This window comes from Pedobacter kyonggii (genome assembly GCF_004310665.1).
In the GTDB taxonomy this organism is placed as follows: domain Bacteria; phylum Bacteroidota; class Bacteroidia; order Sphingobacteriales; family Sphingobacteriaceae; genus Pedobacter; species Pedobacter kyonggii.
In genome coordinates, this window is record NZ_SIXF01000005.1 from 57,672 (window position 1) to 173,014 (window position 115,343).

Annotated in this window: 98 protein-coding genes (1 of these 98 only partly in view); 45 read left to right on the forward strand and 53 right to left on the reverse strand. The window is 38.7% G+C overall.

The annotated features are described in order from the left end of the window. Nucleotides 1-34: 34 nt before the first annotated feature. Nucleotides 35-1,741 carry a M14 family metallopeptidase gene (locus EYS08_RS07295; RefSeq protein ID WP_244215882.1) on the forward strand — a complete coding sequence of 569 codons (1,707 nt, stop codon included), beginning with the start codon at nt 35-37 and terminating at the stop codon, nt 1,739-1,741. Between the two features lie 4 nt (nt 1,742-1,745). Continuing rightward, on the forward strand, nt 1,746-2,360 hold the full coding sequence (locus EYS08_RS07300) for a rhomboid family intramembrane serine protease (protein ID WP_131029404.1): 615 nt from the start codon (nt 1,746-1,748) through the stop codon (nt 2,358-2,360). A gap of 190 nt (nt 2,361-2,550) precedes the next feature. On the opposite strand, the gene EYS08_RS07305 is transcribed toward EYS08_RS07300, so the two are convergent. From EYS08_RS07305 to EYS08_RS07315, 3 genes are all read right to left on the reverse strand, one after another. Beyond that, nucleotides 2,551-3,534 (reverse strand): hypothetical protein, encoded by a 984-nt coding sequence (locus EYS08_RS07305; protein ID WP_131029405.1) that lies wholly within the window; start codon nt 3,532-3,534, stop codon nt 2,551-2,553. A 275-nt stretch (nt 3,535-3,809) separates the two neighbouring features. Next, nucleotides 3,810-5,339: a capsule assembly Wzi family protein gene (locus tag EYS08_RS07310; RefSeq protein ID WP_131029406.1), complete on the reverse strand. Its 1,530-nt coding sequence runs from the start codon at nt 5,337-5,339 to the stop codon at nt 3,810-3,812. Nucleotides 5,340-5,801: 462 nt separating this feature from the next. Next, on the reverse strand, nt 5,802-6,938 hold the full coding sequence (locus tag EYS08_RS07315; protein WP_131029407.1) for a hypothetical protein: 1,137 nt from the start codon (nt 6,936-6,938) through the stop codon (nt 5,802-5,804). A gap of 79 nt (nt 6,939-7,017) precedes the next feature. Between EYS08_RS07315 and EYS08_RS07320 the strand changes: the two genes are divergently transcribed. Further along, nucleotides 7,018-8,049, forward strand: a complete 1,032-nt coding sequence (locus tag EYS08_RS07320) for a dipeptide epimerase (RefSeq protein WP_131029408.1) — start codon at nt 7,018-7,020, stop codon at nt 8,047-8,049. Here the strand turns inward: EYS08_RS07320 and EYS08_RS07325 are convergent. Both EYS08_RS07325 and EYS08_RS07330 read right to left on the reverse strand, forming a co-directional pair. Next, complete coding sequence (locus EYS08_RS07325; RefSeq protein ID WP_029277955.1) at nt 8,027-8,224, reverse strand: DUF6358 family protein; 198 nt, start codon at nt 8,222-8,224, stop codon at nt 8,027-8,029. The genes EYS08_RS07320 and EYS08_RS07325 overlap by 23 nt on opposite strands. A 150-nt stretch (nt 8,225-8,374) precedes the next feature. Further along, nucleotides 8,375-8,692 (reverse strand): rhodanese-like domain-containing protein, encoded by a 318-nt coding sequence (locus EYS08_RS07330; protein ID WP_029277953.1) that lies wholly within the window; start codon nt 8,690-8,692, stop codon nt 8,375-8,377. 128 nt (nt 8,693-8,820) lie between these two features. On the opposite strand from EYS08_RS07330, the gene EYS08_RS07335 reads away from it, so the two are divergent. Then, nucleotides 8,821-9,948 (forward strand): DUF4407 domain-containing protein, encoded by a 1,128-nt coding sequence (locus tag EYS08_RS07335; RefSeq protein ID WP_131029409.1) that lies wholly within the window; start codon nt 8,821-8,823, stop codon nt 9,946-9,948. Nucleotides 9,949-10,109: 161 nt separating this feature from the next. After that, complete coding sequence (locus EYS08_RS07340) at nt 10,110-11,417, forward strand: M20/M25/M40 family metallo-hydrolase (RefSeq protein WP_131029410.1); 1,308 nt, start codon at nt 10,110-10,112, stop codon at nt 11,415-11,417. 197 nt (nt 11,418-11,614) lie between these two features. On the opposite strand, the gene carB is transcribed toward EYS08_RS07340, so the two are convergent. Both carB and EYS08_RS07350 read right to left on the reverse strand, forming a co-directional pair. Continuing rightward, nucleotides 11,615-14,452: a carbamoyl-phosphate synthase large subunit gene (gene carB, locus EYS08_RS07345; RefSeq protein ID WP_131029411.1), complete on the reverse strand. Its 2,838-nt coding sequence runs from the start codon at nt 14,450-14,452 to the stop codon at nt 11,615-11,617. Nucleotides 14,453-14,663: 211 nt separating this feature from the next. Next, the gene (locus EYS08_RS07350) at nt 14,664-14,981 is read right to left on the reverse strand and encodes a carboxypeptidase regulatory-like domain-containing protein (protein ID WP_131029412.1); all 318 of its coding nucleotides are present in this window, start codon (nt 14,979-14,981) and stop codon (nt 14,664-14,666) included. A gap of 435 nt (nt 14,982-15,416) precedes the next feature. Here EYS08_RS07350 and EYS08_RS07355 point away from each other — a divergent pair, with 435 nt between their 5' ends. The 5 genes from EYS08_RS07355 to EYS08_RS07375 all read left to right on the forward strand — a co-directional run bounded on the left by EYS08_RS07355 (nt 15,417) and on the right by EYS08_RS07375 (nt 21,455). Further along, complete coding sequence (locus tag EYS08_RS07355) at nt 15,417-15,947, forward strand: AAA family ATPase (RefSeq protein ID WP_131029591.1); 531 nt, start codon at nt 15,417-15,419, stop codon at nt 15,945-15,947. A 1,064-nt stretch (nt 15,948-17,011) separates the two neighbouring features. Then, entirely contained in the window at nt 17,012-19,456 is a 2,445-nt protein-coding gene (locus tag EYS08_RS07360) for a TonB-dependent receptor (protein WP_317130082.1), read from the forward strand. A 233-nt stretch (nt 19,457-19,689) separates the two neighbouring features. Then, the gene (locus EYS08_RS07365; RefSeq protein WP_131029413.1) at nt 19,690-20,328 is read left to right on the forward strand and encodes a thiamine phosphate synthase; all 639 of its coding nucleotides are present in this window, start codon (nt 19,690-19,692) and stop codon (nt 20,326-20,328) included. Between the two features lie 75 nt (nt 20,329-20,403). Then, nucleotides 20,404-20,964, forward strand: coding sequence for a thiamine pyrophosphokinase (locus EYS08_RS07370; protein WP_131029414.1), 561 nt, complete (start codon nt 20,404-20,406; stop codon nt 20,962-20,964). Then, a complete protein-coding gene (locus tag EYS08_RS07375) occupies nt 20,961-21,455 on the forward strand; it encodes a GNAT family N-acetyltransferase (RefSeq protein WP_131029415.1) in 495 nt (164 codons plus the stop codon). Before EYS08_RS07370 ends, EYS08_RS07375 begins: the two co-directional genes overlap by 4 nt. Before the next feature lie 271 nt (nt 21,456-21,726). On the opposite strand, the gene EYS08_RS07380 is transcribed toward EYS08_RS07375, so the two are convergent. Both EYS08_RS07380 and EYS08_RS07385 read right to left on the reverse strand, forming a co-directional pair. Beyond that, on the reverse strand, nt 21,727-24,168 hold the full coding sequence (locus EYS08_RS07380; RefSeq protein WP_165456401.1) for a TonB-dependent receptor: 2,442 nt from the start codon (nt 24,166-24,168) through the stop codon (nt 21,727-21,729). Nucleotides 24,169-24,743: 575 nt separating this feature from the next. Next, the gene (locus tag EYS08_RS07385) at nt 24,744-26,423 is read right to left on the reverse strand and encodes a dipeptidyl-peptidase 3 family protein (RefSeq protein ID WP_131029417.1); all 1,680 of its coding nucleotides are present in this window, start codon (nt 26,421-26,423) and stop codon (nt 24,744-24,746) included. 113 nt (nt 26,424-26,536) lie between these two features. On the opposite strand from EYS08_RS07385, the gene EYS08_RS07390 reads away from it, so the two are divergent. After that, nucleotides 26,537-27,373: an N-acetylmuramoyl-L-alanine amidase gene (locus EYS08_RS07390; protein ID WP_131029418.1), complete on the forward strand. Its 837-nt coding sequence runs from the start codon at nt 26,537-26,539 to the stop codon at nt 27,371-27,373. Between the two features lie 353 nt (nt 27,374-27,726). Here EYS08_RS07390 and EYS08_RS07395 read toward each other — a convergent pair whose 3' ends face one another. Then, complete coding sequence (locus EYS08_RS07395; protein WP_131029419.1) at nt 27,727-29,382, reverse strand: glutamine--tRNA ligase/YqeY domain fusion protein; 1,656 nt, start codon at nt 29,380-29,382, stop codon at nt 27,727-27,729. 258 nt (nt 29,383-29,640) lie between these two features. On the opposite strand from EYS08_RS07395, the gene EYS08_RS07400 reads away from it, so the two are divergent. From EYS08_RS07400 to EYS08_RS07430, 8 genes are all read left to right on the forward strand, one after another. Then, complete coding sequence (locus tag EYS08_RS07400; protein ID WP_244215883.1) at nt 29,641-30,063, forward strand: cobalamin B12-binding domain-containing protein; 423 nt, start codon at nt 29,641-29,643, stop codon at nt 30,061-30,063. 3 nt (nt 30,064-30,066) lie between these two features. Beyond that, the gene (locus EYS08_RS07405; protein ID WP_131029420.1) at nt 30,067-30,846 is read left to right on the forward strand and encodes an enoyl-CoA hydratase/isomerase family protein; all 780 of its coding nucleotides are present in this window, start codon (nt 30,067-30,069) and stop codon (nt 30,844-30,846) included. A 148-nt stretch (nt 30,847-30,994) separates the two neighbouring features. Continuing rightward, on the forward strand, nt 30,995-32,236 hold the full coding sequence (locus tag EYS08_RS07410; protein ID WP_244215884.1) for a sigma-54-dependent transcriptional regulator: 1,242 nt from the start codon (nt 30,995-30,997) through the stop codon (nt 32,234-32,236). 20 nt (nt 32,237-32,256) lie between these two features. Further along, a complete protein-coding gene (locus EYS08_RS26310) occupies nt 32,257-32,412 on the forward strand; it encodes a helix-turn-helix domain-containing protein (RefSeq protein ID WP_244215885.1) in 156 nt (51 codons plus the stop codon). A gap of 65 nt (nt 32,413-32,477) precedes the next feature. Further along, nucleotides 32,478-33,527, forward strand: a complete 1,050-nt coding sequence (locus tag EYS08_RS07415) for an AI-2E family transporter (RefSeq protein ID WP_131029421.1) — start codon at nt 32,478-32,480, stop codon at nt 33,525-33,527. Nucleotides 33,528-33,600: 73 nt separating this feature from the next. Next, nucleotides 33,601-33,867 (forward strand): YtxH domain-containing protein, encoded by a 267-nt coding sequence (locus EYS08_RS07420; RefSeq protein ID WP_025142262.1) that lies wholly within the window; start codon nt 33,601-33,603, stop codon nt 33,865-33,867. A 54-nt stretch (nt 33,868-33,921) separates the two neighbouring features. Then, nucleotides 33,922-34,299, forward strand: a complete 378-nt coding sequence (locus EYS08_RS07425) for a phage holin family protein (RefSeq protein ID WP_131029422.1) — start codon at nt 33,922-33,924, stop codon at nt 34,297-34,299. Continuing rightward, nucleotides 34,286-34,723 (forward strand): hypothetical protein, encoded by a 438-nt coding sequence (locus EYS08_RS07430; protein ID WP_131029423.1) that lies wholly within the window; start codon nt 34,286-34,288, stop codon nt 34,721-34,723. Before EYS08_RS07425 ends, EYS08_RS07430 begins: the two co-directional genes overlap by 14 nt. 178 nt (nt 34,724-34,901) lie before the next feature. On the opposite strand, the gene aspS is transcribed toward EYS08_RS07430, so the two are convergent. The 10 genes from aspS to EYS08_RS07480 all read right to left on the reverse strand — a co-directional run bounded on the left by aspS (nt 34,902) and on the right by EYS08_RS07480 (nt 44,583). Next, entirely contained in the window at nt 34,902-36,647 is a 1,746-nt protein-coding gene (gene aspS / locus EYS08_RS07435) for an aspartate--tRNA ligase (protein WP_131029424.1), read from the reverse strand. 92 nt (nt 36,648-36,739) lie between these two features. After that, nucleotides 36,740-37,324, reverse strand: a complete 585-nt coding sequence (locus EYS08_RS07440) for a DUF6882 domain-containing protein (RefSeq protein WP_131029425.1) — start codon at nt 37,322-37,324, stop codon at nt 36,740-36,742. An 11-nt stretch (nt 37,325-37,335) separates the two neighbouring features. Then, a complete protein-coding gene (locus tag EYS08_RS07445) occupies nt 37,336-37,740 on the reverse strand; it encodes a hypothetical protein (RefSeq protein ID WP_131029426.1) in 405 nt (134 codons plus the stop codon). A 744-nt stretch (nt 37,741-38,484) separates the two neighbouring features. Continuing rightward, nucleotides 38,485-38,865 carry a hypothetical protein gene (locus EYS08_RS07450; protein WP_131029427.1) on the reverse strand — a complete coding sequence of 127 codons (381 nt, stop codon included), beginning with the start codon at nt 38,863-38,865 and terminating at the stop codon, nt 38,485-38,487. A 1-nt stretch (nt 38,866) separates the two neighbouring features. Further along, entirely contained in the window at nt 38,867-40,102 is a 1,236-nt protein-coding gene (locus EYS08_RS07455; RefSeq protein WP_131029428.1) for an ABC transporter permease, read from the reverse strand. An 88-nt stretch (nt 40,103-40,190) separates the two neighbouring features. Beyond that, nucleotides 40,191-40,829: an MBL fold metallo-hydrolase gene (locus tag EYS08_RS07460; RefSeq protein WP_131029429.1), complete on the reverse strand. Its 639-nt coding sequence runs from the start codon at nt 40,827-40,829 to the stop codon at nt 40,191-40,193. 51 nt (nt 40,830-40,880) lie between these two features. Further along, complete coding sequence (gene gldD / locus EYS08_RS07465) at nt 40,881-41,468, reverse strand: gliding motility lipoprotein GldD (protein ID WP_131029430.1); 588 nt, start codon at nt 41,466-41,468, stop codon at nt 40,881-40,883. A gap of 55 nt (nt 41,469-41,523) precedes the next feature. Then, entirely contained in the window at nt 41,524-42,267 is a 744-nt protein-coding gene (locus EYS08_RS07470) for a shikimate dehydrogenase family protein (RefSeq protein WP_131029431.1), read from the reverse strand. Between the two features lie 84 nt (nt 42,268-42,351). Continuing rightward, a complete protein-coding gene (locus EYS08_RS07475; RefSeq protein ID WP_131029432.1) occupies nt 42,352-43,119 on the reverse strand; it encodes a phosphosulfolactate synthase in 768 nt (255 codons plus the stop codon). A 60-nt stretch (nt 43,120-43,179) separates the two neighbouring features. After that, nucleotides 43,180-44,583: a tetratricopeptide repeat protein gene (locus EYS08_RS07480; protein WP_116252178.1), complete on the reverse strand. Its 1,404-nt coding sequence runs from the start codon at nt 44,581-44,583 to the stop codon at nt 43,180-43,182. 250 nt (nt 44,584-44,833) lie between these two features. On the opposite strand from EYS08_RS07480, the gene EYS08_RS07485 reads away from it, so the two are divergent. Beyond that, the gene (locus EYS08_RS07485; RefSeq protein WP_131029433.1) at nt 44,834-45,289 is read left to right on the forward strand and encodes a nuclear transport factor 2 family protein; all 456 of its coding nucleotides are present in this window, start codon (nt 44,834-44,836) and stop codon (nt 45,287-45,289) included. Between the two features lie 11 nt (nt 45,290-45,300). Here EYS08_RS07485 and EYS08_RS07490 read toward each other — a convergent pair whose 3' ends face one another. The 3 genes from EYS08_RS07490 to EYS08_RS07500 form a co-directional block, all read right to left on the reverse strand. Continuing rightward, nucleotides 45,301-45,789: a hypothetical protein gene (locus EYS08_RS07490; protein ID WP_131029434.1), complete on the reverse strand. Its 489-nt coding sequence runs from the start codon at nt 45,787-45,789 to the stop codon at nt 45,301-45,303. Nucleotides 45,790-46,054: 265 nt separating this feature from the next. Next, nucleotides 46,055-48,565, reverse strand: coding sequence for a M1 family metallopeptidase (locus tag EYS08_RS07495; protein ID WP_131029435.1), 2,511 nt, complete (start codon nt 48,563-48,565; stop codon nt 46,055-46,057). Nucleotides 48,566-48,671: 106 nt separating this feature from the next. Beyond that, complete coding sequence (locus EYS08_RS07500; RefSeq protein ID WP_131029436.1) at nt 48,672-49,550, reverse strand: TraB/GumN family protein; 879 nt, start codon at nt 49,548-49,550, stop codon at nt 48,672-48,674. Between the two features lie 214 nt (nt 49,551-49,764). Between EYS08_RS07500 and amaB the strand changes: the two genes are divergently transcribed. Further along, entirely contained in the window at nt 49,765-51,306 is a 1,542-nt protein-coding gene (gene amaB / locus EYS08_RS07505) for an L-piperidine-6-carboxylate dehydrogenase (RefSeq protein ID WP_131029437.1), read from the forward strand. Between the two features lie 112 nt (nt 51,307-51,418). Here the strand turns inward: amaB and EYS08_RS07510 are convergent, their stop codons facing one another. Continuing rightward, nucleotides 51,419-53,230, reverse strand: coding sequence for a DUF4153 domain-containing protein (locus tag EYS08_RS07510; RefSeq protein ID WP_131029438.1), 1,812 nt, complete (start codon nt 53,228-53,230; stop codon nt 51,419-51,421). Between the two features lie 136 nt (nt 53,231-53,366). Between EYS08_RS07510 and EYS08_RS07515 the strand changes: the two genes are divergently transcribed. The 4 genes from EYS08_RS07515 (at nt 53,367) to EYS08_RS07530 (ending at nt 58,287) form a co-directional block, all read left to right on the forward strand. After that, the gene (locus EYS08_RS07515) at nt 53,367-56,171 is read left to right on the forward strand and encodes an outer membrane beta-barrel family protein (RefSeq protein WP_165456402.1); all 2,805 of its coding nucleotides are present in this window, start codon (nt 53,367-53,369) and stop codon (nt 56,169-56,171) included. Between the two features lie 5 nt (nt 56,172-56,176). Continuing rightward, entirely contained in the window at nt 56,177-56,959 is a 783-nt protein-coding gene (locus tag EYS08_RS07520) for a GLPGLI family protein (RefSeq protein ID WP_131029439.1), read from the forward strand. A 55-nt stretch (nt 56,960-57,014) separates the two neighbouring features. Then, the gene (locus EYS08_RS07525; RefSeq protein ID WP_131029440.1) at nt 57,015-57,584 is read left to right on the forward strand and encodes a Crp/Fnr family transcriptional regulator; all 570 of its coding nucleotides are present in this window, start codon (nt 57,015-57,017) and stop codon (nt 57,582-57,584) included. A gap of 268 nt (nt 57,585-57,852) precedes the next feature. Continuing rightward, nucleotides 57,853-58,287, forward strand: coding sequence for a carboxymuconolactone decarboxylase family protein (locus EYS08_RS07530; protein ID WP_131029441.1), 435 nt, complete (start codon nt 57,853-57,855; stop codon nt 58,285-58,287). Nucleotides 58,288-58,397: 110 nt separating this feature from the next. Here the strand turns inward: EYS08_RS07530 and EYS08_RS07535 are convergent, their stop codons facing one another. Both EYS08_RS07535 and EYS08_RS07540 read right to left on the reverse strand, forming a co-directional pair. Then, complete coding sequence (locus tag EYS08_RS07535) at nt 58,398-59,582, reverse strand: class I SAM-dependent rRNA methyltransferase (RefSeq protein WP_131029442.1); 1,185 nt, start codon at nt 59,580-59,582, stop codon at nt 58,398-58,400. A gap of 142 nt (nt 59,583-59,724) precedes the next feature. Next, on the reverse strand, nt 59,725-60,735 hold the full coding sequence (locus EYS08_RS07540) for a LacI family DNA-binding transcriptional regulator (RefSeq protein ID WP_131029443.1): 1,011 nt from the start codon (nt 60,733-60,735) through the stop codon (nt 59,725-59,727). Nucleotides 60,736-60,998: 263 nt separating this feature from the next. Between EYS08_RS07540 and EYS08_RS07545 the strand changes: the two genes are divergently transcribed. The 5 genes from EYS08_RS07545 to EYS08_RS07565 all read left to right on the forward strand — a co-directional run bounded on the left by EYS08_RS07545 (nt 60,999) and on the right by EYS08_RS07565 (nt 69,598). Further along, nucleotides 60,999-64,229 carry a SusC/RagA family TonB-linked outer membrane protein gene (locus EYS08_RS07545; RefSeq protein ID WP_131029444.1) on the forward strand — a complete coding sequence of 1,077 codons (3,231 nt, stop codon included), beginning with the start codon at nt 60,999-61,001 and terminating at the stop codon, nt 64,227-64,229. A gap of 17 nt (nt 64,230-64,246) precedes the next feature. After that, entirely contained in the window at nt 64,247-66,091 is a 1,845-nt protein-coding gene (locus EYS08_RS07550) for a RagB/SusD family nutrient uptake outer membrane protein (RefSeq protein WP_131029445.1), read from the forward strand. A gap of 13 nt (nt 66,092-66,104) precedes the next feature. After that, on the forward strand, nt 66,105-67,751 hold the full coding sequence (locus tag EYS08_RS07555) for a DUF4957 domain-containing protein (protein ID WP_131029446.1): 1,647 nt from the start codon (nt 66,105-66,107) through the stop codon (nt 67,749-67,751). 70 nt (nt 67,752-67,821) lie between these two features. Beyond that, nucleotides 67,822-68,844: a pectinesterase family protein gene (locus tag EYS08_RS07560; RefSeq protein WP_131029447.1), complete on the forward strand. Its 1,023-nt coding sequence runs from the start codon at nt 67,822-67,824 to the stop codon at nt 68,842-68,844. Between the two features lie 13 nt (nt 68,845-68,857). Continuing rightward, nucleotides 68,858-69,598 carry a rhamnogalacturonan acetylesterase gene (locus EYS08_RS07565; protein ID WP_131029448.1) on the forward strand — a complete coding sequence of 247 codons (741 nt, stop codon included), beginning with the start codon at nt 68,858-68,860 and terminating at the stop codon, nt 69,596-69,598. A 258-nt stretch (nt 69,599-69,856) separates the two neighbouring features. Here the strand turns inward: EYS08_RS07565 and EYS08_RS07570 are convergent, their stop codons facing one another. The 11 genes from EYS08_RS07570 to EYS08_RS07620 all read right to left on the reverse strand — a co-directional run bounded on the left by EYS08_RS07570 (nt 69,857) and on the right by EYS08_RS07620 (nt 85,631). Beyond that, nucleotides 69,857-71,482: an NADP-dependent glyceraldehyde-3-phosphate dehydrogenase gene (locus EYS08_RS07570; protein ID WP_131029449.1), complete on the reverse strand. Its 1,626-nt coding sequence runs from the start codon at nt 71,480-71,482 to the stop codon at nt 69,857-69,859. A gap of 117 nt (nt 71,483-71,599) precedes the next feature. Continuing rightward, nucleotides 71,600-73,039, reverse strand: a complete 1,440-nt coding sequence (locus EYS08_RS07575) for an MFS transporter (protein ID WP_131029450.1) — start codon at nt 73,037-73,039, stop codon at nt 71,600-71,602. A 21-nt stretch (nt 73,040-73,060) separates the two neighbouring features. Then, nucleotides 73,061-73,723, reverse strand: a complete 663-nt coding sequence (locus EYS08_RS07580; protein WP_193419254.1) for a bifunctional 4-hydroxy-2-oxoglutarate aldolase/2-dehydro-3-deoxy-phosphogluconate aldolase — start codon at nt 73,721-73,723, stop codon at nt 73,061-73,063. Further along, on the reverse strand, nt 73,716-74,771 hold the full coding sequence (locus EYS08_RS07585) for a sugar kinase (RefSeq protein ID WP_131029451.1): 1,056 nt from the start codon (nt 74,769-74,771) through the stop codon (nt 73,716-73,718). The genes EYS08_RS07580 and EYS08_RS07585 overlap by 8 nt, the downstream gene beginning before the upstream one ends. 114 nt (nt 74,772-74,885) lie before the next feature. Further along, nucleotides 74,886-76,286, reverse strand: coding sequence for a glucuronate isomerase (uxaC, locus tag EYS08_RS07590; RefSeq protein ID WP_131029452.1), 1,401 nt, complete (start codon nt 76,284-76,286; stop codon nt 74,886-74,888). A gap of 202 nt (nt 76,287-76,488) precedes the next feature. Further along, on the reverse strand, nt 76,489-78,135 hold the full coding sequence (locus EYS08_RS07595) for a UxaA family hydrolase (protein WP_131029453.1): 1,647 nt from the start codon (nt 78,133-78,135) through the stop codon (nt 76,489-76,491). A gap of 1 nt (nt 78,136) precedes the next feature. Continuing rightward, the gene (locus tag EYS08_RS07600; RefSeq protein ID WP_131029454.1) at nt 78,137-79,648 is read right to left on the reverse strand and encodes a tagaturonate reductase; all 1,512 of its coding nucleotides are present in this window, start codon (nt 79,646-79,648) and stop codon (nt 78,137-78,139) included. Nucleotides 79,649-79,703: 55 nt separating this feature from the next. Then, nucleotides 79,704-80,735: a pectate lyase gene (pelA, locus tag EYS08_RS07605; protein WP_131029455.1), complete on the reverse strand. Its 1,032-nt coding sequence runs from the start codon at nt 80,733-80,735 to the stop codon at nt 79,704-79,706. A gap of 169 nt (nt 80,736-80,904) precedes the next feature. Beyond that, a complete protein-coding gene (locus EYS08_RS07610; protein WP_131029456.1) occupies nt 80,905-82,836 on the reverse strand; it encodes a glycoside hydrolase family 88 protein in 1,932 nt (643 codons plus the stop codon). 5 nt (nt 82,837-82,841) lie between these two features. Beyond that, nucleotides 82,842-84,515: a glycoside hydrolase family 28 protein gene (locus EYS08_RS07615; protein WP_131029457.1), complete on the reverse strand. Its 1,674-nt coding sequence runs from the start codon at nt 84,513-84,515 to the stop codon at nt 82,842-82,844. A 159-nt stretch (nt 84,516-84,674) separates the two neighbouring features. Continuing rightward, nucleotides 84,675-85,631, reverse strand: coding sequence for a pectinesterase family protein (locus EYS08_RS07620; RefSeq protein ID WP_131029458.1), 957 nt, complete (start codon nt 85,629-85,631; stop codon nt 84,675-84,677). Between the two features lie 475 nt (nt 85,632-86,106). Between EYS08_RS07620 and EYS08_RS07625 the strand changes: the two genes are divergently transcribed. Beyond that, nucleotides 86,107-87,747, forward strand: a complete 1,641-nt coding sequence (locus EYS08_RS07625) for a glycoside hydrolase family 43 protein (RefSeq protein WP_131029459.1) — start codon at nt 86,107-86,109, stop codon at nt 87,745-87,747. A gap of 6 nt (nt 87,748-87,753) precedes the next feature. Continuing rightward, on the forward strand, nt 87,754-88,545 hold the full coding sequence (locus EYS08_RS07630; RefSeq protein ID WP_131029460.1) for a rhamnogalacturonan acetylesterase: 792 nt from the start codon (nt 87,754-87,756) through the stop codon (nt 88,543-88,545). A gap of 30 nt (nt 88,546-88,575) precedes the next feature. On the opposite strand, the gene EYS08_RS07635 is transcribed toward EYS08_RS07630, so the two are convergent. Further along, on the reverse strand, nt 88,576-88,827 hold the full coding sequence (locus EYS08_RS07635; RefSeq protein ID WP_131029461.1) for a DUF6814 family protein: 252 nt from the start codon (nt 88,825-88,827) through the stop codon (nt 88,576-88,578). A gap of 11 nt (nt 88,828-88,838) precedes the next feature. After that, the gene (locus tag EYS08_RS07640; protein ID WP_131029462.1) at nt 88,839-90,362 is read right to left on the reverse strand and encodes an MFS transporter; all 1,524 of its coding nucleotides are present in this window, start codon (nt 90,360-90,362) and stop codon (nt 88,839-88,841) included. Nucleotides 90,363-90,512: 150 nt separating this feature from the next. Between EYS08_RS07640 and EYS08_RS07645 the strand changes: the two genes are divergently transcribed. Beyond that, nucleotides 90,513-91,403 carry a bestrophin family protein gene (locus EYS08_RS07645; protein ID WP_131029463.1) on the forward strand — a complete coding sequence of 297 codons (891 nt, stop codon included), beginning with the start codon at nt 90,513-90,515 and terminating at the stop codon, nt 91,401-91,403. On the opposite strand, the gene EYS08_RS07650 is transcribed toward EYS08_RS07645, so the two are convergent. The 9 genes from EYS08_RS07650 to EYS08_RS07690 all read right to left on the reverse strand — a co-directional run bounded on the left by EYS08_RS07650 (nt 91,381) and on the right by EYS08_RS07690 (nt 101,562). Beyond that, complete coding sequence (locus tag EYS08_RS07650) at nt 91,381-92,028, reverse strand: Pr6Pr family membrane protein (RefSeq protein ID WP_131029464.1); 648 nt, start codon at nt 92,026-92,028, stop codon at nt 91,381-91,383. The two genes, EYS08_RS07645 and EYS08_RS07650, sit on opposite strands and share 23 nt — an antisense overlap. Before the next feature lie 65 nt (nt 92,029-92,093). Beyond that, the gene (locus tag EYS08_RS07655; protein ID WP_131029465.1) at nt 92,094-92,870 is read right to left on the reverse strand and encodes a TerC family protein; all 777 of its coding nucleotides are present in this window, start codon (nt 92,868-92,870) and stop codon (nt 92,094-92,096) included. 157 nt (nt 92,871-93,027) lie between these two features. Further along, nucleotides 93,028-93,573 carry a TlpA family protein disulfide reductase gene (locus EYS08_RS07660; protein WP_131029466.1) on the reverse strand — a complete coding sequence of 182 codons (546 nt, stop codon included), beginning with the start codon at nt 93,571-93,573 and terminating at the stop codon, nt 93,028-93,030. 68 nt (nt 93,574-93,641) lie between these two features. After that, a complete protein-coding gene (locus EYS08_RS07665; RefSeq protein ID WP_244215886.1) occupies nt 93,642-94,931 on the reverse strand; it encodes a hypothetical protein in 1,290 nt (429 codons plus the stop codon). A 164-nt stretch (nt 94,932-95,095) separates the two neighbouring features. Then, the gene (locus EYS08_RS07670; RefSeq protein WP_244215887.1) at nt 95,096-95,623 is read right to left on the reverse strand and encodes a hypothetical protein; all 528 of its coding nucleotides are present in this window, start codon (nt 95,621-95,623) and stop codon (nt 95,096-95,098) included. Next, nucleotides 95,616-96,125, reverse strand: coding sequence for an RNA polymerase sigma factor (locus tag EYS08_RS07675; protein ID WP_244215888.1), 510 nt, complete (start codon nt 96,123-96,125; stop codon nt 95,616-95,618). The genes EYS08_RS07670 and EYS08_RS07675 overlap by 8 nt, the downstream gene beginning before the upstream one ends. Nucleotides 96,126-96,713: 588 nt before the next feature. Beyond that, nucleotides 96,714-98,390 carry a sodium/sugar symporter gene (locus EYS08_RS07680; protein WP_131029468.1) on the reverse strand — a complete coding sequence of 559 codons (1,677 nt, stop codon included), beginning with the start codon at nt 98,388-98,390 and terminating at the stop codon, nt 96,714-96,716. A gap of 283 nt (nt 98,391-98,673) precedes the next feature. Next, nucleotides 98,674-100,005, reverse strand: coding sequence for a xylose isomerase (gene xylA / locus EYS08_RS07685; RefSeq protein ID WP_029274945.1), 1,332 nt, complete (start codon nt 100,003-100,005; stop codon nt 98,674-98,676). 72 nt (nt 100,006-100,077) lie between these two features. After that, the gene (locus EYS08_RS07690; protein ID WP_131029469.1) at nt 100,078-101,562 is read right to left on the reverse strand and encodes a xylulokinase; all 1,485 of its coding nucleotides are present in this window, start codon (nt 101,560-101,562) and stop codon (nt 100,078-100,080) included. Nucleotides 101,563-101,755: 193 nt separating this feature from the next. Between EYS08_RS07690 and EYS08_RS07695 the strand changes: the two genes are divergently transcribed. From EYS08_RS07695 to EYS08_RS07715, 5 genes are all read left to right on the forward strand, one after another. Further along, complete coding sequence (locus EYS08_RS07695; protein ID WP_131029470.1) at nt 101,756-102,091, forward strand: tRNA-binding protein; 336 nt, start codon at nt 101,756-101,758, stop codon at nt 102,089-102,091. 276 nt (nt 102,092-102,367) lie between these two features. Beyond that, nucleotides 102,368-102,835 carry a nucleoside deaminase gene (locus EYS08_RS07700; protein ID WP_131029471.1) on the forward strand — a complete coding sequence of 156 codons (468 nt, stop codon included), beginning with the start codon at nt 102,368-102,370 and terminating at the stop codon, nt 102,833-102,835. 194 nt (nt 102,836-103,029) lie between these two features. Next, entirely contained in the window at nt 103,030-103,638 is a 609-nt protein-coding gene (locus EYS08_RS07705; protein ID WP_029274949.1) for a superoxide dismutase, read from the forward strand. A gap of 97 nt (nt 103,639-103,735) precedes the next feature. Then, entirely contained in the window at nt 103,736-104,197 is a 462-nt protein-coding gene (locus tag EYS08_RS07710) for a hypothetical protein (RefSeq protein WP_131029472.1), read from the forward strand. A gap of 39 nt (nt 104,198-104,236) precedes the next feature. Further along, nucleotides 104,237-104,476: a hypothetical protein gene (locus tag EYS08_RS07715; RefSeq protein ID WP_131029473.1), complete on the forward strand. Its 240-nt coding sequence runs from the start codon at nt 104,237-104,239 to the stop codon at nt 104,474-104,476. A gap of 266 nt (nt 104,477-104,742) precedes the next feature. On the opposite strand, the gene EYS08_RS07720 is transcribed toward EYS08_RS07715, so the two are convergent. Continuing rightward, entirely contained in the window at nt 104,743-105,675 is a 933-nt protein-coding gene (locus EYS08_RS07720) for a hydrogen peroxide-inducible genes activator (protein ID WP_131029474.1), read from the reverse strand. A 232-nt stretch (nt 105,676-105,907) separates the two neighbouring features. On the opposite strand from EYS08_RS07720, the gene EYS08_RS07725 reads away from it, so the two are divergent. Next, complete coding sequence (locus tag EYS08_RS07725; protein ID WP_131029475.1) at nt 105,908-107,035, forward strand: glycoside hydrolase family 130 protein; 1,128 nt, start codon at nt 105,908-105,910, stop codon at nt 107,033-107,035. Nucleotides 107,036-107,088: 53 nt separating this feature from the next. On the opposite strand, the gene fcl is transcribed toward EYS08_RS07725, so the two are convergent. Beyond that, a complete protein-coding gene (fcl, locus tag EYS08_RS07730) occupies nt 107,089-108,015 on the reverse strand; it encodes a GDP-L-fucose synthase (RefSeq protein ID WP_131029476.1) in 927 nt (308 codons plus the stop codon). A 113-nt stretch (nt 108,016-108,128) separates the two neighbouring features. Here fcl and trmB point away from each other — a divergent pair, with 113 nt between their 5' ends. Together trmB and EYS08_RS07740 are read left to right on the forward strand one after the other, a co-directional pair. Further along, entirely contained in the window at nt 108,129-108,779 is a 651-nt protein-coding gene (gene trmB, locus EYS08_RS07735) for a tRNA (guanosine(46)-N7)-methyltransferase TrmB (protein ID WP_131029477.1), read from the forward strand. Further along, entirely contained in the window at nt 108,779-109,111 is a 333-nt protein-coding gene (locus EYS08_RS07740) for an MGMT family protein (protein WP_131029478.1), read from the forward strand. The genes trmB and EYS08_RS07740 overlap by 1 nt, the downstream gene beginning before the upstream one ends. On the opposite strand, the gene EYS08_RS07745 is transcribed toward EYS08_RS07740, so the two are convergent. Further along, on the reverse strand, nt 109,101-109,460 hold the full coding sequence (locus EYS08_RS07745) for a hypothetical protein (RefSeq protein WP_029274956.1): 360 nt from the start codon (nt 109,458-109,460) through the stop codon (nt 109,101-109,103). The two genes, EYS08_RS07740 and EYS08_RS07745, sit on opposite strands and share 11 nt — an antisense overlap. 51 nt (nt 109,461-109,511) lie before the next feature. Between EYS08_RS07745 and EYS08_RS07750 the strand changes: the two genes are divergently transcribed. From EYS08_RS07750 to EYS08_RS07760, 3 genes are all read left to right on the forward strand, one after another. After that, nucleotides 109,512-109,865, forward strand: a complete 354-nt coding sequence (locus EYS08_RS07750) for a carboxymuconolactone decarboxylase family protein (protein ID WP_131029479.1) — start codon at nt 109,512-109,514, stop codon at nt 109,863-109,865. 199 nt (nt 109,866-110,064) lie between these two features. Then, nucleotides 110,065-110,628, forward strand: a complete 564-nt coding sequence (locus EYS08_RS07755; RefSeq protein WP_131029480.1) for a DNA-3-methyladenine glycosylase I — start codon at nt 110,065-110,067, stop codon at nt 110,626-110,628. Then, nucleotides 110,628-111,170 carry a GNAT family N-acetyltransferase gene (locus EYS08_RS07760; RefSeq protein WP_131029481.1) on the forward strand — a complete coding sequence of 181 codons (543 nt, stop codon included), beginning with the start codon at nt 110,628-110,630 and terminating at the stop codon, nt 111,168-111,170. The genes EYS08_RS07755 and EYS08_RS07760 overlap by 1 nt, the downstream gene beginning before the upstream one ends. Nucleotides 111,171-111,204: 34 nt before the next feature. On the opposite strand, the gene EYS08_RS07765 is transcribed toward EYS08_RS07760, so the two are convergent. Both EYS08_RS07765 and EYS08_RS07770 read right to left on the reverse strand, forming a co-directional pair. After that, a complete protein-coding gene (locus EYS08_RS07765; RefSeq protein ID WP_131029482.1) occupies nt 111,205-111,885 on the reverse strand; it encodes a hypothetical protein in 681 nt (226 codons plus the stop codon). A 47-nt stretch (nt 111,886-111,932) separates the two neighbouring features. After that, nucleotides 111,933-112,703 (reverse strand): hypothetical protein, encoded by a 771-nt coding sequence (locus EYS08_RS07770; protein ID WP_131029483.1) that lies wholly within the window; start codon nt 112,701-112,703, stop codon nt 111,933-111,935. A gap of 157 nt (nt 112,704-112,860) precedes the next feature. Between EYS08_RS07770 and polA the strand changes: the two genes are divergently transcribed. Beyond that, nucleotides 112,861-115,343: the 5' portion of a DNA polymerase I gene (gene polA / locus EYS08_RS07775; RefSeq protein WP_131029484.1), read on the forward strand. 325 nt of this gene lie beyond the right edge of the window; only the first 2,483 of its 2,808 coding nucleotides appear in the window; its start codon is at nt 112,861-112,863; the stop codon falls past the right edge of the window.

The window sequence follows — 115,343 nt, forward strand, 5'->3', positions numbered from 1 at the left end:
CATGAGAAAATTCTTTGTGTTTTGTTTAATCTCGATGAGATTAAAAGCTGCCGCACAAAAAACACCCTTCGAGTTAAGCGGAAAAATTGAAACCACAACTTACACTTCCGCAATATCTTATTACGAAAATTTGGCTAAGACTTATCCAGAGGCCAAATTGTTCACTTATGGAAGTACAGATTTTGGTAAACCTTTACACGTGTTGGTTTTGTCGCACGATCGGGTTTTCGATCCTTCTGAGATTAGAAAGCAGAATAAAAGGATTTTATTGATCAACAACGGTATTCACCCTGGCGAACCAGAGGGTGTAGATGCATCGATGATGCTAGCCCGCGATCTGCTTAAAGCAGGTAAGCTGCCAAAAAATGTAGTGATCTGCATCATTCCTTTGTACAATATAGATGGCAGTTTTAACCGTAGCGGAACATCAAGGGCCAACCAGAACGGACCAGTTGCCTATGGCTTTAGGGGCAATAGTAAGAACCTCGATCTGAACCGTGATTTCATCAAAACAGATTCGAAAAATTCAGCTGCGTTTCAACTCATTTTTAATACCTGGCAACCCGAGATATTTGTAGATACGCATACCAGCAATGGTGCCGATTATCAATATGTAATGACACTTATCCCTACACAAAGAGATAAGCTGAACCCGATTCTTTCTGGTTATTTAACTAAAACATTGTTGCCCGATCTATATGCAGGAATGGAGAAGATGGGGTACCCGATGGTTCCCTATGTAAATTCGATCGGCGAAACGCCAGAAAGCGGAATAACCGGATTTATAGATCCCCCACGTTATTCTACCGGATATACCACGCTGCACAATACTATAGGTTTTATGCCAGAAACACATATGCTAAAATCGTACGATTTGCGTGTGGATGCTACTTACAAACTTTTGCAAACCTATATTCAGGTTGTAGAACGCGATGCCAAGGTTATTGGAGAAAATAAGCGGAAGGCAGATGAATTTGTGGCTGCTCAAAAGGAATTTCCTTTAGAATGGAAACTGAATAAAAGCGAGGTAAACGATCTGACCTTTAAAGGCTTTGAGGCCGGGCAAAAAACCAGCACGGTAAGCGGCGCTGATCGTTTATATTACGACCGCAGTAAACCTTACACCAAAACCATTAAAGAATGGAACAAGTTCGAACCTGTGGTGTCTATTCAAAAACCGGTTGCCTACATTATTCCGAAAGCCTGGGACCGTGTAATTGCCCTGCTTAAACTGAATAATGTTAAACTGCGGGAACTTAGGGCCAATCAGAAAATTGACGTAGAAAGCTATTATATCGGCGATTTTAAAACCGGAACAAGACCCTACGAAGGGCACTATCTGCACTCAGCCGTAAAATTGAATACGCTAAAGCAGAATCTCCAATATTATGCAGGCGATTTTGTGGTTTATGTTAACCAACCTGTTAACCGTTATATTGTAGAAACACTGGAGCCACAGGCTACTGACTCTTATTTCAACTGGAATTTTTTCGATTCAATTCTGGATATGAAGGAACATTATTCGGCATATGTTTTTGAAGATACCGCAACAGCACTCCTTAACAATAATCCAGAACTACAGCATAAACTGGAGGCGAAAAAAGCTTCAGACGCCGAATTTGCGAAGAATGCGGGTGCACAACTTGATTTTGTATATAAAAATTCTGATTATTACGAAAAAACACACAATAGATATCCGGTAGCCCGTTTGGTTACAGACATAAAACTTGATTTAAAATAACTCCATGGAATACTTCAATATTGCACCAGTTGCCTCCGTAATTTTCGTTTTTACTATTATTACCAGCCTGTACGCTTTCTACGATCACTCCCTTTACGGGAAATTTATGCTGCATCCTTATAGTGTTTCGAAAGGACAGAATGTATATACCTTGATTACCAGCGGGCTTGTGCATGCAGATTGGATGCACCTGTTTTTTAATATGTTTACCTTTTATGCTTTTGCCTTTACACTGGAAAGATTAATGGGGAGCTGGCAGTTTGGATTACTTTATTTTTTAGGACTAGTACTGAGTGATTTACCCACCGTTATTAAATATAAAGATCATTTTAACTACAATAGCCTAGGTGCTTCAGGAGCGATTAGTGCCGTGCTTTTTAGCTATATTTTGTTTAATCCAATGTCTAAAATTTATATCATGTTTATCCCGATTGGAATTCCTGCTGTAGTTTTTGGGATTTTGTATTTAATTTATTGTGCTTATGCTTCCCGCAATTCGAGAGACCATATCAATCATGATGCACACTTTTTTGGTGCCTTAACCGGATTGATTTTTACCATCATTTTTGTTCCAGGGATTTTGCAGAACTTTATTGCCATGTTAACGGGAGGGAGATAATCATTAACCACAGATAAAAAGGATGAACACAGATATAAAATATTTAAGCAGCAAAACTTTAAATCTGCATTCAACATTTAGACAAACCGTTTTAATGTACTTAATCTCTTAACGGTTAAAATGTTTTCAATGTATAACATTAAGGCACTACCCTTTTCTTAATGCTCTTAATTTCTTAACGATAAAAAGTCTAGCCCGCCGTAGGCAAATAAGGTTTCTCGAAGAAACTCATCGGTTCATCAGGGTTTTTAATAATCTCGAATACCACATAACCCCAGGGTTTCCAGAAGTTTTCCAATACCTGCGCATATACTTTATTTTGCCAAACATCAAAAAGCGGTTTGGTCATGTTTCCGCGTAAGGGCATGGCTTCGATATAAGTGGTACCTTCTACTGGCATAAAAGTATACTCAGGCAAACGGTTAAACAGATAGGCAGAGTAATAAAAACGGGCACTCAGTTCTTCAAACTGTTCTGCGGTTAAAGCTTTTCCTTTTATTTCGTTGATGATATCCTGATGATAGCGTTTATTGGTGCCATTATCCTGTAAACAGGCGATGATGCCAAAATCTTTCATTTTTAACGAGAAGGTTAACGTGTTAATCTCATCACGGAAACTGAATGGTGTTTCTCCGTTTTCTAATTTAACTACAGTGATAGACCATGGCGAAAAATCTTCAAACTCTAGGCTGGTATACAGGTTCTGCATCATGAAATTCAAATTGGCAAATTTCATCATTAACGATTGCGACATGTTTAATCCGTCGGCAGTCATTTCTTTACGTAAGGCCGAATGCATTTCGATATAGACAAAGCCATATAAAAACTTACCGATCCAATTAAAAAGATCCAGCTCTGGTAATGCAGAAACGGCATCATAACCAGTTGCAAACGAAGCTTCGATTTTGTGTTCAAGCGGGCTTAAAAACTGCTCGTCTACTTCACTGTTTACCGGAATAACCAGCGTATTGTACGAACGGATACTCTCATCCAAAAACTGGATCTGCTCTTCGCCACTTAAACCAGCCTGCGCTAACAACCATTTTGGAATTAACGGCACCTGAACAACAGGCGAATTAAAAGTTTTGCCACTTAAGAAGCAGATTTTGTATAAAAAATCGAAGTTTTGGAAAGGGTTGTATAAGCCAGTATTCATCACTGCAATATTAGCCATTATATTTTTAGCGCTTTATGCCGATATTTTATTTTAACGCAGGGATTACAAGTGGTGAGCTTTCTGATCAAACCTTTGGCTTTCCTGCTTATTTCAGGAAAGAGAGCGTGTTCCATGGTAAAAAGGTTTGAGCGCCCAGTTTTTTATCGGTGGCTTAATGCAAATTCCGACGAATGTTCATTAATTCGTTAAGTAAAAGGGAGAGGCCTATCATCAGAAAACAATAAATAGATTTCTCCCTGTGGAGGGGGCCGTTCAAAAGAATCGTTTAGACATTAGAAAGATTTTGTTAGCTTGAGCATCAAACCAAATGAATCATCAAGAAGCTCGCCTTGATCAAACGATGTTGCAAACCCGCCATTAATCCCATTTCTGAACGATTTCATACCTTCAATATAAAAGGAAAATTGATCTGCTTTATCAAACACACCACCCTTGTTTAGATGAACGAACTCTCCCAGGCTATGGCCATAATCACTGGTCCCAAATGTTCCGTAATTATTGGAATAAGTTAATTTCGTCAGCACCTCCCAATCTTTTATTGACCCCTCAATACCTAAATGAAAAGCCACAACCCGGTTATTAACAAAATATTCATTTCTGATTTCCTGCCCAGCTTTTATATCTTCTCTTCTGGTGATTAGTGCATTTCCGAGCCCTTTATTCATATATGACCATCCGCTTTTATAATAAAAATTATTATAATAATCTTCATCCCCGGACTTTGTTAGCTTTGACCATGGATAACCAGCCTGGTCTTTGGAATAGAATATTTCCACAAGCAGCTTTTTCCATTTAAAAAGACCACTTGTTTTGCTGAAGTTTTTATTGGTTATCGTTACTCCGGTTAGGCCATCAGCGATATTCGCTAATTTAGACAGGGCTCCTACATCATAAAAATTCTGTCGATATATCAGCACATTAATCTTATCAAAATTATATTCTGCGCCAATATCAAGGGAACCCAATTGATTGCCTATTTTAGATGTATAATATCCGTTTCCTTCATAAGCTTTTCCCAGCATAACATATTTAAAGGTTTCAAAGTCGGATAATCTAAAGGATGGGCCAAAAATGTCTTTTTCACTTCCCCAAAATGCTTGATGATTAAATCCACCATGCATTTTGAACCTCCAATCGGGCTTGCCAAGCCTTATATAGAGTGATTTTTGATGAAAAAAGGTACTCTGATAATAAAACTCAGAATTCACAGGATTTTGAATATTCATTTTACCAAGCCATCCGTGCAGTATGTTTCCTTTGATGGCAAACAATTTATTCAAAACAGGTATAGCATAGTAATCAGGAATGGAAATCTCTACCCGAGGTACCCCTGGGGCATTGCCTGAGACTGCAAAATTGCCAACACTCAGGGTAGTGTCTCCATTAAGGCCCATTACATTTTTATTTCTTCCGACAATGAGATTAAAAATACCAATTCTGCCTTTTACATAGGCTTCAACCAATTGAAAGTTAGTGCCTTTGCCCAGATTGCCCCTGCCTTCAAAACCAAAACCCCAATCTAATAATTTCTGCTTTTTATCAGTGCTGTCTTTTGGAGGCAATGGAGAGAAGTCCTTATATGCTTTACCAATAAAACTTTGAGACAGACCAGAAAGCGGAACAGAACCAAATTGGTTAGAACGCATCCAGAAGGGTACAGTACCATTGGTAGTACCTATAGTTTGCGATTCTAGCTCAAATTTTACAGGCACTTTTTGTGCAGAAACAATATTGCACATCAAAACAAAACAGATTAGCTGATAAAACACTTTCGGATTTATCTTTGATGGGAATGCAGTCATAGATAGAAGATGATTAGGTTTTTAATTTAGCTATTGGTGCCATTATCTCTAACCATAACGAAAATGTGAGATCAATCGTCTGTCTTTAGTGTAAAAAGAACACTAAGCCTATCCGGGCTATGTTTGGGGCCGCTGTAAACTTTGATCACGGGATAAAGCTTTGAAGGTAGGATTAAACTTCATTCATCAACCTATACCACAAAAGCTGAAATAGTCAATTTGGCCTCGCCAATCGCATGAGGTTCGCCGTTCATATTTATTTTTGCCGTTTATCTGTCCTTTTTGAGATTCAAACATGCCCTGCAAAGTTTAACTGGTAAGAGGAATGATTTGTAAGTTATGATGCCAGAGCGGATTTTAAGTATAAAGGCGTTTTAAAAAATATTTCTTTACCTGATGGCTTACTTAAGTTTAGCCCACTGGGATTGGGTGCCTTATTCATTTTAACAAAATAAAATTCTGCTAATAGTTATTATAATAATAACTGATATCATCAACCAGCTGGTTGTAAATGGGTTTGGTAAATTCTAAAAACAAAGCACTTGGTGGTGGGGGCAATTGCTCCCTCCTTCTGGTAATGGCCAGTTGCTGTTTACTCAGTGCCCTATCATCACCTTTATAGGTTGCCCAATTATCTCTCCATACATAAGTTCCAGGGAATTTCTGCTGGCGTACCAGTTTCTTCGTGTTCCAATCGGTAATGCTCATATCCAACAAACCTGATGAGGATATATTCTTTTCGAAAAGACTTAAAGTGGCTTTTACTGTGCCATAGATAGGCTTTTTCTCACGGGTTTCGCCGATTACCACACTGTCGCGTTTCAACTTTTCTACCCTTTCTTTTATATAGGTCTGGCCTACCACAAAATCATCAAAGTTTAAACTCAATACCTGATCGGGAACAATTTTTTGGTTGGTTGCCTGAGCCTCGCCATAAAATATCACAAACTTATTTCTCGAGTAGTTTCCAATAAACTGATCGATCTGCTGCTGAAAATAATCAGCGCTTAATTTGTACCTGCCGCTGTTTACAACAATCGGCTGAACCACAACCCGGGTTACTGCTGCCCAATAAGCATCTTCCATTTTGGCTTTGGCATCTTTATAATTTGGCTGAAGATTCTGTGTTTTCTCAAATTCGTAGTATGCCTTTTTTGCCGACTGGCGGTTGTTTTCTCTCAAATAACCTAATCCTGAGTTATATCTTGCGGCAGCAGCATTGTATTTACTATCAGCAAGTTCATTGATGTATTTTGAAGGCTTAGGAACAATGGTTAAGCAAGCTGGGCAACTGTTAATATCATCGGCCAATTGATTGATTTTTTGGTAATCGTACATCACCGATTCCCACCTGAATAAATTGTTAGACATTTTAGCTTCTTCAATTTTTTGCAAATGATCCTGTAGCGCTAAATCGTATGCTGTTTTTAGCACTTCCATAGCCTCACTATTTTTTGGCGAGTTTTGCAGCCTGCTTACTGCCTTAGCAACCGAAGCATCATAATCACCCTTTTGTAAGGCTTTTTTTCCTGTGGTACATCCCCCAATAATTATTAAGGATAAATAAATAAAATACCGTAATCTTGAATTGTTTTTCATGGCAGTGGTAGTTGCGTTAATAAAACAAAGATAATTTGTAAAGCGATAATTACCTTAATTATTTAGAAGACGATTGATAATGAAGATTAGTTGCAGGCAATTTGAATTAGAATTAAAACACCCTTTTTCGATCTCGAAATTTACCCGTACCAGCACCCCCTTAATGCTGTTAAAGATCGAACATGAAGGTGTAACAGGTTATGGTGAGGCTTCTATGGTACCTTATATGGGCGAGAGCTACGAAAGTGCTGCGGCATTTCTTAGCCTTGTAGATTGGGGTAAAATCCAATATCCATTCGATTTCAAAGAAATAATTAGCTATCTGGATAGCCTTGCTCCAGGCCAGCCTGCCATTAAAGCGGCGATAGATATTGCACTTAACGATATACAAGGGAAGCTGTTAAATAAACCCTGTTATGAAATTTATGGTGCCGATCCAATAAAAATGCCTGTTACTTCTTACACCATTGGGATTGATACGCCTGAAGTAATCCGCGAAAAACTGAAAGATGCTGAGGCTTTTAAAGTGATCAAAGTTAAGCTGGGGAGAGATAACGATCAGGAGATTATCGAAACCATTAGGGGCATGACCAATGTACCTTTATATGTGGATGCTAACCAGGGCTGGGCAGATAAAATTAAAGCAATTGATTTAATTTACTGGCTGCATAACCAGGGTGTAGTGTTGATTGAGCAGCCTATGGATAAAAATAACCTCGATGGGAATGCCTGGTTAACCGAGCGCAGTCCGATCCCTTTGTTAGCTGATGAAGCTGTACAGCGTTTAGCCGACATGGACAAACTAAAAGGCGCTTACCATGGCATTAATGTAAAACTGATGAAAAGCTGTGGCATGTATGAAGGGCATCAGATGATTTTGAAAGCCCATTCTTTTGGGATGAAAGTGCTGATTGGCTGTATGAGCGAAACCAGTTGTGCCACCTTGGCTGCAGCTGCTTTGGCCCCCTTATGTAACTGGGCCGATCTGGACGGGCCATGGCTTACCAAGAATAACCCCTTTACTGACCCGGCTTTCGAAAACGGGAAATATATTTTAAAAGATCTGCCAGGTTTAGGGCTAGAAGCGGTTACTTCTGATCTTTTTCTTTAAAGCTTTTTCTGATGTCTTTAGTAAGTTGATACTTAAAGTAGAACAAACAAGCCGTAGTGCCTACCAAAAAGCCAGCGGGAAGATATTTAGCATTGTTATAACACCACACTAATCCGAAAATGGAAAGGATGATGGCCAGGTTATAGAAGATATTTAAAGCAAATTTTTTACCCACTGTTTGAGGATTGTTGTGTAAGAGAATTTATTAATGACCAATTTACAATAACCAATTATCAAACAGTATGCTGAGCAAAAAAATCAACAGCTTAATTCGCGATCTGCAAAGTTTGATAATTGGGATTTAGTTATTGGTTATTTATGAATCTTAGTAAACTGGCATACTCGGATCAAAAGCTTCTTGCCAAGCTAAAATACCACCTTTTAAGTTATAAAGATTGTCAAACCCGTATTGTTGCTCTAACTGCATTACTGCTGCTGCGCTTCTTTTTCCACTGCGGCACTGAATAATTACCGGCTTATCTTTCGCAACCTTATCAGCCTCAATTAAAATTCCACCCAAAGGGATATTCTCACCTTCAAGATTGGAAACCTCGTATTCGAATGTTTCACGAACATCAATCAATTGAAAATCTTCTTTGTTATCGATTTTCTCTTTTAGTTCTTGTACCGATATTTCTTTCATTTTATTAAATGTATTTATGCAAATATAGGAAAATCAACTTTACGCTCCCCATCAAAAAAATGCCATAAAATTTTGTCTAAAACTGTAACAACTTTAACCCTTAGGCGTTTAATTATAAATAGTTACAAATGGACAAACTGAACCGTTTCTTTTGGTTTTGCTCTGGCGCTCATATCCCGACACTGGAAAAGTATCCTTCAGAACAAAATAAATATACTGGCATTGGCGCCACCATCTTTTTTACAGGTTTATTTGCTGCCCTTTCTGGGGGTTATGCCATGTATTTTGTGTTTAAGGGGGATGATCTGGCGGTAATTTTTGCCATTGTTTTCGGCTTTTTATGGGGGGCAGCCATCTTTAATATGGACCGCTACATTGTATCTAGCATTAACAAAAGCGCCAGCACCAATAAACAGTTGTTGCAGGCTACACCGCGTATTCTGTTGGCCATTATGATTGGTATGGTAATTTCGAGACCAATAGAGCTTAAAATTTTCGATAAAGAAATTAAAGAACGCCTAAAAGTGAGTTACCTAAACGGTCAGCGTTCTAAAATTGATACTCTGAATAAAGCCTTTGAGAAAAAATATCAGGTAGAATTCGGCAGGTTAAATCAACAGAAAGCCACACGTGATTCGCTTGAAAAAGGAATTAAAGCGGATAGGCAAAAACTTAATTTCGAGATTTTTGGCAACAAAACTACCGAAACATCGGGTGTAATGGGCTACGGGCCATATGCCAAACGCAAGGAAGCTGAAATAGCACAGCGCACGGCTGAATTAGATTCGTTAAAAGCCACCATCAATAAATCGGAAGCTTTTGTAGATAAACGCAAAGAATTTGATGGACTGTTTACCGAAAAGCTGTACACTAAAAAGCAGTTAGACAGTTTATCGGATATTGCTGGTTTTGCCGACCGCAACTGGGCATTGGGGCAACTTAAATTTAATGTAGATGGAACACGGGATAACAATACGGCAATAGCGGTTACTTTTATCGGGCTGTTATTTATTTTCTTTGAATGTTTGCCTGTGTTTGTAAAACTGATGAGTGCACGGGGACCTTATGATTATGCTATAGCGGATGGGGATGAGGTATCGATTTATCACTCTAAAAAGGATAAAGATTTCTATTTTGAAGTAGCCGATAATATTCACGAAACGAGGGTTGATTCCGAATCATCTAAAAAGAAGGAAATTGTAAAAGGAAAAGCTTACCGCGATCTCGAAAAACACGATTGGGACAGCGAGGGGTAATTATGTGAGATGTATAACGGAAGAGGTAAGACGGAGCGAGTGGTTCATGGGCGAAAGCGACAAACAGATTTACTAATCGCTATGTGTCAAAGGGCTATCAACCAAAAAACTGTTGAACTATCAGCCAAAAATCCTAAATTGAACCTTTTATAACTTATTATATGAAGAAAATATTCTTTTTTACCCTTGTAGGGATGGCAAGTTTGCAGCTTAAAGCGCAAAACATAGATAAAATCATCACTCGTGAGTACACCGATCACCTAATTAAAACCTTAAGTGCCGATGATATGCAAGGGCGTGCAACCTTTACGCCTGGCATTGATAAAGCGGCTACTTTTATCGAATCTGAGTTTAAAAAAATCGGTTTAAAGCCATTGCCTGGTGAGAAAACTTTCCGACAAACTTTTAATAAATACCAGGTTACCAACCAAAGTACAAGTGTTAAAATAGATGGACAGGAAGTTGCCCCAGAAAATTTAATCGTGTCAGGTGTAACTTCAGAAAGTGTTACACTGGATAAGTCGAACACTACTGTTGTTAAATTAGATCCCGAAAAAGCATTTGTACCTCAACTAAGGGCTATGATGGGTGCTGAAAAAAACCAGATCGTTTTGGTTGACAGTAAATTTGCTGATCTGTTTAACCGCTACAGAAGTTACTTCGGTAAGCCGGCAACTGTTGATGAGAAAGACGTTAAAGCAACTACAAACGCTGTGCAGGTTTTTGTTTTGGGTAAAGATGTCGCGACTGATTTTTCAGCAACATTTAAAAGTAAGGTAGATAAAATGCCTTTATTTAATGTTGCAGGGGTAATTCCAGGTAAATCAAAAGCAAAAGAAATTGTAATTTTCTCAGGTCACTATGATCATTTAGGCTTTTTAAAAAGTGTAGATGGTGATAGTATTGCCAATGGCGCAGATGATGATGCATCGGGTACAACGGCTATGATTGCCCTTGCAAAGTATTACAAAGCACAGAAAAACAATGAGCGTACTTTAATCTTTGTTGCTTTTACCGCTGAAGAAATCGGTGGTTTCGGTGCAAAATATTTTTCTGAAAAACTAAATCCTGATGATGTAGTAGCCATGTTCAATATTGAGATGATTGGTAAGGATTCGAAATTTGGCAAGAACACTGCATTTATTACAGGTTATGAAAGATCTGATTTTGGGAAGATTGTACAGAAAAATTTAGCCGGGACCGAATTTACTTTCCATCCAGACCCATACCCAGATCAAAACTTGTTTTATAGAAGTGATAATGCAACTTTAGCTGCCCTGGGCGTTCCGGCACATACCATTAGTACCGATAAAATTGATATCGATAAATTATACCATAGTGTGAAAGACGAATACAGTTCTTTGGACGTAGAAAATATCCTTTCTACCATCAAAGCGATTGCTAAGAGTGCAACTACTATTGTGAACGGAACTGATACCCCAACGAGGATTCCGAAGTTGAAGCAATAAAAGCGGTTAAACAGGCGATCGTCACCCTGAACCGAGCCTTAGCGAGCTCACCGAAGGTAATTTATTTCATGGTCTTAATAACAGAAAAGATGCTGAAATAAATTCAGCATGACGAACAGCATAATAAAACACCACACCAAAAATGGCCAGTGAAAATAATCACTGGCCATTTTTATTTATAAACCTTCGTAAGCAGCTTACTTACTCAAATACATGGATTTATCTTTGTAAAGTTTGCGGAAGTAAGGATCTTCTAAATCTTTGATGAAACGGATCGCCTCACCAGTAGATTTCATTTCAGGGCCTAACTCTTTCGCAACCTCCGGGAATTTCTCGTAAGAGAAAACCGGTTCTTTAATGGCATAACCTTCAAGCTTACGAACAATCGTAAAATCTTTCAGTTTCGCTACACCCAACATAATTTTAGCTGCGATATTAATGTATGGAACATCATAAGCTTTTGCGATGAAAGGAACCGTACGCGATGCCCTAGGGTTTGCCTCGATTACATAAACTTTCTCATCCTTAATGGCGAACTGAATGTTCAATAAACCACGTACATCTAGTGCTTTTGCAATTTTGACCGAATATTCTTCCATTGCTTTAGTTACCGTTTCTGATAAGCTGAATGTAGGTAATACGGCAAATGAATCTCCTGAGTGGATACCTGCAGGTTCGATGTGCTCCATCATACCCACAATGTGTACATCCTCACCGTCAGAGATCGAATCAGATTCTGCTTCTTCTGCCCTATCTAAGAAGTGATCAATCAATACACGGTTGCCCGGTAAATCGCCCAATAATTTTACTACTGCTTTTTCCAGGTCTTCATCGTTGATTACGATGCTCATGCCTTGTCCACCCAATACATAACTCGGACGGACCAACACTGGGTAACCTACTTCGTTTGCTACAACGATTGCTTCTTCAGCATTCTCTGCAACACCATATTTTGGATAAGGAATATCTAATTCTTTCAACAGGTCTGAGAAACGGCCACGGTCTTCGGCAATGTCCATATTCTCGAAAGATGTTCCGATAATTTTGATGCCTCTTTCTGTTAATTTCTCAGCCATTTTCAACGCTGTTTGTCCACCCAATTGAACGATAACGCCTACTGGTTTTTCCAACTCGATAATTTCGCGGACATGTTCCCAGAAAACCGGCTCGAAATATAATTTATCGGCCATGTTAAAGTCTGTTGAAACCGTTTCAGGGTTACAGTTAATCATGATGGCCTCAAAACCTGTTTCTTTTGCTGCCAATAAACCGTGCACACAAGAGTAATCGAATTCGATACCCTGACCGATACGGTTAGGACCTGAACCCAATACAATTACCTTTTTCTTATCAGATGGAACAGATTCGTTTTCCTCTTCGAAAGTAGAGTAGTAGTATGGTGTTTTGGCTGGGAACTCCGCAGCGCAGGTATCAACCATTTTATATACCCTGTTTATACCTAAAGCTTTACGGCGATCGTAAACTTCATCTTCAGTAACATTCCCTAACAACCAGGCGATCTGGATATCAGAGAAACCTTTTTGTTTAAGCGTTACGAAGAAATCTTGAGGGATATTGTTTAGTGAATATCTTTTTAATTCAGTTTCAAGCAATACAAGCTCCTGAATCTGGTTTAAGAACCATTTGTCAATTTTGGTTACCTTACGGATAGACTCCAGAGGTACGCCCATTGCCATGGCATCTTTTATTAAGAACAAACGGTTCCATGAAGCGTGCTCCAAACCGTCCATAATCTCTTCAATATTGCGAACCTGTCTGCCATCTGCACCTAAACCAGCGCGGTTGATCTCTAAACTCTGACAAGCTTTTTGTAGTGCTTCGATAAAAGTACGGCCAATTGCCATTACCTCACCAACCGATTTCATCTGCAAGCCAAGCTCTTTGTTAGCGCCTTTAAATTTATCGAAGTTCCAGCGAGGTATTTTAACGATTACGTAATCTAAAGTAGGTTCGAAATATGCTGAAGTGGTTTTGGTAATCTGGTTTTCAATTTCATCCAGGTTGTAACCGATGGCTAGTTTTGCTGCAATTTTTGCAATTGGATAACCGGTTGCTTTACTTGCCAAAGCTGATGAACGTGATACACGTGGGTTAATTTCGATGGCGATAATTTCATCGTTTGCCGGGTTAACCGAAAACTGAACATTACAGCCGCCAGCGAAGTTGCCAATTGCACGCATCATTTTGATCGCTTGGTTACGCATATCCTGGTAACAACGATCAGATAAGGTCATTGCCGGAGCAACAGTGATCGAATCTCCTGTGTGGATGCCCATCGGATCAAAGTTTTCGATCGAACAGATAATGATTACGTTATCATTGCTGTCTCTTAACAACTCCAATTCATATTCTTTCCAGCCTAAAACAGCTTTCTCTACTAATACTTCATGTGTTGGCGAAGCCTCTAAACCACGTTTTAAAGCGGCATCGAACTCTTCTTTTTTGTGTACGAAACCACCACCAGAACCACCTAAGGTATATGATGGACGGATTACCAATGGGTAACCGATTTCTTGTGCTGCTTCTTTGCCTTCTAAAAATGAGTTGGCAATTTTCGATTCGGCAACACCTACACCGATATCAACCATTAACTGGCGGAAAGATTCGCGGTTTTCGGTTTTTTCAATTGCAGCAACATCTACACCAACTACTTTTACACCATATTTTTCCCAAACACCACGTTCTTCAGCTTCTTTACAAAGGTTTAATGCCGTTTGGCCTCCCATGGTAGGAAGTACCGCATCAATTCTAGGTAAATCTGCAGAGTCGATGTGCTCTTGTAAAATAACCTCTATTGAATCAACAGTTAACGGGCGCAGATAAACATGGTCGCCGATAACCTTATCCGTCATAATTGTAGCCGGATTAGAGTTGATAATGGAAACGGTAATTCCTTCTTCTTTTAAAGAAAGAGCCGCTTGCGAACCCGAGTAATCAAATTCACAGGCTTGGCCAATAATAATTGGTCCAGATCCGATAATCAGTACTGAGCGTATGGAAGTGTCTTTAGGCATGATAAAGCTTAAACAATAATTAAAATTCTAAAGTATTGGTTCTTTTGAAACCCTGAAAGCAACGAGATTTTGTGCTTGTAAGAAGAAAAATCCCAACTGTTCTGTCGGGATGCAAAGATACATCTTTAGCGTGATTTTAAGGCGTTTTTTTTAAAATAAAAAAGAGCACTATTTAAGTGCTCTTTTTTAGATTTTTCTTTTGCGAAATGAACTATTGCTGTAATTTAATTTCGCCTAAATCTGTAGTGGCGCTATCTTTTACGGCAATCTTTTCTATAACAGCATCTTTGTATGGTGCATTGGCTTTTACCACAACGGTATAAACGCCTTCTTTAAGGTTAGTAAAAGTAAAAACACCTTGACTAACCTGCGCTTTTAGCGTGTCTGTCGCCGCTACAAGCGAAACAGCAGAAGCCGCATCACCAGGCGTAATTTTTCCGATTATTCCACCCAATTTAATATTTGTAAAGGCAATTGAACCTAAAGCAAATACAATGAGCAGAGATAATACAACACATAACTTTTTCATGGTATAACGTTTTAGTTGTTGATGTCTTAAATAAATAACACCATTTAGTACAAATAGTTTTAAATAATGAACACTAATTTTTAGAATGTACTATAAATTATACACGACTGTCAAAACCAAATGTACGATTTTATTGTAAATGTTAATTAATGTTAAAAGAATTTGGTAAAAGTGGGGCTACAGGTCAGAATTAAGTCACGAAGTTGTGATATTGGAAATATTGGCAATAATGTTGTAATAAGCAGAACATATACGCGTTTTGTATATACTTTAGACAATGATCTAAAGCTTCCTCCGCGGATTAGTTACCCGCCATGAGGATTTCTTCATAAATAGTTTGTTTGGTTTATTATCCGGTTAGAGGAGCCCTCCTCAACCGGATTTTTTCTTTTAAGGCTTTTTCCTTTACATTTGACCGTATTCAGAAAAGATATCGTGAATAAAAACATTAAAAAGATCGCTATTGTTGGCCCGGAAAGTACGGGGAAATCTACTATATCTCAATTGCTGGCGAAATATTATAAAGTTTCTTGGGTGCCAGAGTATGCCCGCTATTACTGCGAAAACCTGGTTGCCGATTATACGCTGCAAGATGAAGTGAACATGTTTTACGGGCAGGTAGCTTTAGAGGATGCTATTTTAGTAACTACTGAAAGCGATTTTATTATTTGTGATACGACTTTTGTTACGGTAAAGATTTGGAGCGATGAAGTATTAGGCGAAACACCACAGCCAGTGCTGGATGCACTGCCTAAGAGACCATACGACCTGTATCTGTTAATGGACATTGATTTGCCCTGGCAAGATGATCCGCTGCGCGATTTCCCCCATAAGCGCGAGTATTTTATGCAGGTTTGGCATAAGGAACTGAAAGCACTAAATGCGAATTATAAAGTAATTGGTGGATTGGGTGATGAAAGGTTCGAAAATGCAATTAGGGTAGTAAACGATTTTCTTGGTGTATAAGAAAACAGACGTTTCTTGATTAAATTGATGACTTTGTTTCGGAGTTGTCAAAAGCTCGGAACCTTTCATTTCCAATTAATAATAAAATGGTTTTTTTTAGGAAATGAAAGGTTAGTATTTCATAGGTACTATAGTCCCGCCATTCGCTATAGCTCCGATAGAAAAAATCGGAGGCTGCCGCTGCTGTCGGGTTTACGTACAGGGGTTTGCTTCAGGGCACCAAAATTGTCAAATAAACCCGATTGTCTGGAAGAGCTTCCGATCCTTCATCGGAACCCGTACCAAAAGCGGGGCTGAAATTGTCAAAAGCTCGGAACCGTTCATTTCCAATTAATAATAAAATGGTTTTTTTTAGGAAATGGAGGGGCAGTGTTTCATAGATGCTGTAGCCCAGCCATTCGCTTTATTTCGTTACACTACGTGTTCACTCCTGTCGGGTAGGTAACAAGGGTTTGCTACCGTGGTGCCTAAAACACGAAACGCTTGCTGGGTAGCCAATTGTATAATTGGCGTTTTCGTTCCGTAGGAACGTTTGGTGATCATCCATTAATATTTAACCAGCCTGGTCATTTAAACCCGATCGAGTGGGATGCTGTAAATTTAAGCACTATTTTTTGCTTTTTATGGTGTGCTTGCTTGTTTTACAGGTTTCATCGGAAGCAGAAGTGGGACTGAAGATGCCAAGCACACGGAACCCTTCATTTTCTAAACCTAAAACTCCAACAAATTCGTTAAATAATACTATAAAGTTGTCATTTTTTTGCTCAATTAGCCTGCAATAAATCAAAAATCACGCTAATTCCTAAATATTTTCTACATTTGCACCATCATTAGGGGTGCCTTGTTTAAATAACACAAAAACAGGCTGAGATCATACCCATTTTATAGGCGAAAGGTAAAAGGCAGACGGTGGAGGGTAAAACCCTAAGCCCTAAACCTCAAAACCCTAAACCTTATAAATGCACCTGATCCGGGTAATGCCGGCGTAGGGATTGGAGTTATGGAAGTTTAACTGAAAATCGGCAATGCCCCTTTTCCGATGGGTTTAACTAAAAACAATAAAATTGAAAAATTTACTTTTTGCAGCGCTCGTTGCAATGTTGCCTTTCTTTGCATCGGCACAGATTTCTGTTACAGGTAAAGTAACAGACCAAAACCAGCAGCCACTTTCCGGCGCTACGGTTAAATTAAGAAATCAAAAAACCGCAGTAGTGAGCGATGCCTCGGGAAATTACAGCATCACTAATCTGGTTAACGGAAAATACATGATTGTGGTAAGTTATGTAGGTTATAAAACAATCGAAAAAGCTGTAGAACTTAAACAACATGCTACGCTGGATTTTAGCCTCTCGCCACAAAATTTCCTAGCAGATGAGGTAATTGTTCGTGCAACACGGGCGACAGAAAAATCAGCAACTACATATAAGAACATCAGCAAGGAAGAAATCCAACAGAATAACTTCGGACAGGATCTGCCTTTCATTCTGCAGAACACTCCAGGAGTTGTAGTTAATTCTGATGCTGGTGCCGGCGTAGGTTACACCGGTATCCGTATCCGCGGTAGCGACAATAGCAGGATCAATGTAACGGTTAACGGTATTCCGATAAACGATAGCGAAAGCCAGGGTACGTTTTATGTAAACATGCCCGATTTTGCTTCATCTGTAGATAATATTCAGATTCAGCGTGGTGTAGGTACTTCAACCAATGGCGCAGGTGCATTCGGTGCGAGTTTAAATATCCAGACAACTGCCAGCGAAATGGAGCCCTATGCGGAAGTAAACAACACTTACGGCAGTTTCAATACCTGGAAAAACACCGTTAAGGTTGGAACAGGTTTGATTAACAACCGCTTTAGCTTTGATGGCCGTTTGTCAAGGATCAGTTCTGATGGTTATGTAGACCGCGGTTCATCTCTGCTTAAATCATATTTTCTATCTGGTGCCTATCACGGCAATAAAGACCTGTTGCGCGTAAATGTTTTCTCAGGAAATGAGAAAACCTATCAATCATGGAACGGTATTCCGCAATCACGTTTAGAAAATGATGTGGTTGGAATGAATGCCTATATTGACAGAAACGGATTGGGTGCAGATGACGCCGCTAATCTTTTAAACTCTGGAAGAACTTACAACAGTTTCTTGTACAATAACCAAACGGATAACTATACACAGAACCATTACCAGTTAATTTATGCCAGACAGCTTTCTGATCAGTTTTCTTTTAACGGCGCTTTACACTATACTAAGGGCGAAGGTTATTATGAAGAATACAGGACACAGGATGAGCTGAAAAATTATGGATTAAATCCAGTTGTTATTCCAGGGGGAACACCAATTACAAGCACAGACCTGATTCGTCGCCGTTGGTTGGATAACGATTTTTATGGTGTTACCTATGCTTTTAACTATGGGCCTCAAAAGAATTTAAACTTTACTTTGGGCGGTGCGTATAACGAATATAAAGGCGCCCATTTTGGGCAGGTAATCTGGGCACAATATGCTTCAAATGGAAATATAGACAGGCATTATTATGATAACGATGGTTTTAAAACCGATTTTAACATTTATAGTAAAGTAAACTATAGTCCGGTAGAATCGTTAAGCTTATTTGCCGACTTACAGTACCGCAGGGTATATTTTGATATCGCCGGAACGGAAAATAAACTGAACACCCTAGCCGTTAACGAAACCTTAAATTTCTTTAACCCGAAATTTGGTGCAACATATTTTATCAATCCACAGAGCAATGTTTATGCCTCATTTAGTGTGGCCAACAAAGAGCCTAACAGAGATGATTATACAGATGCGGCCGTTGGTATTTCACCAAAACCTGAACGCTTGAATGATTTAGAGTTAGGTTATCGATTTAAAAATGATAGATTTAATGTCGGTGCAAATGCCTATGGCATGTTTTATAAAAACCAATTGGTGGTTACTGGAAAAATAAATGATGTTGGCGGAAATTTCCGTCAGAATGTAGATAGAAGCTATCGTTTAGGTATAGAAGTGGATGGCTCTTACATCATCAGCCAGCAATTTGTATTAAACGCCAATGCAGCATTGAGTAGAAATAAAATTAAGAACTTTACCGAATATTATGATGATTATGATAACGGTGGGCAGGTAGTAAACAACTATGAATTAACTGATATCTCTTATTCTCCCAAAGCTGTTCTTTTTGGGGAGCTTGTTTATAAGCCTGTTAGTGGTTTTGCTGTAGCCTTACAGAGCAAATACGTAAGCAAACAATACCTGGATAATACACAGAACAACGATAGGACCATTAACGGTTACTGGGTAAGCAACGCACGTTTGGGCTACGACTTTAAATTTGCAGGTGTTAAAAACGTAAACCTGGGCTTATTGGTAAACAATGTTTTCGATAAGAAATACGAAAGCAATGGTTATACCTATGGCTACCAGGCAGGTGGAAGCAGAATTACCGAAAATTTCTTTTACCCACAAGCGGGAACTAACTTTTTGCTAAGTTTGAATGTGAAATTTTAATCTGTTATTCAGAGTTGACAACTTTCCGGGCAATCGCCTATTAAAGTTGTCAACTCGAACAATTAATTGTTGGCTCACTAAACAAGATCCTATTCAGATGGTCTGTGCGCCATAGCATATGAAACTGAATACAAAAAAGTTAAAGCTAAAATAGGATCGTCATTGCAGAATACATTTGCAATGGCGATTTTGTTTATATTGCCCTCCTGATCTTAAAATCCTGTTCACCCAGTATGAAATACATAGAGAAGCTTCATTACATTACGCACGATATTCCACATTTAAGCCACATCGAACAGGCACAACAAGCCTGCGAGGCTGGTGCAAAATGGATCCAATACCGTAGCCTAAGCAAAAGTGATGAAGAACTCTTACAGGATATTAATGCGATAGCCGAAATCTGTGATGATTGGGGCACCACCTTAATCGTTACCGATCATGTTCATTTAAATGGAAAGGCCGATATCCAGGGTTTTCATATCGAAGATATGGACGCCGATTTTATAAAACTTCGCAAACTGGTTGGCCATGATATTACACTGGGAGGATCGGCGAATACAGTAGACAATTTAATCAGACTTGTAAAAGAAGGTGCCGATTATGCTGGTTATGGTCCATTTGCAGAAACTGAAACCAAACCCAATAATTATGCGCATTTAGGCATTGAAGGCTATCAGCATGTGGTAAAAGAATTGAAAGCTCAGGCCATCGGCATTCCGGTATTGGCTGTGGGTGGGATTAAAACATACGATGTGGAAGCTTTAATGCAAACCGGTATTTATGGCATAGCCGTTTCTGGAGCCATTAATTTTGCCGATGATTTTATTGAAGCCTATCAGGATTTTTACACATTAGTTAAAGAGAGCACCTAGTATATCGTTAATCATTTTTACCCCTAACTGATTCTTCCCTTACCGTACTTAAAGCGAAATTTCTATATTCGCATTATGTCTTCACACCATATTGTAAAAGAGAAACAAGAGCCAGCTTTATACATTGATGAGCTTGGGAATTTTAACGAAGAGCTTTTGGGCCAACTGCTCGAATGGAGCCCTACGCTTTTGGTTAATGGAGAAAATTACGATAAGATTTTTTCTTTAGGTTTAAAGGTAGATGTGCTGGTAAATGGGAACGGACAGGAAACTCAAGAGGATACAAAAGTTATTCAAGGCCCTGTTGATGCATTAATGGTGGCTATTAATTATTTGTACGAAGAGCGATATCCCGCGGTAAATGTAATTGCAAAGAAATTTGATCTGGAGAAATTTGCCGGATTTGAAGACAAAATTAATCTGGTGGTGTTTACTGAAAGATCGAAACACTATCCTATAAAACCAGGATTCTCTGTTTGGAAACCTGCGGGAAGTGAATTCCTGATCCATGGCAACCGGTATATCGAAGTAACTAACCTAATGCAAAATGAAGAAGAAATTTTTACTGTAGTTAAAGATGGCTTTGTAGAATTTACCTTTTCAGGACAACCAATTTTTATAAGCGAACCAATATGATTACCCTCAGAAAAGCAAATGAAGAAGATATAGAAATTATCAGGGATATTGCCGTGGCAACCTGGCCATCAACTTACCTCGATATTATCGGGCAGGCACAGATTGATTACATGTTGGATAAAATGTACAACAAAGGGGAGCTACTGAAACAATTTATGGAAGGGCATATTTTCCTGATTGCAGAGGAGGACGAAAATCAGTTTGGCTTCGCAGGTTATTCTATTGTTGGACATGAAGAACGTATTTACAAGCTTCACAAGCTTTATGTACTGCCGTCTGCCCATGGAAAAGGTGTTGGAAAAATCTTAATTAACGAGGTTTTTAACCAGGTGAAAGATGCGGGGGGAAGTGCTTTACAATTGAATGTAAACAAACAGAACAAAGCCAAAGATTTTTACTTAAAAGGAGGCTTTACCATTAAAGAAACGGTAAAACTTGATATAGGTGAAGGTTACTTTATGGACGATTATGTAATGGAATACAAGTTTTAAATCCCAACTAATCGTCATGCTGAATTTATTTCAGGATCTTATAGCAAGATAGTCCTTGAAATAAATTCAGGGTGACGACTTTGAATTAGAATAACAATAAAACAAGCTCGAAAAAAGAGGTGTACCTAAACAAGTTTCCCTTTAAGTTTGTCAGGTTGAACCTGTCGGCCCTCCTAGACAGTATAATGGCAGGTCCTTCGACAAGCTCTCCGTAGGAGTCCTTTGGACAGGATGACAATTCTATATTAATAATACACGCTCTTTTTGATCCCTAATTCTTCATCCTACCTTGTTCTGCTTCGGTACCCGTTGCACGGCGGCGGGCTGGTTTGATTTCGTTTTTACCAAAGCGGTAGGTAAAACTGATTCTACCAATTTGAGTTTCATTTTTTTGGTGTACTGAGTAAGTTAAACCCGGATAGGCGCTTGATAAATTGTTTTCAGACATATTAAATACATCTGATAAGGCCAGCTTCAAACTTGCTTTTTTGTTGAATAACGATTTGCTTAAACCCGCATCCACATAATAACGGGCTTTTAAACTTAAGGTACCGTAATCGAGCGGTGATTCGTAGCTACCGTTTATTTCTGCTGTAAAACCATCCATAATGGTAAAGGTTTGTTGCGATTTAAATTGGAAAGATGTTTTTCCGGTTTTTAAAGCACTCCCTGCCAAATCTGGCGATTTGAAACTGAGGTAAAAAACATTTAAGTTATTATTGGTCTGCCACCATTTCGTAATCTGAACAGGTACGTTTAAATTGGCGTTGTAGCTAATGTTGGTGGCAATATTTGCATTGGTTTGATATAAAGATTGATTCGCTGCATCTGGCAAAATTACCTCTGCAATTACATCGTTAACCCTGCTATAGCCAATTGAGAGCATGTATTTTTGCAATAGTGTATAACTAAGCTCAAAATTGTGTGTATACTGCGGATTTAAAAATGGATTTCCTTTACTATAGGTAAATTCGTCTAAGTAATAAATAAAGGGATTTAAAGCATCGTAACTTGGGCGGTCTATCCTTCTGCTATAAGAAAAGCCTAATTGATTGTTTTTTGAGAGCGTTTGTTGAACAAATAACGTTGGAAAGAAATCCCAGTAATTTCGTTCTACAACTGTGTTTGTGGTAATCAGATTTCCTTTCGAATTGGTTTGCTCAACCCTTAAGCCAATCTGTACGCTGGTATTTTTAAACTGCTTGTTTATATTGGTATAGGCCGCATTTACATTTTCATCGTATACGAACTGATTGCTTCGTTTTACATCGTTCTGCCAGGCATTACTTACTAACTCTTCCGCCTGCAAATCATTGTCGGTTTTAACCCAGCTGCTTTTAACCCCTGCTTCGAGTTTAACCGTTTTGTTTAGCGAAACGTTATAATCGACTTTAAATGCTTTGATATCAATAATCGATGGGGTGTTGTTGCGGGTATATCTGATCGGGCGGATTCTGTCTCCATTGGGAAACCGATAATCGTTTTCATAATTAGAACCGTCGTTTCCTTTGTATTTGGAATAATCTACATCTGCCGAGATTTCTGAACCCGCGGTATCCAAAACAGATTTATAATTTAAGTTATAAGAAACATTATTGTATTTGTTTGCCTGCAATGAGTTGGTTATTAGGGTAGAGTCTACCTGGTTAAAAGATGGGCCAATTAAGGTATTGTTTACCGCAGTTTCATTTCCATGGTTAAAATAGCCGTTTACCAACAACCCAATGGTGTTTTTCTTATCAATAAAATAATCTAAACCAGCCTTAAAGTTATTGTTATATTGCTTCCTATTGCTCTCGCCAACCTGCATAAAGTAAGTATCTGGCGTTCCGTTCGAAATACGATCGATCGCAATCAGGTTGTCTCTTTCAAATTTACCATAATTGTAATTGCTAAAAAGATTCAGTTTCTGAGTACGGTGATTCAGGTTTATACCCGCATTTGCCCTCAGGTTTTTACCATAGCCGAGCGAACCATTTACGCTACCATTCGTTCCGCCGTTTTTATTCTTTTTGGTTTTGATGTTAATGATTCCTGAGTTACCCGAAGCATCATATTTCGAGGAAGGATTGGTAATCAGCTCAATACTTTCTATATCTGAACTCTGCATATTACGAAGCAAATTAGCAACATCGGCACTGCTCATATAGGTTTGCTTGCCATCTAACTGAATCAGTACACCCTGCTTGCCCATCATCGAAATCTTATCATTCTGATCTACCGTTACGCCTGGTGCTTTTTGCAAAACTTCCAGCGCAGTAGAACCCGTCATAACCGAACTATTGGAAACATTCATCACGATTTTATCCATTTTTCTTTCGATTAATGGTTTAGTTACAGCTACATTCACTTCTTTTAAGTTTTGAGTGCTTGCCGTGAGCTGAGCCGTTCCGAAGTCTGCCTTTTGATTATCTTCTGTTAAAACGATGGTTTTACTTTTAAGTGTTTTGTAACCCATGTAACTGGCTTTATAAAAATAACTCCCCTTACCCGAAACATTAAAATTAAATGCTCCGTTCGGATCGGTAAATGCTGTTTTAACCACGCTCGAATCGGATGCTTTAAAGAGCACAACCGTAACGTAATCTGCAGGTTTTTGGGTTTCATCTAAAATTACCCCACTGATGTTCGGTTTAGGATTTGTTTGTGCAAAACCAGCTGCAACGGTAAAAAGGAAAGTAACAATAAGTGGTATTCTGTACAGTGTTTTCATTTTTAGGTGTTTATTCTCAAAAAAATGGGCAAAAAGATTTCTATACCGCATGTGCATGCGCTTTCAATTTAATTGCTTGCTTAATTTAAAGTTTAGCCCGGAAACGAAAGGTTTCCATTGTTTAGTTATAGATAAGACGACCGTTTTTTGAAAAGGTTACAGGGATTTTGAAAAAGTTGAACGTTAGGAGTCCGAAGAGTGAGTAGATTGTTGTGTTACTTCAATTGAGTCGTTATTCTGAGATTAATTATGTATAAATGATCGGGAAATAATATCGTCATTTCGACTGGAGCTCACCGATTCTTCATCGGTAGCGTAATGGAGAAATCTTTAAACACAGATCGAAGATTTTGCTTCGCAGAGCCTTCGGGTTCTCCATTTCGCTGCGCTTCAGTCGAAATGACGACTGATTTTTTTAAAGGGACTTAGTCATTTAATCGGTTAACCAGTTTCAACAATTAACTCCTGCCCACAAATGAACCAATGACCAATAAACGAGTGAACAAAAAAAGCCACAGACAAACAAGTTTACACTTGCATATCTATGGCCTTTAATTCCTCGTAAAAGAAATCTTTTATTTTACGCCAAGTACATCAACACCTTGTTCGAAAACAACATCAACCGGAATATTCTTTTTGGTCAACCGGTCCAGATCTGTTTGAAGTTCTGTATGGATAACCGCCTTTTCTTTTTGTGCTTTTTCTACCGCAACTTTGTCGCCGTTACCCTGAAGGGTAAGAATGAATGCGCTTAAATCGTTCATGGCAGTTGCAAATTTTTCGAAGTTTACTTTATAAGTGCCTTTAGCGGTACGTTCAAAAGCACCTTTTTCCTGGAAATAATTAAAGCATTGCATATTAGCTTTTCCATGCGCCTCAGAAACACCGAAGCGAACAGAACGTAAAATACCAGCCATAAATGTGGTGTAATAATCTTTTATATCGCCTTTCAACTCGCCTTTTTTAAGTAAGCCCGTTACCATATACAAGCCTAAAATATCGGCTTTGCCTTCTTCTAACCAGCTGTACTGTTCTTTCAATGCCGCACGTACAAAACCTTTTCCGGTAATGGTTTTTTTAATCCCTAAGCCATGAGCTACCTCGTGAAACATTACGTTTGCAAAAAAAGCATCAAACTTAATGTATTGTTGCTGATCGGCTTCAATTAATTCTTTTGAAATCGGTACCAATATCTTATCAAATTTCGCCTGCATTGCGTTTTTCAGCTGCGAACGGCGTGTTCCTTTTTCCTGCTGGATTTTTTCATCGTTCGGAAGATTAACGGCAATGGTTTTTGATCCGGCATTACAGTCTCCTGCATAATAAACCACATCATATGCATTTAACTCCGAGTCGGTTCCAGGTGTTTCGGTTTTGTATTTGGCCGCAACAGGTAAGTTTTTCTGTAATTCAGGAAGCATTTTTACATACTTCGCCAAACGCTTGCTCCACTCCTTATCTTTGATCAAAACATAAGCTTCGTAACTGGTACGGGCATTAAATAGTTTATCCTCGTAATTTTCAATCGGGCCGATAATGATGTCCAAACCATTGGTTTTCATGTCTAACCAGGCATAATCACTCGCAGTAAAATTATCCGTTACTAAGGCGTCGGCCCTTAAGTTTAAATATTTTTTTAAACCGGCATCTTCGGCAATTAAAGCAGCCTGTTTTAATAACGAGCTTGCTTTTTGTAATTCTGAAGCAAATAATACATGATAAGGTACAGTTGATAATTTGCCAGTACTGTCTTTTTGAATAACCGAATATGCACCAAACTTATCAGCAAGGTCCGATTTCTCTATGGCTTCTTTTGTAATTCCGTACGGATAAAAAGATGCGCCCTCTGGTTTGGCACCAACACCTTCAACAAAAGGTTTATCATTATTTAATCTATCCCAGGGACCATAATTGATGTTAACAAAATCGCGTGTTTTTTCATCTTTAATAGTTGCCAACAAGCTATCTCTTTGTGGGTAGGCTTGTTTCCAATATAATTGATCCATAATTTCTGCTGCCTGAATTAATAAAGGCAAGATTTTACGGTCGTTAACACTTAATTCATTTATATTGGTGGTTAATTTAACCCTTTCGTAAATAGGCAAGCGTTGTGCAACATAATTGGTTAAACTATCTTTTTGTACTACTACAGCCTTTTCATCTTTAGATTTATTATTGCCGGTACAAGACGATAAGGCGCCTACAGAAATAGCTACTGCCGATAAAAACAGGGTTGATTTGTATAAATTCTTCATATTAAAGTATATGGCTGCTAAATTAGTAAATTTTGAAAGCTTTGTATAAAGTTTGATGCATTGGATGAAGTTTAAGATAACTTTGTAACTTCAACTTGCTAACAATTCATACCATGTTATTTTCAAGGTCATCAAAATCATTATCTATTTCCGCTTTTTCTCTTGTACTTATTTTATCTGCCTGCGGAAGCAGCAAATATGCTGCAACAGAAAAAATCTATAAGGAAAAGGCAAAGGATTTTTCTAAAATAATCAATGCCACGCCGCCAGTTGGTCAACTTTACGATTCATTGGGAGCAACAAACCAGGAATGGATTGGTTCTGTAAATTTTGGGATACGTAAACCAAATTTTGTGGTGATCCATCATACTGCACAAGATAGTTTGGCACAGACCATAAAGACATTTTTCTCCACTAAAGCGGGTACAAGTGCCCATTATGTGATCAGCCGCGATGGTAAAGTAGTGCACATGGTGAATGACTATTTACGCGCAAACCATGCTGGTTTAAGTAAATGGGGGAAAGATACCGACTTAAACTCTTCATCGATAGGCATTGAATTGGATAATAATGGCTTAACTGACCCATGGCCTAATGCACAGATCAATAGTCTGCTAAAGTTGTTGGCCACTTTAAAGAAAACCTATGCAATCCCGACAGCGAATTTTATCGGTCATGCCGATATAGCGCCTAAACGAAAAAATGATCCTAAAAATTTCCCCTGGAAAAAACTGGCGGATAAAGGCTTTGGCTATTGGTATGATGATGTGCTGAAGAACCCTCCGGTAGATTTTAACACCGAAATGGCCTTAAAATATATTGGTTACGATACCCGCAATCTCCCTGCAGCAATCACCGCTTTTAAAATCCATTTTATCCAGAGTGATATTACACCGACTTTAACGCCAGTAGATATATTGGTGCTTTATAATGTATATACGAAGTATTAAGCGATAGGGATAAATAGGTCCGGAAGTCTGGGGTTAGAGGTCCGAAGTTTAGGTACAAAGGCAAAGCTTGGCGTGCTCCGCGTAATTTCTTTGCCGTTAATGATGGAAGATGTAAAATGGATGGTGGAATAATAGAAAGTCAGAAGACGGAGGACCGAAGTCTAGCCGCAAAACACCCTGCGCACTTAGTGTCTATCCTTTGCAAACTTTGCGGTTAATGATGGAATATCATATAACCTACAACTCACCAATTAACTAATGGCTAATGAACGAGTGAACCAATAAAAAAGCACAGACGAACCACGCTAATCTGTGTTCATCTGTGCCTGATCTGTGGCCAAAAATAGCGAAAACTAGTTTGGCTTCTTAAATGTATCTTTCAGTGTTACCGTTCTATTGAAAACCAATTTATCTGCAGTAGAATCTCTATCTAAACAGAAATAACCTTTGCGGATAAACTGATAACGGCCATCTAGATCTGCATCTGCCAGGGCCGGCTCGATATAAACGTTAGGTAAAACCGTTAAGCTTTCAGGGTTTAGGTAATCTTTAAAATCTCCTTCCTCAGCATCTGGTGTTTCAGAAGTAAACAAACGGTCGTACAAACGGATTTCGGCAGTTTTGGCATGTGGAGCACTTACCCAATGGATGGTTCCTTTAACATTTATACCGCTGGTATCATTCCCACTTTTCGATTCTGGGATGTAAGTACAATGAATTTCGGTAACGTTTCCGTTTTCATCTTTCACAAAATCTTCACATTTAACAATGTAGGCAAATTTTAAGCGTACCATTGCACCAGGCGCCAGGCGGAACCATTTTTTCGCCGGTACTTCCATAAAATCTTCACGCTCTATCCAAAGTTCGTTGCTGAAAGGGATTACACGTGTGCCACCACCATCTTCAGCCTCTGGATTGTTTTCGCCGATTAAATCTTCTGTTCCTTTTTCGTAATTTGTAATCACCAGTTTAATCGGATCTAAAACCGCCATTACACGGTTAGCCGTTTTATTTAAATCTTCGCGGATACAAAATTCCAATAAACTTAGCTCAATTAAATTTTCACGTTTGGCAATACCAATACGTTCGCAAAATTCGCGTACACTCTTCGGTGTAAAACCTCTCCTACGCAAACCACTAATTGTAGGCATGCGCGGATCGTCCCATCCATTTACTAAGTTTTCGTTAACCAGTTGAAGTAACTTACGTTTACTCATTACCGTGCTGGTAAGGTTTAAACGGGCAAATTCATATTGTTTCGAAGGAAAAATCTCTAATTTTTCGATAAACCAATCGTACAGTTCACGGTGCGAAACATATTCCAATGTACAAATAGAGTGCGTGATGTTTTCGATACTATCACTTTGTCCGTGAGCAAAATCGTACATCGGGTAAATGCACCATTTGTTGCCTGTACGATGATGTTCAGCGTGTTTGATGCGATAGATAATCGGATCGCGCATTAACATATTCGGACTGGCCATGTCGATTTTTGCTCTCAAAATATAAGCACCATCGGCAAATTCGCCATTTTTCATTTTGGTGAAAATGTCTAAATTTTCTTCAATGCTGCGGTTACGGTATGGGCTATCCTGTCCAGGTTCTGTTGGTGTGCCTTTTAAAGCCGCAATTTCATCTGCAGAACTCTCGTCAACATAAGCCAAACCTTTTTCGATCAGTTTAACGGCAAAACCATACAGCTCATCAAAATAATCTGAGGCATATAATTCGTTTTTCCAGTTAAAACCCAACCATCTGATATCTTCTTGCTGACTGTTTACATATTCTGTTTTTTCTGTTACCGGATTGGTATCATCAAAACGCAGATTGGTATAGCCGCCGTATTTTTGTGTTAGTCCGAAATTTAAGCATATTGCTTTCGCGTGGCCAATGTGTAAATAACCGTTAGGCTCAGGCGGGAAACGCGTAACCAAAGTTTCATACTTACCACTATTTAAGTCGTTCTCAACAATTTCTTCAATAAAGTTCAATGACTTCTCTTCACTCATAAAAACCTGTAAATTAGGAATGCAAATGTAAAAAGATTGAGCGGATTTATACAATGATTGTAGGTTTATTAGCCCACAGTTGATAGTTGATAGCTCAGAACTTCATTATGGTGCTATAAACGAACCAATATGTTATTATTATTGGTTAATTCACTATTGAAAATCACTATATGAACAATGAGCCATCACCATTATCTACTTTTTCCCTATTTCTCAATTACCTAATAAAATCGATACATTTACGTCAACTTAATATGAATGATGAGCAAAGTATTAAATCGGCCTATCCGCGTTTTAGTAGCTAAAGTTGGATTAGATGGCCATGACAGGGGGGCCAAAGTAATCGCAACTTCCTTACGGGATGCAGGCATGGAAGTAATTTATACCGGCCTACGCCAAACACCAGAAATGGTGGTAAACACAGCGCTTCAGGAGGATGTTGATGCCATCGGGATTTCTATCCTATCGGGGGCACACATGACGGTTTTTCCAAAGATTATTCATTTTATGAAAGAAAAACAGTTAGATGATGTGTTGTTAACCGGTGGAGGGATTATTCCGGAAGCAGATCGGTTAAAACTAGCAGATATGGGTGTTGGGGAGCTATTTCCCCCAGGTACAACAATGGCAAGTATTGTAGAATATATTCAGAATTGGGTTACAGAAAACAGAAATTTTTAAGCTATGGCATACCAGAATTTAATCTCAGAGATAAAAGAAAACATTTTATACGTTACCATTAACCGTGAAAAGGCGCTGAATGCTTTAAATAAAGACACTTTGGCCGAACTGGCGGATGTAATTGCTTTTGCAGGTAAAACCGATGAAGTAAGAGGCGTTATTTTAACCGGAGCAGGCGAAAAGGCCTTTGTTGCAGGAGCTGACATTAAAGAGTTTTCTGATTATAGTGGTAAACAGGGAGAAGATTTAGCAAAACGTGGTCATGATCTGGTTTTTAATGCCATTGAAAATTCTTCAAAGCCATTTATTGCAGCAATTAATGGATTTGCTTTAGGCGGAGGACTGGAGTTGGCTATGGCCTGCCACATACGCATCGCATCGGATCATGCGAAATTAGGTTTGCCTGAAGTTACTTTGGGTTTAATTCCTGGTTACGGCGGTACCCAGCGCCTTACACAATTGGTTGGGAAAGGTAAAGCAATAGAAATGATTACGACCGCAAATATGATTACAGCTTCGGATGCAGAAAAAATAGGGCTTGTAAATTATGTTGTTCCACAGCCTGATCTAATTGGCAAAGCTGAAGAGATGCTGAATGTTATTAAGCAACGCGCACCACTGGCTATTTCGGCTGCAATAAAATCTGTAATTGCATCTGTAAATAACAGCAATGGCTACGCTACCGAAATCGAAGAATTTGGTAAATGTTTCGAAACTGCCGATTTTAAGGAAGGCGTAACTGCATTTGTTGAAAAGAGAAAAGCAAATTTTTCCGGAAAGTAGTATGTGGGTGTAGTATTAATTTGATATTTTGTATGGCGGAAATGTTGCAAAAGTTTTCAATGCAATTTTTTTGAGTAATTATGTGTTATCTAACTATTAACCCTAATGTGCTTACCACTGCGTTTGGGTTTTTATAATAACGCTGCTCATGAAAAAGAAGGTACTCATTGTTGACGATGAAATTAGCATCGGTTTATTGCTCTCCAAATTTTTAACTAAAAATGGATTTGAAGTTTCGAATGTAACTATAGGTAGAACGGTTTTACAAATTCTTGAAAAAGAGAGATTCGATTTGGTATTATGCGATTATCGTTTGGATGATACAGATGGGAAGGAGATTTTAATCCACATTAAGGAAAACTATCCAGCCACCGGTGTGATTATCATTACAGGTTATTCGGATATTAAGCTTGCCGTAGAATTGATAAAGCTAGGGGCTTACGATTATATTGTGAAACCTCTTTACCCAGATGAAATTTTAAATACCATAAATAAAGCCCTTGAAACGCAGGAGGCCTTAAAATCGCCTAAAAACTTTGAGCTTGCTGGTAGTAATGTTATTTCCGATTTTCTAAATGGCCCAGAGTATATAAATGGTGAGAGCGATGCTTCTGCGCTTTTACTGAAACAAATCCAACTCATAGCACGAACAGGGTACACAGTCATTTTAACGGGAAAAAGCGGGACAGGGAAAGAATGTGTTGCTAAAACCATTCACCTAAATAGTTCGCGTGGCAAAGCTCCTTTCATCGCCATGGATTGTGGTTCTTTAACAAAAGATTTAGCCGCCAGTGAGTTTTTTGGACACGAGAAAGGGGCATTTACTGGAGCAGCCTTCACTAAAATTGGTCACTTTGAGCAAGCTAATGGCGGTACATTATTTCTTGATGAGATCGGTAATTTATCATATGAGATCCAGGCGACTTTACTTGGGGCAGTTCAGGAACGGAAAATAAAACGGATTGGAAGTACAAAGGAGATTGATCTGGATGTGCGGCTTATTGTAACTACAAATGAAAATTTACTCGAAGGGATTCAAAAGGGTATATTCAGGGAAGATTTATATCACCGCTTTAATGAATTTTCTATGCACGTTCCATCATTGAAACACCGAGATAATGATATCCTTATCTTTGCTGAGCGTTTTCTGGCCACAGTAAACAAAGAATTGAATAAAAAGATTAAAGGTTTTTCTGATGAAGCGATGAAATGTTTATTGGCATACAATTGGCCAGGTAATGTACGTGAGCTGAAGAATGTTATCAGGCGGATTGCTTTATTAACCGATGGTGATTGGATAGAAACTCATGTTTTGCCATTGGAGCTTAGAATGACTGCTTATCCTAAGGCACAGCATGAAAAAAAAGCGTTTCTTTTGCCGCTAAATTAAATAATGATAAATCACTTAATTTGCGAGATGCTGCCAAAGAAGCCGAATATACTGCTATTTTAGAGGTGCTAAAAGCGGTTAATTTCAACAAAACCAAGGCGGCAAAAATCTTAAATATCGATAGAAAAACACTTTACAATAAGATCAAATTTATTGAGGTTGATGATGGAATATAAATTTTAGCTCGAGAAAAACAAAATCAGCCATTTTAGCATTTAAAGAATACCCTTATTATCTAAATATGTCAGTATTCTCTTATAAACAACGCAATAACATTAACCTGGTCATTATTATTGCGCTTGGGGTGTTGATTGCGTATTCCTTGCAAAGTATTTTTAGTGCCATTTTAAGTACTTTGGTGCTTTACACGATCATGCGGCCGGCGTATATCCATTTGGCAGAGCATAAGGGCTGGAATAAAAGAGTAACGGCTATTTTCCTTATCACCATTAGTATCATACTCATTGTAATGCCTTTTTATGCATTAAGTAGTATGGTTATCAGTAAAATTTCAGAATTGAAGAACAATGAAGTGTTTTTCAGGAATCTGCTGATTAAATTACAGCACCTTATTCCAGTTAAAATTAATCAGGATCTTATCCAGGAAGGATTAAACCGCTTGGGGAATTGGGCAACTCAGCTTTTCCCATCCTTAATATCGAGTGCAGTAAATATTATATTAAGTTTATTGGTGATGTACTTTTTACTCTACTTTATGTTAATAGAGCGAAGAAAATTCGAATTTTCATTGATTAAATATGCACCTTTCAGAGAACAGAATGCACTTCGTTTTGGTGATGAAATGCGAAATACAACTTATGCCAATGTATTGGGACAAGGCCTGATCTGCCTCGTTCAAGGTTCGCTTTTGAGTCTTTCTTTTTATGTTTTGGGCTATAAAGATCCTGTATTTTGGGGGGTTATTACAACATTTATTTCTTTTGTGCCCGTTTTGGGGCCGCCGGTTGTTTTTGTTCCGGCTGCGATTTTGCAGATTGCGAACGGGAATAATTTTGCTGGCTGGGCCATGCTTATTTTTGGTTTTGTAGTCATCATTAATATCGATAATGTGCTAAGGTTTATCATTGCAAAAAAAGTTGGCAATATTCACCCCATAATTACAGTAATTGGCGTAATTATTGGTATCCCTTTATTTGGAATATTGGGCCTTGTTTTTGGCCCGCTACTGTTATCTTATTTTATATTGCTTGTTAAGATTTACGAAACCAGTACGCTTGCATCAGAAAGATTGGAAAGAATTAAAACAAATAATGAGCATACGGAGTTATAAATATAGCTTAACAATAAATAATGTAGTAGTTTTATATTGTACATAATTGTTAAACCCTTAAAATACATTAATTATGAATGATAACTCAAAAGTTGTAGTTGCGCTTTTAGCAGGATTAGCTGCTGGTGCGGCTCTAGGAATTTTGTTCGCACCAGATAAAGGTGATGAAACCCGCGATAAATTAAGCCAGTCTCTAAAAGATTTGGGCGATTCTATTAAGGATAAAGCCGCTGATGAAATTAACAACCTTGCCAGCTTAAAAGATAAAGTTGTAAGCTCGATCAAAACGAAATTAAGAAGCGTAGAAGAAGAATACAGTGACGATGTAGAACACGCGTAATAAATAAAATATTGCATAGCCGGGCAACTGCCCGGTTAAATATCAATCTGAATTATGCAGGAAAATAAAGATAAAAGCATTGAAGATCTTGTAGACGATGCCAAGGGTTTTTTAGAGGCCAGGGTTGAGTATACAAGGCTTTACCTGGTAGAAAAAGTCTCTAAAGTTTTTGCCGATTTAGTAACCAGTACGGTAGTTATTGTTTGTTTTATATTGGCCTTTTTGTTTGGCTCAGTAACTTTGGCGCTTTATCTGTCTGATCTTTTAGGTAGCTATGCCGGAGGCTTTGGTTGCGTTTCTTTGTTCTATATTCTATTGGCACTGGGTGTTTATTTAACTAAAGATAAGTATATCGAAAAGGCAATTATTAATGTAGCCATTAGAAGATACTTTGATAAACTTGCAGATAAGGAGGAAGATGAAAAGATATAAAGACATCCGTAACTTAGAAGACCTGCAGGCTAGAAAATTAGAACTTAAGGTTGAATACACCCTTAAGCAGAATATGCTTAAATCGGATACGAAAGCTTATTTTAAACAATTTACCTTAGGCGCGCTGATAAAGCGGTATGCTACACCAAGCAACCTGTTTAAAGCCGACGAAAAATTAAATATTAGCGGAACTGCCATGTCGTTGCTTTTGCCGATGTTTATGAATAAAACCCTGTTTAGAGGTGCTGGTTTTTTAACCAAAGCGGCTGTAGGCCTGGTTTCAGGAAAAATTGGTAAATCGCTTGATGCGGAACATTTGTCGGCAATTTTTAATTCTGTGAAAAGCTGGTTGGGTAAAAAGAAAGAGAAAAAAGATAAAAAGTTTATCGATTACGGCATCCCACCAGATAGCGAAACTTACTAGTTAAATGGTTCATCAGTCATTAGTTCATTAGTGAGCAAAGTGCAAAAATGACCATAATTTAAAAGCCTCAGAATTTAGAATCCTGAGGCTTTCTTGATTAAAAACTTAGCCGTTGTAAACCTTGTTTTTATGACTATGCTATTTCTGCTCCCAGTCCAATGAACCAATGGTAATGGGCCTATAAATCTGTTTTAATCTTTAATTCTTTCAATTGCTTCTCATCAATAGTGCTTGGACTATCGATCATTACATCCCTGCCCGAGTTGTTTTTAGGGAAAGCAATCACATCACGGATTGAATCTAAACCTGCAAAAATTGAGGTTAAACGATCGAAACCAAAGGCAATACCGCCATGTGGAGGTGCGCCAAACTCAAAGGCATCCATTAAAAAACCAAATTGTTTTTGCGCTTCTTCCGCACTGAAACCTAAATGTTTAAACATTAAAGCCTGTAATGCTCTATCGTGAATACGGATCGATCCGCCACCAACTTCAGTTCCGTTGATTACCATATCGTAAGCATTGGCACGTACGTTTTTAGGATCGGTATCCAATAAGGCAATATCTTCAGGTTTTGGCGAAGTGAAGGGGTGGTGCATAGCATGGTAACGTTCTGTTTCCTCATCCCACTCTAGAAGCGGGAAATCCAACACCCAAAGAGCAGAGAATGTGTTTTTATCGCGTAAACCTAAGCGGTTGCCCATTTCTAAACGAAGCTCGTTTAACTGTTTACGCACTTTATCGGTAGAGCCAGCTAAAATCAATAATAAATCACCTTTTTCTGTACCGAAAGCGTCGCTCCACTGTTTAAGGTCCTCTTCGTTAAAAAATTTATCTACTGATGATTTAATGGTTCCGTCTTCGTTATGGCGCGCATAAATCAAACCTGTAGCACCAATCTGCGGACGCTTGATGAAATCGGTTAATTCATCTAACTGCTTACGTGTATAACTTGCTGCACCTTTTGCATTGATACCAACTACCAATTCTGCATTATCGAAAACCGGGAAGCCCTTACCTTTTACCAAGTGGTTAAGCTCTACAAACTGCATCGCAAAACGGGTGTCGGGTTTATCTGAACCATATAAACGCATCGCATCTCCATATTGCATACGCGGTACTTCCGGTAAGTCGTAATTGCGTACTTCTTTAAATAAAGTACGGATCAGACCTTCGAAAGTGTTTAATATATCTTCTTGTTCGATGAAAGACATTTCACAATCAATCTGGGTAAACTCAGGCTGACGGTCGGCTCTTAAATCTTCATCTCTAAAACATTTTACAATCTGGAAATAACGGTCGAAACCCGAAACCATTAGCAATTGTTTGAAGGTTTGCGGCGACTGAGGCAAAGCATAAAACTCCCCTTCATTCATGCGGCTAGGCACCACGAAATCTCTCGCACCTTCTGGTGTAGATTTAATTAAAACAGGTGTTTCTACTTCAATAAAATCTAAAGCATCTAAATAACGGCGAACCGATTGTGCCATTTTATGACGCAAAACCAGGTTATTGCGAACCGGATTACGGCGTAAATCTAAATAACGGTATTTCATGCGCAACTCATCACCACCATCGGTTTCATCATCAATCATGAAAGGAGGTAATTTTGCTGCATTTAAAATTTCCAAAGCAGAAATTTTAATCTCCACATCACCGGTTGCCATTTTTGGATTTTTATTGCTTCTTTCTACAACGGTACCAATTGCTTTAATTACAAATTCGCGGCCTAATGAACGTGCTGCTTCGCAAAGTTCACGATTATCGTCCATGTTAAAAACCAACTGAGTAATACCATAACGATCGCGAATGTCGATAAAAGTCATACCGCCTAAATCTCTTGATTTTTGTACCCAACCACATAGCGTAACACTTTCGCCTAAGTTATTTAGGTTTAATGCACCACAAGTTACTGTTCTTAACATATATTGTAATCTAAATTGAGCGGCAAAAATACCGATTTTGTTTTAAACTTTAGAGTAGAAGATTTTATGTTTTTTCTGTCAAATGAAAACACCTAAAACTGCTGTTTCTTTTTGGGTAAAGAATCTACAACAGTAATCTTTTTGAAAAGCATAAATGAAAACAACTTATTATCATGACTTGGAACACGATAAACACCTTTGGCTTTTAAAATATATGCTGAAATTGCCGCCATATCCCAACCATCAACTATGTCAGCAGACCATTTGGCTTTAAAGAGACTTTCAAATCCTCTCTTAATACCATAAGTTCTAATCGTTGTTATTTCTTTTTTTACATTTTCTTCTATAGAGGAGTTACCCCAAGCCCACAACCATGTATTTGATTTTAACGAAACAGATCCAACTTCCTCATAGTCAATAATAATTTTCTTTACCCCCTTATCGCTAAATATGAGTTTACCTGTTAGTTGGTCATAATCCCATCGTTCATATTTTCCAATTTTATATTTGTCTTGGCAATAGGCTTGCTGTTTTTTAAGATATGCGCATGAAATTTTTGAAAGTTCTTCGAACGAAATGGTATCTAATAACGTAATTTTTGTTGAAGACGACTTAGTGCCGCATCCCGACAAGAACAATGCAAGTATTACGATGTATAAATTTAATAATCTCATCATTTAAACGAGGACTAATACTTTTCTTCTAAAGTAATTTCAACAGTAATTACCTTCCATTCACCTTTAATATTTTTCCAATGGTAAATTTCTTCTGTCTGGATAGTCTGTTTTTTAGAAAAAATAAGCAGATTCGGCTTTAAAACAACTGATTTTCGGGCAATTTTTTCAGTAAAAATTTCGTTTTCAAAAGAAGATTTAATGCGGTAATAACTGGTATGGATTTCTTTAATATGGCCAAAATATTTTTTTAAATCGATTGTGTAATCGCGTTTATTAAGCGCTATACCTTCTGCAGGAGTATAAGTCAAGCGGTCATCAAACATCATAGTATAGGCCGTTACATCCTTGCTTTCTAAAGCCTGATCTGCTTTTTTGTGTATCTCGTTTATTGTTGAAATGATTAAATCGGTTTCCATGGCATGAAGTTAATTGTTTGTTTCAGGGATTTCAAATTTATGATGATTCTATAAATGATTTTCCACAATACCAAGGGTATAGAAGCAATCATTTCCTAATGTTTATGAAAGGCTTTTAGGTTTTGGAAATGAAAGGTTAGTATTCCATAGGTGCTGTAGTCCCGCCATTCGCTTTACTTCATTGCACTACGTGTTCGCTGCTGTCGGGTTTAGTTAACAGCGGTTTGTTTTCCAAGCACTGGTCTAAGTAAAATAAACCCGATTGTCGGGAAGAGCTTCCGATCTTTCATCGGAACTCGTACCAGAGCGGGACTGAAATTGCCAAAGGTTCAGAACCGCTCATTTCCCATTAATAATAAAATGTTTTTTTTAGGAAATGATAGCGTTCCATAGGTGCTGTAGGCTCGCCATTCGCTTTACTTTGTTGCACTACATGGTCGCTGCTGTCGGGTTTAGTTAGCAGCAGTTTGTTTTCCAAGCACCGGCTTAAGTGAAATAAACCTGATTGCCGGGAAGAGATTCCGATTCTTCATCGGAACTCGTATCAGAGAGAGCAGCACTGCCGTAACCGACTAGTACCGCAATTGCGCTTCAAGAAAAAAATGTTAAAACGCTAGACTTTCAATCTAACAATCGTTATAATATTATCTATACCATTGGTTTAGTTCGTGGAGACACGGACCAAGGCGGTTGATCCCAAAGATTCGGATCAGCATACAACTCTTGTAGGTGTTTTGAATGAATTTACTGCGAACAAGGTCCGTCAGGAATTTCTTTACTGATTTTAAGCACTTTCATAACCACCAAGGTAGAATCGAAATCAGGTGAAACAGTGGCGGTATCAGACTTCGCGAAATAACCTTCTAATTCTACATATACTGGCTCGTAAGGCTTTTCGAACCCTAGGTTACTATAAGAGAGCTCTAAGTTTTTTACACTGTCTTTAACCCAATACTCACGTCCATCTTCACATAAGGTAAAAGACTTCATTTCAGGGCCAAAACTATACAAACCTTTAACTGTTTTCAGATTACTTTTTTCTCCCTCGGCTTTATCGTTTCTACAAGCTGTAGCGGCTACGCCAAGGAGCACAACAAATACAATTGCTTGTTTAAATAACTTCATTTTATATAGTTTGATTAATTTGATCTATCTTTTTAACACTTAAATTGGATGACAAAGCAGATGCCAAAAATGAGAAGATGCCTACTGTAACAAAAACTAAAACAAAATCCTTCCATTTTAATCCGATTGGATAGGAACTTACCAGCGTTTTATTTACTTCATCACCCATTTTGATAAAACCATAAGTGTGCTGAAAATAATAAAATATGAGGCCGATAATTAAGCCCAGCACACAGCCAGACATGGTGATCATCATTCCCTCAAATAAAAATATGCGTTTGATTAATTTCTTTCCTGCGCCTAAACTGCTCAGAATGGCTACATCCTTCACCTTATCGATTACTAACATGGTTAACGACCCTATGATATTAAATATAGCAATAATCAGGATAAAAGTAAGAATAATATATACGGCCCATTTCTCGGTATTTAAAATATGGTAGAGCGATTTATTTTGCTCGGCCTGATTTCTGACTTCATAATCTTTACCCGCCTTTTCGATTACCTCTTTTTGAAAATCGTCTACATCAATACCGGGCTGGAGATTGATCTCTATTGCAGACACATTTTTCTCTTCGCCTAAAAGTTCGCGGGCAAAATTCAGCGGTACAATAATGCCATTATCAAAATCTTGCTGTACTTCAAAAACACCACTTACCCGAATGTTCTTTACCACAAAATCGTCTGCAGGGTTTAAGCCATTTGCAGCAATATCTTTCTTTGGCGAGTAGATTTCCAATTCTGTAAAGGGATCGACAGTATTTACGGCCAAATAACTCTGCAGGGCAGAACCAATTACTGCGTTATCGCCGCTTCTGTTACGCAATATAAAACGGCCTTCTTTAATGGTACTATCTAATCTGGTGTTTTTCAAATAATCTAAACTTACCCCCTTAACCATTCCAACTGCTTGTTTGTTGTTGTATTTTAATAATGCATTTTCTTGTAGTACCTCAGTAAAAGCGGCAACATCTTTGTTTTTTCTGAGCGCATTAAAATAGGTTGTGTTCGGATCAAAAGTTTTCCCTTTAGCCGGTGTAATGGCAATTTGCGGGGTAATGGTATCGAACATATTCAATACCACTGTTTCTAAACCGTTAAATACTGAAAGGATAATAATCAATGCAGCACTACCAACCATTACACCTACCATCGATATGCCCGATATCAGGTTAATGGCATTGGTAGATTTTTTGGCAAAAAGATACCTTTTGGCAATATAAAACGATGTATTCACAGCGGCAAAGATAAATAAAAGGTTGAGGGTTTAAAGGTAAAAGGCTTAAGACTGTAAACCCTTTAACAATTATGAACCTTTAATCCTGCTAAAAAAACGGATTATGTTGTTTTTCAAAACCAATGCTTGTAGCTGGTCCATGACCAGGATAAACTATGGTTTCATCAGGTAAGACAAAAAGTTTATCGGAAATGTTTTGGATTAATTGCTGATGATTACCTCCAGGCAGATCGGTACGGCCAATACTGCCATAAAAAAGCACGTCGCCACCTATTAAAATATGATCGGGTGCACTGTAAAAACACAGGTGTGCTGGCGAATGCCCCGGTGCAAAAATTAAGGTCAGAGTACTGTTACCAAAAGAAATTGTTCCTGTTTCGGGCAAAAAAGTATCGGGCAGAGGAGATACATCATAACGGGTAAAACCCATTGATGGCGCATACCCAGGAACTGCATTTAAAATTGGCAGTTCGCCCGCGTGAAACTGTGGTTTTAAGCTATAAGTTTCGAACACAAATTTATTGCCGAAAACATGATCGAGGTGACAATGTGTATTGAGCAATAAAACAGGCTTTAACCCTTCATTTTTGATGAAAGCTGCCAATTCATTTTGCTCAAAACCTTCGTACATGCCCGGATCGATAATGACACATTCTTTGGTTTCATCAAAAAGCACATAGGTATTTTCGCTGTAGGCGTTAAACGTGAAGGTTTTTATTGTAATCATAAAATTTTAGAAAAAATCCTGTTTCCAAGAGCAGAATGACAAAATAATAAATTAATTTTTCCACCTAAAGGTAGAAATCAAGGTATCGATATCCTTTTTAATAAATTTAACAACGGGTTCAATAGAATCGTATTGTGGACGTTCATTAAAATATAAAGCCCCTCTAAAATAATGTTTAGTGCTATCGGTTAAAAAAAACTGAACTGATGATGCGGTATTCCCCTCTATGGCGTAATAAATGCCATAGACTTTATGATCAGGGTAATTGATGAGCTTTTGATCAATCGCACTGGCTTTTATCGTATGTTTAAAAGCCAGTTTTCGGGCATCTTCTACCATTCCATCATATTCGCCTTTACCCGAAACATCGTAATACGTTAAATGCAAAAAGCCATTAAACTGCTTAAAGTGCAAATTGTACCAGTTCTTTTGGGCATCGCGGCTTTGATCTTGTTCTACCACTGCATAAGTTGGATATTTGAAAGTAAAAGGGACAGGCTTGGTAAACGCGGTATAATCTTTTTTAGGGAATACTATCCTATAATAAGCTTTTGGCTTTGGGCTATAATCATGGTTCTGACATGCTGTTATAAACAAAAGCAGTACAAAAGGAAGGCAGATCAATTGTTTTAGTTTCATAACATTTTATCAAAGATTGCGTCGTCGTTCCTCCTTGCTATGACGATAAGTTAATTTATTTATTCCAAATTGCCCAAGCTTTTTCTGCTTGTTTGTACAGCATTTCCAAACCGTTTTTAATTGCTGCACCGCGCTCGGCAGCTTTAACCAAAAATGCTGTCTCCAGCGGATTGTACACTAAATCGTAAGCTAAATACCCTGGCCCAACTAAACTGTAATCAATTTCAGGAAAGGTATCCACATTTGGCGACATTCCCAAAGGGGTGGTATTGATCAATAACTGGTGCGAGGCTAAAATCTCTGGTGTAACTTCAGAATACAAAATAGCACCCTGAACAGCCGTTCGTACCACCACCTGATATTGGATATTTAATTTTTCTAAAACGTACTTTACCGCTTTCGCTGCCCCACCATCACCAAAAACCAGTGCTTTTGCGTGTTGCGGTCCTAACAAGGGCTTTAGTGATTCTTCAAAGCCATATGCATCGGTGTTGTAGCCTTTTAAATAGGTTGCACCTTCAAAACTTTTGATCGAAATACAATTTACAGCCCCAATTTTTTCCGCAGCTTCATCTACTTCGTTTAAATAGCAAAGCACGTTAACTTTATGCGGAATCGTAACATTAAGTCCACAAAGTGACGGATTTTCACTTATCAGATCGGGCAGTGATTTAATATCGGCAATAGGGAAAAGCTCATATTGATGATCGGCAATGCCCTCATTTTGAAATTTTTCTGTGAAATATTTTTTCGAGAAAGAATGCGAAAGTGGGTACCCGATTAAGCCGTATGTTTTCATTATTTATATAAAAAAGCAAACCTTACAGGTTCTTGAAACCTGCAAGGTTTATTTAACTATGTACCCCACAATAGTGTGGTTGAGTTATTTAGTTTGATTCAGGAAATAATCGAAAGTATCTCCCCGTAAACCTAAACGAATGGTTTCTAAAGGAATTACTTCTGCCGGGGCAATATTACCAAGGTTTACGTTGCTACCGATTAATTTAATAAACCAAACTTGCTGTTCTTTTTGAGGTGCTTCCCAAATAATGGTTTCTTCAGGAATCTGGGTTAAAATTTCATCAACCAATCCTTCACGTACTTCACCGCTTCCGCGGTAAATGCCTACATTACCGCCTTCGCGGGCTTCGGCAATTACTTTCCACGATCCCGCCTCAATTTCGGCCTGCATTAATTTAATCCACTTATATGGGGCAAATATTTTAGCGGCATCTTTACTTCCAACCTCCGAAATAACGGTTACCTGTTTAGAAAGTTCGCGGATAAACTCACATTTTTTATCGTGCTCAATTTCGATAGATCCATCAGAAACTTCTGCATATTCCATTCCGTACTGGTCTAGAACGCGTTGATAATCTGAAAACTGGTCACGAATGATAAAGGCCTCAAATAACGTTCCTCCGAAATAGGTAGGAATGCCTGCACTTTTATATAAAGCTAATTTTTCTTTAAGGTTTGGTGTTACGTGTGATGTTGCCCAACCTAATTTTACGATATCTGTATGTACGCCGGCAACTTCAATAAAATCTTCAACCTGGCGTAGGCTCAATCCCTTATCCATAACCATTGTTAAGCCTTTTTGGCGTGGTTTAGCTGGACGTTCGGGAACGTTTAATAATGGATAATTCATATGCGTACAAAAGTGAAAAAAATTTTGAGATTTATTTGTTAAATTTTTCTCACAAGGTCGTTACCTAATATACCTGTTTATAACGTTCAAAATGGCACTATTATCCTGCAATTGTGGCAAATATTCAAATAAAATATAGTGTTTATCAGGGTCGGTTGTTAAAGCCGTTTCCAAATATCCCAGTGCATCGCTATAATTCCCCTGGGCAAAAAGATACGCTACCATCCGGTAATACAGTTCTGCTGCTTCCGGATTATTCTTAATCGCTTCTGCCATCGTTTCCGATGCTTCCAGCAATTTTCCCTGCTCGTAAAGCACCGTACTAAAATCTAACCAGGCCTCAATATCCAAAGGATTAAACTCTAATACCTTTTCGTAAGCTTCGATTGATTCATCAATCTGGCCTAATTTATAATAAGCATCGGCCATTGCAAACCAGAAGTCAGGGTTCTCGGCCTCTAAATCGATTGCTTTTTTATAAAAATGCAACGATTCGAAATAACGTTCTTCAAAATTCAGTGTAACACCAATCCCAAACCAGGCATCTGCCATTTTAGGGTCCATTTTTACCGATTTTTTGTAATAAGAACGGGCTTCGTCCATTTTCTCCAGTTTCTCGTAACATTCGCCAATGGCGCAATAAGTATCGGCATTCGGCTGCTCATATTCGAAAGTCTGTTTATAAACATCTATCGCCTCGTCATATTTATCAAGCTGAACCAGCGCATTGCCTTTATTGAAATACGCAGAGCTGAAATCTTCTTTGATCAGGATCGCATAATCATAAGCATCGATCGCCTTTTCGAAAAGATTCAGCTTGTGGAAACTGTTGCCCAAATTATACCATGCCGCATAAGAATACGGATCGGTATCGATGTATTGCTGATAAAACTTGATGCTTTCTTCTTGTTTATCTAACACATCGTAACAGAAAGCCAGCTCATATAAACCATCCTGGTTCTCCATATTCTGCTCTAAACTGAGCTTAATATAGGTAATGGCGCTTTCATAATCGCTCATGCTCTGGTAAACATAAGCCATCTGTAATAAAATCTCATCAGTACTCTCGGCCAGCCCCAAAGCTTTTTCATAATTTTCCAAAGCCTCGTCAAAACGTTCGGTATTTTGAAAAATATTACCGCGAAGCAAATAAATATCTGGTTCTGACGGTTCTAAAAGCTCGGCCTTTTGCAAAGCAATAAAAGCCTTTTCGTTGTTGTTGGTTAAAATGTAAAGATGAGCCTGTTTGATTAAAAACACAGTTGCATAAGGGTGCTGACTGATTGCAAAATCAACAACCTGCAAAGCTTTGACCGGATCATTTTTCTCAATGTAGAAATCTACAATGTATTCGAATGCCCCTGCATCGAAGAAATACTGATCCTGGTTGCGGAGCATTTCTTCGTAACGTTCTACCGAGCGTTGTGCATCTTCGTTGGATTCAAAAAAGAATTCTTCTTCCATATATTATACTATTAAAGAACCGTGCCAATTAGCAGAAAAACACATTATAAGTTTACAAGTTTTAATTATCCGTTTTTAAAATAATTATTAACATCAATGGGCTAAAACAGCGTAAATAGCTGACTATAAAGCGTATTGACTGTGATTAAGATGTGTGGATAATCGATAGATTTTTTGCAACATCGCGGTTCCTTTTCCCTTCTGTGACAAAAATACTATAAATTTATGGTATATACGTAATTAAGAAGTCATGAAAGGATTAGTCATTTTTGCCCTGTTTTTACATTTTTTTGCTACAAATACCTTCGCGCAAAGCGATGAAGAAAGTGCCATCAAAAAGGCCATAAACAATCTTTTTACCGGTATGAAAAGTGGAGACAGCACTTTAACCAGAACTGCCTTTGCACCAGCAGCGATTATGCAAACTATAGTTAACAAAGAAGGTAAGGTGAATATACGCACGGAATCCGTTAACGACTTTATCAAATTTATTGGCACTCCCCACCAGGAAAAATATGATGAGCGTATTATGTTTACCAAAATATTAATCGATGGTCCTTTGGCTTCTGTTTGGACAGACTATAAATTTTATCTGGGCGAAAAATTTAGTCATTGTGGGGTTAATTCCTTTCAGTTGGTAAAAGGAGGTCAGGGCTGGCAGATTGTTTATATTATCGATACCAGGAGAAAGGAAGGATGTAATTAATTGGTATTTATTTAGTTTAGATATTGAGCCAAGGGATTCGGTTTTAAGTCTCTCAAGGTTTCAATAAGTTTAGCGTCAAAATAATTGGCAATTATAAATGCTTCTTTTTTACCTTGTTTAAGCTTGATAACGCCCCTGTCAATATCGAAAATATTCGGTATAGGATATGATATTCTTGTCATTGCCATTTTATCAATATCAAATATTATTTCTTTAGCTTCTTTATTAACCCAGAATAAAACTTTACAGGGAGGAGTTGTAATTACGATCTGCGTTTTACTAATCGTCACTAAAGTAGAGGTTGAGCTTATCGTTTTAGCACGGGACAAAATATGCCATTTCTGAATGTAAATAATGAACAAGGCAAATACTGTTTCGCTGAGGAAATATTCAAAGCCAAATCCCTTATTTCCCCGAAAATAAATGAGGATGGAGTACACTATAAAAACTATCAAACCAAAAATAGTGACCCGAACCATGCGTTTCTGGTCTTTTTCCAATAAATCGATTAAAAAGGGTACAACGGAATATTGCATATAAAATTAAAGATTGAAATATACGCATAATCAACCCGTGCATTATAGGATTAGAAAAATGTTTTCTGGAAAGCCAGTCTCTGTAGTTGGGTTATTGTTAGTTGATCTTTATATTAAAGTCTCGATTTTGAACCGTGAGCTGTCGTTACCATTCGAAATTTGTAGCGATGATATAAAAAAGGGTTGATCATGTAAACATGATCAACCCTTTTAAAATGAGATTTGGTTATTATTCTTTTTCCAGATCAGCTGCGCCTTTTTTAAATAATTCGGCCTGTTTACTCAGCTTTGTTTTAGCCTCTCCGCTTACTGCGGCAGCCTGTTGCGTTTTAGCTTGCGCAGCTGCATTATAGGCACCCGCAAGTTGCTTATTTAAATAAGATTGTAATTTTAATCTTTCAATGGTGCCAGCAATGTTCATAATACCTTTCTCGGTAACTGCAGGATTATTGTTTGCTCTCAGGTACTGAAAATACTGGCCAACTACTGCAAAAACACTATTCCTGTCACCTGTAAGCATAATGTTATCATAAAATGCCTGATACTCATCTTTTGGTTCGTTGATATATAACGTTGCAATAGAAGGCGCTATATGTGCTTTCGTATCATCATCTAACGATGCTAAAGCCGCAATGCTCTCTTGTGGAGCCAGTTTGGCCAAACCATCAATACCGGCAGCAATTACCTTGTACGACCTATCCTTTAAGCTTTCTAACACTAAAGTTTTATAAGCCTGATTGCCAGTTTCTGCTAATTTCACAATTGCAGCTGACCTTACTTCGGTATTTTGATCTGTTTTAGCAATCTGAAGTAAAACCGGTAATGCTGCTGATTTAATCTCAGCATCTTCTAAGTTAATCCCATCAATACTTAAAGCCCGTAAATCTGCAGATTTATCCTTTAAACCTTCCAGCAACACCAGTTGGCCACTTTTGGCTTTGCTTTGCATTATAAATTGCAGGGCTTCAATTCTATTGGCATAACTGGGCGCATTTTTGTATTGGAAATAATAGTTTTCAGCAGTTTTATTGTCGTTGGTTTCGCCAACTAAAATTTTATCTACATCAAAATCGATTAAATCGGGCTTAGCACTTACCTCGAAACTAAAGTTCTGCTCGCGGTTATTGATCAGGATTTCTTTTCTGATTTTTTTGCCTCCTGCATAAATATCAATTTTGATGGGCAGTGTAAAGGTCTGCACGCTCGAATCCTGTGTTTGTTTAACCTTAATTGTCGCCTTGCCGTTTTCGTAACCATAATCGATACTTAAAACCGGGTGACCACCATTGTAATACCACTGATTAAAATAAGGGCTCCAGTCTTTTCCGGTAACCTCTTCCATAGCCAAACGCAATTGATGTGTTTCGCCATTTTTAAAGGCATTGATGGTGAGGTAGCGGTTAAGTGATTTGTAGAAAGCGGCATCGCCCATTTGATTTTTTAGGGCATATAAAATAATCGATCCTTTGGCATAGCTAATGTTATCGAACATATCTTCCTTATCATTATAATAGAAGCGGGCCAAAACCGGACTTTCGCCTTTTTTAGTCGATCCTAAATAAGATTGTAATTTTTCGTAGCGCGATTTATCTTCAGCATCTTGCCCCGCATCATGCCCATGCCATATCACTTCCCCAAAGGTGGCAAAAGATTCGTTCATGGTTAAGTTAGACCACGATTCTGCGGTAACATAATCGCCAAACCATTGATGAAAAAGTTCGTGTGCGATAGTTCCCTCTTCATTTCCATCTAAAAGTTCGCGATCTGTTTTTTGTACCTGTTCACCGTGTAAAGTAGCCGTAGTATTTTCCATTGCGCCCGAAACATAATCTCTGGCAACCACCTGTGCATATTTGTTCCATGGATAATCTAAGCCCAAAATATTGCTGTAAAACTGGATCATTTCAGGTGTTTTCCCGAAAATCTGTTTGGCATACGGTGCAAATTTTGGTTCGAGGTAATAACTTACTTCTTTGCCCTTGTAGGTATCTTTTGTGATTTTGAATTCGCCTACTGCCATCATAAATAAATATGGCGAGTGGGGCAGATCCATTTTCCAGGTATCGGTCCTTGTTCCATCTGCATTGGCTTTCTGGCTCACTAATTTTCCGTTAGAGAGCGTTGTATATTTCGATTTTACCGTTATCGAAATCTCTTCAGTAGTTTTCTGATCAGGTTTATCGATAGTTGGAAACCATGCCGAAGACGATTCTGTTTCACCCTGGGTCCAGATCTGTGTTGGTTTGTTTTTATCGGTACCATCTGGGTTGATAAAATATAACCCTTTAGCATCGGTTATGGCCGCACTTCCCTTTACTTTCAATTCATCGGGTTTAGCGGTGTAAGCAATATACACCGTGTACTTTTCGGTATTGGTGTACTTTTTATTTAGGGTGATATAAAGCTTATTTTGTTTGTAAACATATTTAAGTGGGGTATTTCCTTTTGCGCCAACCAATGCAATGGTTTTAATATCCATTCCCTGCGCATCGAGGGTTAAAGAGTCGGTAGGATAAAAATGGGGTTTTAAAGTAACCCATTCTTTACCGTATAGGTATCGCTTTGCATAATCAAAAGATACATCAAGTTTGGTATGCACCAGATCGTTAACTTTAGTTGCAGTTACACGGTAAACATTTAAGTTGTTCGATTTTTCTACGGGCTGTTCCTGCGCAAAAAGTGGATTAGCCATAAAGGCAGATGCCAGCATCACACCACAGGCAATAATTTTTTTATTCATTTTTATGTTTTTACAAATTAGTTTTACTTTGAACACTGATGTTTGTGCTAAAGCAAAACGCAAATGTAGCCCCCTTTCTTTTGTTTTTACGAATGCATTGGAAAATTTAATTGGTTGTTACGGGCTTTAAAATGTAACCCTTAAGCTGCAGTCCTTTTATTAAACCTTCAGTACCCACTAAATGACCTGCTCCTACGGCTATAAACAGCGACTGGTTTTCCATCAGAGCAGGCAACTGAGCTAACCATCGTTTGTTCCGGTTTTTTAAGAGTTCTGTCATAAATTCTTTGTTTTCTTCGTCCTGATTTTTAAAGAGTTCAGTTAATTTATCTATATCCTGAGTGATATAATAAGTTTTCAGTTCCTCCATTTTTTGTTTGCTTTTACCTACTTCCCGGATCGATTTTAGCAATGCTTTCTTTTGTTTCTGCAGATCACTGTCAAATAAAAGTGCACCCTGATATTCGGCTGTTTCCAAACCATATAATGATTTTCCATTTTTTTTGGCATATTTCTGAAAGCTATCATCCATACCTTCACCTACATCTTTTAACATATCTGGGCTCTCAAAAAGCATCATCATTATTGCTACCATTGCGGGCTTGAAATTGTTCAGTTGCTTTAATTCGAAACCTGGTTGTTTGCTTTTAAAATAATCTTCTACTTCCTTGTATTCTGACTTTGTTAATAGACTATCCAGCGTATTGTTTTTCATTACTAAGAACGGCGCCATTTTAGTTTGCGTAGTACTGTCCATTACAATCTCGCCCACTACTGCATCGGTAGATTTAAACTTTTCCTGCAAAACCTTCATCGTATCTGCAAATTTAGCCCCTATTAAATGATGGGTGCCAAATAGATAGGAAGGCTTTTTTAATCCATTACCAGAAATTTCCCACAAGAGCGAGTTAGTTGCCTTTTTTGTTTGTGCCGAAAGGGTAATACTGAACCCTAAAAAAGCAACCAGCAATAATTTTATTTTCATCTTTCTATTTTATAAAAACTGAAGTCTAATTTGATATCATTATTCTTTTGGAAAACTACGCTATTTATATTGCAAAGCAAAAAACACAAATTTATAGCCTTATTTACACCTGGTTATGCTTAAAGGAAGATATTGATTATGGAAATAATTTAAAGACCAGAATTTGACCTCCTTTCTGTTAATTTTTTGTTTTTTTGTGTAAATCGTTAGATATATGAGTACAGATATTCAATCCATTTTAAATAAACTGGGCATTAATGCAAGCAATGCCGCTTATAGTACGGGCAGCAATTGGGGCGTTGAACTTAATGCAAATACATTAGAAAGTTTTTCTCCCGTTGATGGCAAACTGATTGCTTCGGCAAAAGTTGCAAGTGCTGCTGATTATGATGCTGTTGTACATAAAGCGCAGGAAGCATTTACAGCATGGCGTACTGTTCCGGCTCCAAAAAGAGGAGAAATTGTGCGCCAGTTTGGTGATGCCTTACGCGAAAATAAAGATGCATTAGGCACCTTGGTTTCTTACGAAATGGGGAAAAGTTTGCAGGAGGGTTTTGGTGAAGTACAGGAAATGATCGATATCTGCGATTTTGCAGTAGGTTTATCCAGGCAGCTTTATGGTTTAACCATGCACAGCGAACGCCCAAGCCACCGCATGTATGAGCAATGGCATCCACTGGGAATTGTAGGTATTATTTCTGCATTTAATTTTCCTGTAGCAGTTTGGAGCTGGAATACCGCCCTGGCATTGGTTTGCGGTAATGTTTGCATCTGGAAACCATCAGAAAAAACACCGCTAACCGCAATCGCCTGTCAACATATAATTGCAAAGGTTTTTAAAGATAATGATATAGCCGAAGGGGTTTGTAACCTGGTTTTAGGCGACAGGGAAGTTGGCGAACTCATGACAAATGATGGCCGCATCCCTTTAATTTCTGCCACCGGATCTACACGCATGGGTAAGGCAGTTGGCGCTGCTGTTGGCGCAAGGTTAGGAAAGAGCTTGCTGGAACTTGGCGGCAATAATGCCATTATCATTTCAGAACATGCCGATTTAGACATGAGTTTAATCGGTGCTGTTTTTGGTGCAGTTGGTACCGCAGGGCAACGCTGTACTTCTACCAGAAGATTGATCATCCACGAAAGTGTGTACGATGCTTTTACCGCTAAACTGGTTAAAGCTTACGGGCAATTACGCATTGGAGATCCCTTAGATCAAAATAACCATGTGGGACCACTGATTGATACCGATGCGGTTGCAGCATACTTAGATTCGATTGCAAAATGTAAGGAAGAGGGCGGCAATTTTGTGGTAGAAGGCGGTGTTTTATCGGGCGACGCCTATATAAGCGGGTGTTACGTAAAACCATGTATTGCCGAAGTTCAGAATGACTTTAAAATTGTTCAGCACGAAACATTTGCGCCGATTTTATATCTGATTAAATACAAAACATTAGATGAGGCCATTGCTTTGCAAAATGCCGTTCCACAAGGATTATCATCGGCCATTATGACTTTGAATTTAAGAGAGGCAGAGCAGTTTTTATCGGCTAAGGGCTCTGACTGTGGTATAGCCAATGTAAATATTGGTACTTCGGGGGCAGAAATTGGTGGTGCTTTTGGTGGCGAAAAAGAAACAGGCGGCGGCAGGGAAAGCGGATCTGATGCCTGGAGAGCTTATATGCGCAGACAAACCAATACCATCAATTATTCGAATACTTTGCCATTGGCCCAGGGGATAAAATTTGATCTGTAAAGCGATCTTAATGCGGTTAACCTATACAAAATGGTGTTGATTTTAGAAACACCGACAAACAAAAATGGCCGATCTGTTTAACGACCGGCCATTTATTGGAAATAGGTTTAACTTAAAGTTTTTTAATAAGCAGATAACTTTTTACCTCAAACCATAAATTGGCATCATGGTCATTTTTGTAATACGTACCCTGCAATGAAGTAATCACAATGGCATAGTTATACCCATTAATGCTTTTAGAAACACTCATCAGCTTTGCTGGGTATAAGTATTCCTGTTTCTTATTCGAAGCTTTTAAAGTCCCATTTTTATATGCTTTAGTGGCCTGAGCGAACAATTCTTTTAAATCAATGTGTAGTGCCTGTTGATTATTAACCAATAGCGAAATTTTTGATCTGATTTTATTTGTGGTTAAATCTGTACCGTAAAGACGTGTTACCTTTTCCTCCGGGTATCCGTTTAGTTCGATCAGATAATCATAGCCCCTAATGTTTAAAACCTGGTTTTCATCATTTTGAAGGGTAATGCTCATACCCGGATCATATTCCAAATCGCCTTTAACCTTAAAAATGGCCAATGCAGTATCTACCTTGTTCATCCGCATGCTATAGCGATAGTTATTTGTAGCATCTATCTTTTCCTCTATTTTACTGAGGTCTTTTTTGGTAAAGGGCTGTAGCGTTTTTAATCCATGTGTGTACACCAGATACCTGATTACGGCCGGCTTTTCTTTAATATCGTCTTTTTTCTTGCTGTTCATTATCCGCTTTAAACGGCTTAGCTGTGAATATTTAGACACAGAAAAAGCACTTTGCGGACCATAAGTTGCTAACAGCGAAATGATGCACAAACTTATTGGAATTACCTTAATGTTCTGCTTTTTAATAAAAAGAAAATAAATGGTTATACCTGCAAGCCAAAGCGCCAGGGCTGTTAAAACATACCTGCTTTCTGTTATACCATAATGACCAACCCTTTTCCAAACGGCAAGTAATAAAAGCACCACCAATGGAATCATCATCACATAAAAGAACCTGGAAAACAATTTGATCCAGCTATTGCCCGCTGTTTCTTTCACCGGATAAACCAGTAGCAACGATAAGATCCCAAAAACTGCGTAGCCTAAAATCAGGCTTGATACCAAACCTTTGGGCAGCTCCCATAACACAGCAATTTTAATCTCATACACCAGCAAAATTGCTAAATAGATCGTTACCAGCGGAATCAGCACAAACTGCGCAAATATTTTTAAACCTTTCGGGTAGCTATGATCTTCTTCGAGCAATTTATAATCCATTGGAACTCCTGCTAAAAAGAAAGTAGTATTAAATCCAGCGCTAATGACGGCAAATAAGGTCATATATGTTTGCCACTTTATGTCGGCATTAAACAATCCATCAATGGCAACCAGGGCAATTGCTAAGCCTGCATATAGTACAGCTGAATAAAGTGCGGAAGTAAGAAACCGAAGAAAAAGTGCTTTATTAAACTGCCAGAAGCCATTTACTTTCTCCTGACCGATAAACGGCGCGAATGCGACTAACAAATGAAAGGCAAAGGCAAATAGGAAAATGCGGTAAAGATCTGCCGAATAGTTTGTAGGATCGAGGCTGAAGTAAAGCGAAACACTGATCAACAAACCTCCCAATCGCAATAACCACTTTTTCTTTAATGAGTATTGATTGCGTTCTGAAATTAAATCGAGCGCTAATATGAGCGCAAGTGCCAGATTTAAAATGGCTATGACCTTTATTAAATGATCTTTTAAATTCTCGTTCTGTTCTGAGTAGTCCCGATAATCAGAAACATGGATATAATAACACCAGCACAATGTTGCGGCAACCGCAAAAATAAATTGTAAGGGAAAACGCTTAATTACAGTTACAAACCCATTGTAAAGCTGTTGGAGAGAGGGTAATTTCATCTGATTTTTTTTATTAAAGATATGATCTTTTGTGCATAATGACTGAGCGCCTGTTTTTAAAATGTTAAAAAAGGTTAAACCATTATGCAGAACTAATATATTAGTTTTATATTCGGTAAAAAAACAAATCTTATCTATGAAACGCCTATTACTCTCGTTGTGCCTTTTTGTTTTTATCTCCACTTATTCAAAAGCACAAAGCCTCCATACCATTAAAGGCCGAACTATTGATACTGCATCGACAACGCTTTTATCAGGAACCTCTATCGCGGTTTTAAATGCAAAGGATTCTACATTGGTAAAATTTACCCGGGCAGCAGAAAATGGCTCATTCGAGCTTAGCGGAATTAAAAACGGGAAGTTTATCTTATTGGTTTCTTACCCTAAGTATGCAGATTTTGTAGATCATTTTACGCTCGATTCTACCAATCAGATTAAAGATTATGGAAAAATTAATCTTACAGGGATGGCCAAAATTCTTGCCGATGTAATTATTAAAGGAAACAGAACAGCCATAAAAATTAAAGGCGATACTACTGAGTTTGATCCCAAAGCATATAATATAGAACCGAACTCAAAGGTTGAGGACCTGATTAAACAGTTTCCGGGCTTTCAGGTGGATAAAGATGGCAAAATTACGGCTCAAGGCAAAACAGTACCAAAGGTATTGGTAGATGGTGAAGAATTTTTTGGCGACGACCCAACGCTGGTAACCAAAAACCTGAGGGCAGATATGGTAGAATCTGTTCAGCTTTACGATAAAGCCAGCGATCAGGCTAGTTTTACAGGCATTGATGATGGCGAAAAAACCAAAACACTTAACATTAAACTTAAAGAAGATAAAAAGAACGGTTATTTCGGTAAAGCGCAGGGTGGTTATGGCACGAAAGATTTTTATCAGGGGCAGGGAATGTTTAATAAATTCTGGGGCAAAAAGAAATTTTCGGCCTACGGCATTTTGGGCAACAACGGAACAGTAGGTTTAGGCTGGGATGACCGGGACAAATACGGGGGCTCTGGCGGCCTGACGATGAGTGATGACGGTGGAATGTATTTTAGTAGTGGAGGCGATGATTTTGATAGTTATGACGGACAATATAATGGTCAGGGTTTACCTGTAGCCAGAACCGGGGGGCTGCATTTCGATAACAAATGGAACAAAGACAAGGAATCCTTAAACACGAATTATAAAATTGGATCAATCAGGGTTCAGGGTGATAGAAACTCAATAAATCAGAACAATTTGGAATCGGGAGTACAGAATAATACCTCAAATGAATCATTCGACAATGACATGTTCAGACAAAAACTGGATGTGATGTATGAGCTAAAAATCGATACTACCTTAACCATGAAAGTTAATGTTGATGGTGCATTGAAAAAAAGTAATACCTCAAACCATTTTGTAACTTCAACTTTCGGTGAGAATGATAAATTCCTAAATTCATCAGACAGAACGCTAAGCAATGAGGTAGATGATCAAAGTTTTAACATGAACGTTTTATTTACTAAAAAACTGAAGAAAAAAGGGCGCACATTATCCTTAAACTTAAATCAATCGATCAACAAAAGTAATAGTGAAGGGTACTTAAACTCCTTTAATAAAAGAGCGGATACGGTTGGAACAGGAACAATAGATAGTCTTACCAATCAATTAAAGACTAACGATATAACAAATAGTGCCTTTAAGTTAAATGCAGCTTACACTGAACCCCTTTCAAAAACCTTAACCGTAATTATTAACTATGGCCTAAGTTTAATGAACGGGAAATCAGATCGGTTATCCTTTAATCAATCTGTAAGTGGCAGATATGATATTTTAGATACGCTCTACAGTAACAACTTTGAACTGAATCAGACCATCAATCAGGCAGGTGCAATTTTCAATTATAAAAAAGGTAAAACGGTTATCAATTTTGGATCTAAATTTAGTGGGGTAAATTTTAAGCAGGATGATATTTACCGTAACAAAACCTATGTAAGAAACTTTATTAATTATATGCCCCAGGCATCTTATCAATATCGTTTTTCTCAGCAAAAATCCTTACGGATTAGCTATAATGGCAATACCAACCAGCCCTCGCTCGATCAACTTCAGCCGGTTAGGATAAATAACGATCCATTTAATGTTGTGGAAGGAAATCAAGATTTAAGGCCATCATTCAGAAGCAATATTAATGCTAGTTATAACGCTTACAAAGTTTTAACCAACCAATCGGTTTGGTTAAGCGGCTCCTACAGCTTTACTGCAAATCCAATTATTAGCGATGTAACCACTAATAGTGTTGGTAAAAGTACCTATCGCTACATCAATTACAATGATAAAATGCAAACAAATTTCTATTTATATGGACAGATAAGCAGGAAAATAAACACGCTTGGCGAAATAAATATAGGCTTAAATGCAAATGCAAATGGAAGTTCTTCTTATAACTTTATTACCACCGATTTAGGCAGAACCTTAAATAACACTAAAAACTATACCTACAGTGGGGGCATTAATATTTCGAAATACAAAGATAAAAGTTATAGTTTTTATACCCGCTTTGGCCCGTCGTATAATATGGCAAGAGCAAGTATTGGTAGGAATAGTGATGGATGGGGATGGACTGGTTATGCGTCGGGCAATGTGCAATTGCCAGGGAAGTTTGAAATATCTACAGATGCAGAATACCAGTACAATGGAAAAACACAGGTGCTTACCGAAAGTTTTGAGCGTCTTATCTGGAATGCATCACTAAGCAAAAAATTCTTCAAAGCAGAAAACTTAAGATTCTCAGCAACTGTAAATGATATTCTTAACCAGAATATCGGCTTTAACCGTTCGGCCAACAATACAACAATAAGCCAAAACAGTTATACTACCATTAGGAGATATTTAATGTTCTCCGTATCATGGGATTTTAATAGAATGGGTGGCGGTATTAAAACACAAAAATAACAACCATGAAAACTATACTAAAATATATTATCTTATTTGCTGTTATTTTCATCAGCAAGAGCTTATGCGCTCAAAATATACACTTCGTAAAAAACGGGGTGATCGAATTTGAGAAAAGATCTAATATGTATGCTTTGATTAAAAAGAGGATCAATAAAGATAATGAATCTTATATGAATCAGGCTTTTGATCAATACAAAAAGAATAATCCTCAATTTAAAGTTGCCAAGAGCACACTTAGCTTTACCAATGATAAAAGTTTATATAAATGGGCCACTGTAGAAGAAACTGTAAATAACAACTGGTTATCAACAGATGTGCTGGCTGATCTAAAAAATACAATTGCTACAGATTTCAATCGGCAAATCAGTACCACACAAAAAAGCGTGTATGAAGATACCTATTTAGTTAAGGATAGTCTACGTAAGATTAACTGGAAAATTACTGACGAAACAAGAGAAATTGCGGGTTACGAATGCCGCAGGGCAAATGCCATCATTATGGACTCGGTTTATGTTGTGGCTTATTATTCAAATCAGATTGCAGTTTCAGGCGGTCCAGAATCTTTTACGGGATTGCCTGGTATGATTTTAGGTTTAGCGCTACCCCACGAAAATGTAACCTGGTTTGCAACTAAAGTAACAGAAGTTGCCGTGCCTGAGAAAGATTTAGCACCGCCAACAAAAGGAAAGCCGACTGATAACAAGGGTTTAAAAGCCATATTACTTGGCGCGATGAAAAACTGGGGCGAATATGCACATCCGATATATAAGGCTTTTTCACTTTAAGATATTGATTCCGTTTTTATAATAATACCTACTTTAGCTAATCATTAGTATAGCTATGTATAGTGCACTTTATAACCATATCAATAGATTTATAGATTTGAATAGTGATGAACAGGAAACCCTTGCATCGCTACTCAAATCTTTTTCCGTTAAAAAGAAGGCTTTTTTATTAGAAGAAGGACAAACCTGCAGGGCGAATTATTTTGTAGTAAAAGGCTGCCTGAGGCTTTATTTCATTGATATAAAGGGCGCTGAGCAAACTACTCAATTTGCCATAGAAAACTGGTGGATTACCGATCTAACCAGTTTTCTATTTCATGAGCAATCTGAATTTTATATCCAGGCTGCAGAAACCACCGAGGTAATTGCCATCGAACATCATCATTATGATGACATGTTCCATAAACTCCCTAAGCTGGAAAGGTACTTCAGACTGATCTTGCAAAAAAACCATCAAGCTTCACAGCGGAGGATAAAATTCCTGTACAGCCAAACAGCAGAGGAAAGATACCGTCATTTTAATAGTTTATTCCCTGAATTTGTACAGCGCGTGCCACAGTATATGCTGGCTTCTTACCTCGGCTTTACACCAGAATTTTTGAGTAAAATCAGGGCTAAGAAATAGGGCTTTGTTAACCGTAGAACACACAGCGTTAGTCCTCATCTAACATGGGTCACGGAGACACGGAAAGCACGGATAAATATAGTACAGGTATCGAAAAAGAAAACAAATGATCTGTGATGACACAGACCATGGAAATACTCCGTGTTAATCCGTGCCTCCGTGGCAAAAAAATGTGCCCTTTGCGGTTAGAAATTCATTTCTTAAACTACATTAAGTTTTTTGATCGTTAAGTTGCAGACCTTTACATCGTAATCAAAAAACAAATAAAATGGAAAGTAGAATTGATATCCCAAAAGTAGAACCTGCAGCTTACCAAGCCATGTACGGTTTAGAGAAATATTTATCAACCAGCAAACTAGATCCAATTCTTTTAGAACTGATTAAAATGCGTGCATCGCAAATTAACGGCTGTGCATTTTGCTTAAATATGCACTCAACTGATGCCCGTAAAATAGGTGAAACCGAACAGCGTTTATACTTATTAAATGCCTGGAGAGAAACAACCTTATTTACGGCACAAGAAGAAGCTGTTTTGGCTTTAACAGAAGAAGTAACGTTAATTAGCCACCACGTTTCTGATGCAACTTATCAAAAAGCGGCAAGCTTTTTTAACGAGCAGGAATTAGCACAGATTATTATGGCTATAGTTACCATTAATGCCTGGAACAGACTGGCCATTACCGCTAAAGTGATGGTTGGCTAATTAGATTCCTCTTTCAGCTTATCACAAAGACACGATACACCTGGTTAATGTTCAAAATATTTTGGTGCTTTGTGTCTTTGTGCTTTAAAGTCGACCGATAAGGGATAAATTCATAGCACCCTTAACAACAATCCTTTTAAGTATTCTCCTTCTGGAAAAGAAATGCGAACCGGGTGATCTTCTGGTTGGCAGAACTGTTTAATAATCTGAACTTCTTTGCCTGCATCAAGTGCTGCCCAGGCGATAATCTGTTTAAAGGTTTCTATATCAACCGCTCCCGAGCAAGAGAAAGTAGCCAATAAGCCCCCTTTTTCTAGCAATAGCATGCCTAAACGGTTTAAATCTTTATAAGCTCTTGCTGCGCGGTCTAATGCCGAACGTGATGGTGCATATTTAGGTGGATCGAGCACAATCACATCAAATAATTCTCCTGATTCTTTGAAAGCGCGGAGTTGTTTATTTACATCTGATTGAATGGTCGTTACTTTATCCGCATCGAATTTGTTTAGGGCTACGTTCTGTTTTAATGTTTCTACAGCCAAAGCTGAACTATCAACACTGGTAATGCTTGCCGCACCATTAGCTAAACTATTTAAGCTAAATCCACCGCTGTAACTGAAACAGTCTAAAACCTTTTTGCCTTTGGTATAACTGGCTAAAATGTGTCTATTATCGCGCTGATCGCAGTAAAATCCTGATTTTTGTCCTTCAGCGATATTGATGTGATAAATAATTCCATTTTCTTTTACCTCCAAAAATTCTGGCGGGTTTTCTCCCCAGAGCAGTCCGTTTTCGATGGGTAAACCTTCGTGGGTACGTGCGGTTGCATCACTTTTATCAAAGATCCCTTTTGGTTTTAATTCTGCTTTTAGTATTTCTACGATTTCTGCTTTCACTTTTTCAATTCCTGAACTTAAAATCTGAAGAGAAAGAAAATCAGCATATTGATCAACAATTAAACCTGGCAGGAAATCAGCTTCGCTAAAAACCAGCCGGCAGGTATTGGTCTGTTCACTTAAAATAAACTGACGTGAAGCGATAGCCTGTTTTAACCGGTTTTGATACCAGTTATTATCAATAGTTTGAGTTTCATCCCATTCTAAAAGGCGAACAGCCACACGCGAATTGCTGTTGTAATAACCATAGGCTAGAAATTCATTATCGAAAGCAAAAACTTTTACTACCTCACCATCTTCAGGTTTTCCCTTAACTTTTTCCAATGCTCCCGAAAATACCCATGGATGTCTCTGTAATGCCGCTTTTTCTTTACCCTTTTTTAATGTGATTTCTACCATGGAGCAAAGGTAATAATTTGTAGGGAGTTTGGTGTAGCGCGTTTGGCGTGGCAAATAAGTTTGGAGTGGAACGTTCGGTGTCTAGCGTAAAGCATTTAATTATACCCCAATCGTTCTATGCCATGCGCCAACCGCCTGGCGTTCAGCGCTTCTTCACCAACTCTGTATCCAAAACCTTTGTTTCAAACTCAGTTACCGGCCTTTTGGCTTCAATCATTGAGATTAACAGTTCGGTAGCCACCTGCCCCATTTCGAATGCGGGTTGTTTAACCGAGGTTAGAGATGGTGAAAACAATTCGACCAGGTTAGAATTTGTAAAACCCGCGATTGCGATTTTATGTGCTACCTCAGGATTGGTTTTCTTTAGGGCCATAATACAGCCTGTGGTTAAGCGGTCGCTTGAAATAAAAATCCCATCTGGCTGTAACGGCAAAAGTTCTTTAACCGCCTGTTCCAGCTCTGCGCTGTGCATACCGCCATGCTGGCAATATTTAACCAGTTCAGGTCTAAATTCGATATGGTATTTAACCAAGGCCGCTTTATAACCTTCTAACCTTTCTTTTGTTATCGAAAGGTTTTCGGAATTGGTTAAATGGGCAATTGTTCTCTTTCCAGATAAGATAAGATGTTCTGTGGCATCAAAAGAGCCTTTAAAGTTATTTGCGATTACTTTGTGGGTTTCAAAATCTTTAGGCACACGATCGAAAAAAACAATTGGTAAGCCCTTGGCGTATAAATCTCTTAAATAATTAATATCCTGTGTTTCTGAAGAAAGTGCAATTAATAAACCATCAATAGAACGTGATGCAAGGTGCTCAACATTCAGTTTCTCCTGCTTATAAGATTCGTGACTTTGAGAGATGATGACATGATAATCTTTGTCATAAGCGATGGATTCAATGCCATTTATCACCTGCGAAAAAAAGTTGTTGGCAATTTCACTTACAATAATGCCGATAGAATAGCTACGCCGCTCCTTTAAACTTCTGGCGATTGGATTAGCGCGGTAATTAACCTTTTCGGCATAAGCCAAAACCAGTTTTTTGGTTTCCTCACTAATTTCGTAACGGTCTCTTAAAGCCCTGGAAACTGTAGAGGTAGACAGGCCTAATGCTTTAGCTATATCTTTTATGGTAGATGTTTCAAATCTCATGTTGTGTATTGCGTACAAGTTACAAAAAAAATCTCTTTAAGAGGATTGGATGAGCAACATTAATAAACGTCATATCTACGTTTTTGGGAACGTTTGCACACTTTTTTAGTTAAAAATGGTTTCAAACGATTTTTAGTTTGTAAAATTGTTACATCAACGTAACCAAATATAAATAAACAATAACATTCCGAAATAGAATTATATTCTACATGCAAGCGATTGCAGCATCTTAAAATAACCAAATCACTTCAAATAAATAATTTATGAGCAGAGTTCTACTCTTTTTAGCATTTTTCTCTTTTTTTGGATTATCTCTAGCACGGGCACAAACCAGGCAGGTTACCGGTACTGTAAAAGATAAAACTAATGGGCAGCCATTGGTAGGCGTTAGTGTGAACGTAAAAGATTCCAAAACCGGTGCCAGCACAGATGCCAATGGAGCATACAAGATTACCGTTCCCGGTAAAGGCGCTATTTTAACTTTCACCTATGTGGGTTACAAAACCAAAAATGTTACTGTAGGGGAACAGAATAAAATAGACGTAGCATTAGAAGAAGATGCCAACACTTTACAAGAGGTTACTGTAAACATCGGTTACGGATCTGTACGTAAAGAAGCCTTAACGGGTTCAGTGTCTTCCATTACAGGAAAAGATATTGATCAGTTCCCTGTAAGTACCGCAGCGCAGGCATTAGCCGGGAAACTTGCAGGGGTATCGGTTACCACAACAGAGGGAAGCCCAGGTGCCGAAATTGTAATTAAAGTACGTGGTGGTAGTTCGCTTACGGGCGATAACTCTCCCCTTTATATCGTAGATGGTATCCAGGTAGAAAATGCCTTGTCTATTTTATCGCCTAACGAAATCCAATCTATCGACGTTTTGAAAGATGTGGCATCTACTTCGATTTATGGTAGTAGAGGCGCCAATGGAGTGGTTATTATCACCACAAAAAGCGGTAAGAAAGGCAGGCCGATTATTTCTTTCGATGCTTATGCAGGTGCAAGACAGATTGTAAATAAACTGGATGTGATGAACCCTTACGAGTTTATTAAGTATCAATATGAACTTTACAACAATAATACCAATCAGGATGTTAAAGACACATTTACAAAGAAATATGGTACGTTTGAAGATTTAGATATCTATAAAAATATCCCGAATATCGATTGGCAGGACAAAGTTTTCGGTCGTCAGGCATGGAGCAATACCGAAGTTTTAAATCTATCAGGCGGTACTTCTAAAACCACTTACAATGTTTCGGTAAATAATACAAAAGAAGATGGTATTATGCTTAATTCTGGTTATAAGAGAACTTTTGCTTCGATGCGTTTGGACCATAAATTTTCTGATAAATTCAGGGTTGGCCTAAATGCCCGTTACAGCGGTCAACGCATTGATGGTGTAGGTACAACCTCTACAGGTTCGCAGGGAACTAACCGTTTAAGAAATTCGGTTCGTTATCAGCCCTATTCTGGCGGAAGCGATTCTGGCGATTTATTCGACGCTGATTATTTAACTACAGGACTGACCAATCCGATCACTTTAGCCAACCAGGAACTAAAATACGATTATCGGAACGATTTAATCAGCAGTGGTTATGTGCAATATTCGATTCTTAAAAACTTAACGATTAAAAGTACAGTTGGATATAATAGAACCAATAGGCACATCAATACCTTTAATGGCCCAGTAAGTAACGTGGCCAGAAACAATGCGGGCTTACCTGCGATTCAATTAGATACGGTAGCCCAAAAATCTTTTATCAATACCAATACCATTAATTACAAACCAAATCTGGGTAAAGACCATAGTTTGGATTTATTGGTAGGCCAGGAAATTAACATGGTCGATATCGATTCGAGAACAACAGTACTTAAATTTTTACCGATCGATATTTCAGCCGAAGATGCTTTTGTAAGTAGCCCACCTGCCAATACTATTCAGGATAGGCCAACATCATTAATTTCTGGCACCAGACAGTTTTCGGTATTTAGCAGGGCCTCTTACGGTTTTAGAAATAAATACCTGGCGACCGTAAATTTCAGAACAGATGCTTCTTCGTTATTTGCAGCAGGCAAACAATGGGGTTATTTCCCATCAGCCCAGGTTGCCTGGAGGGTAACGGAAGAGAAATTTGTAAAAGATATGAACCTCGATTGGTTAGATAACTTTAAAGTTAGATTTAGTTATGGCGCAGCAGGGAACAACCGTATTGGTCAGGATTTATTTAGAACATTGTTTTATCTAAGCTCTACTACGGGCGGTTATGCCGATACAGATGGATCAGTATCAACTGGTTTAATTTCGGGGACAGCTACCGGAAATATTTTATCTAACCCGAACATCACCTGGGAAACCAATATCTCTAAAAACCTGGGTATTGATATCGATTTATTTAAAAACAAGTTATCGCTTAATTTAGATTATTACGATAACAGAACAAAAAATCTACTTTTAAATGCAAACGTGCCACAAACTACGGGTTATGCCACACAACAGCAAAATGTGGGTAAAACCCAAAATACTGGTTTCGAACTACAATTAAACTATCAGGCCGTTAAAACCAGAGACTTTAGCTACAATACCAGTTTCAATATTTCATTCAACAAGAACAAAATTGTTGAACTACAAAGAGGTGTAAGCTCTTACATCACACAATCAGGTTGGGTAAACAGTTTGGGCGATTTTAAAGTCGAAGTGGGTCAGCCTGTTGGTCAGTTCTACGGTTTTGTTTCGGATGGGCGATATACTGTTGATGATTTTACCTATGTGCAAAACACAAACACTGGTGCTTATACCTATACACTTAAGCCAACTGTTGCAAATAGCAGGGTATTATTGGGTAATCGTGATCCTCAGCCAGGCGACATGAAAGTCCAAAAACTATCCTCTTCATCAAGTATGATGATCGGGGATAACGACAGAACGGTTTTAGGTACGGCACAGCCGAAATTCACTGGCGGTTTTAACAATCAGTTTGCCTATAAAAACTTTGATTTAACGGTATTTGTAAATTTTAGCTACGGAAGCAAGGTATACAACGCCAACAAAATAGAGTTTACCTCACAATACAACGTTAAAGACAACAATTTACTTGCGGTGATGAACGATCGCTGGCAGAACTTTGATGCCAATGGCGTAAAGGTAACAGATCCGGCATTATTAACTTCCATGAACGCCAATACTTCCCTATGGACACCTACAGGAGGAAACTATGCTTTAACCTCTTACGCTATTGAAAGTGGCTCTTTTTTAAGGATCAGCAATGTAACATTGGGTTATACCTTGCCACAAGGTTTAATTAAAAAAACAGGTTTCATTTCAAAATTAAGGGTTTATGGAACAGTTAATAATTTATATACGATAACGGGGTACACGGGCTACGATCCTGAAGCAAATACCCGCCGATCGAATCCACTTACGCCGGGTATAGATTACGCTGCTTATCCGCGCAGCAGATATATTCTTGCTGGTATTAACATGGTATTTTAACCTCAACATTAAAGAAAATGAACAATAAATTTATAAAATCGGCTTTAATGGTAATTGCTGTTGGAGCATTGAGCATAACTACTTCCTGTAAAAAATATTTAGATGTACAATCGCCATCAACTTCCAGTCCGGATGTTGTTTTTGAAAGTGCAGCAAATACCAATGCGGCAATTATTGCCGTTTACAATCGGCTTTGTGGAGACAATGGCTACGGAAGCCGCATATCTACACTATTTGGTTTAACGGCCGATGATTTTAAAACCTCGGGAAGTTATAGCTCTTCCGATCGAAGAGGAATTAGCATGTACGGTGCAAGTTCAGACAATACCGATCTGATCAACCCATTTTTACAGTTATATGCAGGCGTGGAGCGTGCGAACATCTGTATCAAATTTATCCCGGCCTCTAGTCTTTATACCAATGGTTCTGAGGCTGACAAAACGATTATGAAACGCTATTATGGCGAAGCTTTAACCTTAAGAGCACAGTTTCTTTATGAGTTGATCCGTAACTGGGGTGATGTACCTGCGTCTTTTGTGCCTTCTGCAGATGCCGAAACGTTGTATGGCCCAAATGTAGACCGCAATAAAACCTATGATCAGATTATCGCAGATTTAAAAATGGCTGAGGATCTGGTGCCATGGAGAAGTGGAATCACAGAATACGGCAGTTTTCGTTATACAAAAGGTGCAATTAAAGGCTTAAGGGCCCGTATTGCTTTAGCCAGAGGCGGTTATTCGCTAAGGTCGGCCAACCATACTATGGAACGCAGTGCTGATTATTTAACTTATTATAAAATTGCTTTTGATGAGTGTTTGGATATTATGAACCACCGTTCGGAGCACAGCCTGAATCCCGTTTATGAAAATGTATTTAAAACCTTGCATACCACAACCCGCTACGATGACGCCCACGAGCTGATGTTTGAAGTAGCTGCTTTTGGCGGCAACGCCTCTACCGATAGCAAGTTAGGTTATTATAACGGCATCCGCTTTAACTCTGCCTCAACTTTTGGTTCAGGTGGTGGCGGTATGAATGCTATCCCTACTTACTTTTACGAATTTGATGTAACCAAAGACTGCCGCAGGGATGTAACCATCGGTGTTTTCGAAATTACCGCAACATCAAAAAAAATCATCAATACCCTGTTTAACATGACGGATGGAAAATTCCGCAAATCATGGACAACTTTTAACAACTCTTCTGCTGCTCAAACTTTTGGGGTAAACTGGCCAATGTTACGTTTTGCCGATGTATTGCTAATGTATGCAGAGGCTGATAATGAAATTAACGGAGCGCCATCCGCGACTGCGGTTACGGCCTTACAAGAGGTGCAGAAACGTGCCTACGCTGGCTTTGAAGGTCAGATTCCGGTGACGCCAATGGATAAAAATGGCTTTTTCAACGCGATTGTGAAAGAACGGTTGTTGGAGTTTGGAGGAGAGGGTATCCGTAAATATGATTTAATCCGCTGGAATTTACTAGGTAGTAAATTTGAAGAAACACGTACTAAAATTCGTGCTTTAATTGCAGGAACCGGCGATTATGCCAATGTACCGAATTATATTTATGCCAAAGAGGGGAATTACCTGTTGGGAACAAGCGTAAACGAGGTGGCCACACTCGATCTCTATGGTGGCGTACCAAATAATGTGTTTGCCTCACCAGGATTAAATACTTCAACAGCCCCTGCGGGTTATACTACTAAAAACTGGAGAAGGGCTGTCACAGAAGAAAACTCCATAACCAGCACTTCTACGGGAATTGCTTTTTACTTCGAAGCAAATAAAAAGGAACTTTTCCCATATCCTAAAACAACATTGATCGAAAATCCGAGTATGGCTCAAAACTTTGGTTATTAACTAGATATTAATTATGAAAACATTTATAAATCAATTGGGGTTTAAATTCGTCGTTTTATTATTGATGGTTGCGGTAACTTCTTCATGCAAAAAGGAAGAAGATATTCCAACAGAACCAGCACGGATATTTAAGCCAAGCGATGTGAAAATCACCGCTGGCGAAACTTCAGCGAAGTTAACCTGGACAGTTCCTTTAATGTCGACTGGAAAAACCTTTAAATACAGTATCGATTTCTCTACAGATTCGCTATTTGCTACAGTGAATTACACTACTACAGCCGATACGGCCGGAGTAACGGTAACTGAAGAAAATTTAGCGGTAAGAACCAAATATTATGCAAGGGTTAAAGCCAACGCAACCGAAAGCCAGCCTGAATCGAAATATATACGTAGCAGCGTTTTTCAGTTAACCGGGATTCAACTTTTTACGGCCATCAGGGATAACGAAATTAAAGAGAATAACATTACGCTGCGTTATACCCCAACCATTGGTTTAACATCGATCGTTTTAAGCCCTGAAAGCGGAACGGCAACCACGATAGCCTTAAGCACTACTGATGCCTCGGCAGGATTAAAAGTGATAGCAGGATTAACAGCAGGGACAAAATATACCGCCGAACTATTTGCAGGAACGAAAAGCAAAGGAATTGCCACTTTTACTACCATTGCTCCAACTACCTATACGGTAAAATTAAATGCTGGTGATGACCTGGCTGCTGCGATTGCCAGTGCGACAAATGGTGCAATTATTGGTTTAAACCCAGGCACCTACACCCTGTCGGCAACCACTTTCATCACGCAAAAAACCATTACCATAAGATCAACATCAGGCAACCCAACCGATACCAAGGTAAATTATAGGGAAATTGATTTAGAGGGTACTGGGGCAGGCGTAACGCTTTCGGGTATTGAGTTTGATGGAACAGCCAGTGCATCGCTTTATTTCATTAATTTTATTGGCGCACAGACCGCCAATGGTGCAGCAGCAACTTTTACCAATGTAGTGGTAGATAACTGTATTGCACATGGCTCTGTAACGTCATTTTTAAGAGGTGATAGAGGCGCGGCCGCCCGCGATTTTAAAATCACAGGCATTACGGTTAATAATTCGATTGTTTACGACATGGGCTTAAATGGTTCATCTGCATATTATACTTTTCACCTAAATAAAATGCAGTTCAATACCCTTGCCATATCTAAATCTACTTTTTACAATGCAGGTCCTGGTCTGTTTACAGCGAGCACCACTTATACAGCAGATGTTATCCCGACAGTTGCGATCACGAATTCGACCTTTAATGGTTTTGGTGGCAATGCCAAGTACGCCCTGTTAGACGCAAATGCTAACCCGATCAACTTTAGCATTTTAAACAGTATTTTTGCCAATACACCAAAATCTGGTACCGTAGTGGCGGCAGCGATTAGAAGTACTGGAGCAGGAAGTTCAATAAAAATTTCGAACAGTAATTATTTCAACTTATTTACAGCCTTAACAAATGGCACGGCTTTAACTTTTGGACCAGCAACTTTGACCAGTAATCAAAGCATAAATACCGACTGGACAGCTGCAACAACTGATTTTACCTTAGCTGTTGGTTCGCCTTTAAGAAGTGCGGGAAGCAACGGGGGGGCAATAGGCGATCCAAGGTGGACATACTAACAAAATTATAGGGCAGGTTTTAATCTGCCCTTTTTTAATGAACTTTATGCGCTAGACTTAATCGATGAGAATGACAAGAATATCCTATCTGAAATTTATTGTAGTACTTATCTTAGTTACCGTTCCCTTTCTCTATCTCCATGCCCAGGATCCTAAATATCCTTCAGAAATAACCGTTGCACAGGACGGAAGCGGAAATTACAAAACCATCCAGGAGGCTATTAATTCGGCAAGAGACTTAGGCGAGAAGGAAGTTAAAATTCATGTTAAAAACGGCATATATAAAGAAAAACTAATTATTCCATCATGGAAGATCAAAATCTCTATTATTGGAGAAAATGCCGAGAATACCATTATTACTTGTGGAGATTATTCAGGGAAGCCAAACCCGAAGGGTGAAGATGATTTTGGCAACATCAAATTCAGCACATATACTTCATTCACGGTACTGGTTCAGGGCAATGATATCCATCTGGAAAATTTAACCATCATCAATTCATCGGGTCGGGTTGGGCAGGCTGTTGCATTGCACGTAGAAGGCGATCGTTTTATAGCAAAAAACTGTAGGTTTTTAGGCAATCAGGATACGCTTTATGCTGCGATTGAAAATAGCCGTCAATATTATCAGGATTGCTATATCGAAGGCACAACCGATTTTATTTTTGGAAAGGCCACAGTTGTGTTTCAAAATTGTACCATCAAAAGTTTAAGTGATTCTTATGTTACCGCAGCATCAACTTCAGCGACACAAAAATTCGGATTTGTTTTTATAAATTGTACGCTCATTGCAGATGAAACTGTAACAAAAGCTTACCTCGGTAGACCATGGAGGCCTTATGCAAAAACGGTATTCATTAACTGCGATCTGGGGAAACATATTTTACCCGAGGGCTGGAATCCATGGAAAGGCGATCTAATGTTCCCTAATAAGGAATTGACCGTTTTTTATGCAGAATATAAAAATACGGGGGGCGGTGCCTTACCTAAAACGAGGTTGCCCTGGACAAAACAATTAACAGATAAAGAGGTAAAAAACTATACTTTAAAAAATATATTAGGCGGAGCGGATCAATGGAATCCCCTGCATTTATAGATCAATAGACAATATGAAAACAAATTTCTTTAAAATTTTAGCTGCCGGAACTTTAGCTCTTTTACTGTCTTTTACCGTTATCCCAAAGAAAACAAAACTCTATATCATTGGCGACTCTACCGCAGCAAATAAAGAAGAAAAAGCATATCCGGAAACAGGCTGGGGCATGGCATTACAGTCTTATTTCAAGGCTGATGTTACCGTTGATAACCGCGCTTTGAACGGAAGGAGTACAAAGTCTTTCAGGGCCGAAAAGCGTTGGGACCCGATATTGGCCGAGTTAAACCCTGGCGATTATGTTTTTATCGAATTTGGTCACAACGATGAGAAAGTTGATAAACCAGCTGTCGGTGTATCCTTAGCAGATTTCAAGATCAATCTGGTTAATTATGTAAAAGAAACCAGAAGCAAAAAAGCATTTCCTGTTTTACTTACGCCAATTTCGCGCAGAAGCTTTAAAAATGGAGTTTTGATGGATTCACATGGCGATTATCCACGCATAACCCGTCAGGTTGCCGATTCGTTAAATGTACCATTAATTGATATGCTGGTTAAAACCGAAAGTTTATTAAATCGCTTAGGTGAAGAGCCATCCATTAAATTATTCAATTACGTTGATTCGGGAAATGTGAACTACCCAAATGGCAAGAAAGACAATACACATTTAAGCCCAGAAGGGGCTAAACAAGTTGCGGGGTTGGTGGTGAAAGGAATTAAAGAGTTAAAGTTGAACTTGGTGAAGAGTTTGAAGTAAAACACATCAGTTGTCATCCTGAACGCAGTGAAGGATCTTTTTATTAAAGTACCGCTTGTTATAGAAATTTCTTTCTAATATAGATTTTGTGTTATTGGCTCACAGATTCTTCACTGCGTTCAGAATGACAGCTAAAGAATAGAAAAACCGTCATTGCGAGAAGGCTTTTTCAGCCGAAGGAGCAATCTTCAAGAACTGACAATTAATTCTTGGTGTTAAGAGTGCTTCGTCGTACCTCCTCGCAATGACGATTATCCTTTAAAAAATGTACTTCGTGCTTAAAAAGTTCGAATCATCTCCTTTAACAATTTCATTCAATAACTTTTTATTATCATCTGTAAATTTGGTTGCTACCAACGAACGGATCGAGAACGAACGCAATGCATCCACTACAGAAAGCGTTCCTTCAGCACTGTCTTTACGACCGGTAAAAGGGAAAACATCTGGTCCGCGTTGGCATTGGCAGTTGATATTTACGCGACTTACCTGGTTAACCAAAGGATCGATCAATGAAGAAATTACCGCAGCATTATTACTAAAAATACTTACCTGCTGGCCATGTGGTGAACCGATTAAATATTCGATAGGCTCTTCCAGATCATCAAACGGAACAACCGGAACAATCGGACCAAACTGCTCTTCGCGGTATAGTTTCATATTGCTGTTTACCGGATACATAATGGCTGGATAAACAAAGGTTTCTAAGGTTTGTCCACCATTTTTATTGATCACCTTAGCGCCGTTCGAAACAGCATCGTCAATACATTCCTTTAAATACTCAGGTTTGTTCAGCTCAGGCAGCGGTGTAAGGTTTACGCCTTTCTCCCATGGCATACCAAATTTCAGTTTCTCTACCTCGACAGATAAACGTTTTAAAAACTCCTGTGCTAAACTGCGGTGAACATAAACGATTTTAATCGCAGTACAACGCTGTCCGTTAAAAGAAAGCGAACCTAAAACGGTTTCAGAAACCGCCAGGTCAAGATCTGCATCTTTAGTTATGACAGCCGCATTTTTCGCATCCAAACCTAAAATTGCCCGTAAACGGTTCACTTTAGGGTGCAGTTTTTTCAGTTCGTTGGCTACCTTGCTCGAACCTATTAAGGTAAGTACATTAATTTTTCCCGATTTCATTAAACCTGGAACGATAGTATTGCCACGGCCATATATCGTATTTACAACACCCTTAGGGAAGCTGGAACGGAAAGCCTCCAATAAAGGGTAGTGCAATAAAGTACCGTGTTTAGGTGGTTTGAATAAAAGCGTATTGCCCATAATCAAAGCTGGAATAAGCGTAGTAAAAGTCTCGTTTAACGGATAGTTGAACGGCCCCATACAAAGCACCACACCCAGCGGAGAGCGGCGAACCTGAGCAACAATTCCCTGCTCTATTTCAAAACGCGACGACTGCCTGTCGATATCTTTCAATGCATCAATAGTGGCATAGATATACTCAACCGTACGGTCGAACTCTTTAACCGAATCGGCATAAGATTTACCGATTTCCCACATAATCAATTTCGCAACAATTTCTTTTTGCTCAATCATTTTATGAGTGAAGTTTTCTACGCAGCTAATCCGATCAGCAACGCTCATGGTTGGCCATTGTCCGCGGCCGTTATCATAAGCGGCTACAGCTGCATCTAAAGCTTCTGTTGACTCTTTTTCTGTACAAACAGGGAAACTGCCAATACGCTTTCGTTTTAAGCCTTCGGGGGTTTTTACGCATACCGGAGAAAACACTTCATTAAATGGTCCATTCCATGGTTTCATTTCTCCATTGGAAAGAAACTCTTTTTGATTGATTTCTTCCTTGAGCCTAAATTCATCTGGAATCTGGCTCTCTTCAACGAAAATACTTTCGAGGTTTAGCGATGTACTCAATTTGGGGTTGTTGTTAGGGTTAAATTAATGTTAAGTCTATAGTTTAAGTATAGATTTACTGTTGTAAAAAGGCCGGGTATCAGGATTGCTTATGTCCCTTAAGCCTCGGCCTTTAAATTATTTTAGTTCGATAACTTTATATTTTGGCACTAAGGTTTTCATTACAGTCCAGCCAATGAGGTAACATACCGCACAGATAGAGAAGATAATAAAATAGCCTGCTTCCTCTCCTTTAAAACCCATAAAAACAATCTCGTTTTTGCCTGTATAATCAAACAATAAACCAGAGCCTTTATTGATAATAAAGGCGCCGATACCACCTGCCATACCGCCGATACCGGTAATGGTAGCAATCGCCTTTCTAGGGAACATATCGCCTACGGTTGAAAATATATTTGCCGACCATGCCTGGTGAGCTGCACCTGCAATACCGATAATGATTACCGGAATCCAATAGGTAATGTGCCCAAGAGGTTGTGCCGCTAAGGCTAAAAGCGGAAAAAATGCAAAAATCAGCATCGCTCTCATTCTACCTTCATACGGGTTCATACCTTTTTTATCAACGAAATAGGTTGGTAACCATCCACCGATAATAGACAGTAAGGTAATCATGTAAAGTACAAATAACGGAAGGGCACTTTGCGTAGAATCCATTCCATAAACAGATTTTAAATAAGCAGGTGTCCAGAATAAAAAGAACCACCACACCCCATCTGTCATAAATTTACCAAAAGCAAAAGCCCAGGTCTGTTTATATTTAAAACAGTCGATAAAAGAAACTTTTTCTTTAGTCTCTTCTACATAATCAGCCATTTTACGATCGTTAATCACATCCTGCTGAATATAAGCCAGCTCTTCAGGACTAACTCTTTTATGCAATTCAGGCTTGTTATACACAAACACCCATAGTCCCATCCATAGAAAACCCAGTGCACCGATAATGATGAACGACATTTCCCATCCATAAGCTTTTGCAATAAAAGGAATGGTAATCGGTGCTGCTAGTGCACCAACAGTAGCTCCTGCATTGAAAATACTGGTTGCAAATGCCCTGTCTTTTTTAGGAAAATACTCGGCAGTAGCTTTAATCGCAGCGGGAAAATTTCCTGCCTCTCCAACAGCCAATACAAAACGGGCAAAAATAAATAGGGTAACACTTACCGATACCACCATTCCGGTATCATTAACTCGGGCAATAACATCTTTAGCACCCTCAAAGCCTACAAACCAGTTTCCATTGATGATCCCTGCAGTTGCAATACCGCAAAAGGCATGTAAACAGGCCCCAACAGACCAAACACCTATTGCCCATAAAAAGCCTTTTTTGGTATCCAGTTTATCAACCAAACGACCTGCAAAAAGCATCGATATTGCATAGAAAATAGAGAATAGGGCAGTAATATTTCCATAATCATTATTATCCCAGTGAAATTCTGGTTTAATAAAATCTGTCCAGGTTAAAGAAAGTACCTGTCTATCTAAATAATTTATAGTCGTAGCTAGAAATAAAAGCAAACATATGGTCCATCTGTACTTGCTTGTTTTGGGTTGGTTCATTTGGTTAGGTGTGTTAAATTTTTATTTGCTCTGCTGAATTAAGTCAAGCGCTAATTTTGTATTGTCGAATAACTCTTCGTAAAGACCTTTGCTCATCACATCTTTACTGATTAATTTACTGCCCATACCTACGGCACAAACGCCTGATTTAAACCAGGTTTTTAGGTTGTCGGCATTAATTTCCACACCACCAGTTGGCATAAACAGCTGTCCGGCAAAAAGATCTTTAATTGATGAAATAAATTCAGGGCCTAAAATATTGGCAGGGAAAATTTTAATCAGCATGGCTTTGTGCTCTTGAGCGACACTGATTTCAGTCGGGGTCATGCAGCCAGGGATCCAAAGCATACCAATTTTGTTCGCAATTTCGGCAACTGCCGGATTTACGATCGGTGCCACAATAAAATCTGTTCCAGCTTCGATAAATGCATTTGCATCTGCAGGTGTTTTAATGGTTCCAATACCCAAATAAAGATCGGGCATCTCTGCATCACGGATTTCTTTCAACTTTTTAAAGTTCGGCAGGGCCGATTTACCTCGGTTGGTATATTCGAAAACACGAACACCTGCCTTATACAAAGTGCGTAATATTTCTACGCTACCCGATTCGCTGTCCTGATAAAAAAGGGGTAACATGCCCTGCTCTAAAATGGCATCTAAAATTTTGTGCTTGTTGCTAATCATTGCGTATTATTCTTTTTTCTATATCGGCTACAGTACTGGTTGTAGCATCGCTTGGAATGTATAATTTATCGTATGCCGCTGCGGTGGCAAAATTTAAGGTTTCTTTGGCCGATAATTGGTTGTAGAAGCCATAAATCAGGCCGGCCATAAAACAATCGCCACTACCCACCTTATCTAAAATTTCTTCAGAAACATATTCTTCTGAAACTGTTAATTCATCAGCAGTATAAATGGCAGTATAATACCTGATACCTTTACCATGATCGAACCTGAATGTATTTGCAACCGCCTTGCAAGACGGAAACAAACTTAATATTTCTTTAGAAGTATCTGTTGCCTGTTGCAGTAACGTTTCCTTTGCATAACCCTCAGTTGGTGTTAAATCTTCGTGAAGTGCAGTGCCCAACATTTTATTGGCGGCCCACACATTGCCCATAATCAGGGTGCAATATTGAGCCAGTTCGGGTAACACATCAATCGGATCTTTACCATACTTCCAAAGCTTGGCGCGATAGTTTAAATCGAGCGAAATGGTAATATTTTTCGCACTTGCCGCTTTTAAAGCTTCTAAGCAAACATCAGCAATAGATTGATTTATTGCCGGGCATATAGCACTAAAATGAAACCAGGTAACGCCTTCAAAAACTTGATCCCAGTTAATATGGCCAACTTTTAAATCTGCATAGGCCGAATTTGCCCTATCGTAAATTACGCCTGCATTTTTAAGGTCTTTCCCTTTCGGAAGATAGTATAAACCCAAGCGCTCGCCATGGTAGACCATTGGCGTAGTATCAATGTTCCTTGCCTCGAGATAATCTACAATTTCACGGGTTACCGAATTATCAGGCACAGCCGATAAGTAAGTTGAAGGAACATTCCAAAGTGCCAGTGCTGTTGCTACATTCAGCTCTGCACCGCCCACATAAAATGGTAATTTATTTTCTTTTAACCACTGGCCATCCATATCGGGACAGATGCGCAAAAGTATTTCACCAAAGCTTAAAACTTTTTTTCCTTTTTTGGATGAAGCGAATATTTGGGTGCTCATTTTTGTATCTAATCGGCGTATTTCATGCTGTTTTCTGCAACGGTATGAAAATGGAAGGAAAACGATTGAAATGATTTGATTCCAACGAAATACCTCTTTAAAGCCCTATTTTGGTTAAAATTTAAAGTAATTTTTTGCGTTAAAGTACGAAATATCCTGAACAATTTTGCCAACCCACTCCAAGTCGTTAGGTAATTCGCCGTTCTCAATGTCTTCTCCAAAGAGGTTACAAACGATCCTTCTGAAATATTCGTGACGGGGAAAAGAAAGGAAACTGCGCGAATCGGTAAGCATACCCACCAAACGGCTCAGCAGCCCCATGTTCGATAATGCATTTAATTGTTTGATCATGCCGTCTTTTTGATCTAAAAACCACCATGCCGAACCGAATTGCACTTTACCCACAACCGAACCATCGTTAAAGTTCCCGATCATGGTTGCAATTAATTCATTATCAGCAGGATTGAGGTTGTAAATAATGGTTTTTGCCAGTTTATCCTGATTATCTAAACGGTTTAAGAATTTAGAAAGCATTCGGGCCTGGCTAAAATCACCGATCGAATCCCAGCCGGTATCAGGGCCTAATTGTCTTAACATCCGGGCATTGTTATTACGCAGTGCACCTAAATGATATTGTTGTACCCAACCTTTTTCGTGATCCCATTCCGCAAAATAAACCAACATAGCCGATTTAAATTTCAGGTTTTCCTCGTAAGAAATATGTTGTTTACTGCGGATTTTATCAAAAATTGATGCGATTTCTGCTTCTGTATAATCTTCAGCGTAAATCTGCTCTAAACCATGATCAGAAACCGAACAACCATTTGCCGCAAAGTAATCGTGACGGCTTTTTAAAGCATCGATATAATCCTGAAAGCTACTGATTGTTTTATCTACAACGCTTTCTAGTTTGTCGATATATTCATTTAAGCCTTCAATATCGTCACTATTCATCGCTTTATCCGGACGGAAAGCCGGTAACATTTTAAGGTTTGTGCCCTCTCTTGCCAATTGTTGGTGATAGTTTAAACTATCCAAAGGGTCATCCGTAGTACAAACGGCTTCTACATTCATTTTGGCCAGCAAACCACGTACAGAATATTCAGGTGTCTGCAATTTCGCAGAACATTCGTCGAAAATTTTCTGTGCCGTTTTTCCAGAAAGTAAATCAGTTATGCCAAAATAACGTTGAAGTTCCAAATGTGTCCAGTGGTATAAAGGATTACGTAAAGTATAGGGAACAGTTTCTGCCCATTTCTCAAATTTTTCATAATCTGATCCTATACCAGTGATGTATTTTTCATCAACACCGTTGGCACGCATGGCTCTCCATTTGTAATGATCGCCAGCAAGCCAAACCTGGCTGATATTGGCAAACTGAGTGTTATTGGCAATCTGTTCTGGAATAAGGTGATTATGGTAGTCGATAATCGGCAATGATTTTGCAAAATTGTGATAAAGCTTTTCAGCAGTTTTGCTTTGCAAAAGAAAATTTTCGTCTAAAAAAGGTTTCATGCTATGTGATTTGAGACATTAGATAATGGATTTGAGATGATCTAAATGCCTTTCTATTAATTTTTATTTATTTAATGAATTATCCCCCGGTCTGTGTCCTCACAGACCGCAACTCAATTTATGTTTTATTTGCTTGGTGGTCTGTGAGGACACAGACCACGGAATTGGGTTCCAAGACTCACGACTTACGACTCCAGACTCACTAAAGGCTCACTCCCCTTTTCCATGGAATAAAATCATCCTGGTTAAGCAGCACCGCTTTAGGAATTACTTCGCCACTGGCAGCCTTAATACAATACTCCAGGATATCTTCGCCCATCTGTTCGATGGTTTTTTCGCCTTCGATTACCGGTCCGCAGTTGATATCGATAATATCGCCCATGCGTTTGGTTAATGCATTATTGGTTGAAACCTTAATGGTTGGGCAAACCGGGTTTCCTGTTGGCGTGCCTAGACCTGTAGTAAACAAGATTAGAGTTGCTCCAGATGCTGCTTTTCCTGTAGTGGCCTCCACGTCATTTCCGGGAGTACAAACTAAGTTTAATCCTGGTTTTGTAGCAGGCTCAGTATAATCTAATACATCTTCCACGGGTGAAGTTCCACCTTTTTTTGCTGCTCCGGTACTCTTAATCGCATCGGTAATCAAACCATCTTTTATATTTCCAGGTGATGGATTCATGAAAAACCCGGAACCTACATTTTCTGCAGATTGATTGTAAGCAGTCATTAATTGGATGAATTTACGCGCAGCGGTTTCGTCTTTTGTACGGTCGATTAACTGTTGTTCTGCGCCGCAAAGTTCAGGGAACTCGGCAAGAAGTACAGTACCGCCCAAAGCCACCAATAAATCAGAGGTATAACCTACTGCCGGATTAGCACTGATTCCACTAAAACCGTCGCTTCCGCCACATTTAACACCTAAAACCAGTTTGCTTAAAGGAGCAGGCTGACGTTCGATTTTGTTAATTTCAGTTAAACCGATAAAGGTTTTTCTGATGGCTTCTTTCACCAGTTGTTCTTCGCTTTGCGATTGCTGCTGTTCAAAAACGAATAAAGGTTTATCAAAATTCGGACTGCGGTGCTTTAAATCGTCCATAAAATCTTTAACCTGTAGATTCTGACACCCTAAGCTCAATACGGTTACACCAGCAACGTTAGGATGATCGGCATACGCGGCCAATAATTTACTTAATACAGCAGCATCCTGACGGGTGCCTCCGCAACCACCCTGGTGATTTAAGAATTTAATGCCATCAACATTTTTAAAAACGCGGTTGGCTGACGGATTTGCAATTCCAATTGAACTTGGATCAGCTTCTTCCAGGATTTCGCCGTTTTTATAAGCCTCAACCAGTTCATGGGCGTAAGATTTGTATTTATCGGTTACGGCATAGCCCAATTCATTGTGCAAAGCCTCACGGATCACATCCAGATTGCGGTTTTCGCAAAATACAGTCGGAATAAATAACCAATAATTTGCAGTACCCACGCGGCCATCACTTCGGATATAGCCGTTAAAGGTTCTGCCTTCAAATTTAGAAACATCAGGGGCATGCCATTCGTAATGGTATGGCCTGAACTCATACGGATCAGAGGCATGTTTCGTATTTTCGGTATCCATTAAACCGCCTTTTAAGATGAAATGTTGCGCTTTCCCCACCAGTACCCCATACATAATAATGTGATCACCTGCATTCATATCCTGCATAAAAAACTTATGCTTAGCCTGGATATCATCCTGTAAAATATATTCCTGTCCATCGTAAATAACGGTTTCGCCTTTTGCCAGGTTTTGCAAGGCAACAAGTACATTATCGTTAGGATGGATTTTTAAAATTCTAGTAACCATTTTAAATTGTTCTTTCTGAATGCAAGTTACTTAAAGTTTCTTTTGCACCCTTGTTCTGTAATAAATCAACGTAGGATTTTACGGCCGCGTTAAAGCCAGGGTAGTTATTCAAGTTTTTATCCCAGAGACGTCTGTCGCCAAGGGTATTATCTACAACCGTTTCAGGGTTTTTCCAGTATTCATATAGAATCTCTGCAAATTCATCCTGTATCGGGTAGGTTTTTCCATTCGCGCTGGCCGTGTAAGTATCACCTTCCTGGTTTACATTCATGAAAAGGATATATGCTGCCACACCTAAAGCGGTAAGTTGGGGTACTTCATTCTTTAAAGCGTAATACCTTCTGATTAAGGGCATGTTACGCATCTGCATTTTTGAGGTGAAGTTTAGCGTTATGGCTTGCCACTGGTGCTCTAAGGACGGATTGCTAAAACGGTCGATTACGCTTTCTGCAAAGGCAATCGCTTCATCATAGGTGATATCTTCGTTTACCACAACAGGGGCAATTTCATCTTTCATCAGTTTTAACACATTGGCTGAAAAATCTTTATTCGCCATAGCCTCTTTTACGGTATTAAAGCCTGCTAAAATGGCTAATCCACAGCTAATGGTGTGCGTACCGTTAAGTAAACGGAGTTTTAGCTCTTTAAATTTATCGATCGATGGAACAATAAAAACCCCTTTATCAGCCTTTTCAAAAGATAAAATCTCCTTCACTTTTTCGCTTGAGGATTCGATAGCCCAAAGTCTGAAGGGTTCGGCCATAATCATGAGTTCATCTTCATAACCCAGTTCACTTTCAATCGATTTTTGTTCGGCCTCAGGAAGTTTTCCCGGAACAATCCTATCAACCAAAGTTTTGCAAAAATGATTGGCTGTTTTTAACCAGTTTTCGAAATCCCAGCCCAATTTGTTCAGGATGGCCAGATCTAATAAAATTTCTTTCAATTTATCGGCATTGTCACTGATTAATTCTGTAGGTACAATTACCATTCCGCTTTCGGCCGAACCATTAAAAGCAGTGTATCTTTCGTGCAAGAATGCAAGTAATTTCCCCGGATAAGATTGCGGTGGATTATCGGTTATTTTATCTTCGCTTTTAACAATCCCAACTTCAGTGGTATTCGAAATTACGATCTGCATTTCTGGCTGGTGGGCAGCTTTTAAAATTTCGGCCCAATCTTGAGAAGCCGACAGTACTCGGCTAATAGAAGAGTTGATTGAATTTTCCTCCACATTTATCCCATCTTCGATTCCCTTTACACAAAGTGTGTATAAATTATCCTGTTTCGAGAATGCATCTGCCCCGCCTTTTGACGTAGATTTAACCACTAAAATACGTCCGTTAAAAATGCCTTTTTGATTGGCTTTATCAATAAAGTAATCTGGTAAACCACGTAATAAAACACCTGTTCCAAACTGGATTACTTTTTCTGGTAAAGCCAAAATTTCGGCACTTGGTTTGGTAACCTTGTCGCCGTTAATGTTTGCTAAATTTTCTTTGTTTAAAATCATATCCTTGCGATTTCCATCATTGTTTTATTCCTAGCAATGACGATTTATATTTTATTTATTTTCCGTTTGTGCTTAACCACTTCGGGTATTCCTTTTCAATTAATTTTTGCCCCCAGTTACCATACCAGGCATAGCCGTTTCGCCGCTCGGGACTTAACTCTTCCAATTTTGTTTTAATCGTATTGTCGCGATCACCGAAAATCGGAGTGTTTTTTTCCATATCGTAAAAACGCGCCCAGGTATTGGCTGTATTATCAGCAACCAAAGCCGCGGTTTTAATATTGGTTTTAGGGTCGCTCGGTCTATCGAAACGGTAGCCAACAATTTTATAGGTATCGAACCATTTCACCGCTGCTGCAACTGCACTTTTTACTTCTGGTGATGGGTTTTTAAGTCTCATCAAGAAACGAACAATACCTGCCGATTCACTTGTACTTAACGAAGCCGGCTCAAATGCTCTTGCTTTTGCTGGCAACATCGAGTCCTTATCGTATTGCGCAGCCCAGATGGTTAAAGTACCATTCTGTTTTACCTGTGTTTTGATAATACAATCAACCCCTTTAGCAATGGCTTTCTCTGCTTTTTTAATGTAAGCTGGATTCACCACCTCAAAATCATTTTTCTGTGTAGCAATATCCTGTAAAATCTTCAGCACATTAATCATTGCATCATCATTGTAGGTAATTTCTGAACGGTAGGAAGATTTATCAGGATAATATTGTGGCCAGCCACCATTGGCATATTGAGCGGATAAAATGTAATCCAATCCTTTTTCAGCTGCCGTTAAATAAGCCTTGTTCTGTGTTTTTTTATAGGCCTTAACAAGATATACTACTTCTCTGCTGGTGGCTTTGTTATCGAATGTGGCATGCAGATCTTTGGTGGCTTTTATTCTGGCTAAAAGCTCAGGTGTTAAGGTTGCACCATAGTTAACCACACTTTTATCTTCCAACTGCTTCGGCCAACCACCATTACCGAGTTGATATACAAGCATTTTATCTGCCGTAGAATCGGTAGACTGCTGTGCATAACACGATAGCATTGAGCTTATACAGATGAGGGTTAACAGTATTTTTATTTTCATCATTTCTGTTTGTTAGTTTATTGCCACGGAAGTACGGATTAACACGGAGAACTTTTTTATTCCATGGTCTGTGTCCCCACAGACCACCACTTAATTCTTTTTCTGTGCCTCCGGGTTTCCGTGACTAATATTTAATCTATCTGTGTTCATCCTTTTCATCTGTGGTTAACTCCTACTTTTTACCCGGAACTTGTTTAATCAACCAGTTTACCAGATCGTTCGTTGCCTTAAAGTTTTCAAAATCTGCGGGCAATTTTCTGCCATCGATATATTCGTTGTAAAACCACGGATCACCTACCGCGAAAACAGTTCCTTTACCATATTTTGCTGTTGCGATAAGCACATCACCATTATCTTTTAAGGCAGAAACGGCAGGGCTTTTTGCCACAATAGTGGAAATCTCTTTGATGTAAACCTTTTTAGCTGTTTTAAAAATTGAATTTCCGGCGGGGATTTTTACTGCGCCTTGTTCAAAGTTCGAACCTTGAACCTTGTTGCGGCTATCCTCGTTAAAATGAATGCCGAAGGTTTCTGGTAATACGTTAAATTTTGAAATTTCGCAATTGCCAACATCATTTAATAGCAATACCAATACGCCACCCGCTTTAACCCATTCGCTAACCTGTTTGGCGTGTGTTGCATTCATGAAATTTGGGTTTGCAGTTTCTTTTTCCGTATCAGGATCTACAATAATGTAAATGTTACTTCCTTTTAAGTTTGCAGTTGTTGGTGCAGTTTTAAGGGTAGCGGTTTTTACACCAGCATCGTTAAATACTTTACCAAATAACGAAAAGCCATTGTTATCATCTTCTTCCCATACGTAATGGAAAGGGATTTTATCTCCGGTTGGGCCGATCATATACTCGTTATTGAAAAAATTATCAACCGTAACAGTTAAACCTTTACCTGTTTTAGGGAACGCGGCAATTTCCATTTCTGAAGAGGCGCAGATAAACGCCCCTACACCTTTCGGATCGTTGGTGATTACTTTTTCGCTGATGTAATAGTCGAAGCTTCCATCGCGGTATTTAGGTTTTCCTCCCAATCCCGATACCGAAACGGTTTTGGTCAGATTAATTCTTTCCGCCCCTGCTTGTTCAACAAATTCTTTCTTTAAGCCTGCGTAACCTTTATTTGCAGCGGCCATAAATGATGGTGCCAACCAACCTTTACGTACACCTTTGGCTAATCCATATACAAACATGCTCGACGCAGAACTTTCGAGGTAATTTCCTTTTCTGGTTGGCATATCTAAAATATCGAACCAAACACCCGATTTTGGATCCTGGTATTTTATTGCAGCGGTTGCCGTACGGTTTAAAATGGCAATTAATTCTTTACTTTGTGGATGATTGGCCGGAAAATTATCCAGCACATCTACCAAAGCCATAATGTACCAGCCCATTGCCCTGCCCCAGAAATTTGCTGAGCGACCTGTTTTTTTATCAGCCCATTGCTCTGCTCTACTTTCATCGTATCCGTGATAAAGTAATCCTGTTTTAGCATCTCTGGCATTTTTCTCCATCAGGATAAACTGCTTGGCAATATCGTCGAAAGCTGCATCTTTTTTCATCAGCTTGGCGTATTCCGCATAAAACGGTTCGCCCATGTATAAGCCATCCAGCCACATTTGATTGGGATAAATTTTCTTGTGCCAAAAGCCACCTTCCTGGGTACGTGGCTGTTTTTGTAGCTGATCGTATAATTTAGTTGCCGCTAACAGGTATTTTTGCTGTCCGGTAACCTTATATAACAATAATAACGAACGGCCATTTTTAATGTTGTCGATATTAAAATCATCAGGCTTATACGTATTGATATTCCCTTCCTTATCCAGATAGGCATCCATTGAGCTTTGGATGTACTTGAAATATTTCCCATCGCCGGTATTCCGCCAAACTGCTGCAGCACCTTCCAGTACTACGCCCATGTCGTAGGTCCATTTAGGGCCTTTGGCACCTTTTAACAGTGTAGTATCCTGAAACAGTTTTTCCGTCGCTGTTAGGGTTAACTGTTCTGACAATTTCTTTTGGGCAAATCCACTTTGTGTTAAAATAGAAAAACCGATGAGCGCAGCTGCTTTATATAGAATTGATCTCTTCATGTTTGTTATTTTGAAATTTCCAGTGCTTTTTTATCTACCTCTATACCTAAAAGTGAAGCCATTTTTGCTTTAGAAACATCTGTTCCGCTAATTTTTACACCTTTTGTTTTTTCTCCCGATACATCAAATAAAACCTTGCTGTTATCAGGGTATTTTAAGTTACTGATATTGATGTTGGAACTGTTCTGGATCATTACAACCGGACTGGTATCTTCGGTAATTACGTTTATGTTTTTAAGGAAAATTCCAGCGGCTTCAATAATTTCAATGCCTTTCTTCGCTTTTATGGTTACGTTTTCCAGGTGGATATCTTTGATGTTCATCTCTGGCAATCCCCTGAAAAATATGGCTTTCTCAGCACCATTGGCTACCACATCTTTAATGTAAAAATTTCTGAACTGAGGGGTAGCTTCGGTTACCGGAACCGTTACCGTTTTAATGGCTTCGCGTTTTTCGCCTGCCAATGGAACCGGATCAACCGCAGCATAATACATATCAAACAGAATCGCTTCGCCCGGAATATCGATCATGTTGATATTGTTGATATAAATATTTTCTACCACACCACCACGGCCGCGGGTAGTTTTAAAACGAAGGCCAATGTCGGTACCGATAAAAGAACAGTCGTACACCCAGATATTTTTTGCACCACCACTCATCTCGCTTCCGATAACAAAACCGCCATGGGCATGGTAAACCACATTATTTCGAACAATTACATTTTCTGTAGGTACACCGCGTTTACGGCCAGCTTCATCTCTTCCTGATTTAATACAGATCCCATCATCACCCACATCGAAAGTGCTGCCTTCAATCAATACGTTTTTGCACGATTCTACATCAACTCCATCACCATTCTGCGCAAACCAGGGGTTTTTTACCTGTAGGTTTCTTAAAGTCAAATCTTCACAAAGTAAAGGGTGTAAATTCCATGCTGGTGAATTTTGAAAGGTAACACCCTCTAAAAGAATTTTTTTGCACCCTGTTAAAACCAACAGATTCGGACGAAGGAAATCTTTTATATCTTCATAATCGGCTGCCGTTTTGCCAGCTTCAATTACACCTGCATTTTTGGTATTGGAACCTTTAACGGTTTTTTCAGATGGGTACCACATTTTTCCGTCAGCCCTCACTACGCCGCCAGAAGCCACCAAGGTTTTCCACTGTGTTTCGGTCAATTTATCTTTTTTAACCATGCGCCAGGCTCCACCGTTCCCGTCGATAATCCCTGTACCGGTAATGGCTATGTTTTCGAGGTTAACACCCGAAATCGGACTCTGGTTTCTCCACGCGGGTTGGCCTTCCCAATTTCCCTGTACCAATTTGTATTGGTTAAAGTCGTCGGTAAACTGAAGGATTGCATCTCGTTTAAGGTGTAGGTTTACATTACTTTTTAACTCAATAGGGCCAGTTAACCACAAGCCTGATGGAATTAAAACCACACCGCCACCTTTTTGGCTTACGCTGGCTATGGTTTTATTAATGCTTTGAGTATTTAAGGTAATCCCATCTCCTTTTGCTCCAAAGCTGATAATGCTAGTGGTATCTTTTTTAAATTTAACCTGCTGGATAATGGGTAAGCTTTGCTTTTGTTGTGCGATGGCAGAACTTGCAGAAGATAAAATTAAGCATGCCAGCGCTACTTTAATACGGTATAAACTACCAGAAATATGTTTCATTATTTGTGCTGTTAAATTATACTTGGTTATTGTAATAACAAGTGTACGTTGTTTGCACCTAAAATAGAAGAGAAATCTATGCAATCGTTGCCGGAAAACGAAGCGAAAAAGCACATTGCTTAAGCCGATTAAGTGTTGTTTATCAGCTATTTGCATGACTTATTTCGCCTCCGGATTCCACCCACGGAAAACGTTTTCCAAAATGTAACTTTTATACGCTTCGTCTGTTAATTGATGCGACCAATTTGCCCTGCTTTGTGGATCGGCTCCTTTGCCAGTGCTCTTATATTCAGCGTAATAGGCCGTTTTCTCATTGCTCTCTTTTCCCCAGTTATTCCAGCCTTCAGGGCGGATAAAATCTGGTAATTCGCAGTTGAGATAAACAACTTTTGCGTAAGGCCTCCATGGTCTACCCAGGTAAAAACTATTGGCAGGTGCATCTCCTTTGATTTTGCATTTGTTTAATACATAACCAAATTTTGTAGTATCAGCAGTTGATGCCGCGGTGATATAACCCGCCTTTTTACAGAAAATGGTGCAACTTTCGAACCAGGCCGTCGAAGCTCCGAAAATAAAATCGACCGTTCCTTCGATGTAACAGTTTTTATAATATTGGCGGTTGTTGCCTCCGTAGGTATAAAGTGTATCCTGAAAACCTAAAAACCTGCAATTGGTAAAAATTAATTTATCACCACCTGCCCAAACCGCAACGGCTTGCCCCACCGGACCTGATGAATTTTCGAAGGTGATATTTTCTGCAGAAAAGCCTTCGCCATAAATATAAAAGCTGGAAGAACCCGATGTACCTTTTTCTTCACCAAAAATATTCTTCTTCTGGGCGTAGTCATCATATGTTAAAATGGTTTCGTTAAGACTTTCTCCAATAAATTTCACATTCTTTTTAGAGGCGGCCAGGATTAGCTTTTCTTTGTAAATGCCTTTTTTGATAAAAATTATGGTTGTTTTGTTTCTGAAATCGGGCACGGCGTGTATCGCTTCCTGTACCGTTTTAAAGTTTCCACTTCCATCGGCAGCTACCACAAAATCGGGCTTAACATCTAGGGCATAAACTACTGATGAAACGGTTATCAGTAAAAATAGGATGATTGCTTTCATATCAATTTGGTTAGGCTTAAATTAAAATCGGCCACGTAAAAGTATAAACTTTGTAACGCAGCCGTGTTTTTAAAATATATGATGAACAATTTTAAACATTAATATCCATCAGAAAGAAGTTTCTTTGAGATTAAACATTGCAAACGATGTCGGGAACGATTGCACAATAACAACTTGCCTAAAAATAAAAAAAGACTTAACCTTGTTGATAGGCTACTTTGATAAAATAGACGCGTCTGCATCATAAATATAGATTGTCATCCTGAGCTTGTCGAAGGACCTGCCTTAAATGTCTTACAAGGCGTTTCGACAGGCTCTCCGTAGTAGTCCTTTGGACAACGTGACAAATTCGAAATGAATTACAAATATGATATATACAGCCTCCAATTACAAGCCGCATTAAAATTCCCGCGCAGGCGGGAATGACGTAACGCCAGATAAATAACTGACCAAATATTAAAAACATCATTGCATAATGAAATATCAATTTAGTTTAATCCTCGTTTTAAGTTTTAGCATAAATACCTTTGCCCAACCTGCTCCAAAAAGTGGGTACATATCTAAAGTTTGGGTTTCTGACCAAGGTAACGGAACCTATAAAAATCCGGTTATCAACGCCGATTATTCTGATCCTGACGCTATCCGGGTGGGAGATGATTTTTATATGATCGCCTCCAGTTTTGATGCCGTCCCGGGGCTGCCGATCCTGCATTCTAGAGATTTGATCAATTGGAAAATAATCGGCCATGCCTTAAAACGCCAGCCTCCATTTGAGCATTTCGAAAAAACCCAGCATGGCAATGGTGTTTGGGCGCCTTCCATCCGTTACCGCAATGGCGAATTTTTTATCTATTATCCAGACCCTGACTTTGGGATTTATTTAACCAAGGCAAAAACCATAACAGGAGCCTGGTCTGCACCAAAATTGGTCGCCGCAGGTAAAGGATTGATTGATCCCTGTCCGTTCTGGGATGAAGATGGCAAGGCCTACCTTGCTTACGCCTACGCAGGAAGCCGTGCGGGCATAAAAAGTGTTTTGGCCATTATGCCATTAAGCAACGACGGATCTGCAGCTATAGAAACCGGCAGAATTGTATACGATGGCCACGAACTCGACCCAACCATTGAGGGTCCAAAAGTTTATAAACGCAATGGCTATTACTATTTGTTCGCACCAGCTGGTGGCGTTTCTACAGGCTGGCAATTGATTCTTAGAAGTAAAAATATCTACGGTCCATATGAGAGGAAAGTAGCCATGGATCAAGGGAAATCTTCGGTAAATGGTCCTCATCAGGGCGCCTGGGTAAATACCCAAACAGGCGAAGATTGGTTTCTTCATTTTCAGGATAAAGATGCTTATGGTCGCGTGGTTCACCTGCAGCCTATGAAATGGATCAATAATTGGCCTGTTATCGGGCTTGATGCAGATGGCGACGGTAAAGGCGAACCGGTTATCACCCTTAAAAAACCAAATGTGGGCAAGGTTTATCCGATTGAAACGCCGGTAGAGAGTGATGAGTTTGAAACTTCAAAGCTAGGTTTGCAATGGCAATGGCAGGCAAATCCGCAGCCAACCTGGTTATTTACCGATGCAGGTAAAGGTTTATTAAAGTTATATACTTCAAAAATTCCTGATGATGCCAAAAACCTTTGGGACGTTCCGAATCTGTTGATGCAGAAATTTCCTGCAGATGAATTTATGGCAACAACCAAGCTCTTGTTTAAACCTAATCTGAAATTGGAAAACGAAAAAACAGGCTTGGTGGTGATGGGAAGAAGTTATGCGCAGGTTAGTATTAAAAGCAAAAAAGACGGATTATACCTCATGTACAGTGTTTGTCAAAGTGCCGACAAGGGAAAAGTGGAAAATGAAAAGGAAATTACCAAACTAAAATCGGGCTCAGCATATTTCAGGGTTAAAGTTACTACTGGTGCAAAATGCCAGTTTAGTTACAGTGAAGATGGAACTCGTTTTACGGATGTAGGAGATGAGTTTCAGGCAACAGCAGGCCAATGGATCGGCGCAAAAGTGGGGATTTTTGCCCTTCGGGATACCCAAACCAATGATTCAGGAATTGCCGAATTTGATTGGTTCCGTGTACAAGCATTAAAATAAACTATAATGAAAAAATATAAACTTCTTATCGCAGCGTTTGGTGTTATCTTATTAATGTCTTTCATCATCAAACCTAAACCTGTTAAGCTTTATTTAATCGGCGATTCTACCGTGGCAGATTATACTTTAGATGAAGGTTATCTACAGAAAAAGTATCCCATTACAGGCTGGGGACAGGTTTTTCAACAATTCTTAAAAAAAGACAGCTTAAAAAAATTAAACAGGCTGATTAAAAGCGACAGCGCTTTGGTTATTGATAAAGCAAAAGGGGGAAGAAGTACCAGGACTTTTTTTGAAGAGGGAAGGTGGAAAGAAGTTTTATCAACCCTGGAAAAGAATGATCTTGTATTGATCCAGTTTGGGCACAACGATGCCGCGAAAGACAAACCTGAACGTTATGTTGATACCCCGGGCTATAAAGATTTTTTAAGGATGTACGTGAAAGAAACAAGGGCGAAAGGCGCTTTACCGATCCTGATCACCCCGGTTACCCGCAATTACCCCTGGAAAGATGGTAAATTGGGCAGTGCACATGGCGAATATCCACAAGCCGTGAAAGATGTGGCCAAAGAATTAAATACACCCGTTATAGATCTAACCTCACTTTCAGCGAGTTTTTTCACGACAAAGGGCAATGAATTTGTAAGCAAACATTACTTTATGAATTTAGACTCAGCAAAATATGAGGCTTATCCAAAAGGGCAAAAAGATAATACCCACTTCCAGCCAGAGGGTGCCAAAGCAATTGCGCAGTTGGTTTACAATGAATTAAAAAACATTAACCACAAGGCAAATTAAGGAAAAGAATATTGCCTACCACCATATAAATTACAATTCCTCCGAACTTTCCGGCAAGCGATCATACTCTCCTTTCCAGGCATAAAAGCCAAATATCATCAATCCCAGGCTGATCGGGAGGAAAATAAACAGGATAATTGCCCATTGCAGTATGGTATTGGTACGTTCGATATCCGTATGGGTCAAGCCCACTTTATCTATCGCCTGGATAAACAAAAAAGTCATTGTTAATGGTCCTAAAACCATCCAAACCAATCCTAAAAATTTCTTTAACGTATTCATCTTCTTCGTATCTAGTCGTTAATATTTTCGTCTCTTTTATTCGATAAATAAATTGTGCCAATAACCAGGCTCAGTGCTGCTATACCTATCGGATACCAAAGGCCAGATAGTGGCGTAGCGCCTGAAAAGCTTGCAATCAAGGTTGCAATAAATGGTACAAGTCCACCGAAAACACCGTTACCGATATGATAAGGCAGTGACATAGAGGTGTACCGGATTTTAGTTGGGAATAATTCAACCAGAAAAGCCGCAATTGGCCCATAAACCATGGTTACCAATAAAATCTGGAAGAAAATTAAGCCAACAAATTTCCAAAATATTGGCTTAGGCAAAACTTTATCTTTTACTACTTCTTTCCCCAGGAGAATCCCTTTTGTTACAGAAACCGTATCAATTTGCACCTTGTTAAAAGATGCACCATCTTTTAACATTACTTTAGTAGAAACGGTTCGTAAACTGTCGGTTAAGTTTGCAATCAAAACAGAAGTTACCGGAGCGGGTGTTGCAGATAAAATATCAGTCTGTTCAATTTTTGTATAATCGGTATCATCCAAAAACATTTGATAAATGGGGCGATAAAAAAGAATTCCCAAAAGCATACCGCTAAGCATAATCCATTTTCGGCCAACCTTATCACTCCAGGCACCGAACACCACAAAAAATGGCGTGGCAAAAGCAATTCCCCAAAGCAAAATGTATCTCGAATCGTTAAAATCTAATTTACAGGTATTCTCTAAAAACGATTGTGCATAAAATTGACCTGTATACCAGATTACCCCTTGCCCCATGGTAGCACCAAATAAAGCCAGAAGTACCATTTTAAAATTTGCTTTGTTATTAAAACTTTCTTTTAAAGGGTTTTTTGAAATATTTCCTTCAGCTTTCAGCTTAGAAAACATTGGCGATTCGTGCATTTTCATGCGGATGTAAATCGACACCACAACGAGTACAATTGACAGTAGGAAAGGGATTCTCCAACCCCAATCGCCAAAAGTTTCAGCACCTAAAATATTCTTTGTAATTACGATAATCCCCAATGAAAGGAACAGTCCTAAGGTTGCCGTAGTTTGAATCCAGCTGGTAAAAAAGCCACGTTTATTTTTAGGTGCGTGCTCTGCCACATAGGTTGCAGCACCACCATATTCGCCACCCAAAGCCAGCCCCTGGATTAACCTTAGTATTAAAACCAAAATTGGTGCGGCGTAACCAATGCTTTTGTAGGATGGGATCAAGCCGATAAAAAATGTCGATCCACCCATCAGCACCAATGTGAGCAAAAAAGTATATTTTCTGCCGATTAAATCGCCAAGCCTGCCAAAAACCAATGCACCAAATGGACGAACAATAAAACCTGCTGCAAAAATAGCCAAGGTGTTAATTAAGGCAGACGCACCTGCGTCTTCTGGAAACAGCTGATGACCAATGATAACCGCAAGGCTACCAAAAATGTAAAAATCGTACCATTCAATCAGTGTGCCTAAAGATGATGCACCGATTACTTTAAAGATATTGTTCTTGGGTAAATTGTCGCTCATAAGTAATAAGAATATTTGGTTTCCCAAGATAAACATTTGAATGACAATCGGCAACCTGCACTGTCTGTCATTTAATTTGTTACATTACCAAACATTTCGGCTTTAGTTTTGTATTTTCATCCGTAACGAATTTATTTTCCATTCAGATTTATGCTTTTAATACAAAACATTAGGTTAAGTAGAATTTTAAGAAATACATGGCACGTTGATCTGATCATGATTGCCTCCTGCACCGCAGCTTATTTTGTACGCGAATATTTAATTGCGCATCATTTCTCCATTCCATCCATTATTCCAACGGTTTTAGGCACAGCTATCGCCTTTTTTATCGGTTTTAACAATAACCAGGCTTACGATAGGTGGTGGGAAGCCCGAAAAATATGGGGTGCTTTGGTAAACGATTCCCGCTCTTTTGCAAGGGCATTGATCAATTATGTTGACGAGGATGAGGAAAGCGTAAAGCGTATGATTTGCAGGCATATCGCGTTTTTATATGCTTTAAAGGCAAATTTGAGGGGAACGGTAGACGAAATTTACACTAAATATTTATCTGAAGCAGATTTAAATGAAATAAAAAAACATAACAATGCGCATAATGCGATTTTAAATATACAATCGAGAGATTTACAGAAATTATCAAAAGCTAACGTCATTGATGGTTTTCGCTTTATCGAAATTAACGAGATGTTAACACGGTTCTCTGATTCAATGGGCATGAGCGAGCGCATTAAAAATACCATATTCCCTACTACCTATTCCTACCTCACTAAAGTGTTTATCTGGTTATTTGTGGTAACATTTACCCTGGTAATCAGTCAGGACGCAGGGATAGCGGCAATATTTTTGGGTTGGTTAATTGGTTTCGTATTTGTATCTACACAGATTAATGGAATGAGCCTTGTTAATCCTTTCGAGAACAATTCAGCAGGTGTTCCGCTTAATCAGATTACAAGAACGATAGAGATCAATCTTTTACAGATGCTCGAAGAAGACGAGATTCCAGAGCCTGTTAAACCGATTAATGACGAATATGTACTTTAAGCTTAACTGTTTTATTCCCTATAAATATGAATAAAAGAGATAAAAGCCAGAAGATAAACAGGATTACAATCGCATTCAGAATAGCTTTAGGATAACCCAGCTGTACTACATCAATAAATGGATATGGGTATTTATTAATTACATAACCCCTAACCACAATAAATACGACATAAAGCAATGGATAAGCTAGCCATGTGGTGGTCTGCCTGTATTGTAATGTTGATTTTTTAACGAAGAAAATCCAGAAAAATAAAAAGATCAAAGGGCTTACCACATGCAAAAGCTCATCGGCCAACCTGGCCCAACCTACTGGCGATGCCAAACCACGCAGGGTGATATTGTAAATTAGACCTACCACTACAATGTAGATCGTTATGGCAGTTAAAGTAGATGCTTGAGTAAATAAACTCCCTGATTCAGCTCGTTTAACAAAAGATAAGCGGGTAAAGCAAATGGCTACGATAATATTGGTTATTACCGTAAAATATGAAAAAAATGCCTTAAGCGTTGCAGGATAATCATTATTCAAAAGCTGTAAACTTACATGGAATTGAAGTGCCAGGGAAAACCATACAACAATAGCGGCACAGACAACAAAAGACCTGAAATTTTCTTTTAAATCCATAAGCTAACACTAAATTGTGATAGAAAAATATGGAATTAATGTGGATGAATAAAATTTAATGGTCTTTAACTCTTAGGTGTGTTTTTAAGCTTGACAGGCTTTTTGTTACTATTTTTCATCTTAAGGTTTAACATTTCTACCAATACCGAAAATGCCATGGCAAAATAAATATAACCTTTAGGGATATGTTGATCTAAGCCTTCGGCTAAAAGTGAAACTCCAATCAGCAATAGAAACGATAAAGCCAACATTTTTACAGTTGGGTGCTTATTTACAAAACTGCTAATAGAACTGGCAGAAATCATCATAATAATAACGGCAATTACCACAGCTGCAATCATAATCTCAATATGATCTGCCATGCCTACAGCTGTAATTACCGAATCTAATGAAAATACAATATCCAAAATCAATATCTGCACAATGATAGCCCAAAACGAATGGACTTTAATTTTCCCCTCTTCATCTTCCTCTCCCTCCAGTTTGTTGTGGATTTCGTGGGTACTTTTATAAATAAGGAACAAGCCCCCAATAATCAAAATCAAATCGCGTCCAGAAATAGCCAGTTTTTCAAGCCAACCTCCATCAACTATTCCAACCCAATTACCTATATTAAATAGAGGGGCAGTTAATGTCATAATCCAACTTAAAGAGAGCAGTAACAATACTCTGGTTATTAAGGCTAAAGCCAAACCCAATTGCCGGGCTTTTTTCTGTTTATTTTCAGGCAGCTTACCCGAAAGAATGGAAATAAAAACAATATTATCGATGCCTAGTACAATCTCGAGCACGGTAAGCGTTAAAAGAGAGATCCAAGCTTCCGGAGTACTTAAGAAATCCATATTTTAAATTTATCTGAAATGGTTAAGAGATGAAAGCGCATTTTGATTTATAAAACAGCTATTCAGGGATTTAGTTTGCCGCAGATGAAAAATTTTATGTTTTACCCATTACCTGTTCAACCCGAAGTAATAATCACTGAATTTCGGTGTTAGATAATTAATTTCTTGTTAATGTTCCATTTAACTTTTCCTCAAAAAGTACCGATTTAGCTTTAAACTGTGGATCAGAAAAAGAAATATTAGCAGTAGCGTAAATAATTTTTCCATCTTTTCCTACCAGAACATTTGACGGAAAGCCGTGATTAATATTCAGTTTTCGGATCTCGTCTTTGCTCAATGATACAATTTCGTATTTGTAACCGTTCCGTTTCTGAAATCGCCTGGCATTGGCGGCGCTATCATGGGTAATCCCGATAAACCTTACAGCTTTTTTGTCATATTTAGCCACAAGATTATTTAATTCGGGGATTTCAGCTATACAGGGCGGGCATTTTTCGAACCAAAAATTAATCACCACTACCTGATTTTTTAAATCGGCATTGGAGAGTTGTTTTTTATTGATGGTTAAACCGTTAAATGGAGGTAAATCTTTACCTATTAAGTCTTCAAAGAAAGTTTCCTGCGTAGCCCATTTAACAGGAGCCTCTTGAGCCAATGCTATGAAGGAAAAAACAGAGAACAGTAGAATAAGGTAAATTTTCATCAGCGTCAAATATAAAAAAAGTCCTACCAATTTGGCAGGACTTTATAGTTTGTTTGGTTTTGAAAATTTTATTTAAATGTAACTGAACCATATTCGGTTTTAATAGATACGTTTGCGGCACCGCCACTACCAATTTTACCAGTATATTTTTTGGTTTCATCATCTTTACTTACCAGATTTGAAGTTACGTTTGAGCCATATTTAAAGCCAGCATACGAAGTAGAAACATTAAAATTGGCATTATAACGGTCTGCAAAGCCCAGTCCAATGCTTACATATTCGCCACCAAAGGTGAAGTTTTTACAAGCTGGAGTAATTTCGTTTACGCTAAGGCGGTTGTAATCCATGTTGATATTGGCATCACCATTTAGCGAACCCAAAGTAACGTTAGAATATTCTGCATTTACTGCAATTTTACCAGCTGATGCAATATTTAAATCGCCATAAGCTTGTTTAACTACTGTATTCCCTTTAACCGTATTGATATTTACTTTGGCGTATTCTGCATTTAAAAGCAGGTTGCCGCCAATAGTACCAATGGTTAAACCTTTGCCATATTCTACCTTAATATCGGCTGATCTCCTGATGGTATTGATGTTTACAGCAACATACTCGGCATCAAGCTGTAAAGTACCCACAGCCCCAATGGTTACGGGGCCATTATATTCATGTTTTACCACTGCAGCATTCAGATCCTGGATATCGCATTTACCATATTGAACATTGATGTAGTTATTCACATTGCTTAAATTGCCAGCAACCAGATTGCCATATTCTACTTTTAAAGAAGTTGGACCTGAAAAATTACCCAATTCTACGTTGCCATATTCTTGTGAAACCGTTAATGGGTTTACTGCTGGCATATACACCACGTAATTTACTTTCACTTCTCTCCGCCAGGTGGTTACTCCATTTTTCACCCCACGGCCATAACGTCCGTTTCTATCGCCCATATTCGTTCTGAAAGTAACTGCATCACCGTTTTTATTCGCATCAATACTTATTCCATCAATCAGTTTTTGCGCATCATTATCCGAACTGCTATAAGCTTTAATATCTACATCAACACGTACTTCTTTCTTGTCCCAGGTTTTAATGGTGATCGATCCGTATTGATTGTTTAAATTAATCTTGTCGTTATTATCCACACTAAAACTCTTGCTAAAAGATTTAGACCGTTCGGCATCACTTCCTGTTTGAATGTGTTTTACGTGATTTGCCACCATCGCCAGTGTTGATGATTTCTCTACATTTCCGACGATTACATTCTCTGATGTGGTATTTGCCGCAACTTCTTGCGCATTAATTTTTACGGCGATTAAAGCCATAAAGGCTAAAAATATTTTTATTGTTTTCATGTTGTTAATTGTTAAACACCTATACGCTTAAAACCTGCCGGCTGGCAATAAGCTTTCGATGCGGTGAGCGTCCCCTAATTAGTATCATTATGTTAAATCAGGCATCAAGACTGATTGAATACTGTTTATTGCACCTTCTACTTTAGGCGTTAATTTCTCTTAAATTAAATCTGGTTAACTCTTTTATAATCGTCAACCTGGTTAATAATCAATAATTGTTGTTTTAATAACTGCAGTTGTATTTCGCGGTTTTTAACCATAGCCTTTACCACAAAAGTTTGATTGGGCGAGGTTGGCAGCTCTGCTTTTAATCTTTCGTAATCTTCATCAAGCTTTTTCAGATCGGCAGTAAATTTTTTATACAACTCTGGATTCGCAGAAGCAAAAATGGCCAGGCTATCTCTTTTTTCGGTAATTAAACCTGCGAAGTGGACTTCTTTTTTGGCATATGAAGCACTAACGTCGGCTATTTCTAAATCTTTGTTTTGTAATTTTCCTACGTATAACCAGGCTAAACCGAAAACCACCACGATAGCTGCTGCTGCACTCATCCATAAATACAGCTTTATCGGCTTTTTTTTCTTCTTGTTGTCTAATTCCTGTTCAATCTTTGCCCAAAGTCCTGCCGATGGCTCCATTACATCGAAAGCTTTACGGTTTTCCTTTACAAAGGTTTCTAATCTATTATTCATCTCTCATCCCTTTCTGTTCTAAAATGCTTTTTAACTTCTTTTTAGCCCTCATATACTGTGTGCGGCTGGTATTTTCACTTATTTTTAAAATGTGTGCAATTTCTTCATGGTCATAACCCTCTAAAAGGTATAAACTCAACACTACTCTATAGCCATCTGGCAATTCGGTAATGGCTGTTCTAATTTCATCAGCTTGCAACCGTATTTCACTGTCATCAAAACTATCCTCATCAGGCACTTCCGATATCTCATCGGTACTTACAAACTCCATCTTACGTTTACGTAAATAATTGATGGATTTATTGATCACAATCTGCTTTAACCAAAGTCCGAAAGTGGTTTCCTGCCTAAAATCTACAATTCTGGTAAAAGCATCTAAAAATGCTTCCTGTAAAACATCTTCTGCCTCTTCTTCGTAATTTAAAATGCGCAGTGCCACATTATACATGGCCTTTGCATACAGCTTGTACAATTCAAACTGTGCTGCGCGGCTGCCCTGCATGCATTTTTTTACTAGCTCTAGGTTTTTATCGATGTATACGGCTTCCAAAATTTCGAATATTCTGATTATAAGACATAAGGGATTTTAAAACGTTGCATCAAGGTAGAAAAAAGTTTAGAAATATGTTAATACAGCATTAAGATAGAATCAAATGTGCTGTTATGTTCAGGAGCGAAGCACCTGCTCCTATAAAATAAGCCCTTTTATTTCCTAAAAAAAAATATTTTATGATTAATTGGCGATGGTTAGTCCAATGCTTTTGGTGATTTCTGTCCCGCTCTGGTGAGTGTCTTCTCCCGATGAAAAATCGAGTTCCAGGCTTTACACTTCATTCAGGGCTAATTTTAAGCGATTTTGCCGCAAACCTGATCGTAGTGGTTCCGATTCTTTATCGGAAGTAAAGGAGAGCAAGGTTGTCATTATCTCGTGCTGTATCTGCTTTCCAAAAAAATGATCACTTTCATAATTTGCCCAGATAAGCTTTTTGAAAATAAATAATTATCTGGTGAAAGTGATTGTTTTGTATTAAACAAAAAAAGCTTTCCTGTTTCCAGAAAAGCTTTTGAAATTATAATAAAAAAATGTCTCCTACCAGTATATACTGTAAAGGGCTACCAATAAACCGATAATAATCAACGAACCAACAGCGAAACCTGTGGTGGTTTTGAACATTTTCGAATCAATTTCCAGTCCTTTTGGATTAACACCGTTTTTGTTTTCGAACAAGCTGATAATTACCATACCGATAATACAGAATACGAATACAATACCCATTCTATCTAGGAAAGGGATTTCGTAAATACCAGTTGCATTTTTAACCGAGAAGCCCACTCCCGATAACCAGGAAAGATCTGTCCATGTAGGAAGAACCTTTAACAATAACGATAATCCGAAACCGCCAATTGTTGCGAAAAGTGCTGCATTTGAAGTGGCTCTTTTCCAGAAGAAACCGAGAATGAACATGGCAAATATACCCGGAGAAACAAAGCCTGTATACTCTTGGATATATTGGAATCCGCCTTTTTTATCGATACCTAAGTATGGTGCAATAATAACGCCCAACACCATGGCTACAACTACGGCAATTTTACCTGTAAAAACGAGGTTCTTTTCAGAAGCATCGGTTTTTAATACTTTTTTGTAAATATCAAGCGTGAAAATGGTTGCAATACTATTTGCTTTACCAGCCAATGAGGCTACAACGGCTGCAGTTAATGCTGCAAACGATAAACCTTTTAATCCGGCAGGTAATAAGTTTAATAGTACCGGGTAAGCACGGTCTGGATTAACAGATCCGTCCTGCAGCATTTCCGATTGGAAAGCCCCATCTTTATACAGTACATAAGCCGCAATACCTGGTAATACCACAATAATTGGCATTAATAACTTTAAGAAAGCAGCAAACAAAATACCCCCACGGGCAGTTTTTAAATCTGCACCTAAAGCACGTTGTGTAATGTACTGATTACAGCCCCAATAGTTAAGGTTTACAATCCACATACCGCCTACTAATACGCTTAATCCCGGTAAATCTATGTAATTCTCATTATCAGGTTTTAAGATCATGTGGAAGTGTTCTGATGCTTTTGAAGTCATCAGGCTATAACCTTCAAAAATACCTGAGGTTCCGTAATGGGTAGAAACCAGGTTTAATGCCAGGTATGTTGTGGCCAAACCACCCAGAATTAAGAAAAATACCTGAATAACATCAGTATAACCAATTACTTTCATTCCACCCAGTGTAATTACGATGGCAAAAGCTGCAATGGCATACATACAGAAAGTCAAGTCGAATCCAGAGATACTGCTAACAGCTAAAGCACCTAAATAAAGAATTGATGTTAAGTTTACCACTACGTACAACAATAACCAGAACACAGCCATAATCATGGCAACGGTTCCGTTGTAGCGTTGGTGTAAAAACTGCGGCATTGTGGCGATCTTGTTTTTCAGGTAAACCGGAATAAAAAAAACAGCAACAATAACCAGGGTAAGGGCAGCCATCCACTCGTAAGTTGCAATTGCCAATCCCATCTTAAAGCCCGATCCGCTCATGCCGATAAACTGTTCTGCAGAAATATTCGATGCAATTAAAGATGCACCGATTGCCCACCATGTAAGTGAACCTTCAGCTAAGAAATAATCTTTTGAGCCTGTGGATGCGGATTTTTTCTTATTGTAGATGTACAGACCGTAAGCAGCCACAATAACGAAGTACACCGCAAATACAATGTAATCCTTCGTGTCCAATAAATTGTTTTTCATTAATATAATAGTGGTTATTTGGTTTAGAAACCTAAATGTAGTAAAATCATAAATAATCTCTGCTTTTTTTTGAATTAAAAAGTGTTAAAGTAACGTTTATTAATTTGCGCTGTTAAAAACTAACAGATATTCTACTTTCCACACGCTACCGGGATGGGTTAAATTAATGGAACCGCCCCGGTTCTCATTCATGGTCAGTGTCTCCACATACCATTCTAATTAAATCAAATGCTAGTGGTCTGTGAAAACACAGACCACGGAGACTACATTTTATAAAAATAAATTAAATATACCTGTTAATTAAGTTTTCCAGATATTCTTGCTTTCCGCTGCGTACCTCTGGTTCACCGTTTTCTGCAGCGTAATTTCTCAAATCCTCTAAACTTAGTTTGCCTTGTTCAAATTCGGCACCTTTTCCACTATCAAATGAAGCGTAGCGGTCGGTTCTTATTTTTTTGTAATCAGATTTTTGAAGAATGGCATCTGCAGTAATTAATGCCCTTGCAAAAATATCCATGCCCCCTACGTGTGCATAGAACAGGTCTTTGGGGTCTGTAGAGTTACGGCGGATTTTCGCATCGAAGTTTACACCCCCACCCTGTAAGCCACCACCTTCTAAAATGATTAACATGGTTTCCGTTAGTTCGTTAATGTCGTTCGGGAACTGATCGGTATCCCAGCCATTTTGATAATCGCCACGGTTTGCGTCGATAGAGCCTAATAAGCCATTATCTACTGCAACCTGCAATTCATGTTGGAAAGTATGGCCAGCCAAGGTAGCGTGGTTAACTTCTAAGTTTAATTTGAAATCTGCCAATAGATCGTATTGTTGTAAAAAGCCTTTCACGGTTGCCGCATCGTAATCGTATTGATGTTTAGAAGGCTCACATGGTTTCGGTTCAATGAAGAATGTTCCTTTGAAACCCTGTTTGCGTGCATAATCTTTAGCGGTATGTAAGAATTTTGCCAAGTGTTCCTGCTCACGTTTCATGTTGGTGTTCAATAAACTCATATAACCTTCTCTTCCTCCCCAGAACACATAATTTTCGCCACCAAGGGCAATGGTAGCATCTAAAGCTGCTTTTACCTGTGCAGCTCCGTGTGCCAGCACATGGAAATCGGGATTGGTAGATGCACCATTCATGTAACGCTTATGGCTGAATAAATTTGCTGTTCCCCAAAGTAATTTTACACCGCTATCTGCTTGTTTCTGCTTGGCATACTCAACAAGAGCTTGTAATCTACGCTCGTTTTCGGCAATATCGTCGCTATAATCTACCACATCCACATCGTGGAAGCAATAATAAGGAATCTGCATTTTAGTGATAAATTCAAACGCCGCGTCCATTTTATCTTTTGCCCTTTCTACTGCATCTTTTTTCTCATCCCAAGGGAAAATGTGTGTTGCGCCACCAAATGGATCTGCACCATTGCCATTAAATGAATGCCAATACGCGCAGGCAAATTTAAAATGCTCGTTCATGGTTTTGCCCGCCACTACTTTGTTGGCATCGTACCATCTAAATGCTAATGGATTGTCACTTCCCAGGCCTTCAAACTTGATCTGCTCAATGCCCTTAAAAAATTCTTTTGCTCCTGTTACTACTTTTGTCATGTTTTTTTGTTTTTTGGTTGGTGGTTTGTTGGTCAATATTTCATAGACGATCTCGCTATGGACTATCAATCATTAACCAATTGCTAATTGTTTCTCTAATATTTTTTTCCAATCCTGATAAATGGGTTCGTATGCTGCCGAATGTTGCGGGATTAAAGTTTTAATTACTTCGTGGTTGTTAAAAGCTTCTTCTGCGTTTTTGAAAATCCCAGCTCCTATACCGGCACCTAAGGCTGCACCAACACTACCATCGTTTTCGTAAAGTTCTACCGGAATGCCCGTAACGTCAACAAAAGTTTGTGCAAATACATCACTTAAAAAGAGGTTCGCCCTCCCAGCGCGGATTACTTTAGGTTTCATGCCGTTTTCTCTCATAATATCCAGTCCATAGCGGAAAGAAAAGGCAATCCCTTCTTGTACTGCCCTAAAAATATCTGATTGATTGTGGAGATTTAAGTCGATACCTAACAACTGGGCTCCAGTATATTTGTTGTTTAACATCCGCTCGGCACCGTTTCCGAAGGGAAGCACTTTTAAACCATTGCTACCTATTGGTGCTTTTAACGCGAGGTTATTCAGTTCAGGATATGTAGATTGTGGTGCGAAATTATATTTTGCCCAACGGTACATGCTGCCGGTGCCATTGATACAAAGTAAAACGCCGGTGTGTTTTTTCTCTTCTGAATAGGTTACATGGGCGAAGGTATTCACCCTCGATTGTTTATCGTAGGTAAGATCGTTGCTTACCCCGTAAATTACACCTGATGTTCCGGCTGTTGCAGCAACTTCCCCAGGCTTTAATACATTTAAAGAAAGTGCATTGTTGGGCTGATCGCCGGATTTATAAGCAACAGGGATACCGGCTGATAGGCCTAGAGACGCTGCAATATCGGCCCTTAAATAGCCGTGTTCCGAAAACAAAGGTTTCACCTGCGGAATAAGGCTACCTGAGATGCCATAATAATCCATCACATCTTTAGAAATTTCATGATTTTCAAAATCCCAGAAAATGCCTTCAGATAATGCAGAAATACTTGTTGTAATTTCTCCTGTTAATTTCATTGCGATGAAATCGCCCGGCAGCATTGTTTTATCGATGCGGTTATAGATCTCTGGCTCATTTGCTTTTACCCAAGCTAGCTTTGAGGCTGTAAAGTTTCCTGGAGAGTTTAACAGGTGTTTTAACGATTTTTCCTCTCCAATGGTCTCAAAAGCATTATTGCCTAGCTCGACTGCCCTGCTATCGCACCAGATAATACTATCGCGCAGTACGTTTTGATCTTTGTCTACTACAACCAACCCATGCATTTGGTAAGCAACACCAATGGCTTTAATCTCTTTGGGATCAAATAAGCCTGTGGCATTTAATTTAAGGATTGCCTGTTGAACATTTTGCCACCATTCATTCGGCGATTGCTCTGCCCAGCCCGATTGCAAAGATTTAATTGCTGTTTCCTCTTCCGGGTATTGTGCTGTCGCAATGTTTTTCTGTGTAGTTACATCAACAACTGCAACTTTTATAGATGAGGTTCCTAAATCAATCCCTAATAAATACATGGTTTTAAATTATTTTAATATTTGGTTATGCAAACGGTTGCATAAAGATAGTGCTTAAAATATAAAACGCAAATTTTTTGTAAAATTCTATTCCATTTAATGCAATCGGTTGAATTGAATACTCTCCCTAATTTAAACTATAATTGAATTATTTTAATAATTTATATTTTTGCCATCACATTAAAATTAAGCTATGGAAGAGATTACCTGGAATGATTTCGAAAAGGTAGAACTGAGGGTAGGCACCATTTTAGAGGCTTTCGAATTTCCTGAAGCCCGACGGCCTGCCTATAAAATTAAGGTAGACTTCGGCGAATTCGGCATTAAAATGAGCAGTGCGCAAATTACGAAACATTATTCTTTAGACGAATTACCAGGGAGGCAGATTGTAGGGGTGATCAACTTCCCTAAAAAACAGATCGGAAAATTTATGTCCGAATTTTTGGTTACTGGTTTTGCCGACGAAAACGGCGATATCGTATTGACTGCCGTACAAAGTAAAGTCCCTAATGGGAGTAAACTTGTGTAATGCTTGTAGACTTCCGAAGTTTTGCCAGCCCCTCGCCTTAGAACTTCTGAAATCTGCGCGTTATTTGTTCACCATTAGCACAGAATTTGTTCAATAGCCCTGATAGACGCGTAAAGCCCGCATCCCGATTCTTCATCGGGAGAGGACTTGTAGCAAAAAGCAGGACTGGAGCAACCGATTAGCATTACAATTGCTCCAAAAACCCAACTAGACTTCTGAAGATTTACTAGCGCTTTGCCCTTAGAAACTTCAGAATTCTTAGCCTATATTTGCTCCATGAGTTTTTACAACTTCGAAAATACCGACCCTGAAGAAGAGGATATCCATTATATGAAATTGGCTTTGGAAGAGGCAAAAAAAGCTTTGGCTGAAGATGAAATTCCAATCGGCGCAATAGTGGTTAGTAAAAACAGGATTATTGGTCGTGGCTACAATTTAACTGAGCGCTTTAATGATGTTACTGCGCATGCAGAAATGCAGGCATTTACCTCTGCAGCGCAAACGATAGGCGGGAAATATTTAAGGGATTGTACCTTATATGTAACCATCGAGCCTTGTGTAATGTGTGCCGGTGCAAGTTATTGGACACAGATTGGCCGTATTGTGTATGGTGCCAGAGAAGAAAAAAGAGGCTTTATCTCCAAAAATACTAATCTGCTCCATCCTAAAACGATATTGAAAGGTGGGATAATGGAAGAAGAATGTGCGGCCCTGATGAAAAATTTCTTTGCGAAGAAGAGGTAAGGCGCATTGACCATCAACCAATTTTTTCACAAAGCTATCCCACCTATCGCCCTGAACCTTACGGCTTTCAATCTTTCCAGTTTTATAACAACAGTGCGGAAAACGATTTGATGATAATAACATGAACAAATCTTAACGTTCTAATGTTATATTTGCTACAAGAAACATTTTTAAATCTTTAAACATAAAACATTATGGCTTTTGAATTACCTGCGTTACATTACGCAACCGATGCATTAGAACCGCATATTGATAAAACTACCATGGAAATCCACCATGATAAACACCATCAAGCTTACGTTACCAACCTAAATAAAGCTTTAGAAGGTAAGCCGGAAGCGACTTCTAGCATCGAGGAAATTGTAAAAAACATTTCAAAATTCCCAGCTGCTGTGAGAAACAATGGCGGTGGTCACTATAATCACTCTTTGTTCTGGAATATTTTAGGCCCAAATAAAGGTGGTGAGCCAACTGGCGATTTAGCTAAAGCAATTAACGAAACTTTTGGTTCGTTTGCCGATCTTAAAACTAAATTACAAGAAGCTGGTGCAACCCGTTTTGGTTCAGGTTGGGCTTGGTTATCAGTTGGTGCTGATAAAAAACTTCAGGTTTCTTCTACACCAAACCAGGATAATCCTTTAATGGATGTTGCTGAAGTTAAAGGCACACCAATTTTAGGTATTGATGTTTGGGAGCACGCATACTATTTAAAATACCAGAACAAACGCCCTGATTATTTAGCGGCAATTTGGAATGTAGTTAACTGGGATGCAGTTGCTGAGCTTTACAAGAAAGCTTTGTAAGCTAGAAAACCAATAAAATTTTAGAAAGTCCCGGTGTAAATCGGGACTTTCTTGTTTTAAGATAATTAAGTAACTTCGCAGATATAAAATGTTCGAAATGAAAAGGCTTGTAGTTTTATTTTTAATTATTGTTGGTATAAATGGATTGGTGCGTGCACAGCAAAATAAGGTACCTACTCCAGGGGAAATTGCAAAGAAGAATGTGGAGGATCTGGATAAGCGATTAAAATTAAATGGAACCCAAAAAAGCGTAATTTACAGCTTTACCTATAATCAGGCGAAAGAGCAGGCAGATTTAATCAAAAGGCAACAGGCAGGCAACTCGCGCGAAGAGGATGTAGATAAATTTTATAAACTACAGAACGAAACATCAAAGAACATCCGTAATGTTTTAAGGCCGGAGCAACAAACCGAATATGATAAAATCATTGAGGAACGTTTAAGTGGTAAAGGCTTAAAAGCAAAAAATAAGAAAAAGAAAAAAGGGGAAGAAGAGGAAGTTGAAAGCGATATTAAAGGATTACTGTCTGCACCTCCGGTACAAAAACAAGATCTTTAAGCAAGCCAGCGCTTTTGTAATCGATTAAATCAATAACAAATGCCAGAGATAATCGTAGGCACTGTTGTACTCGGACTACTATTGTCGCCGCAGTTACTTGCAGGTTTTTTGGCAAAGCGAACAGGCCGGAATTTTGGGTTCTGGTTTTTTATTTCCTTTTTAATTCCCATTGTTTCATTAATTATTTTAATCTTTTTAGAGGATAAAAACCCTGTGGCATCAGGCTATAAGCTGGCTGATCATGTCGATAAAGACCGTGAGCTAATTCACGAGGTTTAAAAGCCTCTTTATTGATTTAGCACTTACTAAGTATTATCAAAATACAGCAGTAAAGTCGTCATTGCGAGGTACGAAGATAACCGAACGAGGTGAGCTCATGAATACCTTTAAAAACAACTGCAAAATGAATAATCTTAATGCACACGCTACTAGCGATCGTTGTAAGATTGCTTCGTCAGCTGAAAAAGCCTTCTCGCAATGACGATCATATTAAAAGCTTTCGAAGTTTTTCCATCGATTCGCCCTTTTAAACTTCGCAAGAAGAACTAAATCCCAACAATATCTTTTTTCTTTTTCTGCTTCATCGCTTTTGGGATAATTTCTAGAATCTCCTCTTTTAAAGCATTAAGCATCCGTTTTTTAATAAAGTTTTTATGGGTTACCAGGCTGATCTCCCGCACAGGCTCAGGCGATTTAAAATGTCGGATTTTACTAGTCTGTTTTGCATTTAATTCTGCTATGGCCAGCTCGGGCAATAGTGTTGCGCCACCGTTTAAGTCAACCATACGTACGAGGGTTTCTACACTACCTGTATTGTATTCCAGTCCCTGTAGTCTGTTGTTTTTTGTAGAACGGCAAATGTTCAATACCTGATTGCGCATACAATGACCTTCGTTTAAAAGCCAGATGTTTTCATCGTTCAGATCTTCGGCATCAACGGCCTTCTTTTTATAAAGCTTGCTGCTTTTGCTGATGTAGCTTACAAAGTTTTCGTAATATAATGGGATTTCGGTAATGTTCGGATCGGTAAGTGGCGTGGCTAAAATACCACAATCCAGTACGCCTGTTTTGAGGTGGTGAATAATGTCTTCGGTGGTATATTCCCAGATTAAAAGTTTTAATTCAGGATATTTATCCAGCATGGCAGAAATTACTTCGGGGAGCAGGTATGGTGCAACAGTTGGAATTACACCTATTCTTAGTTCGCCTAAAACATCCTGCTGCTGACTGCTGATCAGTTCCTTTATTTTTCCACTTTCCTGTAAAATAATCCTGGCCTGAGCAATAATCTGTGCGCCAATTTCGGTCGGGCTTACTGGTTGCTTGCTCCTGTCGAAAATTTTAACGCTGATCAATTCCTCCAGTTTCTGCACCTGCATGCTTAAGGTGGGTTGCGTTACAAAACATTTATCTGCAGCGGTAACAAAACTTCTGTAAGTATCTACAGCAACGATATATTCTAGCTGAACTAATGTCATATAGTTAAAATTTATTTATAATATCAAATATATCAATTTTGACTATAATAAAAAATATTTGAGACACTGATGGATGGATAATTGAGTTGCGAATGATTTGGATAAATAAAATTCTCCGTTAAAATGAGACATTTAAACAAAAGCTTGAATAGAATATTTAAGTATGATTTATTTAATTAGCGATAATCCAAACCATCAACGGTTTACGAGATTAATTAGGTATTTTAGCTTTATGAACAGAATCGTATTACGCTTTGTCCTTCTTCTCATTTCTCTTCCGCTGGCCTTTGCAGCAAATGCCCAAAACCAATTTTCCGATTGGGCGTTAGGGCCATTTATACGGCCAGAAAATGTTAATCCCATTATTTCGCCAAAAGCCGAAAGTGTTTTCTTCGACCCTATGAGTAAACAAAAAATAGCGTGGGAAGCGGGCGATGTATTTAATCCTGCTGCTGCTGTATACAAAAATAAAGTATATCTGCTCTATCGCGGAGAAGACAGGTCTGGTAATGGAATTGGCATGCGGACTTCCAGAATAGGTATTGCTGAAAGTAGCAATGGCATCACAATGAAGCGGAATCCAGAGCCCGTGCTCTACCCTGATGAAGATAATCAGAAAGCATACGAATGGCCGGGTGGTTGCGAAGATCCGCGAATTGCGGTTACCGCAGAGGGTGTGTATGTGATGCTGTATACCCAATGGAACCGAAATATATTCCGCCTGGCTGTAGCCACTTCCAAAGATTTAAAATACTGGACCAAACACGGCCCTGCGTTTAGTAGCGCCTATAATGGTAAATTTCAGAATCTCAAATGTAAATCTGGTTCAATTGTAACCAAAGTGGAAAATGGAAAACAAGTGATCGTCAAAATAAATGGCAAATATATGATGTACTGGGGCGAACGTTTCATGAATATTGCTACTTCAGTCGATCTTATCAATTGGGAACCAGCTTTAAATGCAAAAGGTGATTTAGATTTAATTGTGAAACCCAGAAAAAAACATTTCGATAGTGACCTGACCGAATGCGGTCCGCCGGCAATTGTCACAGATAAGGGCATTTTAGTTTTATATAATGGTAAAAACAGGAGCGATGCAGAAAGAGATACCAATTATGTAGCCAATACCTATTCGGCCGGGCAGGTATTGTTCGACCTGAAGCATCCTTCAAAAGTGATAGCGAGGCTTGACCAACCTTTTTTCGTGCCTACTGCGCCTTTCGAAAAAAGTGGGCAATACCCGTCAGGCACGGTTTTTATCGAGGGGCTGGTTTATTTCAAAGAGAAATGGTTTTTATATTATGGCTGTGCCGACAGCAAGGTAGCAGTAGCCATTTATGATCCTGCCGCTAAAAAATAAGCCATAAATAAAATTGCGCAGGATGTTATCCTGCACACCGTTGTAAAATTTATTTAGTACCGACTTTCGAAATCCTGATAAGCCAGTGCAATACCTTCGCGAAGTTCTATTTGATGTTTCCAGCCTAAATTATGAAGTTTGCTTACGTCCATCAATTTGCGTGGCGTTCCATCGGGTTTGCTTGCATCGAATACCAATTCGCCTTCAAAGCCCAGTACCTCTTTGATTAATAAAGCTAAATCTTTAATGGTTAAATCGTGCCCGGTACCAGCATTGATCAAATGTGGTTCGTTGTAGTTTTGCATCAGGAAATAACAGGCATCTGCCAGATCATCTGCAAACAAAAATTCGCGCATAGGCGAGCCAGATCCCCAAACCACAATCTCTTTTTCGTTATTCGCTTTTGCCTCGTGTACCTTACGGATCAAAGCAGGTAAAACATGCGAATTTTGAGGGTGATAGTTGTCATTAAAGCCATATAAATTTGTTGGCATTACCGAAATAAAATTACAGCCATATTGATCGCGGTAGGCGTCACACATTTTAATCCCTGCAATTTTTGCAATGGCATAGGGCTCGTTGGTGTGCTCTAACGTTCCGGTTAAAAGGTAATCTTCTTTTAAAGGCTGCGGGGCCATTTTAGGGTAAATACAGCTCGATCCCAAAAACATAAGTTTCTTAACACCATTTACATAAGCATTGTGGATCACATTATTTTGTATGGCTAAATTTTCGTAGAGAAAATCGGCCCTGTATGTATTGTTGGCTATAATGCCACCTACCTTTGCTGCGGCAAGAAATACATAATCTGGTTTTTCTTCTGCAAAGAAATTGGTAACCGCCTGTTGGTTGCGTAAATCTAGCTCGTTCGAAGTTTTGGTTATAATATTCTCGTAACCCTCTTTTTGCAGTTTGCGGTGAATGGCCGAACCTACCATACCACGATGACCTGCAACATATATTTTAGCGTTTTTTTCCACGGTGTTTTTTATAGGCTACAAAAATACGATTCCTAAATAAGAATGACATTAATCTTTCTGGCAAAAGAAACTTCGATTATTGATTTAATCGTATTTTTGCAGAAAAAAAACTTTTGGGTAAAGATAAACTTAGGCGTTTTGCAGAAATTGAAACATTTGCAAACGTATATCAATTAGAACAAGGAAAAGCTTTAAAGGGAAACTGGGCTTCAGCACATTTTAAAAATACGAATCCCATTGTGCTCGAACTGGCATGTGGAAAAGGCGAATATTCGGTAAACTTAGCCAGGTTATTTCCTGAAAAAAACTTTATAGGTATTGATTATAAAGGTAACCGCATTTGGCGAGGTGCAAAAACAGCTATTGAAGATGGAATTAATAACGTTGCTTTTTTAAGAATCCAGATTGAAAATTTATTGGATTATTTTAACGAACGAGAAATTGACGAGATCTGGATCACTTTCCCCGATCCGCAACCGCAGGATAGCCGTGAGAAAAAACGTTTGACTTTCCCCGCATTCCTAAACCGCTATAAACTTGTTTTAAAACCAGGTGGCAATGTTAATTTGAAAACGGATAATGACCAATTGTATGCTTATACTTGCGAAAAGGTTGCAGAATTAGAATTGCCTGTACATAAAAATACCGATCATTTGTATACTTCTGAATTGGTTGATGAAGTATTGTCGATTAAAACTTATTACGAGAAAAAATACTTGTTACACGATAAAAATATTAATTATATTCAATTTTCTTTTGAATAATGGATACCAACTTTTACGAACAGGTTTATGAGATTGCCCGGTTAATTCCGAAAGGAAGGGTTACTTCTTATGGAGCTATCGCGAAAAGTTTAGGTGCTGCAAAATCATCAAGAATGGTGGGACATGCCATGCTTTATGCCGGAACAGCCTATCCTAATGTGCCTGCCCACAGGGTGGTAAACAGTAGTGGCTTGCTTACCGGAAAGTTTCATTTCAAACCACCCGAACTGATGGAGGAGCTGTTAAGGAAAGAAGGCGTTGAAGTGAAAAACGATAAGGTGGTAAACTTTAAAAAAGTATTCTGGAATCCGCTCGAAGAAATTACAATATAACAGGTAAACTTCGTTTATAATCGGTAAGGGTAAAAATAATCAGAATCAATAAACCTAAGCAGGCGTAGAAAATTTCGTCGGTTAAATTTCCTTTAAAAAGCGTAAAGGCTAAAATAACAAGAACAATACTAACGAAAAATTCGATAAGGCCGTGAAGTTTAAGGTTAATGATTTTAAAAATACCCCCGCTAAAATTAGTAGTTATCGTTAATAAAAAATGAATGATGCCCAACGTGTATGCCAGTGTTGAGGCGGTTTTAGAAAGGCCAAAAATATCAGGCGAAGCCAATAAAAGCATTACTAACAGGTAATCTAAAACGGCATGGAATTTTGGAGATATCATTTTCATAATCAAATGTTTATATCACTAACAAATAACAGTTAAAAAAGATTTTAAAATATGGGAAAGCTTGTAGAAGAATTTAATGGTTATCGTGAAAAAATGAACGATAGAATTATGGAGACGGCGAATACAAATATTAAACGATTTTTTGCGCTCGATACAACCTCCTATGCCGAGGGAGCATTGGATGTTAAAACGAAAGAGATGTTAGGCCTGGTGGCCTCGATGGTTTTACGTTGTGATGATTGCATTAAATACCATTTGGGCAAGTGTTTCGATGCTGGTGTAAACCAAGATGAGATGAACGAAATTTTTATGATCTCCAATCTTGTAGGCGGTAGTATTGTAATTCCACATTATAGGAGAGCTGTGGAGTATTGGGATGAGTTGAGTTTGGAGGCGGGAGTTTAGTTGTTTATTTTAAGCACGCGTCATGCTGAATTTATTTCAGCATCTTTTCAAGGATTTATCCAAGCTTAAGACCCTGAAATAAATTTACTGCGTAGCTTTCCGCTGCGCTACAGGTCAGGGTGACGAGCGCATTTTTATTGATCGCCATTTTAACAGTTTGTAAAGAATATTTAATTTAAATTTTTCGAAAGGTGAAAGTATGCAAGACTCAAAAATACGCTGTAGTTGGGCCGGAAACGACCCACTTTATATCAAATATCATGATGAAGAATGGGGAAAGCCTGTTTATGATGATAAAATTTTATTCGAGTTCCTGATCCTCGAAGGTGCGCAGGCTGGTTTAAGCTGGATTACTATTCTCAGAAGACGGGAAAACTACCGTAAAGCCTTTGCCGATTTTGAGGTTAACAAAGTAGCCGTTTTTACAGAAAAAGATGTAGAACGATTGATGAACGATGAAGGTATTATCCGCAATCGTTTAAAAGTTAACGGAGCCATTACCAATGCCAAACTGTTTATCGAAATTCAGAAAGAATTTGGCAGTTTCTCTAAATACATGTGGGGTTTTGTTCCTGATGGCAAACCGATCCAAAATCAAATTAAGAAAATGAGTGATGTGCCTCCAAGAACCGAACTTTCTGATCAGATTAGTAAAGACATGAAAAAACGTGGCTTCAAATTTTTCGGCACTACCATCTGTTATGCACATATGCAGGCAACCGGCATGGTTAACGACCATTTGTTAAACTGCTGTGCAAGGTAATGTTTGCTTCAGCTACAATACACACGGATAGATTTTTATTGAGGCAATTTTGTTCTGACGATCTGGTATTTGTTTTTGAAGGATTATCCCATCCCGATGTGATTCGCTATTATGGTGTGCACTATTCCAGCCTAGAGGAAACCAATGCGCAATTGATCTGGTTCAATGACCTTCAAAAAAATGAAACAGGTATCTGGTGGGCAATCTGTGATAAACAAAATCTTGGTCTCTTAGGTGCCATAGGGCTTAATGATTTAAGTAAAACGGATCAAAAGGCTGAAATCGGTTTTTGGCTGTTGCCAGAACATTGGGGGAAAGGGATCATTAAAGAAGTAGCAAATCCCATTTGCAATTATGCCTTTGAGAAATTAGGCTTAAGAAGAATCGAGGCTATGGTTGAAACTCAAAATGAAAACAGCAAAAAGGTGCTCCAAAAACTTGAATTTGACTATCAGAAAACAATGGAGAACTGTGAAATTAAAAACGATGAGCCTATCAGTTTAGCCATTTATATAAAGTTAAAGCGTGAAGACATGAGTTAAACGATCTCAATCCTGGAATCAGTTAATTCTGATTCTATTTCTTTGTCGCATTATATTCTTTAACCCATTCTATTACATCTCTGCTATTAAAATCTGTCCCAGCTTCAACTTTAGCTTTTAAAGCAGGTTGGTCGCCCATTTTTTGCAATAAAATATTTTTAACTTCGGTCTTTTTGGTGTCTTCGGTTATCGCTTTCATGGGCACTTCCTGTAAAGGACCAGCACCTGGTTTTTCAATAAAATAACGAACAACCGGCGCACCTACGGGTCTCTCCGGTGCAGCATTACGGCCACTGCCGATGCTAATGCCTCCACCCATACCCATTCCTCCATAACCACCGGTTCCTGTTCCAATACCAATTGATGGCCTGAATTTTACTTTTTTCTCTTTTACTGCAGGAACTAAGGTACCTCCGCCAAATGAATAAAGATTAACCGTTCCCATTTCGATTACCTTCACAAAACGGTATTCGAAATTGCGTCCATTTGCAAAACCCTTGCTCACAAAACTATCACCGTTCCAGAAGAAGTTCTTAACATCCTTTGCGGGCAAAATCACATCAGCTTCATCATTGGCGCTAATAAAAACCGAAAAATAATCAGTGCCCTTTATTGTTCCGCGGATGACATCATCGTTATTTTTAACAATAAAATCCTGAGCTGAAAGTTGATTTAGCGTAAATAAGAAAAGAAAAACAGATAATAGAGGTTTCATATGATCAATTGCTTTTCACAAATAACGGAACTTAATTCCAAAACATACTAATTCAGATTAATTTTGATATTGCCGGCAGCGACATCAGGATGCTCTTTTTGGAAATTAATAAATGATTCTTTCATTTTATTTAAAGCATAAGCTTTTGTATTGGCGATATTCTTGCCCAATGCATAAAATTTATTCAAAACATAAAGCTTAAACAAATAATTCTTTAGCTCTGGATCAGCCTGTGTATCAGTCATCACTTTACGCAGATTTTCTCGATCAATAAAATTAACCAGTCCGATATTACTGGCAATGTAGTTGGCAATCTTATTAATATTTTCCTGTTCATTGCTAAAAGCATCTTTAGCAACGTTAATATCCTCGATTGATTTTAGTTGTACTGCAATTTCTTTTGCCAAAACTTCTTTGTTAACAGCAACCAATCCCTTTGGAATATAAAATGTAGAATCTGTTTTATAAGGATCAACAAAGAGAAATAGCGTATCTTTTGTAGTGGGATTTATCAAAGTATAACGATCTACAATACCGATACTCGAATGCTCACTACTTCTTTTCGTAAAGTCGATTTTTGATCCATCAGGCCAGCGGTAAGAATTTTCGAGTTTGGCCATTCTTACCCTTAAGTTATCGCGATCGGCTATGTTTTTAAACGCACCACTGCCTATTGGTCGCTCGATTGATGCGCCATAACCATCATCTGGCCCTTTTAGGTTTTCGAAAGTGATGTAGGTAATCAAGGTATCGGATGGGAGCTGAGCCTTGGTTAAGCAGGCAGTCAGACAAAAAATTAAGGTAAAGAAAGTTTTCATAAAAGCGTTTTTTTATAAATGATGCTTAAAGTTAGAGATTTCAATAAATAATTTATTTTTTTGTTGATAAAGCATTTTAGTGATATGACTAACTTTGGTTACTTTTATCATCCGATAAATCCATTTGTCGGTATAATCATTAAATCGGTGTAATCACATGAATAAAAAACTCTTTCTCTTAGATGGTATGGCGCTGATGTACAGGGCGCATTTTGCATTAAGTAAAAACCCTCGTTTCACCTCAACAGGCATTAATACATCGGCAGTAATGGGCTTTACCAATACCTTGTTAGATGTTTTGAAGAAAGAAAAACCAACACATATTGCAGTTGTTTTCGATACCGAGGCACCGACTGAAAGGCATACTTCTTTCGAAGCATATAAAGCACACCGCCAGGCTATGCCCGAAGATCTGGCTGCGGCAATGCCTTATGTGATTAAATTAATTACGGGTTTTAATATTCCAGTAATTACCTCTGATGGTTATGAGGCCGATGATATTATTGGTACACTGGCTAAAAAAGCCGAACAAAAGGGCTATCAGGTTTACTGTATGACCCCTGATAAGGATTTTGCACAATTGGTTTCCGAAAATATTTTTATTTACAAACCTTCCCGTATGGGTAACGACATGGAAATATTGGGCGTAAAGGAAGTATTGGCCAAATGGGAGATCGAAAATGTATTACAAGTAATCGATATTTTAGGATTATGGGGCGATGCGGTAGATAATATACCAGGCATTCCAGGCATAGGCGAGAAAACGGCAAAAGCTTTGATCAAACAATACGGTTCTATGGAGAACATTATTGCAAATTCTCATGAGCTAAAAGGAAAACAGCGCGAAAATGTAGAAAACTTTGCAGAACAAGGTTTGATATCCAAAAAATTGGCTACTATTTTATTGGATGTTCCGGTTGAATTAGACGAAGCCAGTTTGGAACTCTGCGATCCAAGCCGCGATTTATTAGAACCGCTATTTACCGAATTAGAATTCAGGACTTTAGGCCGTAGGGTATTTGGTGATGAATTTTCGGTTACTACAGCACGCTTTCAGGAAGGGACACAGACAGATTTATTTGGGAACCAAGCTGGCGAAGCCATTCAATATACCAATACGCTTGAAGAAGAACCAGCAGAAAAGCTTCCGGCTAAAACCATCGAAAATACAGAACATGATTATCAGCTGGTTGATACTGCTCAACAACGTGCAGATCTAATTAAATTATTGCTTGCCGAAAAAAGGATCTCATTTGATACAGAAACCACGGGTACCGATGCAAACATGGCCGATTTAGTTGGTTTATCTTTCTCCATAAAACCAGGCACAGGTTATTACATTCCGGTTCCTGCAGTGAGAGAAGAGGCTCAGGTTATCGTCGACGAATTTAGAGTCGTGTTGGAAAATGAAGAAATTGAAAAAATTGGTCAGAATACCAAATACGATATTTTAGTGCTGAAATGGTATGGTGTTCAGGTGGAGGGTAAACTTTTTGATACCATGCTTGCCCACTATTTAATCGACCCTGATACCCGCCATGGTATGGATGTATTATCCGAAAACTACCTTGGTTACTCTCCTATTTCGATTACCAAACTGATTGGTGCAAAAGGCAAAAACCAGGGTACCATGCGCGATGTTCCGGTAATAGATGTTGTAGATTATGCGGCCGAAGATGCTGATGTGACATTACAATTAGCGCACATCTTTGAACCAAAATTAAAAGAACTAAATGCGGCCAAACTAGCCGAAGAGATTGAGAACCCTTTGGTTTATGTTTTGGCAGATATAGAAAAAGAAGGTGTTCGCATTGATGTTGAAACCTTAAAAGCTTATTCTAAAGAACTCGAAACTGAAATTATCAAGTTCGAACAGAATGTTTACGATAAAGCAGGAGTTAAATTTAACCTCGCCTCGCCAAAGCAATTGGGAGAGGTTTTATTTGATAAACTTCAGTTAGATCCAAAAGCTAAAAAAACGAAAACCGGTCAATACCAAACTGGAGAAGACGTTTTAATGGCCTTAGCCAGCAAAAGTGATATTGTACAGGATATTTTAGACTTCCGCCAGTTACAGAAGCTTAAATCAACTTATGTTGATGCATTGCCTTTGATGGTTAACCCTAAAACTGGCAGGGTACATACATCCTACAATCAGGCTGTTGCAGCAACAGGCAGATTAAGCTCTAACAATCCGAATTTACAGAATATCCCGATTCGTACCGAACGTGGTAGAGAGGTACGTAAAGCCTTTATCGCAAGGGATGAAAACTACATTTTGTTATCTGCCGATTATTCACAGATAGAATTGCGCATTATTGCCGAAATCAGCAAGGAAGAGAATATGCTCGATGCTTTTAACAAAGGGATCGATATCCACACAGCAACGGCAGCTAAAGTGTATGGTGTAAGTATCGAAGAAGTAAATGGAACACAGCGCAGAAATGCAAAAGCTGTTAACTTCGGAATTATTTATGGTCAGTCTGCTTTTGGTTTATCACAAAATTTAGGTATTCCACGTAAGGAAGCTGCCGAAATTATTGAACAATATTTTGCACAATACCCCGGTATTAAACGCTACATGAGCGATACCATGAACTTTGCACGTGAGAACGGATTTGTAGAAACCTTAATGGGCAG

Bases quoted from the DNA above. Each gene is read 5' to 3' on its own strand.
- EYS08_RS07555 (WP_131029446.1), top strand. From the start codon at position 66,105: ATGAAAACATTTATAAATCAATTGGGGTTTAAATTCGTCGTTTTATTA.
- EYS08_RS07330 (WP_029277953.1), bottom strand. From the start codon at position 8,692: ATGAAAGAAATATCGGTACAAGAACTAAAAGAGAAAATCGATAACAAA.
- EYS08_RS07610 (WP_131029456.1), bottom strand. From the start codon at position 82,836: ATGAAGAGATCAATTCTATATAAAGCAGCTGCGCTCATCGGTTTTTCT.
- EYS08_RS07380 (WP_165456401.1), bottom strand. From the start codon at position 24,168: ATGAAAACACTGTACAGAATACCACTTATTGTTACTTTCCTTTTTACC.
- EYS08_RS07420 (WP_025142262.1), top strand. From the start codon at position 33,601: ATGAATGATAACTCAAAAGTTGTAGTTGCGCTTTTAGCAGGATTAGCT.
- EYS08_RS07400 (WP_244215883.1), top strand. From the start codon at position 29,641: ATGATGAGCAAAGTATTAAATCGGCCTATCCGCGTTTTAGTAGCTAAA.
- EYS08_RS07565 (WP_131029448.1), top strand. From the start codon at position 68,858: ATGAAAACAAATTTCTTTAAAATTTTAGCTGCCGGAACTTTAGCTCTT.
- EYS08_RS07760 (WP_131029481.1), top strand. From the start codon at position 110,628: ATGTTTGCTTCAGCTACAATACACACGGATAGATTTTTATTGAGGCAA.
- EYS08_RS07650 (WP_131029464.1), bottom strand. From the start codon at position 92,028: ATGGATTTAAAAGAAAATTTCAGGTCTTTTGTTGTCTGTGCCGCTATT.
- EYS08_RS07695 (WP_131029470.1), top strand. From the start codon at position 101,756: ATGGAAGAGATTACCTGGAATGATTTCGAAAAGGTAGAACTGAGGGTA.
- EYS08_RS07545 (WP_131029444.1), top strand. From the start codon at position 60,999: ATGAGCAGAGTTCTACTCTTTTTAGCATTTTTCTCTTTTTTTGGATTA.
- EYS08_RS07475 (WP_131029432.1), bottom strand. From the start codon at position 43,119: ATGAATTATCCATTATTAAACGTTCCCGAACGTCCAGCTAAACCACGC.
- amaB (WP_131029437.1), top strand. From the start codon at position 49,765: ATGAGTACAGATATTCAATCCATTTTAAATAAACTGGGCATTAATGCA.
- EYS08_RS07525 (WP_131029440.1), top strand. From the start codon at position 57,015: ATGTATAGTGCACTTTATAACCATATCAATAGATTTATAGATTTGAAT.
- EYS08_RS07515 (WP_165456402.1), top strand. From the start codon at position 53,367: ATGAAACGCCTATTACTCTCGTTGTGCCTTTTTGTTTTTATCTCCACT.
- gldD (WP_131029430.1), bottom strand. From the start codon at position 41,468: ATGAAACTAAAACAATTGATCTGCCTTCCTTTTGTACTGCTTTTGTTT.
- EYS08_RS07520 (WP_131029439.1), top strand. From the start codon at position 56,177: ATGAAAACTATACTAAAATATATTATCTTATTTGCTGTTATTTTCATC.
- EYS08_RS07550 (WP_131029445.1), top strand. From the start codon at position 64,247: ATGAACAATAAATTTATAAAATCGGCTTTAATGGTAATTGCTGTTGGA.
- EYS08_RS07580 (WP_193419254.1), bottom strand. From the start codon at position 73,723: ATGATTAGCAACAAGCACAAAATTTTAGATGCCATTTTAGAGCAGGGC.
- EYS08_RS07450 (WP_131029427.1), bottom strand. From the start codon at position 38,865: ATGAAGTTATTTAAACAAGCAATTGTATTTGTTGTGCTCCTTGGCGTA.
- EYS08_RS07640 (WP_131029462.1), bottom strand. From the start codon at position 90,362: ATGAGCGACAATTTACCCAAGAACAATATCTTTAAAGTAATCGGTGCA.
- EYS08_RS07415 (WP_131029421.1), top strand. From the start codon at position 32,478: ATGTCAGTATTCTCTTATAAACAACGCAATAACATTAACCTGGTCATT.
- EYS08_RS07495 (WP_131029435.1), bottom strand. From the start codon at position 48,565: ATGAATAAAAAAATTATTGCCTGTGGTGTGATGCTGGCATCTGCCTTT.
- EYS08_RS07750 (WP_131029479.1), top strand. From the start codon at position 109,512: ATGGGAAAGCTTGTAGAAGAATTTAATGGTTATCGTGAAAAAATGAAC.
- EYS08_RS07635 (WP_131029461.1), bottom strand. From the start codon at position 88,827: ATGAATACGTTAAAGAAATTTTTAGGATTGGTTTGGATGGTTTTAGGA.
- EYS08_RS07375 (WP_131029415.1), top strand. From the start codon at position 20,961: ATGATTACCCTCAGAAAAGCAAATGAAGAAGATATAGAAATTATCAGG.
- EYS08_RS07320 (WP_131029408.1), top strand. From the start codon at position 7,018: ATGAAGATTAGTTGCAGGCAATTTGAATTAGAATTAAAACACCCTTTT.
- EYS08_RS07445 (WP_131029426.1), bottom strand. From the start codon at position 37,740: ATGGAAACCGATTTAATCATTTCAACAATAAACGAGATACACAAAAAA.
- EYS08_RS07620 (WP_131029458.1), bottom strand. From the start codon at position 85,631: ATGAAAGCAATCATCCTATTTTTACTGATAACCGTTTCATCAGTAGTT.
- EYS08_RS07705 (WP_029274949.1), top strand. From the start codon at position 103,030: ATGGCTTTTGAATTACCTGCGTTACATTACGCAACCGATGCATTAGAA.
- EYS08_RS07480 (WP_116252178.1), bottom strand. From the start codon at position 44,583: ATGGAAGAAGAATTCTTTTTTGAATCCAACGAAGATGCACAACGCTCG.
- EYS08_RS07665 (WP_244215886.1), bottom strand. From the start codon at position 94,931: ATGAAAACAATAAAAATATTTTTAGCCTTTATGGCTTTAATCGCCGTA.
- EYS08_RS07595 (WP_131029453.1), bottom strand. From the start codon at position 78,135: ATGGTTACTAGAATTTTAAAAATCCATCCTAACGATAATGTACTTGTT.
- EYS08_RS07700 (WP_131029471.1), top strand. From the start codon at position 102,368: ATGAGTTTTTACAACTTCGAAAATACCGACCCTGAAGAAGAGGATATC.
- EYS08_RS07410 (WP_244215884.1), top strand. From the start codon at position 30,995: ATGAAAAAGAAGGTACTCATTGTTGACGATGAAATTAGCATCGGTTTA.
- EYS08_RS07405 (WP_131029420.1), top strand. From the start codon at position 30,067: ATGGCATACCAGAATTTAATCTCAGAGATAAAAGAAAACATTTTATAC.
- EYS08_RS07540 (WP_131029443.1), bottom strand. From the start codon at position 60,735: ATGAGATTTGAAACATCTACCATAAAAGATATAGCTAAAGCATTAGGC.
- EYS08_RS07530 (WP_131029441.1), top strand. From the start codon at position 57,853: ATGGAAAGTAGAATTGATATCCCAAAAGTAGAACCTGCAGCTTACCAA.
- EYS08_RS07630 (WP_131029460.1), top strand. From the start codon at position 87,754: ATGAAAAAATATAAACTTCTTATCGCAGCGTTTGGTGTTATCTTATTA.
- EYS08_RS07710 (WP_131029472.1), top strand. From the start codon at position 103,736: ATGAAAAGGCTTGTAGTTTTATTTTTAATTATTGTTGGTATAAATGGA.
- EYS08_RS07485 (WP_131029433.1), top strand. From the start codon at position 44,834: ATGAAAGGATTAGTCATTTTTGCCCTGTTTTTACATTTTTTTGCTACA.
- EYS08_RS07425 (WP_131029422.1), top strand. From the start codon at position 33,922: ATGCAGGAAAATAAAGATAAAAGCATTGAAGATCTTGTAGACGATGCC.
- EYS08_RS07575 (WP_131029450.1), bottom strand. From the start codon at position 73,039: ATGAACCAACCCAAAACAAGCAAGTACAGATGGACCATATGTTTGCTT.
- EYS08_RS07725 (WP_131029475.1), top strand. From the start codon at position 105,908: ATGAACAGAATCGTATTACGCTTTGTCCTTCTTCTCATTTCTCTTCCG.
- EYS08_RS07535 (WP_131029442.1), bottom strand. From the start codon at position 59,582: ATGGTAGAAATCACATTAAAAAAGGGTAAAGAAAAAGCGGCATTACAG.
- EYS08_RS07460 (WP_131029429.1), bottom strand. From the start codon at position 40,829: ATGATTACAATAAAAACCTTCACGTTTAACGCCTACAGCGAAAATACC.
- EYS08_RS07770 (WP_131029483.1), bottom strand. From the start codon at position 112,703: ATGAAAACTTTCTTTACCTTAATTTTTTGTCTGACTGCCTGCTTAACC.
- EYS08_RS07690 (WP_131029469.1), bottom strand. From the start codon at position 101,562: ATGTATTTATTAGGGATTGATTTAGGAACCTCATCTATAAAAGTTGCA.
- EYS08_RS07310 (WP_131029406.1), bottom strand. From the start codon at position 5,339: ATGACTGCATTCCCATCAAAGATAAATCCGAAAGTGTTTTATCAGCTA.
- EYS08_RS07755 (WP_131029480.1), top strand. From the start codon at position 110,065: ATGCAAGACTCAAAAATACGCTGTAGTTGGGCCGGAAACGACCCACTT.
- EYS08_RS07390 (WP_131029418.1), top strand. From the start codon at position 26,537: ATGTTATTTTCAAGGTCATCAAAATCATTATCTATTTCCGCTTTTTCT.
- EYS08_RS07430 (WP_131029423.1), top strand. From the start codon at position 34,286: ATGAAAAGATATAAAGACATCCGTAACTTAGAAGACCTGCAGGCTAGA.
- EYS08_RS07395 (WP_131029419.1), bottom strand. From the start codon at position 29,382: ATGAGTGAAGAGAAGTCATTGAACTTTATTGAAGAAATTGTTGAGAAC.
- EYS08_RS07745 (WP_029274956.1), bottom strand. From the start codon at position 109,460: ATGAAAATGATATCTCCAAAATTCCATGCCGTTTTAGATTACCTGTTA.
- EYS08_RS07510 (WP_131029438.1), bottom strand. From the start codon at position 53,230: ATGAAATTACCCTCTCTCCAACAGCTTTACAATGGGTTTGTAACTGTA.
- EYS08_RS07560 (WP_131029447.1), top strand. From the start codon at position 67,822: ATGACAAGAATATCCTATCTGAAATTTATTGTAGTACTTATCTTAGTT.
- EYS08_RS07740 (WP_131029478.1), top strand. From the start codon at position 108,779: ATGGATACCAACTTTTACGAACAGGTTTATGAGATTGCCCGGTTAATT.
- EYS08_RS07720 (WP_131029474.1), bottom strand. From the start codon at position 105,675: ATGACATTAGTTCAGCTAGAATATATCGTTGCTGTAGATACTTACAGA.
- EYS08_RS07385 (WP_131029417.1), bottom strand. From the start codon at position 26,423: ATGAAGAATTTATACAAATCAACCCTGTTTTTATCGGCAGTAGCTATT.
- EYS08_RS07335 (WP_131029409.1), top strand. From the start codon at position 8,821: ATGGACAAACTGAACCGTTTCTTTTGGTTTTGCTCTGGCGCTCATATC.
- EYS08_RS07500 (WP_131029436.1), bottom strand. From the start codon at position 49,550: ATGAAAATAAAATTATTGCTGGTTGCTTTTTTAGGGTTCAGTATTACC.
- EYS08_RS07300 (WP_131029404.1), top strand. From the start codon at position 1,746: ATGGAATACTTCAATATTGCACCAGTTGCCTCCGTAATTTTCGTTTTT.
- EYS08_RS07440 (WP_131029425.1), bottom strand. From the start codon at position 37,324: ATGATGAGATTATTAAATTTATACATCGTAATACTTGCATTGTTCTTG.
- EYS08_RS07315 (WP_131029407.1), bottom strand. From the start codon at position 6,938: ATGAAAAACAATTCAAGATTACGGTATTTTATTTATTTATCCTTAATA.
- EYS08_RS07365 (WP_131029413.1), top strand. From the start codon at position 19,690: ATGAAATACATAGAGAAGCTTCATTACATTACGCACGATATTCCACAT.
- EYS08_RS07765 (WP_131029482.1), bottom strand. From the start codon at position 111,885: ATGAAACCTCTATTATCTGTTTTTCTTTTCTTATTTACGCTAAATCAA.
- EYS08_RS07645 (WP_131029463.1), top strand. From the start codon at position 90,513: ATGCTTTTAATACAAAACATTAGGTTAAGTAGAATTTTAAGAAATACA.
- EYS08_RS07470 (WP_131029431.1), bottom strand. From the start codon at position 42,267: ATGAAAACATACGGCTTAATCGGGTACCCACTTTCGCATTCTTTCTCG.
- EYS08_RS07600 (WP_131029454.1), bottom strand. From the start codon at position 79,648: ATGATTTTAAACAAAGAAAATTTAGCAAACATTAACGGCGACAAGGTT.
- aspS (WP_131029424.1), bottom strand. From the start codon at position 36,647: ATGTTAAGAACAGTAACTTGTGGTGCATTAAACCTAAATAACTTAGGC.
- EYS08_RS07625 (WP_131029459.1), top strand. From the start codon at position 86,107: ATGAAATATCAATTTAGTTTAATCCTCGTTTTAAGTTTTAGCATAAAT.
- EYS08_RS07675 (WP_244215888.1), bottom strand. From the start codon at position 96,125: ATGCAGGGCAGCCGCGCAGCACAGTTTGAATTGTACAAGCTGTATGCA.
- EYS08_RS07350 (WP_131029412.1), bottom strand. From the start codon at position 14,981: ATGAAAAAGTTATGTGTTGTATTATCTCTGCTCATTGTATTTGCTTTA.
- uxaC (WP_131029452.1), bottom strand. From the start codon at position 76,286: ATGAAACCTTTTTTAGACGAAAATTTTCTTTTGCAAAGCAAAACTGCT.
- EYS08_RS07655 (WP_131029465.1), bottom strand. From the start codon at position 92,870: ATGGATTTCTTAAGTACTCCGGAAGCTTGGATCTCTCTTTTAACGCTT.
- EYS08_RS07715 (WP_131029473.1), top strand. From the start codon at position 104,237: ATGCCAGAGATAATCGTAGGCACTGTTGTACTCGGACTACTATTGTCG.
- carB (WP_131029411.1), bottom strand. From the start codon at position 14,452: ATGCCTAAAGACACTTCCATACGCTCAGTACTGATTATCGGATCTGGA.
- EYS08_RS07670 (WP_244215887.1), bottom strand. From the start codon at position 95,623: ATGAATAATAGATTAGAAACCTTTGTAAAGGAAAACCGTAAAGCTTTC.
- xylA (WP_029274945.1), bottom strand. From the start codon at position 100,005: ATGACAAAAGTAGTAACAGGAGCAAAAGAATTTTTTAAGGGCATTGAG.
- EYS08_RS07660 (WP_131029466.1), bottom strand. From the start codon at position 93,573: ATGAAAATTTACCTTATTCTACTGTTCTCTGTTTTTTCCTTCATAGCA.
- EYS08_RS07615 (WP_131029457.1), bottom strand. From the start codon at position 84,515: ATGAAACATATTTCTGGTAGTTTATACCGTATTAAAGTAGCGCTGGCA.
- EYS08_RS07305 (WP_131029405.1), bottom strand. From the start codon at position 3,534: ATGGCTAATATTGCAGTGATGAATACTGGCTTATACAACCCTTTCCAA.
- EYS08_RS07370 (WP_131029414.1), top strand. From the start codon at position 20,404: ATGTCTTCACACCATATTGTAAAAGAGAAACAAGAGCCAGCTTTATAC.
- EYS08_RS07295 (WP_244215882.1), top strand. From the start codon at position 35: ATGAGATTAAAAGCTGCCGCACAAAAAACACCCTTCGAGTTAAGCGGA.
- EYS08_RS07680 (WP_131029468.1), bottom strand. From the start codon at position 98,390: ATGAAAAACAATTTATTGGACACGAAGGATTACATTGTATTTGCGGTG.
- pelA (WP_131029455.1), bottom strand. From the start codon at position 80,735: ATGATGAAAATAAAAATACTGTTAACCCTCATCTGTATAAGCTCAATG.
- EYS08_RS07585 (WP_131029451.1), bottom strand. From the start codon at position 74,771: ATGAGCACCCAAATATTCGCTTCATCCAAAAAAGGAAAAAAAGTTTTA.
- EYS08_RS07340 (WP_131029410.1), top strand. From the start codon at position 10,110: ATGAAGAAAATATTCTTTTTTACCCTTGTAGGGATGGCAAGTTTGCAG.